Source organism: Schleiferilactobacillus harbinensis DSM 16991, from assembly GCF_000425885.1.
Taxonomy (GTDB): domain Bacteria; phylum Bacillota; class Bacilli; order Lactobacillales; family Lactobacillaceae; genus Schleiferilactobacillus; species Schleiferilactobacillus harbinensis.
The window spans coordinates 1-89,837 of record NZ_AUEH01000007.1 but is presented as its reverse complement, the minus strand read 5'-3'; the positions used below and the strand labels follow the sequence as shown (position 1 = coordinate 89,837).

At 53.0% G+C, this 89,837-nt stretch carries 74 protein-coding genes, 1 tRNA gene and 2 pseudogenes; 28 read left to right on the top strand and 49 right to left on the bottom strand.

Going from position 1 to position 89,837, the window contains the following annotated elements; genetic code table 11:
* Positions 1-358: 358 nt before the first annotated feature.
* Entirely contained in the window at positions 359-1,657 is a 1,299-nt protein-coding gene (gene serS / locus H627_RS0103590) for a serine--tRNA ligase (protein WP_027827831.1), read from the bottom strand.
* A gap of 599 nt (positions 1,658-2,256) precedes the next feature.
* Between serS and H627_RS20315 the strand changes: the two genes are divergently transcribed.
* Entirely contained in the window at positions 2,257-2,535 is a 279-nt protein-coding gene (locus tag H627_RS20315; protein WP_027827830.1) for a hypothetical protein, read from the top strand.
* Positions 2,454-3,620, top strand: a complete 1,167-nt coding sequence (locus tag H627_RS0103580) for a helix-turn-helix domain-containing protein (RefSeq protein WP_162143220.1) — start codon at positions 2,454-2,456, stop codon at positions 3,618-3,620. The genes H627_RS20315 and H627_RS0103580 overlap by 82 nt, the downstream gene beginning before the upstream one ends.
* Positions 3,621-3,973: 353 nt before the next feature.
* Here H627_RS0103580 and H627_RS16815 read toward each other — a convergent pair whose 3' ends face one another.
* Positions 3,974-4,525 carry a hypothetical protein gene (locus H627_RS16815; RefSeq protein WP_146995374.1) on the bottom strand — a complete coding sequence of 184 codons (552 nt, stop codon included), beginning with the start codon at positions 4,523-4,525 and terminating at the stop codon, positions 3,974-3,976.
* An 88-nt stretch (positions 4,526-4,613) separates the two neighbouring features.
* Positions 4,614-5,069: a GNAT family N-acetyltransferase gene (locus tag H627_RS0103565; protein ID WP_027827828.1), complete on the bottom strand. Its 456-nt coding sequence runs from the start codon at positions 5,067-5,069 to the stop codon at positions 4,614-4,616.
* Positions 5,070-5,144: 75 nt separating this feature from the next.
* On the opposite strand from H627_RS0103565, the gene H627_RS0103560 reads away from it, so the two are divergent.
* Positions 5,145-5,960 carry a lp_1002 family arylesterase gene (locus tag H627_RS0103560; RefSeq protein WP_027827827.1) on the top strand — a complete coding sequence of 272 codons (816 nt, stop codon included), beginning with the start codon at positions 5,145-5,147 and terminating at the stop codon, positions 5,958-5,960.
* 170 nt (positions 5,961-6,130) lie between these two features.
* Positions 6,131-7,507 (top strand): glycosyltransferase, encoded by a 1,377-nt coding sequence (locus tag H627_RS0103555; protein WP_152319339.1) that lies wholly within the window; start codon positions 6,131-6,133, stop codon positions 7,505-7,507.
* A 65-nt stretch (positions 7,508-7,572) separates the two neighbouring features.
* On the opposite strand, the gene H627_RS0103550 is transcribed toward H627_RS0103555, so the two are convergent.
* The 4 genes from H627_RS0103550 to H627_RS0103535 form a co-directional block, all read right to left on the bottom strand.
* On the bottom strand, positions 7,573-9,459 hold the full coding sequence (locus H627_RS0103550; protein ID WP_027827825.1) for a hypothetical protein: 1,887 nt from the start codon (positions 9,457-9,459) through the stop codon (positions 7,573-7,575).
* The gene (locus tag H627_RS0103545; RefSeq protein WP_027827824.1) at positions 9,456-11,411 is read right to left on the bottom strand and encodes a coiled-coil domain-containing protein; all 1,956 of its coding nucleotides are present in this window, start codon (positions 11,409-11,411) and stop codon (positions 9,456-9,458) included. Before H627_RS0103545 ends, H627_RS0103550 begins: the two co-directional genes overlap by 4 nt.
* Before the next feature lie 72 nt (positions 11,412-11,483).
* Complete coding sequence (locus tag H627_RS0103540) at positions 11,484-12,290, bottom strand: hypothetical protein (RefSeq protein WP_027827823.1); 807 nt, start codon at positions 12,288-12,290, stop codon at positions 11,484-11,486.
* The gene (locus H627_RS0103535) at positions 12,287-13,456 is read right to left on the bottom strand and encodes a YncE family protein (RefSeq protein WP_051225134.1); all 1,170 of its coding nucleotides are present in this window, start codon (positions 13,454-13,456) and stop codon (positions 12,287-12,289) included. Before H627_RS0103535 ends, H627_RS0103540 begins: the two co-directional genes overlap by 4 nt.
* 126 nt (positions 13,457-13,582) lie before the next feature.
* Between H627_RS0103535 and H627_RS0103530 the strand changes: the two genes are divergently transcribed.
* From H627_RS0103530 to H627_RS0103510, 5 genes are all read left to right on the top strand, one after another.
* Positions 13,583-14,341: a nucleoside phosphorylase gene (locus tag H627_RS0103530; protein ID WP_027827821.1), complete on the top strand. Its 759-nt coding sequence runs from the start codon at positions 13,583-13,585 to the stop codon at positions 14,339-14,341.
* Positions 14,342-14,388: 47 nt separating this feature from the next.
* A tRNA-Arg gene (locus H627_RS0103525) sits at positions 14,389-14,462 on the top strand.
* Positions 14,463-14,566: 104 nt separating this feature from the next.
* Positions 14,567-14,815 carry a GlsB/YeaQ/YmgE family stress response membrane protein gene (locus H627_RS0103520; RefSeq protein WP_027827820.1) on the top strand — a complete coding sequence of 83 codons (249 nt, stop codon included), beginning with the start codon at positions 14,567-14,569 and terminating at the stop codon, positions 14,813-14,815.
* Positions 14,816-15,116: 301 nt separating this feature from the next.
* The gene (locus H627_RS0103515; protein WP_051225133.1) at positions 15,117-15,833 is read left to right on the top strand and encodes a sunset domain-containing protein; all 717 of its coding nucleotides are present in this window, start codon (positions 15,117-15,119) and stop codon (positions 15,831-15,833) included.
* 13 nt (positions 15,834-15,846) lie between these two features.
* Positions 15,847-16,713 carry a DNA/RNA non-specific endonuclease gene (locus tag H627_RS0103510; protein WP_027827818.1) on the top strand — a complete coding sequence of 289 codons (867 nt, stop codon included), beginning with the start codon at positions 15,847-15,849 and terminating at the stop codon, positions 16,711-16,713.
* A gap of 59 nt (positions 16,714-16,772) precedes the next feature.
* Here H627_RS0103510 and H627_RS16810 read toward each other — a convergent pair whose 3' ends face one another.
* Positions 16,773-18,197 carry a sugar porter family MFS transporter gene (locus tag H627_RS16810; RefSeq protein ID WP_051225132.1) on the bottom strand — a complete coding sequence of 475 codons (1,425 nt, stop codon included), beginning with the start codon at positions 18,195-18,197 and terminating at the stop codon, positions 16,773-16,775.
* Positions 18,198-18,560: 363 nt separating this feature from the next.
* Between H627_RS16810 and H627_RS0103500 the strand changes: the two genes are divergently transcribed.
* Both H627_RS0103500 and H627_RS0103495 read left to right on the top strand, forming a co-directional pair.
* Positions 18,561-19,022, top strand: a complete 462-nt coding sequence (locus tag H627_RS0103500) for a DNA-3-methyladenine glycosylase I (protein WP_081674608.1) — start codon at positions 18,561-18,563, stop codon at positions 19,020-19,022.
* Between the two features lie 17 nt (positions 19,023-19,039).
* Positions 19,040-20,206, top strand: a complete 1,167-nt coding sequence (locus tag H627_RS0103495; protein ID WP_027827816.1) for a MalY/PatB family protein — start codon at positions 19,040-19,042, stop codon at positions 20,204-20,206.
* A gap of 45 nt (positions 20,207-20,251) precedes the next feature.
* Here H627_RS0103495 and asnA read toward each other — a convergent pair whose 3' ends face one another.
* The 4 genes from asnA to H627_RS16805 form a co-directional block, all read right to left on the bottom strand.
* Positions 20,252-21,259: an aspartate--ammonia ligase gene (gene asnA / locus H627_RS0103490; RefSeq protein WP_027827815.1), complete on the bottom strand. Its 1,008-nt coding sequence runs from the start codon at positions 21,257-21,259 to the stop codon at positions 20,252-20,254.
* A 460-nt stretch (positions 21,260-21,719) separates the two neighbouring features.
* Positions 21,720-24,254, bottom strand: coding sequence for a M1 family metallopeptidase (locus tag H627_RS0103485; RefSeq protein WP_027827814.1), 2,535 nt, complete (start codon positions 24,252-24,254; stop codon positions 21,720-21,722).
* Positions 24,255-24,285: 31 nt separating this feature from the next.
* Positions 24,286-24,606, bottom strand: coding sequence for a hypothetical protein (locus tag H627_RS0103480; RefSeq protein ID WP_027827813.1), 321 nt, complete (start codon positions 24,604-24,606; stop codon positions 24,286-24,288).
* 139 nt (positions 24,607-24,745) lie between these two features.
* Entirely contained in the window at positions 24,746-25,168 is a 423-nt protein-coding gene (locus tag H627_RS16805; protein WP_373880560.1) for a GNAT family N-acetyltransferase, read from the bottom strand.
* 208 nt (positions 25,169-25,376) lie between these two features.
* Between H627_RS16805 and H627_RS19060 the strand changes: the two genes are divergently transcribed.
* A complete protein-coding gene (locus H627_RS19060) occupies positions 25,377-26,096 on the top strand; it encodes a hypothetical protein (RefSeq protein WP_051225131.1) in 720 nt (239 codons plus the stop codon).
* 85 nt (positions 26,097-26,181) lie between these two features.
* On the opposite strand, the pseudogene H627_RS16795 reads toward H627_RS19060, so the two are convergent.
* Positions 26,182-26,933, bottom strand: a pseudogene (locus H627_RS16795) (ATP-grasp domain-containing protein).
* Between the two features lie 1,088 nt (positions 26,934-28,021).
* Here H627_RS16795 and H627_RS0103455 point away from each other — a divergent pair.
* Positions 28,022-28,951 (top strand): hypothetical protein, encoded by a 930-nt coding sequence (locus H627_RS0103455; protein WP_152319340.1) that lies wholly within the window; start codon positions 28,022-28,024, stop codon positions 28,949-28,951.
* A gap of 222 nt (positions 28,952-29,173) precedes the next feature.
* Complete coding sequence (locus H627_RS0103450) at positions 29,174-30,277, top strand: ImmA/IrrE family metallo-endopeptidase (RefSeq protein ID WP_027827810.1); 1,104 nt, start codon at positions 29,174-29,176, stop codon at positions 30,275-30,277.
* A 224-nt stretch (positions 30,278-30,501) separates the two neighbouring features.
* On the opposite strand, the gene H627_RS0103445 is transcribed toward H627_RS0103450, so the two are convergent.
* From H627_RS0103445 to H627_RS0103420, 5 genes are all read right to left on the bottom strand, one after another.
* Entirely contained in the window at positions 30,502-31,368 is an 867-nt protein-coding gene (locus tag H627_RS0103445; protein WP_027827809.1) for a reverse transcriptase family protein, read from the bottom strand.
* Between the two features lie 82 nt (positions 31,369-31,450).
* A complete protein-coding gene (locus tag H627_RS0103440) occupies positions 31,451-31,735 on the bottom strand; it encodes a helix-turn-helix domain-containing protein (protein ID WP_027827808.1) in 285 nt (94 codons plus the stop codon).
* Positions 31,736-32,420: 685 nt separating this feature from the next.
* Positions 32,421-33,971: a glutamine-hydrolyzing GMP synthase gene (gene guaA, locus H627_RS0103430; protein WP_027827807.1), complete on the bottom strand. Its 1,551-nt coding sequence runs from the start codon at positions 33,969-33,971 to the stop codon at positions 32,421-32,423.
* Positions 33,972-34,047: 76 nt separating this feature from the next.
* On the bottom strand, positions 34,048-34,977 hold the full coding sequence (coaA, locus tag H627_RS0103425) for a type I pantothenate kinase (protein WP_027827806.1): 930 nt from the start codon (positions 34,975-34,977) through the stop codon (positions 34,048-34,050).
* A 100-nt stretch (positions 34,978-35,077) separates the two neighbouring features.
* Positions 35,078-35,275 carry a hypothetical protein gene (locus H627_RS0103420; protein ID WP_027827805.1) on the bottom strand — a complete coding sequence of 66 codons (198 nt, stop codon included), beginning with the start codon at positions 35,273-35,275 and terminating at the stop codon, positions 35,078-35,080.
* Positions 35,276-35,429: 154 nt separating this feature from the next.
* Between H627_RS0103420 and H627_RS0103415 the strand changes: the two genes are divergently transcribed.
* Positions 35,430-35,996 carry an SGNH/GDSL hydrolase family protein gene (locus H627_RS0103415; RefSeq protein ID WP_027827804.1) on the top strand — a complete coding sequence of 189 codons (567 nt, stop codon included), beginning with the start codon at positions 35,430-35,432 and terminating at the stop codon, positions 35,994-35,996.
* 60 nt (positions 35,997-36,056) lie between these two features.
* Here H627_RS0103415 and helD read toward each other — a convergent pair whose 3' ends face one another.
* Complete coding sequence (helD, locus tag H627_RS0103410) at positions 36,057-38,351, bottom strand: RNA polymerase recycling motor HelD (protein ID WP_027827803.1); 2,295 nt, start codon at positions 38,349-38,351, stop codon at positions 36,057-36,059.
* A 14-nt stretch (positions 38,352-38,365) separates the two neighbouring features.
* On the bottom strand, positions 38,366-38,533 hold the full coding sequence (locus tag H627_RS19955) for a hypothetical protein (protein WP_155827891.1): 168 nt from the start codon (positions 38,531-38,533) through the stop codon (positions 38,366-38,368).
* Positions 38,534-38,678: 145 nt separating this feature from the next.
* On the opposite strand from H627_RS19955, the gene H627_RS0103400 reads away from it, so the two are divergent.
* The 6 genes from H627_RS0103400 to hflX all read left to right on the top strand — a co-directional run bounded on the left by H627_RS0103400 (position 38,679) and on the right by hflX (position 45,513).
* Complete coding sequence (locus H627_RS0103400; protein ID WP_027827802.1) at positions 38,679-39,683, top strand: aldo/keto reductase; 1,005 nt, start codon at positions 38,679-38,681, stop codon at positions 39,681-39,683.
* A 32-nt stretch (positions 39,684-39,715) separates the two neighbouring features.
* On the top strand, positions 39,716-41,905 hold the full coding sequence (locus H627_RS16790; RefSeq protein WP_051225130.1) for a phosphoketolase family protein: 2,190 nt from the start codon (positions 39,716-39,718) through the stop codon (positions 41,903-41,905).
* 54 nt (positions 41,906-41,959) lie between these two features.
* The gene (locus H627_RS0103390) at positions 41,960-42,865 is read left to right on the top strand and encodes a proline-specific peptidase family protein (protein WP_027827801.1); all 906 of its coding nucleotides are present in this window, start codon (positions 41,960-41,962) and stop codon (positions 42,863-42,865) included.
* 81 nt (positions 42,866-42,946) lie between these two features.
* A complete protein-coding gene (locus H627_RS0103385; RefSeq protein ID WP_027827800.1) occupies positions 42,947-43,612 on the top strand; it encodes a histidine phosphatase family protein in 666 nt (221 codons plus the stop codon).
* 208 nt (positions 43,613-43,820) lie between these two features.
* Complete coding sequence (locus H627_RS0103380; protein ID WP_027827799.1) at positions 43,821-44,084, top strand: hypothetical protein; 264 nt, start codon at positions 43,821-43,823, stop codon at positions 44,082-44,084.
* Between the two features lie 127 nt (positions 44,085-44,211).
* Entirely contained in the window at positions 44,212-45,513 is a 1,302-nt protein-coding gene (gene hflX, locus H627_RS0103375) for a GTPase HflX (protein ID WP_027827798.1), read from the top strand.
* A gap of 80 nt (positions 45,514-45,593) precedes the next feature.
* Here hflX and H627_RS0103370 read toward each other — a convergent pair whose 3' ends face one another.
* The 6 genes from H627_RS0103370 to H627_RS0103345 all read right to left on the bottom strand — a co-directional run bounded on the left by H627_RS0103370 (position 45,594) and on the right by H627_RS0103345 (position 50,617).
* Positions 45,594-46,250, bottom strand: a complete 657-nt coding sequence (locus H627_RS0103370) for an amino acid ABC transporter permease (protein WP_027827797.1) — start codon at positions 46,248-46,250, stop codon at positions 45,594-45,596.
* 2 nt (positions 46,251-46,252) lie between these two features.
* The gene (locus H627_RS0103365) at positions 46,253-46,915 is read right to left on the bottom strand and encodes an amino acid ABC transporter permease (protein WP_027827796.1); all 663 of its coding nucleotides are present in this window, start codon (positions 46,913-46,915) and stop codon (positions 46,253-46,255) included.
* Positions 46,915-47,739 (bottom strand): transporter substrate-binding domain-containing protein, encoded by an 825-nt coding sequence (locus H627_RS0103360; RefSeq protein WP_027827795.1) that lies wholly within the window; start codon positions 47,737-47,739, stop codon positions 46,915-46,917. Before H627_RS0103360 ends, H627_RS0103365 begins: the two co-directional genes overlap by 1 nt.
* Before the next feature lie 16 nt (positions 47,740-47,755).
* Complete coding sequence (locus H627_RS0103355; protein ID WP_027827794.1) at positions 47,756-48,493, bottom strand: amino acid ABC transporter ATP-binding protein; 738 nt, start codon at positions 48,491-48,493, stop codon at positions 47,756-47,758.
* 180 nt (positions 48,494-48,673) lie between these two features.
* On the bottom strand, positions 48,674-49,264 hold the full coding sequence (locus H627_RS0103350) for a guanylate kinase (protein ID WP_027827793.1): 591 nt from the start codon (positions 49,262-49,264) through the stop codon (positions 48,674-48,676).
* Between the two features lie 138 nt (positions 49,265-49,402).
* Positions 49,403-50,617 (bottom strand): C40 family peptidase, encoded by a 1,215-nt coding sequence (locus H627_RS0103345; protein WP_051225129.1) that lies wholly within the window; start codon positions 50,615-50,617, stop codon positions 49,403-49,405.
* Between the two features lie 453 nt (positions 50,618-51,070).
* Between H627_RS0103345 and H627_RS0103340 the strand changes: the two genes are divergently transcribed.
* From H627_RS0103340 to H627_RS0103330, 3 genes are all read left to right on the top strand, one after another.
* On the top strand, positions 51,071-52,273 hold the full coding sequence (locus H627_RS0103340) for an IS110 family RNA-guided transposase (protein ID WP_027827791.1): 1,203 nt from the start codon (positions 51,071-51,073) through the stop codon (positions 52,271-52,273).
* 225 nt (positions 52,274-52,498) lie between these two features.
* Positions 52,499-52,960 (top strand): GtrA family protein, encoded by a 462-nt coding sequence (locus tag H627_RS0103335; protein WP_027827790.1) that lies wholly within the window; start codon positions 52,499-52,501, stop codon positions 52,958-52,960.
* 3 nt (positions 52,961-52,963) lie between these two features.
* Positions 52,964-53,896 carry a glycosyltransferase family 2 protein gene (locus tag H627_RS0103330; RefSeq protein WP_027827789.1) on the top strand — a complete coding sequence of 311 codons (933 nt, stop codon included), beginning with the start codon at positions 52,964-52,966 and terminating at the stop codon, positions 53,894-53,896.
* A 300-nt stretch (positions 53,897-54,196) separates the two neighbouring features.
* Here H627_RS0103330 and H627_RS0103325 read toward each other — a convergent pair whose 3' ends face one another.
* From H627_RS0103325 to H627_RS0103290, 8 genes are all read right to left on the bottom strand, one after another.
* Positions 54,197-55,309: a VanZ family protein gene (locus H627_RS0103325; protein WP_027827788.1), complete on the bottom strand. Its 1,113-nt coding sequence runs from the start codon at positions 55,307-55,309 to the stop codon at positions 54,197-54,199.
* Between the two features lie 4 nt (positions 55,310-55,313).
* The gene (gene tyrS, locus H627_RS0103320; RefSeq protein ID WP_027827787.1) at positions 55,314-56,570 is read right to left on the bottom strand and encodes a tyrosine--tRNA ligase; all 1,257 of its coding nucleotides are present in this window, start codon (positions 56,568-56,570) and stop codon (positions 55,314-55,316) included.
* A 308-nt stretch (positions 56,571-56,878) separates the two neighbouring features.
* Entirely contained in the window at positions 56,879-57,532 is a 654-nt protein-coding gene (locus tag H627_RS0103315) for an ABC transporter permease (protein ID WP_027827786.1), read from the bottom strand.
* A 2-nt stretch (positions 57,533-57,534) separates the two neighbouring features.
* Positions 57,535-58,479 carry an osmoprotectant ABC transporter substrate-binding protein gene (locus H627_RS0103310; RefSeq protein WP_027827785.1) on the bottom strand — a complete coding sequence of 315 codons (945 nt, stop codon included), beginning with the start codon at positions 58,477-58,479 and terminating at the stop codon, positions 57,535-57,537.
* 4 nt (positions 58,480-58,483) lie between these two features.
* Complete coding sequence (locus H627_RS0103305; RefSeq protein ID WP_027827784.1) at positions 58,484-59,116, bottom strand: ABC transporter permease; 633 nt, start codon at positions 59,114-59,116, stop codon at positions 58,484-58,486.
* Entirely contained in the window at positions 59,100-60,371 is a 1,272-nt protein-coding gene (locus H627_RS16785) for a betaine/proline/choline family ABC transporter ATP-binding protein (RefSeq protein WP_152319341.1), read from the bottom strand. Before H627_RS16785 ends, H627_RS0103305 begins: the two co-directional genes overlap by 17 nt.
* A 214-nt stretch (positions 60,372-60,585) precedes the next feature.
* On the bottom strand, positions 60,586-61,365 hold the full coding sequence (locus H627_RS0103295; RefSeq protein WP_027827783.1) for a hypothetical protein: 780 nt from the start codon (positions 61,363-61,365) through the stop codon (positions 60,586-60,588).
* 144 nt (positions 61,366-61,509) lie between these two features.
* Entirely contained in the window at positions 61,510-62,943 is a 1,434-nt protein-coding gene (locus H627_RS0103290) for a C69 family dipeptidase (RefSeq protein ID WP_152319342.1), read from the bottom strand.
* A gap of 138 nt (positions 62,944-63,081) precedes the next feature.
* Between H627_RS0103290 and H627_RS16780 the strand changes: the two genes are divergently transcribed.
* Entirely contained in the window at positions 63,082-63,876 is a 795-nt protein-coding gene (locus tag H627_RS16780) for an alpha/beta hydrolase (protein WP_051225128.1), read from the top strand.
* Positions 63,877-63,927: 51 nt separating this feature from the next.
* On the opposite strand, the gene H627_RS0103280 is transcribed toward H627_RS16780, so the two are convergent.
* Positions 63,928-65,022, bottom strand: coding sequence for an iron-containing alcohol dehydrogenase family protein (locus H627_RS0103280; protein WP_027827781.1), 1,095 nt, complete (start codon positions 65,020-65,022; stop codon positions 63,928-63,930).
* A gap of 185 nt (positions 65,023-65,207) precedes the next feature.
* Here H627_RS0103280 and H627_RS0103275 point away from each other — a divergent pair, with 185 nt between their 5' ends.
* Both H627_RS0103275 and H627_RS0103270 read left to right on the top strand, forming a co-directional pair.
* Positions 65,208-65,534: a glycosyltransferase gene (locus H627_RS0103275; protein ID WP_027827780.1), complete on the top strand. Its 327-nt coding sequence runs from the start codon at positions 65,208-65,210 to the stop codon at positions 65,532-65,534.
* A gap of 22 nt (positions 65,535-65,556) precedes the next feature.
* A complete protein-coding gene (locus H627_RS0103270) occupies positions 65,557-66,603 on the top strand; it encodes a glycosyltransferase (RefSeq protein WP_027827779.1) in 1,047 nt (348 codons plus the stop codon).
* 155 nt (positions 66,604-66,758) lie between these two features.
* On the opposite strand, the gene H627_RS0103265 is transcribed toward H627_RS0103270, so the two are convergent.
* The 9 genes from H627_RS0103265 to H627_RS0103225 form a co-directional block, all read right to left on the bottom strand.
* The gene (locus H627_RS0103265; RefSeq protein WP_027827778.1) at positions 66,759-67,631 is read right to left on the bottom strand and encodes a hypothetical protein; all 873 of its coding nucleotides are present in this window, start codon (positions 67,629-67,631) and stop codon (positions 66,759-66,761) included.
* Complete coding sequence (locus H627_RS0103260) at positions 67,621-69,063, bottom strand: glycosyltransferase (RefSeq protein WP_027827777.1); 1,443 nt, start codon at positions 69,061-69,063, stop codon at positions 67,621-67,623. The genes H627_RS0103265 and H627_RS0103260 overlap by 11 nt, the downstream gene beginning before the upstream one ends.
* On the bottom strand, positions 69,060-69,389 hold the full coding sequence (locus tag H627_RS0103255; protein ID WP_155827890.1) for a hypothetical protein: 330 nt from the start codon (positions 69,387-69,389) through the stop codon (positions 69,060-69,062). The genes H627_RS0103260 and H627_RS0103255 overlap by 4 nt, the downstream gene beginning before the upstream one ends.
* A gap of 247 nt (positions 69,390-69,636) precedes the next feature.
* Complete coding sequence (locus H627_RS0103250; protein ID WP_027827775.1) at positions 69,637-70,524, bottom strand: aldo/keto reductase; 888 nt, start codon at positions 70,522-70,524, stop codon at positions 69,637-69,639.
* Between the two features lie 122 nt (positions 70,525-70,646).
* Complete coding sequence (locus H627_RS0103245) at positions 70,647-72,173, bottom strand: hypothetical protein (RefSeq protein WP_027827774.1); 1,527 nt, start codon at positions 72,171-72,173, stop codon at positions 70,647-70,649.
* 14 nt (positions 72,174-72,187) lie between these two features.
* Positions 72,188-73,735: a glycosyltransferase family protein gene (locus tag H627_RS0103240; RefSeq protein ID WP_027827773.1), complete on the bottom strand. Its 1,548-nt coding sequence runs from the start codon at positions 73,733-73,735 to the stop codon at positions 72,188-72,190.
* A gap of 23 nt (positions 73,736-73,758) precedes the next feature.
* The gene (locus tag H627_RS0103235; RefSeq protein WP_081674604.1) at positions 73,759-76,404 is read right to left on the bottom strand and encodes a YfhO family protein; all 2,646 of its coding nucleotides are present in this window, start codon (positions 76,402-76,404) and stop codon (positions 73,759-73,761) included.
* Between the two features lie 114 nt (positions 76,405-76,518).
* The gene (gene rbsK / locus H627_RS0103230; RefSeq protein ID WP_027827771.1) at positions 76,519-77,445 is read right to left on the bottom strand and encodes a ribokinase; all 927 of its coding nucleotides are present in this window, start codon (positions 77,443-77,445) and stop codon (positions 76,519-76,521) included.
* Positions 77,446-77,501: 56 nt separating this feature from the next.
* Positions 77,502-78,419, bottom strand: a complete 918-nt coding sequence (locus H627_RS0103225; protein WP_027827770.1) for a LacI family DNA-binding transcriptional regulator — start codon at positions 78,417-78,419, stop codon at positions 77,502-77,504.
* Positions 78,420-78,699: 280 nt separating this feature from the next.
* On the opposite strand from H627_RS0103225, the gene rpiA reads away from it, so the two are divergent.
* Entirely contained in the window at positions 78,700-79,398 is a 699-nt protein-coding gene (gene rpiA, locus H627_RS0103220; RefSeq protein ID WP_371859387.1) for a ribose-5-phosphate isomerase RpiA, read from the top strand.
* Between the two features lie 133 nt (positions 79,399-79,531).
* Here the strand turns inward: rpiA and H627_RS16775 are convergent, their stop codons facing one another.
* The 5 genes and pseudogenes from H627_RS16775 to H627_RS0103195 form a co-directional block, all read right to left on the bottom strand.
* Entirely contained in the window at positions 79,532-82,810 is a 3,279-nt protein-coding gene (locus tag H627_RS16775) for an MMPL family transporter (protein WP_081674600.1), read from the bottom strand.
* Positions 82,797-83,411 (bottom strand): TetR/AcrR family transcriptional regulator, encoded by a 615-nt coding sequence (locus H627_RS0103210; RefSeq protein ID WP_027827768.1) that lies wholly within the window; start codon positions 83,409-83,411, stop codon positions 82,797-82,799. Before H627_RS0103210 ends, H627_RS16775 begins: the two co-directional genes overlap by 14 nt.
* A 277-nt stretch (positions 83,412-83,688) precedes the next feature.
* The gene (locus H627_RS0103205; RefSeq protein ID WP_027827767.1) at positions 83,689-86,709 is read right to left on the bottom strand and encodes a sulfatase-like hydrolase/transferase; all 3,021 of its coding nucleotides are present in this window, start codon (positions 86,707-86,709) and stop codon (positions 83,689-83,691) included.
* A gap of 159 nt (positions 86,710-86,868) precedes the next feature.
* Entirely contained in the window at positions 86,869-89,382 is a 2,514-nt protein-coding gene (locus H627_RS0103200) for a KxYKxGKxW signal peptide domain-containing protein (protein ID WP_027827766.1), read from the bottom strand.
* A 205-nt stretch (positions 89,383-89,587) separates the two neighbouring features.
* Positions 89,588-89,837 (bottom strand): annotated as a pseudogene (locus H627_RS0103195) (IS66 family transposase); the annotation flags it as partial.

The following is an 89,837-nucleotide window of genomic DNA, read 5'->3' as shown; positions in this document are numbered from 1 at the left end:
GAAGATATGTGATCCGTTCGTCAAAACTTTGTTCAGTTTTCAAAGGCCTGCGTTGCTGTTGCTTTCGTAAAAACGCAACTTTGATAATATATCATACGCTCAAGCCCGTGTCAACATTGAATTTCAATCGCTTGACTCACTGTTGATCACGCACCGTAGCGCACTTAATAATATAGCAGGCTGGTTCCGCAGTGTCAACGGCCAAAATGGCGTCCCTATGCTGTTTTCAATGAGTTATACGCTGATTTTCCCGAACTCATACCCGAACAGAATGTAAAAAAGAGTTACTTATTCTGTAAACAAGCAACTCTTTTTGACTAATACGGCGTCAATCATTCGGAAATAACCGAAAAACACATTAATTTAAGCCGGATGCATTTTCTTTAGTGATCTTGGTGATCCCGTGCATGTAAGGAACCAGCACATCAGGAATAGTGACGCTGCCGTCTTCGTTCTGGTAGTTTTCCAAAATGGCAGCAACAGTCCGACCAACGGCCAAACCGGAACCGTTCAGGGTGTTAACCAGATGTACTTTGCCGGCCGTATCCCGATACCGGATTTGGGCACGGCGTGCCTGAAAGTCTGTACAGTTGGAGCAGCTGGAAATCTCCCGATACGTATCCTGAGCAGGAATCCAAACTTCCAAATCGTAAGTCTTCGCAGAGGTGAAACTGGCATCACCCGTGGATAGTGCAACAACATGGTACGGCAGTTTCAATTTTTGCAGAATTTCTTCGGCATCGTTGGTCAGCTTCTCCAACTCGTTCCAAGATTCTTCCGGCTTCACGTACTTGACCATTTCTACCTTGTTGAACTGGTGCATCCGGATCAATCCCCGGGTGTCCCGGCCGGCAGAGCCGGCCTCGGACCGAAAGCACGGCGTCAGCGCGGTGAAGTAAACGGGTAATTGCTTCTCGTCCAGGATCTCGCTGCGATAGTAGTTGGCCAGCGGTACTTCGGCGGTCGGGATCAAGGTCAACGGTTCGTCTTCATCAATGATCGTGTACACGTCCTGGGTGAACTTAGGAAATTGGCCAGTGCCGAACATGGACTCTTTGTTGACCAGGTACGGCGGAATGATTTCTTGGTACCCTTCCTTTTGGTGTTCGTCCAGCATGAAGTTGTAAATGGCGCGTTCCAGCCGAGATCCCAATCCTTTATAGTAGACAAAACGTGCGCCGGTAACTTTGGCAGCCCGATCAAAGTCCAGAATACCAAGGTCTTCCCCGATATCCCAGTGGGCTTTGGGCGTAAAGTCCCAGGTGGGCAGTGCGCCCCACTTGCGGACTTCTTTGTTATAGTCCTCATTGGGACCAATCGGCACGTCTTCTTTCGGGATGTTTGGCAGCCGCACCAGAATATAGGTTACTTTGTCTTCCAAATCGGCCAGTTCTTTGTCCAGCTGCTTGATCTGGCCGCCTACTTCCCGCATGGCCTTAATTTCAGCACTTGCATCGCCCTTGGCCCGCTTCGTCGCAGCAATTTCATCAGAAACCTTGTTGCGTTCGGCCTTGAGTTCTTCAGTCGCCGTGATCTTCTCCCGCCGGTGCTCGTCCAGCTTCAAGAGATGGTCAATTTCTTCCGGTTTGATGCCCCGGGTGCCTAGGCGTTCCTTGATCCAATCCGGCTTCTCCCGGATCAATTTCATATCCAGCATGTAAGTTTCCTCCTCGTAGTTAATGAAGCAAAAGAAAAAGACCGACTTCGTCCTAAAAACTTAGGGACGAAATCGGTATTTCGCGGTACCACCCAACTTCACGCTTCCGCGTGCACTCGTGACTGCGGTATCGGGCAGTATCCGGTCGGTTATTCGCCGACAACTCAGCGCTGGAAATTGACTGTCGTGACTTGCACCTGCCGTCACGTCTCTGGAACAGTCCTAATAGGCGCCTCAACGTTTTGCTTTATTTACGATAAGAATACCATAACCCGTGGTGCGGGACAATGGTTCCAGAAAAGTTGTAGAATGACCAACAACACGATTGTGATAGGCCGCTGGTTGTCCCACTATGTCTTCTAAGTAACCGTTCGCATTTTGCATATGCTGGGAGTAACTTGGAAAAAAGCCTTACAAATCGGTGTTTTCATATATCGTTTTCAACCGCATTGTGTCAGTTTCAACAAGAAGTTTTTGCCGAAACTGACAAAGATGCTATACTTGAATTGTCAGTATACCGATTACTATTACGTGGGGGAGGGCTCTGTATCAAATTCGAAAAGTTGTTTTTTAGCAAGCCTGAACAGAAACGGTTTCGCATGCTCGAAGTGATCAACCGTGAAAAGGGCCGATCGTTTACCATTAACGATTTGGCCCAGCTGCTGGACATGAGCTATGCCAAGACGTACAACACCTTTCAGGCCCTATTAGAGGACATCGATGCACTCAGCCACGGTGAGTGGGTTTCCCATACCATGGCGACGATCAACGGTACCGACCTGGGCATTCCCCTGGATTGTTACGCCTCTTCTTACTCAAACGTTCCGTTGAGTTCCAGGTCTTTGACTACGCCGTTCAATCGGCCCGGGCAAACCTAGAATCTTTTTGCGCCCAGCATTTTATTTCGAAATCAACACTGTTGCGGAAAATTGCCTCACTGCGCCACTTCTTCGAAACCTACAATATCAACTGGTCAACCACGACCCTGCAGCTCAAAGGGGACAAAAAGCAGATTCGGTTCATCCTGAACTCGATCTACTGGGTCGCCTTCCATGCGCAGGAATGGCCTTTCCACACGGTCAAACACGACGATGTCGTCCGGATGCGCAAGGATATCCAAACGCAAGAATTCAATCCAGTCACTTCGCTGCAGCTCGACATGTTTTTAGGCCTCTGCCGCACACGGGTGGGCACCGGCTACCCCATGACTTCCATGGCCACATACCAGCAGATTTTTCCGGATCAGAATTACTTCACCGCCCCCTTGTTGGAGCAGCGGATGTATCCGACTCTGGACAAGCTGTCCCTGAATAACGAGAACCAATTCCTGCAGTTCTACTTCCACATCGTATTGAGCTCCCGAGAGAACGGCAACGAGTCCTTCGCTGAGCTTTACTACTATTTGAAGAAAATCGGCGGCATTGCCTGGGACTTCACTCATAAATTCTTCGACTTCCTGCGCCCTTACCAGCGCAACGATGATCCCAGTCTGAACGACAATCACCTCCTGGTGGCCAACTTCGCCAGGACGGTCGTTTCCGTCCTGGTCATGACCGGTCACCGTTTCGGGCTGGACGACTTCAACTCCGCTTATTTTCTGGATGACAGTACATCGGCCATGTCGAAGCTGATGTACAAGTACTTCGACCAAGAGACGGGCAATCCAGAATTTGCGCCGTTACGGCCTTATCGCCAGGAACTGCACCATAATTTGGTGCTGCTTCTGGCGCCGTATCTGCAATCCGTGCAGTCTGATGACAACGTCAAGGTATATCTTTTGACTGAGCACAATGGCTTCTACTCCCGGGTATTGGAGATCTTCCTCCACGATATCGGCTTCGTGCACATCATGGCAGAGACTTCAGACCCGGCGGATGCAGATTTGATCATCAGCAGTTTGGCCAATCCGAAGCTGCTGGAGGATGCGCTGCATCTGGATCCGAGCAAGGTGTTCATTTGGTAAGCTGATGAGAACGCTAAGCAGTATTACGAGCTTTATGTGCGGTTGCGGGAGCAGTATCAGAACCACTTTATTAAGGCCGGGGCTGCTGAGGATGCGAAAGAAGCGGAAGCTGCCGCAATTGCCGAGGCACGTGATACGCCCACAACAATTCCGACGAGAAACAAGAACAATGCAGCAAGGAACAATATCTTCTTCCAGTAAGGCCGTTGACTCGAACTTTTTCTTATCAACTTTCCGACCTCCCCCAAAGAAGTATTTCAATTCCTTGTAACTTCATGATACCAACCTCGCGGCCGGCGTCAACATCACATTTCGTCAAGAATTCTTCTTAAAAGTGATAAAAGTGTGAAGATTTATGCGCTTAGCCCGTAGGAATACTCGCCAACATGCGGATTTTCCGGGTCAGTCTGCACGGTAAACCCGACTCTCTGCAAGACATCGCTGATCCGCAGCAGATCATCGTGCCCGTCGAAAGACGATACCACACCGTCAATGTTATGGAAGCCATTCTTGCGGCCCAAGCCGATCAAGGCTTGCAACGCCACAGTGGCTAAACCATGATTTTGATAATCGAAGAAAGCCAGCTTTGACGCTGCCCCCAGCGTTTCCAGAACACTCACGTGGATCGACTTAGTCCACGGATCGAAGTGGAACATCAGCTGCGTCTGATATTCCACGATTGGGTGCTGATGGGCATCCAGATTCATATAGGGTGTGAATACATAAATCGATGCAGTCTGCCTCTTACTTTCTGCAGTCGTGAAATCGGTGTAGGCGACGTATTGCGTTACCCGCGGTTCGTTGCTGGATGGTTCGTCCAGTTGCGCTAAGGCCTGCAATGCCGGGTTCTCCCTAATACCCTTAATCCGGTCTGTCAATACCTTTGATAGTAGTGCTGAATCCATTTGCGATCTCCTCTCCCCACTCAGCAATCGCCTGTGGTATGCACTACTAGTATAGCATGATTTCAGAAAGTAGCCGCAGTTTGCAAGGCTATTTCCATATCCAAATTTCCCACTTATTGGGATCGGCCTTGAACCAGCTTGGTAAAATTGCGGAAATATGGAAGCCAAGCTTCCTGAAAAGAGCCTTAGCTGGATCATTTTCTCGATCAACAACGGCCGCTATTGGCGTGTGTCTTCCTATTATTTGTTTGAGCACCGCTGAAGCAATTCCCTGACCGCGTAACGCGGGGTCAATGATTAAGCCGACTTCGCTCACCCCGTCATCGTGGGCCAGCAACTCTAAGTACCCGACGTTGTGCCGATTGACCATAATTGCTTGAATCTGGTCATCCTGAGCGAAGGCGTGTACCCGGAATTGAGCATCCGTCAGACTTCGGACAGGGTAAAAGTTGACTGCCGGTGAGAAATTCACTTTGCTTCCCCAGTCAAATAGATCGGCGGCGTCTTTTTCTTCAAATTGGCGTAAACGAACAGTGTTTTCCATTGTATCCTCCAAACATCTTGGTGACTGCGCTACAATAAGATGGTAGGTATTAATTCGAAAAGGAGCGGTTGTATCGTGCAAGAGATTAACCAAACATTGACTGAACCAGCTTTCTTCAAGTGCTTTGTCCATGCCCCGAATCCGGAGATCAAGCGGACTAAATACCCGGCCATCATGATCGTCCCGGGTGGGTCATACACCCATATTCCGGAACATCAGGCAGAGGACTTGGCGTTGGCCTTCTTTGCTCGGGGGTTCCAGGCGTTTTATTTACGATACCACTTCATCGGCGAAAAGACGCCCCTGCTGCCAAGTCCGGTCTATGATTTAGGTCAGGCCTTGGCGAATATTCGCGATCACGCTACTGAGTGGGCGGTGGACCCGAGTCAAATTGCTGTCGCTGGTTTTTCCGTTGGCGGTCAAGTGGTGAGTTTGTACGATACGATGCGGTCAGAGGACTCCTTTGCCAAGGATTCCGGTATTGCTGAGCCAGTAAAACCCAAGGCCGTTATTCTGGGGTACAGTGTCACTCGCTTGGACGACAACTTCCCGCCGCAGGATAAGATTCCGATGCATCAGTTAACGGACGATGTGCCGAGTACGGACGCTCGGAATCACAATGTGGCTCAGGCCAGCCCCACGTTTATCTGGAACACGGTAACGGACAATGTTATCTCGCCGTTGAATTCGTTGGATTATGCGACTTCTCTAGTCAAGAATAATGTCAGTGTGGAGTTGCACACCTTCGTGGAAGGACCGCACGGCTTAGCGCTAAGCAATGTCTTGACCGCGTGGCGGCCAGGTACTGATTTGCCGCACGTGGCCCACTGGGTACCGCTGGCTTTGGAATGGTTACGTTATTTGGGGATCGACACGATTCCGGTAAACTAGGGGGAAACACAATGAACTTTTTCGTCACCAATACGGTGGGCAAACAAAGCTCGGGGATTGAGCATTCTGAGATGAAACGGCTGTAGCTGTTTCTGGAGCACCAAGTACCGGCAACAATCGTCACGACGAACTACTATTCACGTTTTCATTTCAACTTTAAAGAAAATGGTTTGACTGACGATACGAGTCTCAACATGTTTGATTTCTTTCTCGGTAATCTGCATGTGCCGCAACGTTCAAATACAGTCAAGGAATGGTTGGCCAATTATTCTGGCAGCGCAACTGACTTGGGTACCGATGTGGTTGAGGGAAACATCCAAGTGCATGGCTGGCGTGTAATCGACGGCGATCAACAGTTTTTACTCCGCGAAGATGTCCAGAGCGGACAAATCAGTTCCATTGTGTATGGTACAACTGCCAACTTTATTAAGCACAGTGAAATCTATGATGATCGCGGCTTTAAGACGCTGGATAATATCATGGGTGCCGATGGCCGAGTGACGGAACAACGGTTCTTCTCACATACTGGTGAGCAAATCATTATTTGGCGTTTGGACGGTAAAGGCGCTACCCGATCGATTTTCTTGAAACATCAGGGTGAACAGCGCATATTTATGAATAATGACGGTTTGATCACATACTTTCTGGACGTTATCAATCAAGAAAACGGCGGGGACAACCTGATTATCAGTGACCGATACGAAAATACGCCCGCCCTGGCGCGAATGAAAACGCCAGCGCGGCGTTACGTTTACATCCATAACGTCCATGTGTCTGATCCGACCGATCCGCTGCACGATCCAAAGCTGAATTATAACTATGCCTATGTTCTCCAACATCCCCGCCAATTCACCGGGATGATCACCCCGACCTATCACCAGGCCAACGATATCAAGCAGCGTTTCGGTAAGGACTTGAATGTGGTTGTCATCCCCAGCGGTTCAATTGAACCAAGCAGCAACCGGATTGCAATCAATGACCGCCCGCGCCAGCATCATATCTTATCTGTAGCGCGGATTTCTCCAGAGAAACGACTAGATCTGCTGGTTCGCGTCGCAGCTCTAATCAAGAAACAAATTCCGGATGTTATTTTGGATATTTACGGTTTTGTCACTGATCCGCGCAGCGGTATCATTTTGAACAATACCGTTAAAGAGACGGACATGGCTGGCAGCGTTCATTTTTACCCATATACAGACCAGATCATGCCAGTCTATGATGAGAGTACTGTACTGGCCCTAACCAGTGCCAATGAGGGATTCGGTCTCGCTCTGATTGAGGCTGAAAGTCGCGGTGTACCACTCGTTTCCTTCGATATCAACTACGGTCCTAATGAAATTATTGAAAACGGCAAGAACGGCTATCTGATCAAAGATGGGGATATTGACGATATGGCTGCTAAAATCATTACCATCTTCAAGGACCCGTTCTTAAACCAAAAGTTGAGTACCGGTGCGTATGAAGCAACGAATAAATTCTCGTCGGCTAACGTTTGGCAAGCATGGCAGAACATCGCAAAAATTGACACTCAGACACCGATTAAGTAAATACCAGACAATAATGGCGCCATCCCGATTAACAGGACGGCGCCATTTGTATCCTATGCTGTGCGCTACAAAGTTTCAATATCCGTTTCAGGCAATGTCGTCCGCGCCGCCGCCAGCAAGTTCGGATCACTGACATACGCCGTCTGAATTGCCAAATCCCCGCCAAGGATTTCTGCCCAAGCTTGGGGCGTAGACTCCGGCGTTAGAATCGGCACCAGCGTCATGTCGGTCCGCGCCTGCAGTGCCTTATTCAACACAAGCATCGGATCAGCCTCAGTGATCAATTGGCTGTCCGCTGGTAAAATCTGACTCAGCCACCAAGCGGCGAGTTCCACATCGCTGGCCAATTCCTGGATCACGTTGCGCTGCTCATCCAACACATGAATGTGTTCTGCGTCGGTGCCATACTCCTTGATCAGCACAACGGAACCGTCCACTCGATAGAAGTTCTCATTAGTGACCCGGCCGGTATTGGCATTGATCGACTGAGTAACGGCCACGTGGCCGGCCGCGTCCCAGAAGTCCCGCCGCTGGGCATTGCCCGGCAAATTGAAATACGTCACCATCCGCACTGAGCCATTGGAACGGTATTGCACCCGAGCCATTAAATTATTTTGCCCGTCCAGGTATTCCACCGTGGCGTTGTCCGGTGTCCCCTGGGTGTGCCAATCAGGCTGCAGGTTCAGTTTTGCCGGAGCAGCAGCCGGTTGTTTCGTCTGGCGCAAGGCAGTATACATATTCGTCCAAGCCAAAGACTGGGGCTGTTCGTTCCCCAGCAGCTGCAGCAGCCGGGCGGAGTCTTCCTCTTCATAGGCGGTCGTGTACAGGTGAACGCTCTGTTCGCCGGCTTGCAGCAAGCGGCCGACGACACCGCGCAGGATCGCTGCTTGGGCCGGGTCTCTGGGCAGCATCGGGAAAACTAGGGCGGCCGGGCGGACTTTAGTTTGCGGCGCTGGCTGCTGGGCCGGGGTCGGTGCGGTCAATGGAGCAGCGTGTAATGGCGGCGCACTCGGCGCACTGCCTGCACTGCTCACCCGGGGCGCAGCTTGGGGGATATTCGGGATAGTCTCCATCCCAGCCACATCTTTGCTCAGCACATTTAAGAGGGGCTGAATCGTCGCAAGCTGTTCGCTCAACGTATTTTGCACATCCCGCGCCTGCTGGTGCTGGTCATCAATGGCCTGGGCTGTGCGGTTGACCTGTTCTTTTTGCTTCTCTAAACTCGCGATCTGCTGCTTTAGCCGGGCCACCTGGGCTGGCCGGCGCCGCTTGGCCTCCTGCAGCTGGCTGCGCTGGGTGTCCCAAGTCTTGACTTGATCCCGGGCCGCTTCAATTTTCTTATTGACTGCATCAATAGCCGCTTGGCCATCATGCAACGTGGCTTGAATCTGGCCAATCTGATTAGTCAGATCCTCCCGCTGGCCGCGCAGGGAATCAATACTGCCCTGCTGTTCAGCAGTGAGGGCAATCATCTCTTCCAGATTCTTGGCCTTCCGGATCTTAATGGCGATCCGATTTTCTTCGGCCACGATACCCTGCATTTTATCCTGCAGCAGGGACTGCTGGTGACGCTGATCCTTCTGCTCGGTGAGTAGCGGCTGGAGCTCCTGCTGGTGATTGGGAATCGTCGTGCGGTTGATGTCATCGATTCTTTCCTGTAACGCTTGGATCTGCCCGTCAAAATCCGGCGGCTCGTCGATGGCCTGCTGGTCACTGGCGATCCCAGCATCTAAATCATCGCTGGTCTTTTGACTGTCGTCGGCCAGTTTGGTCAAGCGATCCAGCTGGGTCGCAATTTGTTCACTGGTCTGCTGCAGCGTCTGCTCGAACTTGTCCGCGAGCTGCCGTAATTGACCGGACTGCGTCCCCATTTGGCGGGTCGCGGTCAGCCGTTCCTGCTCCAAGTGATGCAGGGTTGATTCGATCTGATTCAATTCATCTTGCGCATTCATTGATTTCTCTGCTCCTTTGCCACATGTTCAGCGCTTGTCAGGGTATCCATCGTAACGACTGGGATCGCCCAGCCGGCGAGTTGCTGAATTTGGTCAACATCCTGCCGGGTAGGCACCAGCAACCAGTGGACACCGCTCAGCTTAGCCCCAAGATTCGGGTCGGTCAGTGTCCGATCGGATAATAGTGGAATCGTCTGCTCCCGCAGGCTGCCTTTGATAATTTCCGGACACAATGGGTCGTCGCCGGGCACCACCACCGTGCTTGCCCGAGCGGTCTCGTCATGACTCAGCCAATCCGCTATGAAGGCCGCCATTGACGGCCAATCTTGGGTGGCTTGATTGAAGAAAGTCTGCACTGCTGCCGTGCCCTTGGTGTACTGAAGCTTCAGCACCGGGCCGCGATCCCGCCGATAATAGGTTACCTCGCTCACATCCCGCTGGTGCACGATGATCTGGGTGTACAGCAGCAAGTGCTGGGGAGAAAAGTAATCATATAGATAATGCTCAGCGTCCACGTTGTAACCGATCCAATTCAGGGTACCATCGGGCCGATAGTACGCCCGATAGTCGCCGACCGCGGCGTAAGTCCCAGAGCGAATCGTCGGGTCATCCTTGCCCCGCTTTAAAGGCACCGTTACCGGTAATTCCTTAGCCGCAAATGGTTTGGCCTTACCGACGCCTTGGAGGGTATCGAATAAAGAGGCAAATTCCACATTGGCCTGGGTGCCAACTTCATTCAAGAAGCGGCTGATTCGGTCCACAAAATTAGCCGTATAACTCGTCACAAGCACTCGAATCTGGATTCGGTGGGCGCCTAAGAATTGGAACAACGCCCGCAAGTACTGGAGCAGAACGGGTTCCAATTTGGTGGGCAGTGTGGTCAGGACGATCAAGTACGGCCGTGTCGTTGGCAAATTGAGGGCCAATGCACCCTCGTCAGTCAAAGGGATCGGACCGGTACTTGCAGCCGGGGTCACAGCTTGATTAGTAATTGGCGTGGGGTCGGCCCCGCTGGGATTGACCGGCGCTGGGGCGGCCTCGACCGCTGTTGGTACCTGCTGCACCGCTTCCCGAGTCAGCGCGGCGCCATCGACTAATCCGCTGGTCATGGTCTTTTGGACCTGACCAATGGTTTGGGTCAGCCGATCTTCCCCCCGGCTCAACCGGACCAGGCCATCTTCCAATCCCTGAATCTGATCCTGCAGATCGGTCAGATGCTGCTGACTGTCGCGCAATTGATCCTGAATCGACACTGGGGCGTTGATCTTTGCGCTTAACGCGTGGGCCTGTTTCACAAGCACCGCCCGCTGGCTGATCTTCGCCGACAAGTCATCATTCATTCGAGTCAACTGGCTGGTCAGATCCGTTACGGCTGCCGCCGCCGCTTGTTCTTTCTGGGCCAGCTCAGCCAATTGCCGGTTGCTGTCCGCCGCTCGGGATTCTTGGGCAGCAACCATTTCCGTGATCTTGACCAGATCGGTTTCTTGGCGAATGGCGTCTTCCTGCCGCTGCAAACTGCTGTGCAGGATGTCCTGCTGGCCGTGGAGCGACTGCACCGTATTTTTCGCCGTTTCCCGCTGGGTGCGCAGCTGGCCCTCTTGTTCGGTCTGCGCACTGATCTGCCGAGTCAGCTCGTCAATTTGCAGCTGCAATGCATGCCGCTGCCGCGGCCATAACTGGGGATCGTCCACCGCTTGCTGAATAGTCGCCGTCACCTGCTGATAATGCTGCATCTGGGCCTGTACCGCGGCCAGCTGATCCTGCACCCGGTCCTGTTCTCCCCCAACTTTATCTAAGGCTTCATACAGCCCCCGCAAATATTCTTTGGCCACCTGCACCAATCGGGTTTGGCTGTGAGCAAAATACGGCTGTAATTGATCGACCTTTGCGTTAATCACATCCAACGCCGTTTGGATCGCCGCTGATTGTGCCCCTTTTTTATCCGTTGCCATGTCTACCCCTCCAGCCCAAGTTTTGCTTCCTGCCTATAGTATCCAATGTTGCTCCCCATTAGGCAAGACAGGTCAGGCAGAAAACGCGATGAGCAGTGCAATGAAAGCGCGGTTGAGGATGATGAGGCCCAAAATCGGCACCAGCACATTCCGGGTGTGCCGGTAGGCCCACAGCATGGGAATCGCCTGCATCCCGGACAGCCACACGTTCTGCATGAAGTTGGGATTGATTGGCGTCGTCATCAGGCCGGCATAGGCCAGCGCCGCCAAAATATTGGCCAGAAACTTGGTTAGCTCCGGTATGAACCGCTTATTCTGGGGCAAGAAGCGTTTGCCTAGCTGATAGAGGGCTAAGAATATCAAGATCAAGGCGATCACTTGCCCGGCCATCATCAAAATATACCGGACCGTCACGATCCAGTAATTATGCCAGGAAGCCATTTCCCCGATATCCAAGGCGCTGGACGAGTTGTCGACATAATGAGCCTGGACAAAATCCGCAAATAACCGGCCGATACCGTTAAAGATCAGCGTCAGCAAGCCATACCAGAGGGTGAGAAAGGTGTCCCGCACCCGCCATTGGGGGAAAAGCCGGCGCAGACCGAGCCCGCCAAACGCCCACCAAACACTGCCCAGCACTAAACCAAGGAACAGCAGGCCGGCCGCAATCACCCGGATATCCAAACCGAGACTGCCATGCATCTGAAACTCGGTCAAGGATGGCGTGAAATAGATACTCAACGGATTCTTGGTATTAAACAATAAGTAAATGAACCAGATCGTTGCTAGGATCTTGATCCAAGCATTGATATCACCGACCGGCTCTTCTTCACTATAAAGAGACGGCCATAACCGGCGTTTTGATGGATTAGTTGTCATTTCGTTGCCGCTCCCTTCTGCTGCAGCTCCGCATCAACAATGGCTTTGAACGATTCCAAATTCAGGTGGACGAGCCGATCGATGTGGTCATGGCTGGTTCCGCGATATGCCCGCGCCGACGATTCGAAGTTGGCCCACAGAGTCCCGCCGCTGGTCGAAATCTGTTCCAGGTGGGAGGGGGCGTAGAATCGGGCCAACGCATCCGACTCCCGATAGACCGACCGATTGCGGTTATCAAAGACCCACAACCGGGATCGCCCGGGACCAAATGATTGGGACAAAATGATGTAATTCTTGTAGAAGGCCATTCCTTGGACTTGGGTCAAAACATCCTGCTTCAGCAAGGCGTTCGTAATCGTCTCGAAAATATTCGTGCCCACCTTGATCGAGTTGGTGCCGGTCAAGCGGCCATTCTTGCTCAGCTGATAGTGCTGGATGTTGCCAGTGCGATACGAACCAACATACAGCTTGCCGGCATCGTAAGTGACAAAAGACGCCCGGGTGATTGATCCCAGCAGCGCTCGTTGATGATACGCAATGGGCTTCTTCGTTTTATTCAAGTCGTATTTTTCAATATCGCTCAACTTGATCGATACCAGTTCAGACTGGCGATTACGCTGGCTGCACACCCAGACCAGCTGGTTGCGCGGGTCATAGGCCACTCCGCCGACATGCGGCGTGACTTTCAGCACCACCGTCTTAATATACCGGCGGGTTTTCAAATCTTGGACGTAAAGCACGGAATTATGGAAGCCGTCATGATCGTAAGCTGATGTAATGAGATATTGACCCGCCACGACCACACCTTGGGGTGTCATAGTCGTACACATTTCGAGACTGCCATCCTGAACGCTGATTGATTGCGTCGCGTTGGTTCCGGGCATAATGGGAAAATCCGTGTACCCGCCCAGCGAACTCTTGCCGCTCTCAATATCAGCCACACTCGTGAGCCGGGCAAAGGCGTCAAAGGCCTTGTATTTTTTCATCGTCTTCTCAAACTGCGCCTGACTATACACCGGGGCAGTGGTCGTTGTCGTCGCCGTGGTTGGCGGTTCGGTTTCTTTTAATTTTAAATACCGATAGCCCCAGCCATAATAGCCTAGAAATAACGCTGTCAGTACGACGGTGACCCCCAGTATCCACCAGCTTTGTTTCGTGATCCGCATAGTGTTCCCCCATCTACAACAATATATGAATAGTGTATACTATTTTACCCATATCCTGGACCTGGTTTCCAGAAAAAGGCTTGTGGTATCATGGGTTTAAGTCTTTTCAGAAAGCGTGATGATTCGATGTCTGAGTTACCTATTTTGAATTACGATCCGACCCAAAAGGCGGTCATTAACCCATTCCGGCATGAGGGATATCACTTTCCGCCAAAAATGCTGCTGGCTTTTGTGACACCGGATCATTTAGCTGATTTCTACGCGGAGTATCATGCCCAAGAGATCGGCACTCTGCTGACTTTCTCGAATGTGGTCCGGGTGCAGCAGATTCGCTTCCACGGGGAAGCCATTGGTATCTGCCCCGCGGTGATCGGCGCCCCGGCTTCGGCCCAGATCATTGATTTCTTGATTGCTTACGGCGCTAAACAAATTATTGCGGTGGGTTCCTGCGGTGTTCTGCTGGATAAACCGGAAAACACCCTGCTGGTAGTGACCGAAGCACTGCGGGATGAAGGCACTTCCTACCATTATTTACCGGCAGCGCCGAGTATTCGGCTGGATGCGGACATGGCGGCTGCCATTCAAACCAGCCTGGCCAGCGTTGGCCAACCGGCCAAGCCGGTCAAAACGTGGACTAACGATGCCTTTTTCCGGGAAACGCCTGCGTTGATCAAGCAATACACTGCCGCCGGCTATGAAGTCGTGGAAATGGAATGTGCCGCTTTAGCCGCCATCGCCCAATTCCGTGGGGCCAAATTCGGTCAAATTTTGTTTACCGCCGATTCACTGGCTAATCAAGAGAACTACGATGCCCGGGACTTTGGCCGGGCGTCGCATACCCGGGTGCTGGCACTCGGCGTCAATTGTTTGGCCGATTTGAATTAATTTGGCCTTGTTCTTGCTTCTTTGGTGCACTACCATGGAAGTTGCTTGCCTCCCTAGCGCAACTGGATAGCGCAACGGTCCTCGGAACCGTGGGTTGTGGGTTCGAACCCCACGGGGGGCATTTTGATATTTAGCGTGCATAATGCACGCTTTTTGTTTACCAAAGCGGTCTTATATGGGTATACTTAAATAGTTCATATTGAATTTCATATAAGGAGTGATTCGATGCATTGGTTATGGGTATTGATCGTTGGCGCATTGATTGGGGTAATTGCCGGAGCAATTACGAGTAAAGGCAAGTCCATGGGCTGGATCAGCAACATTCTGGCCGGCTTGATTGGCTCTTCGATTGGTCAAGCCATTTTTGGCAGCTGGGGTCCGCAATTGGCCGGCATGGCCTTGGTCCCGTCGATCTTAGGTGCTGTCATCCTGGTTGCTGTGGTGTCGTTCTTTGTTGGACGCAGCGCAGATTAACACGCAAGCCGCCGATTCTGGCGGCTTTTTGAGTGCAAAAAAATTCCCTTCGGTCGTCTAAATCGGAGGGAAAAGCTGCAACTGGGGAGAAGCAGCGTCAGTATGATCGACTATCGTCGGGCTTGGGGCCAGCAAATGAGTTAACGTTATCCACCCGACGACTGTATTATACTGCTAATCGTCTTTTATGAACGTACTTATTTTAGATTTTCTTCTTAATCCCCAATGGTTCACGGTCCTCGCCCTATGCTAAAATAAGAGTACATATGTTATTCATTGGACAAGCAAGGAGAGAAAAATTGTGGGAGAAATCATTCATAGTATTGGGCCATGGGGAGTCGTGGCCCTCTTCGCTGGCGCCGTCGGTCTGCTGATCTTTTTTCATCGGCTCAGGAGCCGCCAATCGTTTGGTCGATGGGCGCTTTTAGCTGCCATCCTGTTGCTGACAGTCGGCATCGCTGGCTGCGGTACATCAGACCAGTCGGCCAACACGGCCAATACAGCAAGTGTCAAAAAGCTGACTGCTAAGGAAAAAGCCGCTCAGGCGGAAGCCAAATCATTAGCCGCCAAGAAGTCCAGTCAAAACGCTGTGGCGGAATCACTCAGCAAAAAACGCTCGGACTTGGAAGACGAACTGGCCGCCAAAGAATCTGCAAAGGCAGAAGCGGCCAGCAAGGAATCTGCACGCCAGGCGGCGGCCTCTTCTTCTGCCGCTGCCCAATCGTCTTCACTGGCGGCGGCAGCTGAGAGCAGCAAACAGGCCGCAGCGGCCGAAAGCAGCAAACAGGCGGCGGCGAGCAGTTCCCAAGCCGCTGCTGCCGCCCAGCAAACCCAGACGGCCCAAAGTCAACGGGGCGACATGAATACCGCCGAAACCGGAACTATCGTCGGCAACGTCAACTCCAAGATCTACCACGTACCCGGTCAGGCCGGCTACCGGATGAATTCCGCCAACGCGGTCCACTTTAATACGGAGCAGGATGCCATCAACGCTGGTTATCGGAAAGCATTGCGCTAGGGAGGCCAACACGATGAAATTACGCAAATTAATGCCGCTGGTGCTGGCCGCCGCTTTTTTCTTCGCAGGCTGCAGCACTGGCCAACCAGATAACCAGGCCGCCCAGCAGTCGTCTCTGCAAACCACGGTCAGCCGCTTAGCGCAGACCAACAAAAACACCGCCGCTAAGATCAAAGATCAGGCGGAGTCCATGTCTTTGGACAAAGAAGTGATCAGTGAGCTGGAAAAGAAGCTCAGCAAACAACCGGCAGCACCAAAACAGGAGAGTGCCAAGCCGACGGCGGCCGCATCAAGCACTGCCGCCCCAGACCTGGCCAAGCTGAATTATTCCGGCACGCCGGAAATCACCGTGAACAACAACGATCCAGGTTTTTCAGCCAGTGACCAAAGCACCGCCAAGGGCGGCTGGGAAAGTTACGCCGACCTGGACAGCTTGAACCGGGCCCAGGCGGCCAACGCTCTGTTAAACCGGTCCTTGATGCCTACCAGCAAACGGACCGCCCTCACTTGGGACCCCACCGGCTGGCGGAACAAGCGCACCGCCCACGGCTGGCTGTATAACCGCAGCCACCTCATCGGTTTTCAGTTGTCTGGCGAGAACAACAACCCGAAGAACCTGATTACCGGAACGCAATCGTTGAATAATCCGCATATGCTGGCTCATGAGATGGACATTGCCTACTATTTGAAGCAGAGCAATCAGCACTTCATCCGCTATCAAGTCAAGCCGGTCTATCGGGGTAACGAACTCGTTGCCCGCGGCGTGCAGATGCGGGCCCAATCCGTCGGTGATAATACGGTGCGGTTCAATGTGTATATTTTCAACGTCGAACCGGGCTATACGATCAACTACACTGACGGTACCAGTGTAAAAGGCTAAAGAAATCCCTGGGTGTCAGACTGAACCGTCTGGTACCCAGGGATTTTCTGTCGCTACCATTACCGGCTGTTTGGATGCCGCAACGCATAGCGCGGCGTCTGTCCGGTCATTTCTGCCTCTTGTTGAATGGTTTCCAGAGACTTGCCCGCCGTTTCCGGCGCACACTTAATGACGAACACCAAAGCGGCCAGGTTCGTACCCACGAATACGCCGAAGGAGCCGGCCATACCCAGGTTATGGACTAAGATGGGAAAGGTGTCGCCCACCAGAAAGTTGCTGAGCCACAGGAAGAACGTGGCGAACCCCATCCCGAGCCCGCGCAGCCGGCCGGGAAAAATTTCTGACAGCAGCAGCCAAGTCATGGGTGAAATGGCGCCTTGGAAGAATGCGAGGAACAGCATCGTCAGGCCAACAGTTACATAGGGTTGGATGGCGCTGCCGTTGAGAAACTTCACGACCAAGGCGATGCCGGCCATCACCCCGGTAGTACCGACCAGGCCCGTGATCAAGATCGTACGCCGCTTGACACTGCCCATGATCCGAATCGCCACGAGGGACATAACCACCGAGACAGCCCCGTTGGCAATATTGGCGATCAACGCGCCATCCCGGCCAAATCCGGATGCCTCTAGAATAGTCGTCCCATAATACATGATGATGTTGACTCCGGCAATCTGTTGAGTAACGCCTAGGCCAATGCCAATCAGTACCAATCGGCGGATCCAGGGCGTACCCAGGTCTTTAAAACTCGGCCGGGCCGTAGTTCGTTCGGCCTGCATCGCCTGGTTCATCTCTGCCATTTCTAACTGGGCCTCGTGCTCGGAACGAATGGTGTGGAGCACCCGCAGAGCCTCGCCTCGTTTACCGTGGGCCGTCAGCCAGCGGGGTGATTCTGGGACAAAGTTGATCCCGATCCACAGCACGATTGCTGGGATCGTGGCCAGCACGATCATCCAGCGCCAAATACCGTGGACGGTACCAAAAGTCGTCCCGAGTACCGCATTCAGGATGAAGGCCAGCAGCTGGCCGGTCACGATCATCAGATCATTCTGAGTGACCATCTGGCCGCGAATGCTTTTCGGGGCAATTTCTGCCAGAAAGCTTGGTACTAAGACAGATACCCCGCCGACCGCGACGCCTAGAAACAAGCGCGCCAGCGCGAGGACTGAAGCACTGGGAGCCAGTGCGCTGAGGGTTGTCATCAAGGCAAAGATAACCGCTAATATCCGAATCGTCCAGCGCCGCCCGCGCTTGTCGCCGATTCGACCAATGACCATAGCGCCAAGGGCCGCGCCGAGCGTCAGCGAGCTGGTTGCCAGGCCTCCCATCTGCGGGCTCATATTCAATTCACTGGGCTGCGCCATAAAGGGCAGCGCCCCGTTGATCACGCCGGTATCATACCCGAAGAGCAGCCCGCCGCAAGTGGCGATCAGCGAAATGATTCGTAAGCGCCGCCTCTGGGGCTTAGTCAAATCTTGAGTCATCGCCGCATCACATCATGGTAAATAGTCAATTGATTCTGCAAAATACAAACGCCTCCTGCTTTTTTAGCAGTCGATTTGGTGAGTACAAAAATAGCCGCAAATCGCGTGCGGCTGGCAAAACACAAAGTAACCCATTGCATCTGATACTTGAATATCTAAAAAAGATGATAAGTCATGGTGGTGCTCTCACTAAAAAATACTTGCTCCGTCAATAACCGACTGCAAGTCTAGTATAACACTGATCCAGGTTTCAGAAAATTGAATAACCCGCTAAAAAAGCAGCCGTAATTTGACTGCCGCCCCGCCCCCATCCCAGCGACTGGCGTGGTATCCTACAATAGAAGAAGAAAGAGGGTCCTCATCATGGCAGAAGAAGCAAACGGAATTAACGAGTACCATCAATTATTCGGCCACGCCACCCATGATCCGCAGGTGCTGTTCAAATTTTTAGTGGTCGCTGTGTTCCAGCCCGGCTTGAGCTGGAAGGCCGCCGCCAGCAAGCTGCCGGAGTTCGACCGGGTCTTTGCCCATTTTGATGCCCAGAAAGTAGCCGGTTACGATGAAGAAACGATCGAAGAAATCGAGAATGACCCGGCGATGATCCGCAATCCGCGTAAAATCCGGGCCATCGTCCAAAATGCCCGAGCAATCGTTCAGCTGAATCCGGAGTTCAAAGACTTTGCGGATTACCTGTGGTCATTTCAAGGAGCGGATGGAAAGACCGTCGCCAAGGACATGAAGCAGCGCGGCTTTACTTTTGTTGGCCCAACCACCATCCAATTAATGCTCGTCGGTACGGGAATCGCCCCGCACCCAATGAAATAGGAAGAGATTTTTTGCCAATGTATGATTTTGTCACTGTCCCGCCTCGCCGCCACACGAATTCAATCAAATGGAACGTTCAGGACACAGAACTGCCGATGTGGATCGCGGATATGGAATTCGAAACCGCGCCGGAGATCAAGGCGGCGCTGCAGACCAAAGTGGCCGCGGGTATTTTCGGTTATGAAAAAGTGCCGGCCGAACTGTTCACCACCGTGGCGGCTTGGAATCAGCGCCAGCATCATTTTTCTTGTCCGCCGGAGTGGATGCTGTTTGCCACCGGTGTGATGCCGGCGATTGCCGCCATTATTCGGCGGTTGACCAATCCCGGAGATAATATCGTCTTGCAGCCGCCGGTATACAACATGTTTTTTAACGCCGTGGAAAGCAACGGGCGGCATATTTTAGCGAATAATCTCATTTATGATGCCCATGACTTATCCTATGCCATTGATTTTGCGGATCTGGAGAAAAAACTGGCGGATCCCCAGACGACCATGATGCTGCTGTGCAACCCGCACAATCCCATCGGCAAGCTGTGGTCTCGCGACGAACTGATCCGGATCGTGACGCTGTGCCGAGATAATTCAGTGACCTTGATCAGCGATGAGAGCCATCGCGACTTGGTATTGGCTGACCATGACTACGTCTCCATTGATTCCCTGCCGGCCGATTTGATTCAGCACACAATTGCCACGGTATCGCCGAGCAAGACGTTCAATCTGGCCGGCTTGCACGCGGCCATCGTGACCATTCCCAATCCCGCGCTGCGGGCGATCGTCGCGCATGGTCTGGCGGTGGATTGGCTGGGGGAGCCCAATCTTGTGGCGATTCCAGGCACCATCGCAGCGTATTCTGAAGGTGACGCCTGGCTGGCCGCTCTGAAGGCGCACTTGCGGAACAATGTTGTTTTTGCTCAGGATTATCTTGCGCAGCGTTTACCGCAGATCAAATTTGCCGTGCCGGAAGCTTCCTATCTGTTGTGGTTGGATTGCACGGCTGTGACCAGCAACAGTGCTCGGCTGAATGACTTCCTGCGGGAGAAGACCGGTTTGGTCTTGGCGGCCGGGACGGATTACGGCGCCGCCGGCCGGCATTTCCTGCGAATGAACATTGCCTGTCCGCAGACGATGCTGGCAGACGGGCTGGCGCGGTTGGCGACCGGAATTCAAGAGTATCAGGAATAGCAAAAAATCCGAGGACGGCCGACCGTTTCCTCGGATTTTTTTTAATTACAAAATATGAATATCATGGGCCGCACACTCATCGATCATTGCTTGCGGCCAAACACTCGCCTGTACTTCCCCGACGTGGGCCTTGCCCAGCAGCAGCATGCACAACCGTGATTGACCGATCCCGCCGCCAATGGTGTACGGCAGCTCTTCGTTAACGATCATCTGGTGATATGGCAGGCGCAGGCGATCTTCGGCATCCACGGACTTCAGCTGGGCCAGCATGGCGTCCTTATCCACCCGGATACCCAGGCTGGAAATCTCCAACGCCCGCTGCAGCGGTTCATACCAGAACAGGATATCACCGTTCAGCGTCCAGTCGTCATAGTCCGGTGCACGACCGTCATGGCGCTTGCCGGACTTCAGCGGCCAACCGATCTGCATCAGGAAAACACAGCCCAGTTCCTTGGTGATCGCGTCTTCCCGTTCGCTGGGCGTCTTATCCGGCCAGCGGTCTTCCAGTTCTTGCGTGGTAACAAAATGAATTTCGTCCGGTAAATGATGGACCGCTTGGGGATACTTGTACCACACCTCGTGCTCCATGTGCTTGATGACTTTGAAAATTTCCCGAACGGTCTTTTTCAAAGTATCCGTGTTGCGCTCGTCTTTGTCGATGACTTTCTCCCAGTCCCACTGATCAACATAAATCGAGTGGAAATTGTCCAGGTCTTCGTCCTTGCGAATGGCATTCATGTTGGTGTACAGCCCCTGGTGCATCCCGAAGCCATAACGTTTGAGCGCCACCCGCTTCCACTTAGCCAGGGAATGGACGATTTCGATCCGTTCATCCGGCAGATCGGCCATATCAAACGAAACCGGCTTTTCCACCCCATTCAGGTTGTCATTCAAGCCAGTGGATTTTTCCACAAACATCGGTGCTGATAACCGGGATAAATGCAGTTCTTTACCAAACTCGTCTTGGAAGGTTTCCCGAATATAACGGATGGCTTCTTGGGTTTGGCGGATAGACAACTTCGGATCGTATTCTTTGGGAATCGTGAGATGCATAATGCGGCCTCCTAATTTTTAACGACCAGCACCGGCTGGGCTCTGGTCGTTTTAGTTTGCGGGGCAAACAAAAAGTCATTCGCCCCAATTCAAGGGACGAATGACAATTCGCGGTACCACCCAAGTTGCCTATCCAAAATAGGCCGCCTCACACAGCGTACTAACATACGCCTCCGGATGGTAACGTACCGGTAACGTCGCGGCCTACTAGCAAAACGTTCAGCGCGAGACTCGGAAAGTGTTATTCAGGTTCACCGTTGCCGTCTCGAGTTCCCACTAGCCTCGATTCACTGTCCGGATGGCGCACCCTACTCGTCTTTCCGCTTGTCGTTCGTTTATTTGATGTAACAAATCATAACATGGAAAAAGAGAATGTCAAGCCCCCAAGATGAAATTTATCTGAGGGTGAAAAAGAGCCATGCCGGCTTTCGCCAACGCAGCTCTTGAGACGTACTAAAAATTATTGAATAGCTTTGGCTACGGCCGCGTTCACCGCAGCCTTTTCCGCTTCAATCAAGTCTACCCGACTGGCGATAACCTTGGTATCCATCTGGATCTCCCGAGTCAGCCCCGGCGTATTCAGCTTCGGTTCGAAGAAGGCCTTAAACTCGTTCAGGCGCTCCCGAGTGCGGAAAACATTGGCTACAACGGTGATGTAGGTTGTGAACTCCATGTCGCCGCCGACCTTTTCTTCCAGCCACTGCCAGTTATTCCGCAGCCAATCCCAAGCCGCCTGTTCGCCGTGATGGTTGGCTAAAATACCGTAGAACCAGGAACGCAAGTCTTGGGGCTTGACGGTATCGGGATCTTTGAACAGACCAATCAGTTTAGCCAGCAGCGCCTTGTCCGGCGTCTGGGTCACAGCGGCACGCAAATCACCCTTGTAGCTGCCGTCGGTGGTCTCCCGGTAAGCCGCCACCAACTCATCGACCAGATCGGCGCTGCCGAAGTCATGGACTTCGTTGGCCAGCACGTAAAAGCGAATGTCCGCCGGCAAACTGGCGAGCTTGTCCGCATTGGCCTTGAACAAGTCATGGGCAGCAGCAATGGCTGCCCCGTTCTTGCCATACAATGCCGCACTCAAGATAAACGGCCGGGTCAACTGATCATCGTTGGATTCATGGGCCTTAGGCGTCCAGCCCAAACGAGCCAATTGATCGGCACTTAGCTGATTGTAGAAAGCCTTCAGCTGGTTTTCTTCCGGCGAATCGGGGGTCACGAAACGCTTCAGGTTGCTTGCGACGCGATATAGGGCCGTGTTGACCACTGCCGCATGACTATCCGCGAACCGGGGAAGCAGCGGGACCAGCGTCGCGTAAGAAATCTGGCGGCCGTCTGCCAACAGGCGCAGATCTTGTAACAACTGCAGCTTGGCGATATCGTCCAGTTCATCGGTGTGCGTCAAAATGTCCTGCATCAGCGTGTCGTTATACTTCACGATGAAATGGGAATTATTGCCCACGTTGACCCGGAACGGTTGGCCGGCGGCGGCCCGCAACTTAGCGTAATCGCCGACCGTCACTTCTTTGTCCTTCATAATGGCTGGCGCCGCATCGTAGTTGCTGTTCAGCGGAATCTGCCATTGCCGGCCAACGTCCTGACCTTCACCAATAAAGAATTGTTTATGGCTCAGCGTCAACTGACCGTCTTTGACCGCGGCCGTTACTACCGGATAACCGGGTTGATCCAGCCAAGAATGCATAATGGCGCCGATGTCCAAACCGGAAGCTACCCCCAAAGCGGACCACAGATCAGCACCCGTAGCGTTGCCGTATTGATGAGCCGCAAAGTAGTTCTTCAAGCCGGCCCGCAAGGCATCGTCACCAATCAGTGCCCGGACCATGACCAAGAGCCGCGCGCCCTTGGCGTAAACAATGGCCCCATCGAACAAGGAGTCGATTTCGGCCGGATCTTCCACATCAACATGGACCGATTGCACGCCATCCGTGGCATCCCGCTGCAGTGCAGCGGGCGCTTCAGAAGTCTGGAACGTCTCCCAAATATGCCAATCCGGCTGCAGGGCGTCAACAGAGACATACTCCATCATGTTGGCAAAACTTTCATTAAGCCACAGATCGTCCCACCACTTCATCGTCACCAAATCACCAAACCATTGGTGCGCCAATTCATGGGTGATGACCGTGGCCACCAGCTGCTTGGTATCCAACGCGGTATTGTCCGGATCCAACAGCAACAGTGCTTCCCGATATGTCACCAGGCCCCAGTTCTCCATCGCACCGGCCGAGAAGTCCGGCAGCGCTAATTGATAAGAATGCGGCAGCGGATACGGAGTTTGATAGAAATCTTCGTAGAATTCAATTGCCCGTTTCGCGATATCCAAGGCAAAGTCCAGCTCATTAGCTTGGTGCGCCTTGGTAGCGAACACGCCAATCTCAACGCCGCTCTTCGTCTTGGTCAGCTTGCTTTGCATTTCGCCAAAAGCAAAGGCAATCAGGTACGTGGACATCCGGACGGTGGTGGCAAAATAGTGCACGCCGTCTTTTTCAGATTTCTCCGGCATATTGCTGATGATGGTTTCGCCGGGATGTTCGTCAAACTTGATGGCCAAATCAAAAGTCGCCTTGGCTTCCGGTTCATCGACACAGGGGAAAGCCTGGCGGGCCGCATTCGTTTCAAACTGCGTGCCGATCAGCTGCTTTTTCTCACCGTTCAACTGATAATAAGATGGATAAATGCCCATCATCGTGTCGGTCAACGGCGCCGTATAAGTAATCGCCACCGTCACGTCGCCAGCCGCCGGCAAGGTGATACGGATGGCATCGGCCTGGTCGTCCGTGGTGAACGGCACGTCTTGATTGCCAGCCTGGACAGCAGAGACCTTGAGATACTTCTGGTGCACGGAGATCTCCTGTGCCTGGGCGGCGCCGGTGATCGTGGTCTTACCAGAAATCAGTTTCTTTTCCCGATCGATGTCGATATAGACATCATAATGTTTGGGTTGGAATGTTTCATAGAAATGCTTCAATTCTGCCATGTTTTCCCCTCAATTCGTTAGGATAAGGCCATTATACGACATTTGGCCTACAAACGGGGGCCTGGGAACCGCTTTTCCACCGAATGACCCGGGCGATGATGCTGTCTACCTCCTCTGAATTGAGGTATTCAGGCGTCGTGACCCGCATGGCCTGCTGAACAGAAAAGGCAGCATCGCCGCCGTTCAACCGGGCACACCGCGCCAGTTTAAAAATTGCGTCATGACCGGCCAAAATCAGTGTGCAGGGCTGAACGGCGTGACCAGCCGCCAGCGGATGGCCCGTCGCCGCATGCCAAAGCGCGTTCAGTTCCAATTCTGTCAATTCTCGATTAATAAAAGTGCATGTCTTCATTTACTCGCCATCTTCCTGAAAAGGGGATGACAATATTATTGCCCACAATCGAACGGGCGTCAATTATGGATTAGTATTTAATGGACTATTTTTGCAAAATAATTAAGTAAGCGGTCAATCAGCTTCTTGTTGGTCGCTGCTAATTTGTTTCGGGAGTCAGTGCCTTGCTCATATAGAGCACCAAATCGTCGTCATTGCGGCTCAGCGCGTTCATCGGCAGCGGTTTGTCTTGATACCAAACACCGCTGCCGTCAGGGACATACCCCCGCTTGACGTATAACCGCTGGGCCGGACCGTAACCAGCATGCAGACCCACGCCGAGGCTGACAGCGGCGGCGAGCTGGGCGGCGGCTTGTTCGGCGGCATCTAGTAAAGTGCTGCCGATACCGTGCCGCTGGAACTTGGTGAAGACGTTGAAGTCGCTGATTTCGGGCAGTTTATCCGCGAACGGACCGGTGAGCGCCGCTGGCAGCAATGTGACGTAACCGGCAATGGTTCCTGCTTCTTCTGCAATGAAGACCCGGCGCTGACGGGTTGTTTGGTCATGTAGGTACTGGTGCACTGCGTGCGCAATGGCCAGCCTTGCTGGACAAAACTAGCATTGACCGCCGCAATATCGCTGAGCTGCATTGAGCGAATCATCCTCCTGATGACCCCTTTCTAAATGAAATGGTCCAGATATCGAAATACTGGGTCGCCGAATTTATTGTGAAGATTTTATCTATACGATAGAATATCAATAACAACGGTTTTTGAAAAGGGGAAGAACCATGAAGATCATTTGGACACTGGTTACAATTGTCAGTCTCATTGCCCTGATCTACGGTATCTGGCAGTGGATCCGCTCAGCTCGGGCTGGGCAAAATAATCGAACTGCTAAAATCATCACGGCGATTGCAGCTGTCTTGTTTTTCATCAGTATCAAGTCAATCATTGGGACACTGATTGCGGTGACCGGCATGCTAGCTCTCGTTTCCGGCATTTGGCGCTTGTTCAGAAAACGAACAGCTGGCGGATCATTGCTGCTCATCATTATCGGTATTGTACTTGTCATGGCAGGCACGACCCTGGTTGGTCCATCGTCAAATCTCCATGAAGATGCTGCTGACTCAACACAGACCTCGCCCGAAGCAAAATCGTCAGCGGCCGAAGAAGAAAGCAGCGCAAAGGCTGAGTACGAATCTCTGACCGCAAAAGAATCGTCAAGTCGAGCGGAAGCTGCTGAATCCTCCAGTCTGGAAAAAGCCGCGGCGGAACCGTCTGCTGCGGCCAACTCGTCTGTTGCTCAAGCCGAACAGGCGGCTGCGTCGTCATCACAAGCAGCTGCTCCGCAGAACACCAACGATCAGCAACTGGTTTACATCACAGCCACCGGCTCAAAATACCATTTCAATCGCGGCTGTCGCGGTCTGCGCAATGCTAATTCTGTATCGACCATGAGTTTGTCGGATGCAACTGCTCAAGGATTGACTAAATGCGGATTTGAATAAAATCAAAAAGACTGGCGAAATTTTAAACGCCAGTCTTTCTTTGACCATCACGGCCACCGCACCCTATTCATTCAGTGCTGGATAATCAGAGAGAATCAGGCACAACAAAGACGTCGTTTTCTGCAAAGAACGGCGCAACAAGCTGCTGCCACCGCGCCTGTAAGAAAGCCGCATACTTATACGGACTCAAACCGTAACTTCCCAGCGCATACCCATCATTCACTTCAACAATCAACGTTTTTCCATCCTCAGTGGCACCAATATCGAGACTGTAAGCCGCGGGCGCGTCGTTCCAAGCAGTCACCGCGGCGTCCAACACCGTGGCATCAAAGGAAAAATGATAATCACCGGCATACGGCCGAACATCAATTACCGTACCGTCTAGGATGTATGCTCGCCATTCGGCAACAAACTCCACAGCGTCACTCACCCAAACCCGGGTGTCTTCTGCCATACCAATCCCCCGTAGATCCTGAGCCTGATTGATCACCCGGCCGGTAAACCATTTCGCCGTAGAAACCGGCTTGATGAAGACGCCCCAAGAACTCGGATTATTGATGATGTCTTCCAATTTGGCTTGGTGCACATTTCTGCCGAATACGGCTGAAGGGCAGTTGGATAGTCGAAATGCGGCACCTGAATCCCCATCGCCGCCAGAAAGGCTTGAGTCTCAGTGACGTAATCAACGAGAATGTCGTCGATGTTGAATGTACCGATCTCTTTCTGTTCCCGGTAGTGGATGACCTCTTCACCACGCAGGTAAAAGCCAAGCGCCGCGTTATAAGGATTCACATTGGCTTCAATTGGAAACTGGGTATCTTTTACGTAGACTGTCATACAGCTCTCCCCTTGTCATTGAAATCGATCAGTAAATGCATCGCACCACGCGTATAAGTCGTCATTATCCTTTGGGGCTGCTTCAAGGGCGGCTTTCATTGCATTGTACTTTTGAGTGGCTTCTTCAAGGCTGGATGCGAACGCAGTATGCACCAGCACGCCATACAGTCCCACGGTGATTGCGAAGTATCGCGCCTGTTCCAGCGTGATGTGGGCATAGTCCGTTGCCTCCTAGTCTTTGAGGATCACGCCACCCTCAGATCCTGTTTGCCCAATTGTCTTGCCTGATTCATACGCTTGCCAAACCACTGTACTACGCCTCCCACAGATTGCTCAAGTTGACTCAATATATAGCAGAGCGGTCATCAGCTGTCAATATTTTGCAGTGAAGGGTATGCAGCTACACGCTCCCATGAACGACTGGCCCTTCTCATACTCCACGCTGTATTTCTGAAATTTAATATTATTACGGACGTGTCTTAATTGAGCCTTCCTGGCGGATCGTCCGGCAATGGTTTATCAAGAGACGTGAGGTACGTTGCATATTCCTTCGCTGCCGCCTCGGTCAAGACGTAGCGTCTCGTCTTTGCAAGTATTGAACTATATGGTGGATATTTATGGAACCTTCTCTTATAATCCTCTCCAGCCCTATCAACAACCTGAGCGGACTCGCCCTCAAATACCATCATTTGGAAATCACCCCCCTTCAGAATTTGCTCAAATTCAGACACAACCCCGCAAAATATTCTTGGTCAATTCGTAGCCTTTGGGTTGATTGACATAACTAACGACAAATCAGCAACAATTTCCCTGGATTACCGATTGCGGGAACTATTCTGATCGGGTACGTGGTGACCCGTTTTTGGTGGCGCCATAATCCATAAGCCGCAACATTTGAACTGAGTATATCATGCACATCTGAATATGAACTACCCCGATGTTTCAAGCAAAGAATGGAAAAATGGACGAGTATCCCTTTCAGCAGTCGCTCACTTTAATCACCGTGGGATTGTGAAGAACATCTATATTGAGGTAAACTAGCAGAAAGTAACCGTTTTGAAAAGGGGAGAATTATGGAATCTTTGGGTATGCTTATTTCAACAGCCGGAATGATCGGCTTTTTTGTTGGGCTTTGGCAGTGGCGGCGGGCTTCGAAAGCTAAGCAAAACACGCGCCAACCTAAGACCATTACCGGCGTGTCAGTCATTCTATTCTTCATTGGTGCCGGCTTGCTAGGCTCCACGAGTCTTCTGGGGACCATCGGCGTGCTGCTGTCGGTTTGCGGCGGCTATTTCCTCATCACGAGCATCTGGCACCTCATTCGCTCTCGAAAGACCGGGGCCGGTAAACGGCGTTCAGTCATCATTGCCGTATCGGCTGCAGTCGTGTTCGGTATTGGCAGTACAATGGTGACTGCTTCACCCGAGGGTAAGGAGGAAGCGGTGCGGTCAGAAAAGGTTGCAGAACAGGCTAAAGCACAAAGCGCCGCGGCTGAGAGTTCAAAAAGGACGGCCGCCGAGCGAGACTCTGCAAAAGCTAAGCAAGACGCCAAGAAGCAGGCCAAGGCCAAAGCACTCGCCAAGTCTCAGAGTCGTTCGAAAGCTGCTGCTAAGTCCTCACGAAAAGCAGTCGCCACTGCCAAACGGGCCAAAGCTGCTAAGGCCGCAGCCGCTTCCTCGAAATCCACCCGTCAGGCAGCCGAATCGTCCAGTCGGGCTAAGGCGTCGTCAGAATCATCAGCTGCAGCAAGTTCGTCCATTGCCCAAGCAGCAGCAGTAAGCAGTTCTCAGGCTACAGCGGCGTCTGAAAGCAAAGCCCAAGAAGCCGCGGCCGCTTCATCCGTCACTGAAACCGCTGGGCAAACTGACAACGATCAGCAAACTGTATATGTCACCACGTCTGGCAACAAGTACCACTTCGACCAAGGATGCCGCGGCTTACGCCGTGCTAATTCTGTTTTCACAATGACACTGGCCGAAGCCCGCCTCAATGGATATAGTAAGTGCGCATTCGAATAGGTTCTCGGTAACTGGTATGCGAAGGAGCACCAAGAACGCCACATCGGCCCAAACTGTCGATGTGGCGTTTTTGGTGCCCTCGTTTCTGACTTCAAAACTCACTATCTGCCCTCCATCTTCAGTTGAACAATTGGTTTGTTGCACAGATTATCCGGTTTCGATTCTATACAGACTGGTGCGCTGTCCGGTATAATGAAGCCAAGAAAGACAGGAGGAGAAATGATGACCGAGATTCGCGTAGATGTTCGCAGAGAACTAATCGACTGGGCTTTTGAAATTACTGATTTACCTCCAGAATCCCAGCACAAGGCGTTACAAGACACCAAGTGGCTGCAAGAAAACTTCACGCATTACCTCCAGCCAACTGTCAAGCAGCTCGGCACTTTTGCGACCCGTCTCCATGTCCCCTTTGGTGACCTCCTCCTCGACAAACCACCAAAACTGGAAGATATTCGCCTCGCGTTCCGGACTCAAGAAAATGCGCCGGCGCAAGTCAGCCTCACAGTGCGCGACGTCATTTATGAGATGCAACGGAAACAGGCTTGGTTTAAAGAGAACAGCCAAATTGCCACACACAAGCTAGCATTTATTGGCAACGCGGCAGTAAGCGATGCCAACGAAACATTGAAGGTTGTGAACCGCTATCTCGTATTGACTCATTTCTCCAGTCCGCGAGATCTATTCAAAGACCTCAGAAATCAGCTTTCCGAAATTGGTATCTTAGTGATGCAAAAAGGCGGTGCCGGCCTAGGGACTAATCGACCGATTGAAATCAGTGAACTCCGGGCATTTGTTCTTCTCGATGATTATGCGCCGTTGATTTTTATCAACCAAAAGGACAGTTACACCGCTCGTATCTTCTCCCTGATCCATGAGTTCATCCATATCCTTCACGGCACCGATGAACTATTGAGTGGAAATGATCGTGACATCGTTGAAGAACGACACATTAACAAAGTGGTGGCGGCATTCCTCATGCCAGCACTTGAGTTTAAGATGCATTTTGACAGTAACAACATTGACCGAACTGCACGATACTTTGGTGTCAGTCCTCAAGCCGTCGCCATCAGAGCACAGAGTTTGCGATTGATCAACAGTACAGATGATGTGAACTACATGCCACCAGTCGTCCCGCCCAAAAGCTCTGGCGGCGACCCCTACAACACCGCACTGAGTTACAACGACCGCAGATATATGTCTGCCTTGGTTGCTGCCCAAGAGAACGGTACTGTTTTGCCCACTGAGGCTGCATCTTTGATTGGAATCATCTACAAGATGCTTGACCGCACGATCGAAATCTTTAACGAACGAGAGGAAGCATCATGAACGGCTATCTGGTGAACTCCAACATCTTAACCGTAACTATCGTCAAGAGTTCTTTCCAGTGGTTTGGGACTCCTTCCTCAACACGCCGTACCCTTACACGCTGGACAGAGTCTACAACGAGCTGGTTCCTAAGAACGATAATCTCAGTTTCCGGATTCGTAAGGATTCCATCATCGTCGCAGACACCTGCTTGGCTTGAGCGAGATATGAGACGACTTGAGTAGTTAATCCTCGTCCATTCTCATTTCGTATTTGAGTTGGTTTTTCACTCCAGTGAAAAAATCCGGTTCAATTTGTTGAGCAGCGCTTATTTGGCCCAGAATCTTGCTACGCATTGACCGCCGTTCCGCTGGATTTGTGGATCGTCGGTACTGAGTCATATCATCCAAAATTTTTCTGCGTTTACAATTAGGGACCGCCATTTTTGACGTTGTTGTTATAATGACTCCCGTCAAAAGCTTTGGTCTCGAATCATTGTATGCCCTTACTTTTTTGTTTTTCACACGGAATCCGTACGCAGAAACTATCCTAGTTGCCTGATCTAAGATGTCGGAAGCCTGGAAAGAATGAGAACTAGAAAATGCAATGTCGTCGACATACACGGTAAAGATAAGACTGTTATCCTCCGCAAGCTCATGTAATTCTTGCAGCATTGACTGGTTGGCGTAAAACGCAATAAGCATGCTCGTTGACGCACCCTGAACAACTGCATTTTCCAGTGTGCACAAATCCGTACATATCTTTGCCACGTCTGATGGTTGTGCCATTTGGACGTGGAAGAACTGATATACAGATTCCCTACTACAATTATCAAAGAAACCACTTATATCGATCTTTAGCAATTGCGTTCCGCCCAGATGTGGACGAACATTGTCGGTAATACTTTTTCCTATTTCTCCAGAAATCAACCAGTTGGGCCGTTTTACTCTTCGCAACAAAGTAAAGAGTCTCCGTTGAACACGCTTGAGTTCGAAGTGAGCATTATGAACAATGCGTTCTCCCGAATCCTTTTTAGGTCGGGTAATAGTTGAATACTGATTAGGTATATCACCCACAATTCCGACAAGTCTTTTGAGGTCAATCTGTAACACCCGAGCCAGTTTCCTCTTTGAAGTGCAATGATAAAGAGCTGACTGGTTTAGTAGGTACCGTTTAGTAACTTTTGTTGTCATCTCATTCACCCGAATACTTTGACAATGTCTTTAAAATCAGTTGTCGTATCATCAATTTACTTTTACCTTCGTTTGCGAGTTGTTCTTGTTCCTCAGTAAGCAACACCAAAGTTGACAACTGCAAATTGAATGCCTTTGCAAACGTTTCGAGTAACGTCAATGATGGCCGTTTTCGTCCATTTTCAATCTCAGAAAGGTAGCTAGGGGAAATATTCAATTTCTGGCTCAGCTCTTTTGCAGAATATCCATATATTGTCCGTAATTGTCGGAATGTATCACCAAACATTATGAACCCCCCTTCCAAAAATTCAGCAAGAAAAAAAGCAGGGACTAATTTGTCTCCTGCCGATCAAAACCACATATCATGGATAAAATCAATTAGGCGGATCACCAAATCCAACGCCCTAATTATTGTAATACCCCATAAATTGAAGCCTTCCCGGCATTGTAACATGCGCTTTTCCGAACGCAACTTGTTTTTTTGCTTACGTGTCATCATTTGATAACGACCTTTCCGGCTGAAATTTCAGCCCCCTGTGGAAAGATCAGGTCTTCGGAAAAACTCATCCCTGCAATTTTGGGCCATGGGCCGTCCCTGAGCCCATGGCCCGCGAGCGGCCGCCGCATCTGGCGGCCAGACGCTACCGAGGTCCGGTTCAGGGTTAGATTCTCGGTTGAGAATCCGCGAGTGATTATTTCACTCCAATTGCAGTAGGGTTTACCAACAAGTTGTTACAATAACTATACATCAGAATTTACCGGGTGTCAATCTTTGTTTGTCTGATAGCGAATTGCACTTATCTACCAGCACAGAATCAGCGGCATAAGAAAAAATGGAAGCCATCATAGTTAATCCTGCAAAGATCAACTATTTTCACTGGTCACAAAAACCCTTCAACTCAGCGCAATCAATCGTTGCTTGCGCTGAGTTGAAAGGTTTATTCAATATTGAGGGACTGGAAATAGCATTCTCATTCCCACTCTATAGTCGCCGGCGGCTTACTCGTAATATCATAAACCACCCGGTTAACATTCGCGACCTCATTAACGATCCGCACAGAAATCTTCTGCAGTACATCCCAAGGAATCTTCGCGAAGTCCGCCGTCATCCCATCAATTGACGTCACCGCCCGGATCCCAATGGTGTAGTCATACGTCCGACCATCACCCATGACCCCGACAGACTTGAAGCCCGGCAGAACGGTGAAATACTGCCAGATGTCCTTATCCAGACCGGCCTTGGCGATCTCATCCCGCAGAATCGCATCAGAATCGCGGACAATCGTCAGCTTATCCGGCGTGACCGCGCCAACGACCCGAATAGCCAAACCCGGGCCGGGGAACGGCTGACGCCATACCAGGCTATGGGGCATGCCCAGTTTCTCGCCCAGCTCCCGTACTTCGTCCTTGAACAGTGTCCGCAGGGGTTCGATCAGCTGGAAGTCCACGTCCTTGGGCAGGCCGCCGACGTTATGGTGGGACTTAATGGTTTGGGCGGTATCCGTACCAGACTCAATAACGTCCGTGTACAGCGTGCCTTGGGCCAGGAAGTCAAACCCGCCGTTCAGCTTAGCAGCCTCATCGTCGAAGACGCAGATGAACTCGTTGCCGATGATCTTCCGCTTCTTTTCGGGATCGCTGACGCCGGCCAGCTTATCCAGGAACCGCTTTTGGGCATCGACCTTGATAATGTTCAGGCCGAACTTGCCTTCCAAGCTATCCATAACTTGGTCTGCTTCGTTCTTCCGCAACAGGCCGTGATCCACAAAGATACTGGTCAATTGATTGCCGATGGCCTTGTGCAGCAGCACGCCAGTGACGGAGGAATCGACCCCGCCGGAGAGGCCGAGGAGAACTTTCTTATCGCCCACGGTCTGCCGGATCTTCTCGATCTGCTGGTCGATGAAGTCTTGCATGCTCCAGTTGGCTTCGGCGTGGCAGACGTCGAAGGCGAAGCGGTGCAGGATCTCGTGCCCATATTCGGTGTTTTGAACCTCGGCGTGGAACTGGATGCCGTAGAATTTGCGGGTATCATCCGCGATGGAGGCAATCGGGCAATTGGGGCTGGTGGCGACGTCCTTGAAGCCGTCGGGCACCTTAGTAACCAGATCGCCGTGGCTCATCCAAACATATTGTTCGGTGGGCAGGCCCTTGAAGAGCACGGCCTCCGGGTCGGTGACGGTAATATCGGCGTGGCCGTATTCCCGGTTATCCGCGGGTTCTACTTTGCCGCCGGCCAGCTTGTGGGCCATCAGCTGCATGCCGTAACAGATCCCCAGAATGGGAATCCCCAGTTCAAAGATCTCGGGATCCACATCGAAGGCCCCTTCGTCGTAGACACTGTTCGGGCCGCCGGAGAAAATGATCCCCTTCGGTGCAATTTGCTTCACTTCTGCTGCCGTGATCTTATGGGACTTAAGTTCAGAAAAGATACCAAACTCCCGGATGCGCCGGGTGATCAACTGATTGTACTGACTGCCGTAATCCAACACAATGATTTCATCCACATTGCTGGGTGCCAAGAATCCCACTCCTCTGCTAATTTGATAACACATTTTACCATATTTGCCGCCGGCTCGCACCGTCTCTGCCGATACCCTAGTACTTCCGCAGGTCGACCTCGTCAATGCGGTGGTGGGCGGTCTTGTGCAGCACCAAATCGGCCCGAGACCGGGTCGGCTCAATGAATTCTTTCAGGTTCTTCAGGTTCACGTCGCGCCAGACCCGGCGGGCCATGGCGAAAGCGGCTTGGCGATCCCCGATGGCGTATTGGTAGTAATAGTTGTTCGGATCCGTGAACGCGGTGTCCAGCAGCAGGCCGAACCGGTCCAAGTACCATTCTTCCACCAGCGCCGGATTCGCATCGACATAGATGGAAAAATCGAAGAAATCGCTGACGTAGATCTGGGCGTTGCTGGGCAGCTGCAGGACATTGATCCCTTCGACGATCAGGATATCCGGCTGGCGGACGTGAATGCCTTGGCTGTCCGGCAGCACATCATAGGTCTGATGGTCGTACGCCGGCACCAGCACGTCTGGATTCCCGGCTTTGATGGCATCTAATACTTCAAGCAGCTTGCCCATGTCGTAGCTTTCCGGGAATCCCTTACGGTCCAGGATCCCCCGCTTCGTCAAGATCGCGTTGGGATACAGAAACCCATCGGTGGTCACCGTCTGCACGGTCAGCTTGGGATACGCCCGCTGCAGCAGCAAGTCCAGCAGCCGGGCCGTCGTACTCTTCCCCACCGCCACCGAGCCGGCAATGCCGATGATGAATGGCGACGGGCCGACGTCGGTGTCCAGAAAGTGCGCCAGGGTCTGGCGCTTTTGCCGAAAGTTCTTGAAGTACAGATAAACCAGCCGGCGCAGGGGCCAATAGATCTCCCGCACGTCGGCCAATGAGATCTTATCGTTGAAGGCCTTCACCGACTGCAAGTCGGCGTCCGTGATTTCCGCCCGCTTCGTAGGCCCGTGCAAACTGGCCCACTGCTCCCGATCGAATTCGTAATAGTTCCGTGTTACTGCCACAAGATCACCTAATTCTACTGAGATTACGTTCCATGATTACCAGAAAAAAAGCGTCACCACAGACTGCAGTGACGCGCATTTTGACGTTAAGTACTGATGCTTACTTTTGCGGCAACGGCACAATTTCCCACCGAGAAGAATGGGTGAAGTAATCATCCGCAAATTTCTTAGCTTCTTCACTGGTTTTGAACGCCTTAGCGTCCGTTGGGAACCGATGCAGCCCGTAACGGAACCGTTCATGGTCTGGGCTGCCCAAATACATCATCCGGTTGTTTACTTTGATGCCGATCGCGAACATCAGCTTCACTCCTTATTTTTTCTTTCTTGCTCCAAAGCCATTATATCGCGAAAGCGTTCGCAGTATCCAGTGGGTTAAGCAAGTCGTTAAAAATCAGTCGAAAGTCGCAGCCGTGCTAGAATTGAGATGATGAGTTAAGAAAGGAAGTCCAATTATGGCTGCAAAATTGATTCTTCTCGGCGACTCCATCTTCGCCGGCTGGCGCAACGGCCAGATGTCTACTCTGTTGAAAGACCGTTTAGCCGGCCGCTTGCCCCGCTATGACATCGTCATGGCGGCAGTGCCCGGTGAGACCACCGACGAGGCGCTGAACCGGGTGACCCAGGATACCGCCGCCGGGGAGCACGACCTCGTCGTCATCGGCTACGGTGCCAACGACGCCAGCAATACGACTAACGTCACCGCGGACGATTTTTACGATAACCTGCGGACCATGATTGAAATCATCGGCCCCGATTCTGTGATTCTCCTCACGCCGCCCTTCGGCGATCCCCAGCGGCTCCAGGACCGCAACCAGGACAGTGTCGCCGGCTACACCCAGGCGGCCAAAGAAGTCGCAGATAAAGAGAACGTTCTGCTGGTGGATCTGCACCAGGCGATGGTGGCTAGTCCTGACCCCCAGGCCCTCTTAGCCAGCGATGGTCAGCATTTCACTGACCTGGGCTACGACCTGCTGGCCGACTTGATCGTCAGCAGCGTCCACGCTATGGAGAAACGCTAATCAATACAGAAAATGAGCCCCGACCGGCAGCACCGCCGGCGAGGCTCATTTTTTTACCGTTTATTCCTGGGTAAACAGGTCCTGCGGTACATTCGCTAAAATCGGTGCCAGGTCCGGACTGGCCAGAATCGTCAACCGGTGCATTGCCCGCGAGGCAATCGTATAAATCAATTGCCGATCGTCTTCGCTGCCGTAGTTGGCGGTATTCGCCTGGTACATGACGACTGCGTCGAATTCCAGTCCCTTGGCCAGGAAGGACGGCACAATGATCACGCCCGGAGCGAGCCGCTGGTTCTCGGATTTGATCAGCGTGGCCGCCACGCCGCCGTCTTTCAACTGGGCATACAGCGCCTGAGCATCTTCCAGCGTCCGGGTAATGATGGCGGTGGTCAGCCCAGAGCTATCATTCATGCCGATTTGTTTCTCCAGCCGGACCAGCAGATCTGCTTCTGTCGCGCCGATATAGACGTTCGGCAGGTCCCCTGCCCGATCAAAGGCATCGATCCGCTGGCCGTTGACCAGCAATGCCTTCGTGAAGTTCGTGATCTGCTCAGTGGACCGGTAGCTCTTGGTCAGCTGGACCACATTGGTCTTCTCCGGATCAAACAGTGTGGCCACATCGCCGAGCAAGTCGCCATCGCTCTGCTTGGTGAAGATGGCTTGGTTCAAATCCCCCAGCATTGTGAAGCGGGCTTTGCCGAAGCGGTAGCGCAGATAGGCCAGCTGGTACGGGGTGTAATCCTGAATCTCGTCGATGAAGACAAAGCGCATGTGGCGGTCGGTGTGGTGGCCGGTGATCAGGTCATATAAGTACAGGAACGGCGTGACATCGTCCGCGTCGATTTTGCGGTCACTGAGGACTGCCCGCATCTGCTCAATGTGGGCGTCCCACATGGCCGGCGTGATTCCCCACTTAGCCAGATCGACCAGCTCCGGAATTGCTTTAAGAAAGGCCATGTACTGAATCCGGATATTGAAGAAATGGTTCCGGCGGACGGCATTATAAACTTTCTGAAAGGCATTGGTGACGATCTGCCGGGCCAGGAACTTGTACTCGTCATCGGAGTTAGCAAATTCCTGGTCGACGGTCCGGTACATTTTCTGCAAATCTTCGGAATCCAGATCCTGCACTGCCTGCTGCACCCAATCGGCCTTTGTCTCGCTGTCGATCCGGTGGTTCAAACTGTTCACCAGCCGTTCCTTGGTCGCCTCCAAGCGGTTGATCAGCTTGTAATTGGCATTGAAACTGTAGTAGATCTCGCTGATCCGCTGCTTGGTGAAAAACGGCTTGCCCTGAAACATCAGATTGCGGAAATGCATGCCCTCATGGTTCAAGTGCAACGCGTAAGTCCGGGTCGCCTTGAAGAATTCCAGCGATTGCTTGAAATGCTGGATCTTCTTAGCATCGGTATCCAATTGTACTTCGAATTGATGCTGCAGACTCTCTGCTGCCAAGGCCGGCAGGCGGCGGTTGGTATATTGCTGGTAAGTCATCTGAACCATGTTCTGCTCGCCCAGTTCCGGCAGGACGTTTTCAATATAGTCATTGAACAATTGGTTTGGTGAGAACATGATCACCTGACTGCTGGTCAGGTTGCCCCGATAGCGGTACAGCAAATAGGCCACCCGCTGCAGGATCGCCGAGGTCTTCCCGGACCCGGCAGCCCCTTGCACAAAGAGCAGATCGGAATCGGTATCCCGAATGATTTTGTTCTGCTCCTGCTGAATCGTCGTCACAATGGACTTCATCTGGGTGCTGGATTTTTCCCCCAGCACTTCCAAAAGCATCTGATCGCCGATAGTTTCGGTGGTATCGAACAAATTGACGATTTGGTTGTCCTTGATGATGAACTGCCGCTTCAGCGACACGTCCACCGACTGTTCGCCGTCCGGGGTTTGGTAGGTCACGTGGCCCAAGCCGCCGTCATAGTAGATAGAAGAAATCGGCGCCCGCCAATCGTAGATCAAGAAATGATCATTACGGTCGCTGAACGACCCCAGGCCAATATAAATCGTCTCCCGGCGGGGTTCGCCGGACTCTTTGAAGTCTACCCGGGCAAAGTACGGAGACTTTTGCAGCCGCTGCACGGTCTTCAGCTGTAAATCGGAGTTGCGCCAGGCGTTGTCCCGTTCCTGGAGCAATTGCTGCTGCTGATGGATGGTGATCGCTGTCTCCATCGTTGTCGTATCGCTGCCAAAGGAGAGGTGGACATCATCATTGAAATGTTTATCAATATTTTTTTCTTCGGATTTGGCCCGGTGAATTTGTTTCTCCAGCTTTTTTTCCGCTGTGTCTAACTTTTCCAAGACCGTATCCAGATGACGCTGTTCCAGCGCCTTTTCGTCCTGTGCCATAAACCTCAGTCCTTTCACTGACGACGATGCTGCCAGGCTGTCCACAGACGCGGCAGCCAGAAAGTAAAGACGTACCCCAGGGCAAGCGCGCCCAGGGTCCAAAGTGCATAATGCCGGGTGATGATGCCGATGATTAGGCCAATCAGCGTGATGCCGCCCAGAAATAGCGATTTTTTGTTCAATCAATGCCCTCCATCGCACAATTTTAATTAAATAGTTTATCAGATTTCGAGACTGTTCGCAAATTTTTACACAAGGGTGTGCCTTGCTTACATTTTGCGTAAACCATAGAATAAAGGAGACACATACAAATAGGAGGTTTTTCAAATGACAGAAGTTTATCGGGCTGATGATACCCGCTACGATAATCGGACCGCGATTCGCCGTGCCGGGGATACCGGTCTGCAATTGCCGGCCGTCTCCCTGGGTTTGTGGCGCCACTATAGCAGCAGCGATCCTGTACTGGACCGGGAAAAGGTGATCCTGAAGGCCTTTGACGAGGGCGTTTTCTCCTTCGACTTGTCCAATAACTACGGCAAACCAGAAATCGGCAGTGCCGAGCGGCTCTTCGGCGACATTTACCGCCGCAACCTGAAGCCTTATCGGGATGAGCTGGTGATCACCACCAAGGTCGGTTTCAAATACGGCGTCGGCCCTTACGGTGAATTCGGCAGCCGCAAGGCCGTGATGCAGAGCATCGATACCAGTCTGGAAAAAATGGGATTGGATTATGTGGATATTTACTACAGCCACCGGCCAGACCCAAAGGTGAAGTTCGAAGAAACCGCTCGGGCCTTGGACGCCGTTGTTCGCGCCGGGAAGGCGTTGTATATCGGCATTTCTAACTACACCGCCGCTCAAACCAAGGAAATGGTCGGCTGGTTCCAGAAGCTTGGCACACCCTTCGTGGTCAATCAAGTCTCTTACAACATGTTTAATCGCACGGCGGAGAAAGATAATTTCCTAACAACGATGAAAGACTTGGACGCTGGGCTCGTGGCTTATGGACCGCTATCCGAGGGCTTGCTCTCCGACCGCTACTTGGCCGGCATCCCTGCCGACTTCCCGATTCACTGGTCGAATACGGAGACTTTCGCCAAGGGCAAAGATCACGTTGTCGCCCAATTAAACGACTTGAAGAAAATCGCCCAAAACCGGGACCAAACCCTGTCCGAAATGGCGCTGTCCTGGCTCCTGCGGGATCCGGTGGTGACCAGTGTGATCATCGGCACGACCAGCGTGGATCATTTGGAAAGCAATATTAAGGCCGGGAACCAGACGACCTTTACGGCGGATGAATTAGCAGCCATTGAGGCGATTCTGAATCGTTAAGTCTTTCGGGTCATAGAAAGTGGGATGGCATAGTGCGTACTGATGAGAACGAGACACAAGCCGCGGCAACTATTTTTCACACGCTGAATTATCTAAGTGCCGCAATTCTGTACTTAAAGGACAACATTCTCTTGGACCGGCCGCTGACTGCCAGCGACTTGAAGCAGCCGCCGCTGGGCCATTGGGGTACCGCCCCAGCCCAGAATTTAGTGTGGGCCGGGCTGGATCAGCTGTTGAAAAACTACGACACCTCTGCTTTGGTGGTCACCGGTCCCGGTCACGGCGGCCAAGTGCCGCTGCTGAACAGTTTCTTAGAGGGCAGCTACACCAAGGCGTATCCTGAAGTGCCCCAAACCAAGGCGGGCTTGCTGACGCTGTTTCGCCGGTTTGCCACCCTGCATCATGCGACCCATCCTGGGCCGGATGTGCCCGGCGTGATCCAGACCGGCGGCGAGCTGGGGTACACGCTGGCTCATGCGGCCGGCGCCGTGCTGGACAGTCCGGGGACCCGGGCGGTGGCCTTGATTGGTGACGGCGAGGCCGAGACCGGGCCGTTGGCGGCGAGTTGGCAGGTCAGCCGGGTTTTGAACCCGCAGCATGACGGCGCGGTTTTCCCCATCGTACTGCGCAATGGTTTTGCCATGGCGTCTCGGACCGTCTTCAGCGAAATGGCGCCGGAGGCCGTTGAGGCCTTCTTTGACAGCCAAGGCTGGGCACCGCTATGGGTCTCTTTGACCCCCGGCCAGGACATTCACCACGCCCTGTATCTGGCACTCGCCCAAGCTTGGGATAAGATGGCGGCTTGGCAGAGAGGCGTTGACCAACCCCTGCCGGTATTGATCTTGACCACGCCCAAGGGCTGGACGGGGCCGGAGGCCGGCGAGGCAGCTAGTCATCAGCTGCCGATCGCCATTGATCCAGATGACCCGGCGGCTGGCTTGGCGGCGTTAACCAAATGGCTCCAGCCGCATCGACCGACCGCTCTATTCACCGCCGAGGGCGCCCTCAGCCCCGCCTTTCTCGACTTGCTGCCGCCCAAAGAACGGCGGATCACGAACAACCCGGCGGCCCACCACCACTTCCATCGCTGGCGCCTGCCGGACTTGCCGGACCGGCCGGTGCCTAAGCGCGGTGCCCGCAGCGAAAGTCCAACGGCGGTTCTCGGCACCTATCTCAATAGTCTGGCACCGGAACATCGGCTGCACCTGTTGAGCCCCGACGAACTCGGTTCCGTTCACCTGAACAAGCTGGATCAGCCGGCCACGGCCAATGTGGTGTCCGAACACCTGGATGAAGGTCTGCTGGAGGGCTATACCCTCACCGGCCGACAGGGGCTGTTCACCAGTTATGAGGCCTTCTTGCCCATCGTCGGCAGTATGGTTGCCCAGCATGGCAAGTGGCTGCAGGAGGCCCAGCGCTTCCAGTGGCGGGACACGGAGCCTAGTCTCAATCTGCTGGCCACTGGCGATGTCTGGGAACAAGGGCATAACGGCTACTCCCACCAAAACCCGCTGATGCAGGATATTGTGGCCTCACTGCCCGCCAGCACGGCGACGATCTATTTGCCGGCGGATACCAACATGCTGCTGGCCAGTGCCCACCGTGCGCTGCGCAGTCAGCACCACGTCAACCTGATCGTGGCCAGCAAGAGCGCGATGCCTGATTGGTTCACCACGGCGGAGGCCGCTGCGCTGGTGCATAATGGTGTCGATACCGTCCCGTGGGCAACGATCCATCCGGAGAAAAAGCCGGATATTGTGCTGCTGGCCGGCGGGATGCGGCCTTTCGCCGAAACCATCGGGGCGGTCCATTTGCTCCATACAGCGGATCCCGCGCTGGCGATTCGCGTCGTCTGTCTTGTCCGGCCCCTCGTCCTGCGCCAATCTGAGCAGGACCCCAACGGGTTGGCCGAGGCGACCTTCAACAGCCTCTTCCCCCAGGGCGTACCAGTGGTAGCCGCCTATCCCGGCTATCCCGCTTTGCTGGCCAGCCTGCTGTACGGCCGGGACCACGCGCCCTTCGACCTCCATGGCTTCAACAATCAGGGCGGCGTAACGACGCCGGCGGTTTTGACCGCTTTGAACGGACTGGATCGATACAGCCTCGCCATGGCCGCGTACCGGCAGCTGGATCGTCAGCCCAACGACGCTTGGTACCATGCCCACAACGCGCTATTTTCCGCTGAACGGGCCTTGTCCCCGCTCCCGGATAAGGTAAAATAAAGATATCCACAGAAACAGGGCCGCGGCCCTGGCAAACGAAAGGTGCAACAGCATATGAAACAAGGTACAACGATCATCACCCTGGATAATGGCTACCATCTTTGGACCAATACCCAAGGCAGCGGCGACATCCATCTCCTCTGCCTCCATGGCGGTCCTGGCGGCAACCACGAATACTGGGAAAACTTCGGTGAAGAGCTTTCTGATATCGGCGTCCAGGTCACCATGTACGATCAGCTGGGCTCTTTCTACTCCGATCAACCGGACTATTCCGACCCGGCCATTGCTGAGAAATACCTGACCTATGATTATTATTTGGACGAAGTGGAAGAAGTTCGGCAAAAACTGGGCTTGGACAATTTCTACCTGATCGGTCAATCCTGGGGCGGTGCATTGACGATGATGTACGCGCTGAAGTATGGTCAGCACCTGAAAGGCGCGATCATTTCGTCCATGATCGACAACATCGACGAGTACTTGACACACTTGAAGCAGATCCGTGCCGCGGCGCTGCCCAAGGAGGACGTCGAGTTCATGGAACAGTGCGAGGCCAATGGCGACTGGCATAATAAGCGGTATCAGGACTGTGTCGAAGTGTTGAACCGGGAATACGTTGACCGCCGCTACCCGTCACCGATCCAGCATCTGATCCCCACGATGGCCACGGCCGTGTACAACGCCTTCCAGGGCGACAACGAATTCGTGGTCACCGGCAAGCTGAAGGATTTCGACCTGCGCGGTCAGTTGAAGAACATCCAAGTGCCCACGCTGCTGACTTTTGGCGAACATGAAACGATGCCGCTGAGTTCCGCTCGGCGCATGGCTGAGGACATTCCCCATTCCCGTTTGGAAACGACGCCGAGTGCGGGACATCACCACATGATGGATAATCCGCCGGTATACTTCAGCCACTTGAAGAAATTCATCTTGGATGTAGAAAACAACCGTTTCCCAATGTAATCGTACGGATCAAAAAATAATCACTTTGTATGGTCGGCCCAAGCAATCTTCTTTGTTTGGGCCGCTTTTTGGAGGAAACCCATGAAAACAGTTAACGTCTATCTGATTCGCCACGGTCAGACCTATTTCAACAAATACAACAAAATGCAGGGCTGGAGCGATTCGCCCCTCACTCCCGCAGGGATCGCCGGCGCCCACACCGTGGGGGAGCGTTTGAGCCACATGACCTTCACCCACGCTTACTCATCGGACACCACCCGCGCGCAGCACACAATGGACATCATCCTCAGCCACAACCTGAATACCACCATTCCGTACAAGACGACACCGCTGTTCCGGGAACAATTTTACGGCTACTTTGAAGGCGCCGATTCCGCGCAGACCTGGTACGCCATCGCGATGCCCCACGGTCAGCGGAATTTCGGGTCGCTGCTGCAGCACCATTCATTGGACGAAACCAAAGACTTCATGCACGCCGCCGACCCCTTCCATGATGCCGAGAACGCCGTTACTTATTGGACCCGGCTGATGAAGGGCTTCAAGATGCTGCGGGAAGAAAACCGCCACGGCGACAATGTACTCTTGGTTTCCCATGGCACCACCATCCGCAGCATTACGGACAAATTCGGCAAAGGCCAATTTCCAGTGGAAGAAAGTCCGAAGAATGCCAGTATCACCAAATTACAGCTCACCGATAGCGGTATCACCGTCGTATACTACAACAATACCGCAGGCTTGTTGCAGTGATACCGAATCTTAACAATTCGTCACAAAACGTTGACCGGCGCTATCTCCCGCGGTTGGTAAAATCCAGTAAAAGTCGGGTAAAGCAAAAAAGGTTGCAACATCAAATCCATGTGCTATAATCTCTCTTGAAGTTTTGTAAGGGAATAAAAAAGTCCCTGTCAGTCAAGAATTTAGAATGCACTACAAAAAGACTAGGAGAGTTTACGCGATGTCTACTTTAGAAAATGACTTTTTACAATTCGTACTGGTACGGACCCAAGCGCAAGCACAGGACAAGATGACAGAGTTGATTACGGACCATTTTGCGGCGGAACATGCCGGCCACGTTACGGGCAGTGACGTGATCGAATACTTAACGTCGTTGTTCTCAATGATCAAGCCCGAGGCCGTTAGTGACGTGAATGACGTCATGGACGCCAATGGCAACTTGATCCCCGAGAATCACTACATGATGGTCCCGTTAGCCGCTTAATCTGATTTATCCGGCTGCTCTAGACCGAGGTCTGTACGCTTGACGTATGGACCTCGGTCTTTTCTTTTCCAGAAAACGCGTCACTGTGCTATCCTGAAACTGAGTGCATTAAGAAAGCAGGTATTCAATGCAAGATACAACGATACAAACCATCCCGACGATCATCGCCGGCTTAGACCGCCAACAGGCGGATTTTGATTACACCATGACTGAACTGGGCGAACTGGTCACTGCCGCGGGTATGACCGTCTCCAGCAAGGTCACTCAACGGGCCGACCACATTGACGCCGCCACTTACTTCGGTAAGGGCAAAGTGGAAGAAATGGCCGCCCAAGCCCGGGGTGAAGACGTGCCGATCATCGTCGTCAATGATGATTTGACCCCGTCCCAGACCCGAAATTTGGAAAAAATCACCAAGCTGTCTGTCATGGACCGTACGGAATTGATTCTGCGCATCTTCTCTTCTCGGGCCCGAACTCGGGAAGCCAAGCTGCAAGTAGCCATTGCCCGGGAAGAGTACGCCCTGCCCCGGGTCCACCCGTCTGCTAATCCCCTCGACCAGCAAGGCGGTGGCCGGGGTGCCAGCGGCGGCGCTACGGCTAACCGGGGGGCTGGTGAAACCCAGCTGGAACTGGACAAGCGGGTCATCCGCAAACGGATCACGCACATGCGCAATGAGTTGAAGGAGATCATGCGCGCCCAGGACACGCGCCGGGACCGCCGGATCCATCAGGCCCTGCCCTCCGTCGCGCTGGTCGGCTACACCAATGCCGGCAAGTCCACAACGATGAACGGCATGCTGCAGCAATACGGACTGACCGACAAGCAGGTGATGGTCAAAAACCAGCTCTTCGCGACCCTGGATACCAGTGTGCGCAAGCTGCAATTACCCAATCACCGTCATTTCCTGCTCAGCGACACCGTCGGCTTTGTTTCCCACTTGCCGCACCATCTGGTGGAATCCTTCAAGGCGACCCTAGCCGAAGCCCGGGATGCGGATCTGCTCATCCAAGTCGTCGACTTCGCCGATCCCCACTACCGGGAAATGATGGCCACCACTGAGGAGACCCTGAATGCCATTGGCGTCAAGGATATCCCAATGCTCACCGTCTACAACAAGGCCGATTTGCGCTCGGATACCCATTATCCGGACCGCGAAGGCATGACCTTGACCCTGTCCGCCACGGACCCCAACTCGATCCGCCTGCTGGGTCAGACCCTGAATGAGCTGCTCTACAAGGACTACGTCACCACTGACCTCCTCGTGCCCTTCACCAAGGGCGATGTCGTGAACTACTTGCGGGACAACACGGAAGTGAAGTCTGAGCACTACACTGACGACGGCACCGCCGTCACCGCAGTGCTCGGCCCCATCGACCGCGGCCGGTTTGCGGAGTATGTCCAGGCGGCCGTAGCAGCGGCGAAGTAGGGCAAAGTTTTTCTACCAACGCCAAGAGGCGACCCCACTCGGGATCGCCTCTTATTTGTTGCATCCAATTAGTCCAAATCTTAAGCCGCTAACCGCCGGTCTAAATACCGCGAAATCAGCGACAACGAGAAGCAGACGATGAAGTACAGCACCGTCAGTGCAATAAAGATCGGCACCATGTAGTTCGTGTTCTGCCCATAAATCACCTGACCATGGTACATTAACTCCGGCAGCACAATGATCGTCGCCAAGGACGTATCCTTGACCAGCGAAATCAGCTGGGACACGATGGCCGGAATCATTTTTTTGAACGCCTGGGGCAAAATGATATGGAACATCGCCTGCCCGTATGAGAGCCCATTACTCCGAGCAGCCTCCATCTGGCCGGGATCCACAGCTTGAATCCCGCCCCGGATGATTTCAGCCAGCATCATTGATTCAAAGACCGTCATCGCCACCATGGCCGCCGGTAAGGCATCCAGTCGGATTCCTAAGCTGGGCAAGCCGAAGTAAGTGAAGAACAGAATCAGCAGCAACGGCAAGTTCCGGATAATATCGATGACGAAACCAACGATTTTAGATAAGAACGGAATCTTCATGTACCGCAACAGTCCCAGCACCGACCCAATGATAAAGCTGAACACGATCGAGACGGCGGACAAGGCCACGGTGACCCACAATCCTTGGAGCAGATAGCGGATATTCACCCATTGATAAGCACCTGCAAAATCACCCATGGTTAAGCCTCCTCTCTCGTGTTTCTACCAGACCAGCGATGATCCAGGTAGGTCATACCGTAACTCATCGGCAGAGTAATGATTAAGTACAGTATCCCGACAATGGCATAGGTCGTGGTAGTTTCAAACGTGGTGGAGGCAATCAAATTGCCTTGATACATCAAGTCGAACCCGGCGACAAAGGCCAAGACGGAAGAGTTCTTGACCAGGTTAATGAACTGGTTGCCCAGCGGCGGGACGGTGATCTTGATGGCCTGGGGCAAAATGATGTAGCGCATCGCCTGGACATAGGTCATGCCGTTGCTGCGCGCCGCTTCCATTTGGCCCGGGTCAACGGATTGAATGCCCGCCCGCACGGTCTCTGCAATGAACGCAGAAGTGTACAGGGTCAAGCCGATGGACCCGGCCGCAAATCCGCTCAGGGGAATGCCGAGGCGGGGAATCACGACGTAGAAGAACATCGTGATGACCAGCAAGGGCACGTTCCGGAAGAATTCCACATAGATCCGGCCAAAGATGCGCGCCGTCCGGCTAGGATTGATCTGCAATAGCGCAAAGATCGTCCCGATGATCAAACTGAAGAACAGCGACAGCAAGCTGGCACCCAGCGTATAGCCGAGCCCTTCCATAAACATGCCGAAATTATTGGTAAAAATGGTCCACATTATTTCAACCCCCCATCCGAGAAGCCCGCGATGTTGCCGAACCATTTGTCTTCGATTTTCTTATATGTGCCATCGGTCCGCATGGATGACAGCGCGACGTTGATCTGGTCCAGAAAATCTCGTTGGCCCTTATTGACGGCAATGGCATAAGGTTCCTTAGTGAAAGTGCCGCCGACCACCACGTAATCAGGATTGTCGGCGGACATCCCGTAAAGGATCCCGTTATCGGTCGTCAATGCATCGCCCTGACCTGATTGCAGAGCTGTGAATGCCTGGGCGTAATCGCTCAGTTGCAGGACCTGCGCGTCGGGCGCGACTTTCTTAATGTTTTGCACGGAGTTGGATCCTTGGACCCCAATGACCTTCGTGTTCTTATTCAAGTCTTTGACACTCTTGATTGGACTGCCCTTCTTCACCAGCAGCGCTTGGCCGGCGTTGAAGTAAGTATCTGAAAAGTCGACAACCTTTTGCCGATCCGGTGTATTCGTCATCGTGGCAATGATGGCGTCCACGTTCCCGTTTTTCAGCAACGGGATCCGGGTCTGACTGGTGACCGGCACCAAATTGATCTTAACGTTTTGGCCGAAGATCCGCCGAGATACTTCTTTAGCGATATCAATATCGAAGCCCTTGATTTCGCCGCTGCTGATGTCCATCAGCCCGAACAGCCGGGTATCATTCTTGACCCCCCAGGTGACGGAATTCGTTGCCCGGGCGCGGTCCAGGATATCCTCATCGGCCACGGACTTGGTGCCGCAACTGCTCAACAGAACGGACAGCACCAGCAGCGGCAAGAGCCACAGCCAGTTTCTAAATTTGCGCATACCTGTCCCTCCGATCTTAATGGTTGATGACCTTGCTCAAGAATTCCTGCGCCCGTTCGTCCTTGGGTTTCTCAAAGAAACTTCTGACGTCCTTGGAATCTTCCAGAATGTGGCCGTTATCCATGAAGACGACCCGATCGCCCACTTCTTCGGCGAAGCCCATTTCGTGGGTCACGACGATCATTGTCATGCCTTGCTCGGCAATTTTCTTCATAACGTTCAATACATCGCCGATCATTTCCGGATCCAGCGCACTGGTCGGTTCATCGAACAGGATCGCTTGGGGTTTCATCGCCAAGGAACGGGCGATGGCGATCCGCTGCTGCTGGCCGCCAGAGAGCTGGTTGGGCATGCTCTTGGCCTTTTCAGATAAACCGACTAGATCAAGCAGCGCTCGTGCCTCTTCTTCGGCTTTATCCTTGGATTCCTTCAAGACCAGCCGCGGTCCCAAGGTGATATTGTCTAAGACAGATTTGTTGGCGTATAAATTAAAATGCTGGAAAACCATCCCCACATTTTTGCGGGTCCGGTTCATGTCCGTTTTCTTATCCGCCAAATCAAAATTATTGACGATCAATTGACCGGAGCTGATTCGTTCCAGGCCATTGATTGTCCGCAGCAAGGTGCTCTTGCCCGAGCCCGAAGGTCCGATTATTGTAACCACTTCACCTTTTTCAACTGTGAGATTGATGTGGTAAAGGGCATGAAACTTGCCATAATACTTCTCGACGTCATGAAACTCAATCATTGACATGGACAGCATCCCCTTCTCTTGTAGAACTTACAATTACTATAATACATGATAAAAAAAGCAGTTGTCACGTAATTTGTCGAAAAAATACGTGACAACTGATGTGAATGGCTTAATGGTGCGGTTTGAACCAATTAATGAAAAGATGAGGATGTCTGAGCACAACTCATCGTAAACTCATTTTTAGAGTTCTTCGGACGCCATGCGCACCGCTTCGCGTTTGAGTAAGGCGTCAATCTCCTGCTTTGCTTCTACCCATGTATCGTTGTGGATCAGGTGGGCGACCGGGACCAGTTCTTCTGGTAATTTAAGATCCCGCTGATACTCCGGGCTGTGCAGCCGAGCTTCAACGGCTACGGGCTGATCGCCGCGATCAATCATGCGTTGGCGCAGGCTGTCGGGATGACGCACCGTAATAAACAGCAAGAAGATGTGATTGCCAAAGGTCTCAATATAACTCTTTGCGCCTTCGGTGTCCAGTACCAAGCTGACGATACGGTGCTTCTCCCAGGCTTTCTGCAAGGCTTCCCGGGACGAGCCGTATTGATGACCATCGTAAGTGACTTGCTCGATCAGGTGCTTCTGGGCAAACGTCTCCGGCGTTTCGAAGTAGTACGAGACTCCGTTCTGCTCCCCTGACCGCGGAGCCCGCGTTGTGTGGGTCAGCACCCGGGGAATGCCATATTGGGAATACAAATACTCACTGACGGTGTTTTTCCCAGTACCCGCCGCCCCGGTGATGATCCACAGTTCATTGTGCTTCTTTTTAGCCATGCGTTAACCCTTCCTCATACAATGTGCTAAGTCTATTCTACCAAAGTATGCCAGGGAACGGGGGATTGAGAAAGAAAAAGCTCGTTTCTAAAAATAGAAACGAGCCGGAAAGTGGGACTTTATTAATAAATAATCAGATTAGATGCGGCGGCCAAAGTCCGGACGGAAGTAAGCCACATTGCCGACCGTCACATTTTGACCAGGCGCCGGGGCGTGGATGTATTGGCCATTGCCAATGTAGATGCCGACGTGGTACGCGGAGCCAACGCCGCCCCAGAAGACCAGATCGCCGGCCTGCAGGTCGCTGACGGAGACTTGGGTGCCGAGGGTACTCTGGGCTTGGGAAGTCCGCGGCAGGCTCATACCGGCCTGCTGGGCGGCATAGTAGATCAACCCGGAGCAGTCAAAGCCGGCCGGCGTAGTGCCGCCCCAAACGTAAGGTACACCCAGATATTGCTGCACGTTAGCAATCAAGCTGCCTTGGTTCGAACCGGTGGTTACGGTACTGGTCGGCGTGCTGCTTTGGCTGCTGGCCGAAGAACTGCTGCTCGCCGAAGCGGCTGCCGCGCTGGCTGCGGCCTGAGCGACTGCTGCTTGGGCCGCGGCCTGCTTAGCCGCGTCTTCCTGGGCCTTCTTCGCGGCGTCAGCAGTCTGCTGGCTCAATTGGGCCTGCAAAGCGGCTAATTCACCCTTGTGGTCCTCTAATTCTTTATTGAAGGCGTCCTGCTGCTTCTGGGCATTGGTCTTCAGAGTTTCCAGATCATTCTTCTGTTGGACCAGGGTCGCTTGCTTATCCTCTAAGGATTGCTTGCTGTCCGCCTTGTCTTGACGCAAGTCAGACAATTGCTGCTTAGCCTCGTTGACGGCATCCAACGCATCCTTGTTAGCGGCACTCAGCTTATTGACTGTCATGGAACGGCTGATCAAATCGGAGAAATCCTTGCTATTTAAAACGAAGTCCACGTAAACATTGCCGGAAATAGAATTGCTGCTTTGTTTTTGCAAAGCCACCAATTGCTTCTTCAACACGTCGGTCCGATCAGTGACCTGCTTCTGGGCAGCACTGATCTTCGTGTCGAAGGCGGCGATTTCTTTGGTCACTGACGCGATTGCTTTTTGGTTGGCATCAATATCATTGATTTTTTCAGAAACTTGATTGTTCAGCTTCGCCAGCGTCTTTTGCTGATCCTGAATCTTGGCCAGTAATTGGGACGTTGTGCTCTTGTTGCTGCTGATCTTGTCCTTGGTATCGCTGATGTTATCGGCCCGAACCACACTGGTCAGGCTGGTGGCTAACGTGCCGCTTAATGCTAGAACGCTCAGTACCCGCAAAAATTGTTTACTTGTCTTCAAAGATGTCCACTCCCGCGTATGCTTGTCGTTTGCCACTGATTCGGCAACAGGATTAAGAATAGCAGAGCAAGGTTACAGTTGGGTTACGGCGAGGTTACTACTTAGTCACCAGAGGGCGAAGGCCGACGGTCAGAGGCGTAGGCAGAAGGACAACCGGGCACAAACCCGCACTGAGGTTTTTGCCCGGTTGTCCTTCTGCCCTTGTATATTGGGTTTATCAGTTAGTACCGGTTCCGGGCTATACTGATATTGAGTGCTGTGGATTAGTACTTGTGCCCTACGGACCCTCAGTGGGTACTGGTTAGGCTAGGCTCTAACCACAGTTTTTTGTCTTATTGTTAATGAGTTTGATAACGCGCGGTCCAGTGCTGCGATGTTTTATTTACTGCAAGGTTACATTGGCAAAAGACTCGTGGAGCACAGCACTACTACATAATGTGAGGAAGCGAGAAAATGCTTTACGCAGGGATTGACGTGGCGAAGAACAAACATGATGTGGCAGTGATCGGATCAGACGGAACGGTTTACGTCCGCCACCAAATGATCACCAACAACATCGAGGGATTTATCCGGTTGAAGGAGACCTTAGACAACCTCATCAAGGCAACAGGTGAAGATATCCAAGTCGGTCTAGAAGACACCGGTCACTACTGTTACAACATCATCTCGTTTCTTCGCGAACATCGTTTCTCAGTGTTCAGTTACAACCCGTTGATTATCAAGGAATTCGCAAAGTCGGCCACTTTGAGAAAAACTAAAACCGATCGTAAGGACGCCATGACTATTGCACGTAAGCTCCTCACAGATGTGGATAAGGTGCATTTCGAAACCAATCCACATATGATCGAGCTTAAGTACGCCACACGCTATGTCGCTCGGGTCAAGCAGGATCTAACGAAACAGAAGATACAGTATATTCGCATCTTGGACATTACCTTCCCAGAACTTGTGAAAACGCTGGGTGGAAAGAACGACATGGCACACACACAGTACGTTCGTGCGCTGCTTAAGGCTTACCCGTCGCCCAGAGAGCTATCTCGGGCCCATCTGCGTACTCTCACCCATTTGGTCCAAGAAGCCTCTCAAGGCCGCTACGGACGAGACCGAGCTATTCAGATCCGCGAAGCAGCGAAGCACACGGTCGGCCAAAATTCGGCTGCTCTCCGTTTTGAACTTCTCGAAACGATCAGCGCAATTGCTCAGTTAGAGGAACGCAAAGCCACTGCCGAAGAAATGGTTAACGAAGTGATGCAAACCATCAAGAGCCCATTGCTCACTGTGCCTGGTATTGGCAACACCTTGGGCTCGATTATACTCGCAGAATTGCGCAATATTGCCAGCTTTCGCTCACCTGGACAGGTTCTAGCCTTTGCCGGCTCTGAGCCCTCAGTGAGTACTTCGGGTGAGAACCAGGTTGAAACGGGGCACATGGTTAAGCGGGGATCGCCGCAGCTACGATGGGCCTTGAACCAGGCGGCCCGGCTCTGTGCACAATACTCACCGAATATGCGCAGGTATTTTGACAAGAAGCTAGGCGAAGGCAAGCACTATAACGTGGCACTTAGCCACGTGGTGAAGAAGCTTGTTCGAGTCATTTTCCACATCTTGAAATACAACGCAGTGTGGGAGGAGGAGAAGCTCATCGTGAATCAATAAGCAACCGAATCTGACGACACCGGCAAATTTTTAAAAAAGCTGCCGGTGTTTAAGATGCGCAAAATTACTGGTAGAAATTATTACAAATCATTTTTCTTTTGGGGTTGACATCAGATAGTTTGTCTAGCCTCTGTCGGCCTGAGCCCGTTTACGAGCGCCGCTCTCTATGTTGTCTGACCGGCGTTAAACGGGTAAACTGATAAGGAAGAAATTTGGGAGGATTTTATGGATAAGCTGCGGCATCTCTACCACCAGTACCATGATTTCATCATGTACGCCTTCTTCGGCGGTTTGACCACCCTGGTGAATTTGGTCACTTTTTGGGTCCTGCATGAAACGTCGCTGCATCTCGGCTGGGCTCTAGCCAATACCATCGCCTGGTTTTTATCAGTGACTTTTGCCTTTTTCACCAATAAAACTTGGGTCTTCCGGTCACCCTACACGACGGCAAGTGCCTTTTTCAAAGAAATGTTTTGGTTCTTCGCCGCTCGTGGCGTAAGCTACCTGGCTGACATGGCCATCATGTGGGTTGGTATCGACCTGTTCCACGCCAACGCGATGCTGACAAAGATCGTCGACCAAATCGTGGTCATTTTGATGAATTACGTTTTCAGCAAGTGGATCTTCCACAGCAGTGATGCCAATACCAATATCCAAGAATCAGCAGAAAAGAAGCAAGAGGAGTAAACAATGGCCACAATCAGTCTCGTCGTCCCCTGTTATAACGAGCAGGAAGCATTACCGATTTTTTATGATACGGTGGAAAAAGTCATTCACGAAAAGCTTGCCGACTACGCGGTCGAATATCTTTTCGTCAATGATGGGTCCGCCGATAACACGCTGAAGGAAATGCGCCAATTACAGGAAAAAGATCCAGACCATGTTCATTACATTTCTTTCTCCCGCAACTTCGGCAAGGAGGCCGCCCTTTACGCCGGCTTGCAGAATGTCGGCGGCGACTACATTGCCGTGATGGACGTGGACCTGCAAGACCCGCCTGATTTGCTGCCGCAGATGCTCTCCGGCATCCTTGATGAGGGCTACGACGTCGTCGGCACCCGGCGGGTCACCCGGGCTGGCGAACCACCGATTCGCTCCTTCTTTGCCCGGATGTTCTACCGGCTGATCAATAAGATCTCGAAAACAGAAATCGTTGACGGTGCCCGAGATTATCGGCTGATGACCAAGCAGGTCAAGGATGCTATCTTGTCCGTCACGGAATACAACCGGTTCTCCAAGGGCATCTTCGGTTGGGTCGGCTTCAAGACCAAGTACATTCCTTATGAAAATGTGGAACGCGTTGCCGGTGAGACCCACTGGTCCTTCTGGAGCCTGTTCAAATACTCCCTGGACGGCATCGTCGCCTTCTCCGAGACTCCCCTGGCCATTGCCTCCTTCGTTGGCCTGCTATCCTTCGTCGGCGCCGTCTGCGCCTTGATCTTCATCATCGTCCGGGCCATGATCAACGGCGACCCCACCCCCGGCTGGCCCAGCATGGTCTCCATCTTCCTCGCCGTCGGCGGCCTCCAACTCCTCTGCCTCGGCATCGTCGGCAAATACATCGGCAACATCTACCTAGAAGTCAAACACCGCCCCATTTACATTGTACAGGAGAAAAAATAATCCGAATCTAAACAAAGAAGCATTCTCGCTTGAAATGAATTCAGCGTGAATGCTTCTTTTTGAATGTGTCAGTTTCGACGAATCTAGTGCCAATGCGAAGCAAGCGGAGGCGGATGGGGCTCAGCCATGGAAACCACACGGCGGCTCCGCCGCCGATGTGGTTAGGCGACTTGGAGACCGCGCAGCGGGCTCCAACCGCCGTCACAGCTAGCTACGCCTTCGGCTTCACACTTGCTGCACGTCGCCAGCCCAATTTTGCCGGAGGTTGCGAAGCACTTGGCACGGCAATCAACGACCAACCTATTTGTTCACCAGCTTCGTCCGCGTCACCCACTCAAACACCAGCAAATGACTCCGCATGACAAACGCCAACAACCAATCACCAAACATCAGCGACAGCACCAACAACCCCGCCAACATTCCAACACCAGCCCAGGTAAACCGGCTGAAGCCGATCCCGTTGATCGCATTGACACATTCCGCAGTGCCGTACAGCACTCCCACCGGCACGCCATACCCCACCAGGAACCGCACCGCCGGTTGCCACCAATACACTGGGTTGTCCTGCATCGTCCGCATTTGCAAGCGCACCGTGCGCATCCCCAGCGTCTGTCGGCCAAACGTCGGCGGTCTCACTAGCCACAGGAACAGTACCGCCCACGTCAGCCAGCCCGGTGCTGAAACACGCCCAATCAAGCTCACAGCCACGCCAATCAGCGTAGCCAGCAGCAGCGCTGCCAGCCAGTCCACAACGAACCCCGCCAGCCGCCACATCGAGACATTTTCTGCGCGCTTGGCCGCACTGTGATCCATCTGCGCGTCCGTCGGCAAAATCGGCATCACCAGCCGGGCCAAGCCGCCCCCGATCCAGCCGCCCGTGGTATTCAGCAGCAAGTCGTCCACATCGAACAACCGGTACGGCCGCGGATAAACGCCGTACAGCCCGCTGAGCTGCGTCAATTCAAAGAACAGCGACAGACAGAAACTGCTGATGATCACTTGCCACCACGGCCGATGGAAGTAATACCGCAGAAAGGCCCCAAAGGGAATCGTCAGCGCCACGTTGAACGCCGGCTGAATTACGGTGGGCGCCAGCAGCGCCGTCTTCCACGTGTGCACGTTGCCGAGTTGCAATGGATTGTATTTCAAAAACTCCCGAATAAACGTCAGCGGCACCAAATTATACTTTGGCGTGGTCAGCTTCGCCACCACCGCCCGGTCCGGCAGCGGCAGAATGATCAGAAAATACGCACACAGCAGATAGAAAACGAAGATATAGGTCCAAAAGACCCGCCAGCGGGACACCGCGCCGTATTTGTGATAATGCCACCACATAAACGGCAGCGCGATGATAAACGCTAACACCGGAAACGCATAGACCGCCGAGCGCAGGTCGTTGACATAAACGCTCATCGTCTTACGCCTGCACTTTCACCAACGTGTACTTCTTCTTCCCCTTGCGGATGATCACATAATGGCCGCCAAAAGCCGCGTCCGTATCCACCACAAAGTCCAGACTCTGCTGGCGTTCACCGTTCACATAGATTGCCCCGTTCTGGACGTCCTCCCGGGCTTGCCGGCGGGACGGCTCAATATGGGTCAGATCCACCAGGAACTCAACGATGCCAGTCTGGCCGCTGGGCACGTCCACAGAGGGTACATCCTTGAAGCCCTGGGCAATTTCGTCCGCCGTCAAGGCCCGCAGATCGCCGGAGAACAGCGCATGGGAGATCTTCTCGGCAGTGACCACCGCGTCTTCACCGTGGACGAACTTCGTCACTTCTTGCGCCAGCGTCCGTTGGGCCTCCCGCTTCTCCGGGGCCTCCTGAACGGCATCCGCCAGTTCATCGATTCGTTCATGGCTTAAGAACGTGAAGTACTTCAAGTACTTGACCACATCCCGATCATCCTGATTGAGCCAGAATTGGTAGAACTCGTAGGGCGTGGTCTTCTTCGGATCCAGCCACACCGCCCCGCCGGCAGATTTACCGAACTTAGTACCGTCGGCCTTGAGCATCAGCGGAATCGTCAAGCCGAAGACCTTTGTCTCCGGGCCCTCGATCCGGTGGATCAAATCCACGCCGGCCGTGATGTTGCCCCACTGATCCGCGCCGCCCATTTGGACTTGCACGTCGTTGTGCCGGAACAAATGCAGAAAGTCGACGGATTGCAGGATCTGGTAAGTGAATTCGGTGAATGAAATCCCCGTCTCCAACCGGCTGGCCACGACTTCCTTATTCAGCATCGTATTCACGGAGAATAATTTGCCGTAATCCCGCAGGAAATCCAAGATTGAAATCTTAGACAGCCAGTCGTAGTTGTTCACCACTTGGAAGTCCTGGGTGCCAAACAATTTAACCAGCTGATTGGTCAGCTTTTCCTGGTTTTCCTTAACCTGGTCCATGGATTGCAGCACCCGTTCGCTGTTGCGCCCCGATGGATCACCAATGGAGCCGGTGCCGCCGCCAATGAGCATCACCGGGTGATTGCCGGCTTCCTGGAACCGTTTGAGCATCATAAACGGAATCAAGTGGCCGACGTGCAAAGAATCCCCCGTGGGATCGGTCCCAACATATATACTCACGGGATGCTGTTTGAGTTCTTCCCGTAAGCCCTCGGCATCGGTTTGCTGATTAATGGCCCCGCGCCATTGCAAGTCTTCAATTAAATCCATGTGTGTGATTTCTCCCTTTCTTCACGGGTCGTCGGCAGTAACGCAACAAAAAAGCCGCCCCAATACAAATGTGTATTGGGACGACTGATTGCCGCGGTACCACCCAGCTTGCGTCCAAGACGCCAACTTCGTTCGATTAACGATCAACGACCGTCCAGCACTGCTGGTTCATTGTACTTCGGCATCGTTGACTGACAAGCTCACAGCACCCGCTTGCTTTCTGATCAGGAGCAACGATTCCTACTGCGATGATCCGCACTGGAATTCATGTTGCCTTGATGGTACCAGAAAGCCGTGAATGGTGCAAATTACTGGGTCCGCGCCGCGAAGTGCCGTTCCAGGTAGCCCAGCACCCCATCGGAGATGATCGCCATCAAGGCTGTGGGCAATGCCCCAGCGAGGATGATGGCGCCGCCGCTGGTGGCGTTGGTACCGCGAATGATGATATCGCCCAGACCGCCGGCGCCGACGAAGGAGCCGATAGCGGTGACCCCAATAGCCAGGACCAGTGCATTCCGCAAACCTGCCATAATGACCGACAAGGACAAGGGCAGTTCGATCTGGCGCAAAATCTGCCACCGGGTCATGCCCATCCCCTTCCCAGCATCGAGAATATCCGGATTCACATTGCGCATCCCGGTATCGGTATTTTTAATAATCGGCAGCAAGGAATAGAGGAACACGGTCAAAATGACGGTGTTGACGCCAAGCCCTAAGCCCAGCATGATGATCGAGACCATCGCCAGGGAAGGTACGGTTTGAATCACATTCGCCGCTCCGACGACCCATGCGGCCAGATGCCGGTGCCGTGAAATATACACGCCAATGGGAATCCCCACGATGGCGGCGATAATCACCCCGTAAATTGAGATCAGGAAGTGCCGATTAAACTGATCCAGGATATATTGGCCGTTGTGGGTGAAATAATACACCAATTGCTGCCACAAATTCATGCCTTGCACAATTAATCCGCCCCTTTCTCAAAATAGTTGTGCTTCTCTAGGAACTGTTGGGCCGCCACGGCCGGTTCTACCAGGTTGTTGTCCACTTGATAGTTCAGTTCTTGCATCGTGGTTAAGTTAATTTTGCCATTTAACCGGGACAAAATTCCCTTGAGTTTCGGATGGGCCTTCAAGGCGGCATCGTTCACCACAACACTGGCCTTGTAAGGCGGGAAGAAATGCTTATCGTCCTGCAGGAGCTTCAAATTGTAGCTGCGAATTCGACCGTCAGTGGAATAGCCCAAGACGGCATCCATCTTGCCTGCTTCCAGCGCATCGTAGACCAACCCGATTTGCATCGGATAAACGTGGCCGAAACTGAAACCGTAAGTATTTTGGAAAGCAGAATAGCCGTCCCCTCGGCGGTTCGCCCAAATTTGGTCGATACCGACCTTCATATCTGGAGCGACCCGTTTCATGTCCGAAATCGTCTTCAGATTATTGGCCTTGGCATATTTCTGGCTCACCATGAATTGGTATGTGTCCGCGAAACCATAGCTTGGAAAATAGGTCATGTGGTAACGCAACTGCATCAGCTTGAACACTTGATCATTAACAATTTTGGGATCAGTTTCACCGCTAAGATCAAGCACCGTCTGATAGTCGGTCCCGTTGTACCGGATAGCGGTCATGTCGGTATCGCCGCGCTTTTGCGCTTGGAAACTGACATTGCCGGAACCCAGATTATTCAGAATCGTGGTTGGCGTGTCTTTATCGTAATGCTGAATCATTTGTTGGATCATATTCGCCATGATCTGCTGTTCCGTTGTGTTCTGCGAGCCAATCTTGATGGTATCCGCCGATGTACCAGCTAAACCGGGCCAGCTGAAGGAACAACCGCCCAGGAATACGACCGCCAATACCCCCGCGAACAGGAAGGTGAGCTTGTTAAACAATGTCTTTTTCATCAACTCACACCTCCTGCGTAGTGGCCGGAGTGACTTTCTTCTCGACCAAGCCCAGCAGCCAGTCAACGACCAGCGCGAGAATGATGGCCGGGATGGAGCCGCCCAGAATCAAGTCGCCACGGTACAGGTTCAAGCCGTTGAAAATCATGTCCCCTAAACCGCCAGCACCGATATAAGATGCTAGGGCGGTCCAGGCAATGACGTAAGTCCCCGACAGCCGAATGCCGGACATGATCACGCCCGCGGCCTGGGGAAACTCAACCCACTTAATGGACTGCCAGTTGCTCATGCCCATACCCTTGGCGGCATCCAACAAGTTCGGATTGACGTCGGACATACCAATATAAGTATTCCGCAAGATTGGCATTAAGGAATAAATGAACAGCGCGACGATTGCCGGCGTGGTGCCGATCCCAAAGATTGGAATCATCATGGCCAGCAGCGCCATGGCAGGAATTGTCTGCAAGACACTGGTCAAACCGATGACAAAACCGGCGATTTTCTTCGCCCGCGTCAGCAGAATGCCCAGCGGTACCGCAACAATGACCCCCAAGGCCAAGGCGACAGCAGAAATGTAGATATGCTCGCCCAGCTCCTGCATCAGCTGACCGCCGTATTGATTAAGAAAGGTGACCATTATTGGCAGGCACCTCCTCCTTATCGTCAGGGGTAGGGTCAACGGCGTGGGCGCCTTCCTTAACATCGGTGGTGCCGATGTCAGTGCGCGGACCGTCTGTGGAGCGATCTTGGCCGTCATCGTTGGATGTGCCGCTGCCCAAGGCATCGTACACCATGTCGACTAAGGCGGCGCGGGTAACGATGCCAGTCAATTTACCAGCATTATCCACGACCGGGACGTTGCGGTAACCCCGCTTCAAGATCCGGTCCACGGTGTCCGAAATGACCGCACTTTGGCGGACATAGAAGACCTTGGGGTTCATGACCGATTCAACGGTGTCGGCGGTCCGGAAGTGGTCATTGATCACTTCTAAGTCCACATAGCCCCGCAGAATACCATCGGGATCGGTGACCAATAAGGTGTCGACCCGGGTCTTATGCATCAAAGTCAAGGCTTCCCGCAAGGTCGCCGTTTGCACGATGGAGACCGCCGGCCGGGCAATCTGGCCAACGGTGGTGATCGTCGGTTTCGCTTGAATCAAACGATCTTCACCAATCAAATCCGCGACGAATTTGTTGGCCGGGTGGCGCAGAATTTCTTCCGGCGAATCCACCTGGACTTCTTCCCCGTGGGACATGACCACGATGCGAGTCGACAGCTTCAAGGCCTCGTCCATATCATGGGTGACAAAGACAAAGGTCTTGCCCAGCCGTTCTTGCAGGTCTTTAACCAAGTCCTGCAGGGCGTCCCGGGTGATCGGATCCAAGGCACCGAAGGGTTCATCCATTAAAATCAATTCCTGATCAGCGGCTAAGGCCCGGACCACGCCGACCCGCTGCTGCTGGCCGCCGGAGAGTTCACTGGGATAGCGGTCTAAGTAGTCTTCGGGCAATTCGGCCATCTTGATCATTTCGACCGCCCGTTCGTCCATGCGCTTTTGATCCCATTTCAGCATCTTGGGCACCATCAGAATATTGTCCTTGATGGTCAAATGGGGCAGCAGGCCGATATTTTGAATCACGTAACCAATGCGCCGGCGTAATTTCACCGGATCCATTTTGGTAACATCTTCACCATTAATTTTAATTGTTCCTGAAGTTGGTTCATTCATACGGTTGATCATCCGCATCGTCGTTGTCTTCCCAGAACCGGAAGTACCGATGAAGCAGATGAATTCCCCCCGCTCCACGGAGATATTAAAGTCAGATACTGCAACATTATCTCCATATACTTTGCGCAGATGGGAAATTTCGAGGAATGCCGTAAGCGCCACGTCCTTTCGTGATTTCGTAAAAAACAGTGTCTTCTATGTTACCGGAATTTCTGAGAATATGCAAATATGCCGTGAATTATGCAATACATGGCGACCCTTCCATCCCCCTTCCTGCAACCCTCAGCGGCAATTGTCTCTGACCGCCGTTAGTCTGCCCTTGTTGTACCAGAAAACGCGCTGCTTGTCATGGTTTACATACCAAACAGCGCGCTATTTATGCACGCCCAACAATGCTGTCTGGGCGATCGGTGAATAAACTGAAATCATTCTCACTGGCCAGCAGATCTTGCAGATCATCCAGAAAATCATCCCAATTTCCCGGCAACGACGCGATTCCGTGCAAGCCTTGAATCGCCAGCGGCTCTTGATGGTGCATAGTCGCCATGAGAAAGTATCCCGGTTTAGTCTTATTCAGGACACCCGGCGTCATACACTTGGTATCAGCCGCTGTGAACGACACATCATCCAACAGGTCCAATACCGCCGGGTGACGGACTGTCAAAAAGCTGGTATGCTCCCCCGAGGGCAAGTCCCGGGTGAGCACAATGGATCGATTAGGCCGAGTAATGTGCATTTTTTCTACATGAAAACCCTGACGATACCCCAGTGTGAGATCGTCCACTTCCCCGACGAAAAAAATCGGGGCGATCACGTCCAGCCAGCGTAAAAAAGCCAGCCAGTTATGGGGCAGCCGGGTAACGCCGCGGCGTGTATGCCATACATCATCCATCTGATACTGCACTGACCAGCGTGCCCCATCCCGTACGGTCAGATTCGTGGTCATATATTCCGGATGCCACTGTGCAATATGTAAACTGGTGAACCGGCGGCGCCAAGCCATCCATAAATTGGCTGGATAAGTCGTCCGACCGTTGTGTGCGGGCCGCGCCGTGCTGTGAATCACCACGTGGACCTCATCCCCAGTGAAGGTAACGCTCACGCTGGCGTGGCCTTCTAAATAACTGTTAATTTCAAAATTGAGTGCTTGTAACATGGTGTTCCCTCTCCCCTTTAAAGAACAGACACCTCCTTCATACCACGTTTCCCATAATTTGTCACGTGTTGGGCCTTGATCGCGACGCACGTATTAAAAAAACAGCCATCTCCTGGGAGACAGCTATCTGATAGACCGCAGAAATTACATTTCGCCGCCCTTTTCAAATTGCAGGGTCAACCGGTCCGCGGCCATCGTAGTCACGTCCGTCAGCAAAGCCTTTGTCAGGGCAACAGCCTGGTCCGCCATGGCCTGATTGGCAGCCGTCAATTGGGCCGTGGCGTCAGCGGTGCTGGCCGCCAAACCAGCATCATTCTTAGCCACTGTACCGCTGCCCAGGGCAAAGCCCGCACGGCGGAAATTCAGGATGCGGTTCATGACGTCCTGATCTCGCTTGGTGAACAACGGATCAACCATATTGGCAATGATCTTATTCAGCCAGTACCAATTCTCGGTGGTGGCATCGTTCGTGGTATTCTTGAAAAACGCCGGCGTATCGCTGACATTGGCATAAAACGGCAGCGGGAACGTGAACGGATTCATTCCCATTGCCAGCCAATGAATTGCTCGATAACTTGCGGGCACGTCGCTGCGAATCTCCAGAATATGCATTTCCTGATTCCGGTTCATGCTGATTGGGCGATAGCGGCTCTTTTCCTCATCTGTACCAGTACGCCCGTAAGGATCGTAGGGCGTCCCCTGCATGTGGTCGGACAAAACCATCGCCACATCGATCACCGAAATCTTACGCGGGGCATGCTGAATGAACGGCAATTCCCGGGATTCCGGTACTTCCGGCAGATCTTTTTGGAAATGCCGCTGGGCCGCCCAAACTCGGGGTGTGTTGTAGAACCGGTCGCTGCGCAGATCTTCACCGAAGATTTCACGGAAGTTGAACCCTTCTCGGGCTGTATTCAAATGATTCTTTTGGGCAAAGGCCTGCAGGTCCGGCGCCGTGATGAAGTTCGCCGAATCCGCGAAGTTGATCTCCTGGATACCGGTTTGGTTCGGAGCAATCACGTAGGCATCGTCTGGGATCCGTTGAGCCGCCCAGTGGTGGCCGCCGACGGTCTCAAAGTACCAGACTTCATTGACGTCATTGAAGGCGATCCCGTTGCTCTCACAGGTACCGAACTCGCTGATCAGTTGACCCAAGCGTTCCACGCCTTCCTGAGCGGTCTTCACAAAGGGCAGCACACAGCTGAGCATCGCTTCTTCACCGATGCCGTCCGGAACCAGCGGATCCAGCCCAAGCATGGCGGCGTTGGTGAACTCCGTTTCCGTGGCACTCATGCCCACATTGGCACTATTGATGCCCGACTCACCCCATTCACCGTCTGTACTGGTGTCAGCCATCGGTGTCAGCGTGTGGCCCAGCGCATCCCCCGGCAATTGCACGTGGAAGCCGTTGAAGGTGGACTTGAATTCCCGACTGGCCGTCTGGGCAGGCACATAGATCAGCCGCTTGGGGTTGATTCCGCCCTCGGCATCTTCATTTCGAGCAATCATGGTGGCATGGTCGACGCTGGCTTCTTTTCCGACTAATACAGCAGTACAACTTGAACGATTAATACGCAACTGAAAGACCCCTTTGATTTTCAAACTATGTGCCAATTCTACCACCGCAGGCCAGTGTGGGGAACGCTTTGTTTTTCCCTGACCAGCCCGCGCGTTACAATGGTCATGTAAACAAAAAAGGACGGGGACAACAAAGCTATGATCATGACGAAAAGTCAGGTAGTGACCACCACCGTATACTCACCAATCCTGGGGATCGATTGGAATTACGATGCCTATCTGCCAGCAGGTTACAACGACAGTACACTGAGCTATCCGGTACTGTTCATGCTCCACGGCTTGTACGGAAACCACCGCAACTTGCTGGAGCGCTTCGATTCCCAGCAAATACTGGACGATTTATTTGTTCAAACCGGGCACGCCATGATCGTGATTTTTGTGGACGGATTTAATTCCTTCTATATTAATGCGATCAACGGTATGGCGATGGAAGATGCCATCATGCACGACTTGGTGCCCGCTATCTTTGCCCGTTACCGAATTCTCGGGGGTGCCAGCCGCCACGCCATCGGCGGAATTTCCATGGGCGGTTACGGCGCCGCCCGCCTCGCACTGCGTTATCCGGATGTGTTTGCCCACACGGCGCTGATTTCGCCGGCAATTTGGGAACATATTCCCAGTAACAGTCCGTTCCGTCAGTCACTGCACGCCTTCACGGATGGCCAAACAAATTGGGCGGATAAAGTGTACAATGCCCAGCTGCCTGTCCACGATGTCCATCACGGCAAAGGCCGAGTCGATTTTTATGTGGCGACCAGCGGTGATGACCAGACGGTGCCGGTGCATGATGTCCGGGACTTTGTGACGGTGCTGCAGGAAGTTGGTATTCCGACGGTTTATGTGCAGGATCAGGGCTTTGATCATGGCTGGGCGTATTGGCAGATGGCGACGCCGTTGGCGTATCGATGGGTACTGGCACACGTAACACATTGATTTTTAGCAGACCAAAAGGACCGACCATTTTTTGCTGGCCGGCCCTTTTTTTCACCCTTCATCCACCAAGGGCGCGGCAGTTAAAGCTTCGACCTTGTCCATCGCCGCCAGGACCTTCTCTGACGAAATGTCTGGGTCAATTAAGCGGAAAGATTCTGTATCGGCGGCGGCCCAGTCGGCGACGAGAGCCTTTTTCACCTTTAAGTCGCGGACGACGTGAAGATCACTGAGATTCGTGGGCAGGCCGACCTGCTGGTAAAACGGCAGGAGTGCACGGATCTCATCGTCGTCCCCGGTGTAGGCGAGTTGCACCAGGATACCGTAAGCGACTTTCGACCCATGGAGAATTTCGTGGGTTTCATCAACATAGGACAGCCCGTTATGGATCGCGTGGGCCCCAGCCATGCGACCGTCCGCCCCGGCAAAACCGCCGACGGTGCCAGCAATCCCAATGATCGTGTCGGCAATGGCGACCAGGTCCGCCGTTACCTGACCTTTGCGCAGGGCAACGACTGCTGGGACCGCGGCGCGCTGCAGGATCGTCCGAATCGTTTGGGCCGCGCTAAACCCCAGCTGGCTGAAAGCCGTGAGACTGTCCCGCCGAGGCCGGGTAATACCCTCCATCTCGTACCACTTAGCCAATGTATCACCGATTCCGGCGACTAAGTAATCCTCCGGCGTAGTGGCAATAATATCCCAATCCACCACGGTAGCGTAAGGTGCTCGGGGGAAGTAGGCGACGCGATTAAAGGTGTGGCCGACGGCATTGTAGATGGCGCCGATCGGCGTATACGGTGCGCAGTTTGACGCCAATGTCGGTACCGTAATGTATTCACAGTCGAAAATCTCAGCCACCAATTTCGCGGTGTCCAGCAGCCGGCCGCCGCCAATGGCAATAATCATGTCGGCGTGCTTTGCTTCCGCGGCGATACGGGCAGCATCCGCATCGCTGGCTGAACCGTCATAACGATACACCGGCAAGCGCAACGGTTTGGTTGTGTGGGCTTGGTAAGCGGCATAGGATTTCTCCCCGGTGATGATAATTGGATGAGAGAATCCCGTCAACAGTGTTGGCAGATTGGCAGTGGCCCCCTCTTCACTAACATAACGGTTGGTCCCCGGTCGAATTTCTTCGTCAATATCCATAAGCAATTTCTCCTTGTGTGTCGATTAATAACTTGATGAGTAATATACCCCTTTAGTGGTTGTAAAGCAACCGTTATCCTCATTTACATTATTTTTCTCAAATGCGGGGTCAGAAAGCATAATGTTACTTACTAAAAGTTTATGGCGAAGCGCTTACATTCCTTGATATAGTTCTAGTGGAGAGTGTGCAGGTTAAATTCAACGGCGGCCCGCATGATCGAAGCGCCCACACTGGACGCCACGTCGGTTACGAATGGTTAAACATGTACCGGTATAATGGTGCGTATGAGTCCGACCAAGCGGTGGATTCACGGATCGACAGAATCACGGCGGCAGTGGCTGCTGGCGACTTTCTAGTCTATCAATATCCCGGTTTGAATGGTCCGCGCTTTGAGACCCGCTTTATTGATTGCATGAAGATGCGCGGGGCGCGCGTGGACTGCTTTACTAAACGGGTGCTGCTTGCTGCTGAGCAAACGGTACGCTTCGGCCCAATCACACTGCCTAAATAAATTCTCGAAAAGAGGAATCATTTTGCGAAAATGGATCACAGATATCATTCAAGGCGAATCCGCCGATGCAACCTCCCAAGCCAAGGATGACATCACCGCCATCGGCATTCAGAACGGGTATGCGCCGCTGCACATTTTTCGCTATAACAGCGATTACGAATCCAATCAAGCCATTCAGTCCCGCATTGACGGGATCACAGCAGCCGTCACCAACGGCGATCTTGTGGTATATCAATATCCCGTCCTGATCAGCCCCCGCTTCGATCAGTTCTTCATTGATCAAATGCATAATCGCGGCGTCAAAGTCGTTCTGCTCATCCACGATGTCGAATTTCTTCGGGGAACCAATATTGGCAACAGTATTGATGAGATCCCCTATTTTAACAAAGCTGATGCTCTGATCATTCACAACCCAATTATGGGCGCCAAGTTACGAGAACTTGGCGTCAATGTCCCTATGGTCTCTCAATATCTCTTAGATTATCTGGACAATAACCACGACTGGCACCGCCTTTTTACGTCTCCTGAAGAGTTTACCAAGACCTTGGTTTTATCCGGTAATCTTTTCAAATCATCTTACTTAACAGAGTGGCACGAAGAAACTCCTATCTCAGTGTTTGGCGTTGCCGATGATGCGATTCAGAAAGGACTCCGGGATAATCCAAAAGTAGAGTATCATGGGGCCCTGCGCCGGGATGATCTGATCAATCAACTGCCTAAGGGGTTTGGCTTGGCCTGGGACAGTGATTCTTGGATGGGTCATTACGGAAGTTATACGAAATACAATCATCCCCATAAAGTATCGCTCTATCTTTCCCATGGCATGCCAGTGATCGTCTGGAAGCAGGCAGCAGTGGCACCGTTTATCGAGAAAAACCATCTAGTGCTGACCATCGGCAGTCTGGATGAAATTGATGGGCTGCTAGCAAATCTAAGCGACGATGAAATCAAGGATATGCTGGTACACGTCAATAATATGGGCGTCTTACTTCGAGACGGCTACTTTACCAACCGAGTGCTTGCAACAGCGGAGCAGCAGGCTTTCGTTGGTGACATTAATTTTCAGTAGTTCTCAGAATGAAAAACAGGCATGGCAACACCTGTTTTCATTAAACTCTGCACCACGTTTGAGAAAGGCGCTTACTAAAAAACAGCCATCCGCCAAAAAGGTGAATGGTCGTCCCACAGATCGCGGCCTTCCCATGAGTACACATGAGCAAGTGCTTACTTGGGGTCACTCAATGGATCGTCAATAATTGTCGCTTTCTCCAAGGGGATATTCTGCACGGTGAGTGCCTGATAAGCGGCCCGGGACACTTCCACTTCCTGCACATAGTTGATCTCATCCTTCAGAATCATCAGCAGAAAGCCGCGGACTGTCCCCTGATCATCAAAAGGCGCCTCGGCCAGCCGCAGCACATTGTGAGCCGGCGAATCCTTAAGCACGTTCAGCTCAACGCCCATATAGTGAATGCGGACGGTATCGTGGGCCGTGACCATTTTGGCTACAGTGGCCGTCAAAAAACGAGTCAAGTCATCATACTGGGTCACGACTTTACCGGTGATTGGGTCCTCAATCGTGATCATATTGATCATCCCATCGTACAGATACTCCCGCACCACTATTTGGCCGTCATTATTTAAAAACTGGATCTGCTGCAGCGTGTTGTCATAGTAAAACAAATTGCTGTATTGATTGCCATCATAGGCATACTCTTCCGTGAAGTCCTTCGTCTGGTCCGGATTGAGATAATCAATCTGTTTGACTGCCCGCCGTGTATTCGCATAAGTAGTCACATAGCCGATGATTTCGCCTTCGTAAATAATGCTGATGACACCGTCGCCACTCATGAAAATCTCTGCACCGTCAGGCACTGGTGCCTCATTAAAAAAGCGATAAGAATCTTTTGCATACCGCCGCTTCGTGACAAAGTCGATGACGCTGCGCAGTTGGATATCTTGTTCCTTAGCCACGCCGAGCAGCCCCGGCAATGGCTGAAGAACAATGAACGGCGCGTTTTCTTCCTTGGCCCACTGTTTGAATGTCGGCCACGCGGGACTTTGGGGCGAGACCCCATTAATCAGCTCATAATTCATTGATCAGCACCTGCCATTTCTTCGCAATCACGCTATCGCGGTAATCGCGTACGGATTGCTGTGTGTTCTTCCGCAGCTGCGGATAGTCGGCGGCCAGTAAACGATGCAAGCCCTCTGTTAACTGATCAATATCGTACTGATCATCATTCCGTTTAAACGGCTGCAAGAATCCGTTCACCCCGTTCTCAATAAGCTCCAGGGCCCCATAGCGGGCACTGAATGACACAACCGGCAAGGCCGCGTTCAGTGCCTCAATGTAGGTCAGCCCGAAGCCTTCAGAAAATGATCCGGAAATAAAGGCATCATACTGTGGGTAAAGATCCTCAAGATGATTGGACTGGCCCGCCAAAGTGATGTAGTCCGCAGCATGGAGTTCCGCAATTGATTTCTCCAACTGGGGCTTCTTGATCCCGTCACCATACACCGCCAGCGTGATCGGCGTACCCTCATCGTGGACCTTGGCCACTGCCCGGACAATAAAATCAACATTCTTTTCAGGAGATAGCCGGGATGCCGTGATCAGCTTCAATGGCGCCGTCAGCGGATGGTCAATGTTCGCAGGTGCTTGGTCCCGCACTCCGCCGACCGGAATCGCGACAAACTTATCGCCCTCCTGGGGGAAGTCCCGCAGTAAGTCTGCCCGCTGCATCTTGGTGGCCACCACCACTTTCGCCACGCGATCCAAATGAGTCAACAGATATTCGTAGTAATTGTTCCACAGCGGTTTAGCTGGATCGTCGCGATTGGTGAGATGGTCTGCGTGGATTACATGGATCACCGTCGCATTCGGTATCTTGGGCGCATACAGAGCCACTTCATTCCGTTCCCCACGGTCAATCATGAAGACATTATGTTCGGCGTAGACCCGCGCCAGCTGATGGAAAAAGTACCGCCGCGCCAACATTTCATTGGGAAAGAATAGATGCTGGCCGTTTAAGTCATAGACATGGATATTGCGGATTTGAAACTTGCGGTGCGGATCGTCCACGTATTCAAACTCAACCTTGCGTCGGCCATCAATTCGGGAAAAAATCTCCACCCGGGCTGTACTGACCAGTAAGACATCCGTTTTTTCGTGTTTATTCGGGTACTTCACCAGATGCTCTACGATTCGCAAACCGCTGGGTGTCCATGTTTCCCGCTTCCGATGGGTCTTGGTACTGTCGATGACCAGATCGTCTTTTTTCTTAAACTCACGCGTTACACCGTTGGTCAAATACCGATCGCCGAGAGTGAAATACTCCCACATATTGGCAACTGTCTCGTTGGCAATATGCCACTCGGCCATGGCTTCCCGTAATTGGGGGGCCAAATCAACGAAAACGTACTTGTATTCTAAGCCAACCTGATCGAAAAGTTTGGCCCGATAAAATTCAGCGTGTTCGATGCCGGAATTGCCGATACCCATGGTGCCGTTAACAAAGAAATTCATGCTTTTCCCTCACTGTCTAGAAACGAAAAGTTGGGTGACAGCGCCGGCCGCAACTGATCAGCCCAGCCGCCAAGGCCAGGGCCAAACACTTGGAGCCGCACCGGCACCCCCGCTTGCAGGGCTGCTTGGACCTGCTCGATTTGAGCCTGATCGGGTGCCTGAAACACCGCAACCGTCGATTGACCAGCGAGTACCGGTACGCTAATGGCCGCAAACCGATTGGGCAGTACGACCAAGTTTTGCCCGTTGACTGCACTGGCGTCATTCACTTTTATCCCTATCATACCAGCTTGCAACGCCACTGAGACAGTAGTTTCTTTGGTCAAATCACGCGACATCATCGTAAACGACCTGGGTAAACATTTTTTCTGGAGCGGCAGACCGATTGGCATGCCGGTGCTATGCCATTGATGAATACTTCTACCCTGGCAGCATCTGGCAATTGCCGATCCCTGGGAGGCCGACTGGTGGACGACTTTGGCAGATGTCAAAGCCCGCATCGCTCAGTAATATCAATAAAGCCTGACGGCATACGCAACTGCGCGTACCGTCAGGCTTTTTCAATGGCTCAACTCACAAAAACGGAATCTGCTTATTGAAATCAAACGTTGTCGGATCCTGCCGCTGCCGGCCTTGTCCGGCCAACGCGCCGATCTTCTGAGTATCATCCTCATCCAATTCGAAATCAAAGACGTCCGCGTTGGCTTGAATGTAATTCTGGTGCACGGATTTCGGCAACGGCAGGAAGCCCTGCTCTAAACTCCAGCGTACCAGCACTTGAGCCGGGGACTTGCCATGCTTCTGGGCAATCGCCCCAATCGTTTCATTCTTCAGCAATTCCCCGGTGCCCAGCGGCGAATACGCCTCGCTGAGCATATCGTGAGCTGCATTGTAAGCGACCATGTCCGGTTGTGGAGAATGGGGATTGAGGAAAATCTGGTTAACCATCGGCGGTGTCTTTTGCGTCTTGGCGAGCTCATCCAAATGGTGCGCCAAGAAATTCGATACACCAATCGCCCGGGCTTTGCCCAAATGATAGATGTGTTCCATGGCCCGCCACGTCTCGGCATTCAAATGCTGCCAATCCTGATGATGAGCAGCCGGTTCCGGCCAGTGGATCAAGTACAGATCAATGTAGTCTAAGCCCAGCCGCGTCAGGGAATCCCGGAAGGCATGCAGTACATCATCGTAGGAATTACGCTGTTCGTTCCACAGTTTCGTGGTGACAAACAGTTCTTTCCGCGGCACCCCAGCATCGCGAATCGCACGACCAACAGCTTCTTCATTCTCATAAGTGGCCGCGGTATCAATATGGCGATAGCCGGCTTCCAAAGCCCACTTAACCGAATTATAAGCATCCTCTGGTGAAGATTGCCAAGTACCGAAGCCAATGACCGGAATTTTCACCCCGTTAGTCAGCGTGTAAGTATCCGTTAGACTGTGTGCGTTAATTTTAGCCATGTTACCATCCTTTCTGAAATAGTCTCCTTACTTAGTGTAAGGAACTTAGCTATGTTAAGTCAAGTTGCGGCCAATCAAAAACAGGCAGTAACGGCCTGGCGTGGTCGTTGCTGCCTGCAAAATTAGTTGCGCACGTGATATAGGTCAAACGCCTGCCCCTGAATATGCACAGTGGACAAATACTTATAATTCTTCCGCAAATGGCCATTCGAGTGGGCCCGGGCGGTATTCGTTACCACGTAGTCCACACTCTTGTCCGCCAAGCGCTGATCCCAATCCTTCCACGGATAACGAAATTTATTCCAATCCAAATTGTACACGGCGAAATACTTCGATACCGGCTCTTTATTCCCACCGTAATAATAGAAGCCATAATCCATGACGCCAAACAGCATCATGCTGGCCTTGGGATCATGACGCACCGGCGCCATGAATTGAAAAATGGCCGGATCTTCTTTCTCAAACAGTCGGGATTGTTGGGGCGTGTTGTTGAATCCGGCGGCAATCAGCAGGGTCACTACCGTCAGCGCCAGCCACGTCCCCACGGTCGCCCAACCCCGCGGCTGCCACTCTGCCAGCTTGGGATAAAGAAAGAGGATCAGCTTCGCCGCTGTCAGCAGCGCCAAGGGTACAAAAATGACCAAGGGATAGATGTAATACCCCAACAAATGCGGATAGCCGACGGAGAACATAACGCCCCACAGCGGCAAGAACAAACCCAAGCGATACCAGCCCTTGCGCGGGGTGAAGGGGCCAAGGAACACACCCAGCAGACCGATCACCGCCGCCCACATCAGGATCGGATAGGACATCAGCGCATTGGCCACGCCTAAGTATGCCCCATACAGGATTGCACCAGCCAACGGTAATTTGGCCGCTTCCGTATAAGCATTGAGATTCCAGTAAAAATACACGTTAAATAGATCATTCAAAGCCCGATAGTGCCAAAAATAGAACAAGACTGGACCGGTGATGAGCACGAAGCCCAGCAGCCCCAGTCCCGTGTGCAGCAGCGCCTGGCGCCAGCCTTGATTGCCCCAAACCACTGCGACCAGCACCAGCGCTGCGATACCGGGCATTAACACCAACGAAAACTTGCTCCAGAGGATCCACGCGACGCCCATGCCGAGCAGCCCGGATTCCCAGAACCGAACCCGGTGCGCCGGCTGAACCATCTGCCGCATGACCAGGTACAAAGCCCCCATCATGATCACCGTGCTGGTGATCTCCACCGTGTCCCCCTCCCGGAACAAAGCGTTTTGCAAGAAGACCGCCGGGAATAGCAGGGTCAGCACCGCGCCCCAGATACGGGGCAAATACAGCCGCATGATCCGGTAGGTGAACCACAGCAGGAAAAACATCAACAGGAATTCAATGATCGAATAGCCGTAATCCCGCCGACCCGGAGTAATGGCCAGGGCAATGACATGGGTGAAATACACCAGCGGCCCCTTCTGCTCAAAGATGTCTCGGTACATCACCTTGCCGTTCATGATCATGCGGGCGGCAGTGAAATAATAGTTCGGATCAGGCAATGAAATATTATGGTACAGCACCGACGTGCCGGCGAATAATAGCGTGCTGATTCCGGCCACCAGGGCCAACCAGAGCTGCCAGCCCCGGCGCAACAGCGTTTTACTTTTCTCCAAGTTTTTGTCTCCTCCTACTTCTTGGCCTGGTACAGATCATAGGTCATACCCCAATAAGGCAGTGTCTTGATCAGCCGGTAATTTTGCTTGATCACCTTAGCCACCTTGAACTTTCGGTATTTGTTAGCCGTCCCGTGCCGGGTAATCACGTAATCCACCGAGCGCGCCCGCAGCCGCTTGTTCAGATCCTGCTTCAACTCCGGGAACTGTTTATCCTTGATGTTGTAGTGGGTGAAATAGCGAGTCGGCGGAATCTTGTTCCCAGAAAAATAATAGAACCCCTGGTCCATCACGTTGTAAAGCATGAGCGACGCGTCCTTGTTCGGATCTTTGCGAATTGGCGCGACGAATTGGTCAAAAACCGGTTTGTCTTTGTTATATAGCCACGATTGACGCGGTGTGGTGTTCAAGCTTGCCAGAACCAACAGCAAGGTGAAGGCCACCCCAGTCCAGGCAAAACCCAGATGGCGACCAGCCAGCTGCCAGCCTTTCAGCATCGGGAAGGCTTTCACCAATGACCACGCCCCGGTCACGGCGGCGATGGGCGCGATCACCCAATCGGGGTAGACATAATAGCCGCCATATTGGGGATACGCCACCGCAAACAGCCCGGCGAAGAATGGCAGGAAAATCGCCAGCCGATCGCCCCAGCGCCGTGGAGCCACTGGTCCGACGAAAAAACTAAGAAAGAATAATACGCCTGCGATTCCCAGACCCCAATTACTGGTCAAGTTGTGAAAAATACCGTAAGTCATGCCCCGCAAAATCGCCAAGGGCAGAATCATGCACGAGGCGGGACTATAGGCCGTCAAATTAACCACAAAATAATAATGGAAAAGATAACTGAACGCATGGTTGACAGCAAAATAAATGATCACCGGGATCGTGGGGAGCAAAGCGCCAATCACTCCCCAAATAATGTGCCGCAGTGCTTCTGGCGCACTTTGAGCGCGCCAACCGTAGGTGATCAGCACCAATGTGGCCACCCCGGGCAGCAGGATCAACGAAAACTTAGTCCACAAAATCCAGCTCAGACCCACGCCGAGCAGCCCAGATTCCCACCAATGAACCAACCGGTCAGGCTGCCGGACCTGACGCAGCACCAAATAAATGGCAGCCAGCATCACCGGCATACAGGTAATCTCCACCGTGTCATCCATGGGATAGAAATACGGCTGCATGATCAGCACCAGATAAACCGGCGTGAGCAGCGCACTCCACTGGAAAGACAAATACAGCCGCATGATCTTGTAGGCGAACCACAGGATCAGCACGGTGAAGAAAATGTCGAAAATCAGGTAACCGTAATCGCCCTGATTCGGCGTGATGGTGATCGTGAACCAGTGGAGAAAATAGGTCCATGGTCCCTTTTGATCAAAAATGTCTTTGTACATCACCTTCCCGGCGGCCATGGCCCGCCCGACAGTGAGGTAGCAATTCGGATCCGGCAGCGTGATCGGATAATAAATAAACGACACACCGGAATAAAGAATATTGGCGATGGCCGCCAAGATGGTCAAAGCCGTCGGCCACAGCCAACGTCGCAGGCGTTTGCCCAGCATTAGTGAATCTCCCCCTTCACTCATTACTGAATCTCATCGTCGCCATCAGCCGGCCGCTTCCGCCGGACGATGATCAAGGTGCCGATCAGCAAAACCAGACCGGCGATACTGAGGCCGATGCCCAATCGCATACCCGGAATCCGGTAGCGCAGCACCACCTGATGCTGTCCAGCTTTCAGCGGCACGCTGATAAACGTATTCAAAGCCTGCTTAATAGCGGCTGGTTTGCCGTCCACCGTGGCAGTCCAACCGCGCCGACTGTACGGAATCGTCGTCAGCAGCTGTTGGTCTCTGGTCGTCGTGATCGCGCCGGCCAATTCATTGGCTTTGACCTTGCGCAGCCGCCATGACTGCTGCTTCAGCTTCGTTGCCGCCTCCTGTAAAATATTTGGATGCAGCTGATCGATTTGCATGGCTTGATATTGAATCTTGTTGCTGAGCAAATTTAACGTCAGCGTAACCCGGCCATGCCGGGGCAGCGTCCCCAACGGTACCGGGGCGTACTGGGCCGGGAAAAACGTGATGGTCTGATCATTGAGGGTGACCCGAGCGGTATTCAGCAAGCTCTGATCAATCGTGATGTAAGTGGGCAGCTGGCGCGGCGCAGCAATCGTGAAGACCGCCTGGGCCGGTTTGGCCGGATTCTTCTTCGTGATCGTCGTACCAGTCAACGACTTGGTCAATACGGCGTTGGTCAATTTCGGCGCGGTTGCGGTCAACGGCGTGAAGTAGGCATCATCCGCGCCAGTCAGGGCATTGAATAAATTGTTTTGGTTGCCCAAGATATCCAAAGTCTGGTACGTCGGGGTCACCATGTTGCTGGGTACCGCGAAGCCAAGGGGCAGCGCGTCTGTGTTTTCACGCACGGTGACCTTGCTCTGCTGAGTCGTAATCGGCTGGGTCGCCAAATCGTTTCGTTGGCCGTAATTCGTAAAATTAGCCGCCGGTGTCGTCTGCTGCGTTGTCGTGGCAAAATACTTGATGCCCAAGAACGTATCGGTCAACCGCGTACCATTCGTATAGGCCGCCCAATAACCATAGGCTGGCAGCCCCACCGCCGTGTAGAACTTGGCGATGGCCGGCTGCGTATTCGACGTAAAGACCGATGCACTGGCATAGTCCTGACCAAAGGCATCGCCTCGGTCATTAGCCCGCACAAAATTCTTATCCAACCGATAAAAAGCCGTGTCGTCCTGTTTCTGGACGGTCTGCACCCACTGGTGCGTCCGCTGATAATACTCGGTATACGTGGCCGTCGGCACGCGGACCATCTGCCGGGCGACCAGCGCTGCGTTCGCGCCAAACTCGCCCACTACCGCCAGCAGCACCAGCCAACGCCAGAGCCGTTCGCTCCGCTTCTCCCACAAAACGACCGTCGCCATGATTAATAGAAAGAAAAAGGCACTGAGCAGAAGCCGGGACCAGGTGATACCCACCACCCGATGACGCATCAAGAAGGCGTAGCCGAGCACAGCAACGCCCACCAGTGTGCTGGGAAACCAGGATTCAAAATGCCAATAATCGATTTGCGTCAGCTGAGTAGCCGCCAGATAAATCAACCAGAAACTGACCAAAAAGCTGAACCGGAACGGATAGGCCTGGGGCAGCTGCATGCCGTGCCAAAAAAGGTTGACCGCATTAAACAGAAACCCGGAAGCTAAAATCAGGGCAACCAGCCCGCCGGCAATCTTCTCCCGCAAGGCAAAGCGGGTACTGAAGAAATAGCCGACAAACGCAAACATGGCCAGCGTACCGATGAAGACGTTAGGCAGTCCGTTGCTGGGCGATCCCAGAATCAGTTTTGTCGGTACCAGCGTCCAGCCCTGCATGATGAGCGGCAAATGCGGCGTGGCTTGGGTCCCCTTGCCGGCCAGCAGGTCCAGCAAAGTGGGCACCACCACGACCATGCTGAGCAGCCCGCCTAGCAGCGAGCCCCAAACAAACCGTACTATCTGTTTGCCCGCTTTGCGCCAATCCGCCCAGGACATGATCACCATGTACAGGCAATACAGGACCAAAAAGGCCGCCAGCATATAAGCAATGTAGTAATTGCTGATGACAGCCAATGCCAAGAGCAAGGTGTACGGCACATAACTGCGCTGATCCAGCAGCCGCCGTAACGCCCAGACCAGCAGCGGCAGCAAGATCACCCCGTCCAGCCACATCAGATTCATTTGGTAGATAATGGCATAGCCCATCATGGCGTAACTGATGGCCAGTGCCAGATTGATGGTCCGCTCCAAAGTCGGTTCGACTTTGCGCAGCATGAAGCTCATGGCCGCAGCCGCACAACTGATTTTCAACCACACCAAGACATACAACGCCAACGGAATTTGGCTGGCAGGAAATAAGAGCGTGAGTAAATTAAACGGACTCAATAAGTAATAGGCCCAATTGCCAGCCATACTGCCGCCCAGACCGTTGGCGAAACTATACCCAATCTGATCCGTCGCCCCCGCCCAGACATGCCGATAATATTGAAAAAAAGACACGTATTGCTGGCTGAGATCGCCGCCCAGCCACGAGCCGCCGGTGAGCGGATTGGCCTGGGCAACAATGCCGGCGGCGAAAAAGAGTACGGCGGCTAAACCAAAAGCCAGCAGCCAATCCCACCGCCGGGCCGGGCGGCTTTGGTAATCAAAATCCACGACGTTCACTGAAAATGCCACATCCTTTTCTGCACGAAGAAATCCATACCACCTATTCTACCCGAAAGTGGGTCTCGATAGCATCTGCCCGCAAAAAAAGACCGATTATCCACTGGACAATCGGTGCCGCTTGGGTTAAGCGTTCTTGGCAGCGGCCAAAACGGCCAGCCGATGCGGAATTGACGGAAACGCCCCGAGTCCCTGGACAGCTAAGGATGATGCCCGCTGGGCATATTGGACCGCGGCGTACAGATTGCTTAAATCGGGCCGGAGTTCGGAAGCGAGCGCGCCAATAAACGCGTCTCCCGCACCCGTGGTATCGACAGCGTGCACGGGGAAAGCCGGCAGCAGCCGACTCCCCGTATCTGTCACCACATAAACACCTTGATCACCCAGTGTAATCAACACCGTAGCCACGCCCCGCTCCCGGAAGTAAGCAGCGTTCGCGGCCAGCGAGGCCTGATCCGTGATCGGCATCCCGGTCAGCGTGCCGCTTTCGGTCTCGTTGGGCACAATAATATCCGTGTGGGCCAACAATTCGGGGGTCAAGCGCTGATTCGCCGGGGCCGGATTCAAAATGGTGCGCACCCCGGCTGCCTTGGCTTGATGGAACGCCGCCGCGGCCGCGGGAATCGGCGTCTCGCATTCGGTGATCACAAAATCCGCGGCTTGGATGGCGTCAGCTGCAGCGGTAACGTCTTCCACCATGACCTGATAATTCGCCCCATGGTCGATAATAATCGAATTCTGGCCGCTTTCTTGCAATAGAATATACGCTTGACCCGTGGGCAGCGTATGGCTGGTGATCACGTGCCGCACGTCAATGCCTTCCCGCTTCAGTTTCTCAATCATCAGCCAACCGTTGTTGTCGTCACCGACCCGACCGATGAACGTGGTCGCCGCCCCGCTGCGCGCACTGGCCACGGCTTGATTGGCCCCCTTGCCGCCGGCGGCCTGGGAATATTCCGACATGGCGATGGTTTCTCCCGGTTGTGGCAGCCGGTTAATGTGCAGAATATTATCCACATTGATACTGCCGATGATCACGATGCGATTGGTCATAGAAAATGCCTGCTTTCCAAATAATCTCTACGCCCATCTTACCGGAAAACACGCTCTTAGGCGAGTTTTGCCCGGCCGGAACTGGCCCGGACGACTAATTCCACTGGCAGTGTCGCTGGCACCTCCGGCTCTCGCCGCTCGATTTTGGCCAATAGACAATCAGCGACCGCATGGCCCAGGTCCATCACCGGCTGATTCACCGTGGTCAATTCCGGCGTGACATAATTCGACAGGTCCGTATTGTCGTAACCGACGACTGAATAATCGTGGGGAATCCGCTTGCCCAGTTCATGCAGTCCTTTCAACACGCCAATGGCTAAATCATCATTGATGGTAATAATGGCGGTGATCCCGGGCAGCTTCACGATCCGCGCTGCCGCGGCCTGCCCGGCTTCCCGGGTCAGGGGGGCCGACACATAAGTCACCGCGTTCCGCGGAATACCGTGCCGGCCTAACGCATCCAAGTAGCCCCGGTAGCGCGCGGCCATATTGAACGGCAGCTGGGGCGGGCAGACAATGGCAAACCGCTGATGGCCCAATCCCACTAAATGGTCCACCACCAAACCGCCGCCGGTGGTGTCATCCACTGCCACCCGCAAGGCTCCGGGAACATCATCGGCTTGATCCGTCAGGACGTAGGGCATGGGCTCGGTCTCAGCGATCAGCCGGACAATTTTCTCCGTCACTTTCGGTGCAGCGAGAATCAAGCCCTGCTGGCGGCCTTGGGCAAAGCGGGCCGCCAGATTCGTCCAATCTCCGCCGTCTTGCGCGGCGTTAAACACCTCCGTGTAATAGCCCTGAATCCGGGCCGTTTCTGCGATCCCGCTAAGCATTTTCGGAAAAAACGGGTTCATTAAGGTCGGCACCACTACCCCAATGGACGGATTAGGGTACCGCACCAGCGCATCGTCATTCAAATCCAGATAATCATTCATACGTTTGGCCGGTTGCGATTTTTTGGCGTAGCTAGCCATGCCTCCTTTACCAGCAGCAAACTGATTTTTGCGAACTCTCGTATTGCGTTCCTTTTCAGTGTACTGTATTGTGCTCATTCTATCACGTAACATGCTCATTCAGTGTTCTACGCCATTACCAGATTTGGACCGTTCCAATTTCAATTGTGTTAGGAACCTTTATACGCAGGCGTTTCTACCGATTCCGGGTATTGTTCCGGTCAGAAAACTATATCGATTTCTATTTCACAAATTGAGTATATTCATGTATAATAACAGTGAAATTCAAGGAGGTTATTCGATGCTGAGCGAAGTCGATCAGAACACGATGAAGGAAAAGGCCGCCCAACGCGCCGCAGACACCGTATGGTCCGGTATGCGCTTGGGGGTGGGCACTGGATCCACTGTCAAGTTCTTCATTGATGCCTTAGGCAAACGGAGAAAAGAAGGCCTGGCACTGGGCGCGGTGGTCACCACCTCCGACCGGTCCCGGCAGCAGTTAGAGAGCCTAGGCTTCACCGTCGGCGAACTCAGCGACGTGGAGCATTTGGACTTAACCATTGACGGTGCCGACCGGGTGGACAGCCACCTGGACGGCATCAAGGGCGGTGGCGGCGCGCTAACGATGGAGAAGAACGTCGCCGTTCATTCTCTGCACAACACATGGATCGTGGATGAGTCAAAAGTGGTGGATCATTTAGGCGGCTTCCCCTTACCTGTGGAAGTATTGCCGATCAGCGCCAAGCAAGTCTTCAATCAATTCGCCGATGAGGGATTGCTCCCCCGGTTCCGCACCACCGATACCAACGAGCGCTACGTCACCCATTACGGCAACTTCATCATTGATTTATACATTGATCCCCTCCCCGCCCCGCGCGGGCTGGCCAGTTACCTTGACAGTACCGTCGGGGTGGTCGAACATGGCCTGTTCCTCGGGATCTGCGACACCGTCATCATTGCCCATGAGGACAATACGATTGAGATAAAGAAGCGGCAATAAGAATACTGAAGCATGAAGCAGCCAGAAGGTTTAATTTTCTGCCTGCTTTTTTCAATACCGCAATACCGGCAAAAAAGCGAGCAGACTCATCCAGATTAGGATGAATCCGCTCGCCTTTTTCGTTTATTGATGATTACTTCTTATCTGTCGGCTGAGCCTTCTGCCCATCGCCGGCTGCTTCACTCTCTGCCTGATATGCACTGCTGCCCTTCTTCGGCAGCTTCTGGGACCGAGCGACCCATTCCACTGCTGCCGAGAGCATCAGCGGCAGGGTAATGACCAGGATCACTAACCCGATGATCACGGCCAAGGCCACTTGAATCAGCGTCGTGACACCCGAAGGCATCAACGCGGCAAAGGTGCCGCTGAGGATCACGGCGGCGGAAATCACGACTGCGCCGATGACGGATGCTGCTTTAAGCATCCGCTTGGCGGTGTTGTGCTCGATTACCCGCAGATCGCGGAAGCGGATCATCAGGAAGATACTGTAATCTACCCCCAGCGCGATCAGCATGATAAAGGAGAAGAATGGTGTGTTCCACGTCAGCAGCGGCACACCCATGAACACCTTCGTCACGATATGGGTCAAGCTCAACGAAGTGACGTAAGCCATCAACAGCGTTGCCAGAATGGTCAGCGGTTGAATGATCGATCGGGTGACAACCATCAAAGCGATGGCAATCCCGACCACCATGATCACCGCCGTGCGCAGGAAGTCGCCGTTGGCGAGTTCCTGCAGGTCGGCAGTTTGCGACGTTTGACCGCCCACCGCCACCGTGGCGTCCTTCAACGGACCATGCTTCATTTTGGCCTTAAGATCACTTTGGATAACTCGTACCCGCTTAGCTGCTGCCAACGTCGCCGGATCACCTTTGAAGACCATTGTCAACGTGGTGATCTTGTTGTCATCGGCCATGTAATTATCCAAGGCCGGTTTGAAGGTCTTGCTCTTGATCGTGTCCTGGGGAATGTAGAAATTATCTCCCATATAGGACTTTTGCAGGCCGCTGAGATATGCCTTCATCGTGGCATTGCCCTGCTGCAGAGTGGTCAATCCATCAGTGGCACTGGTTAAGCCCTTTTGCAACTGAGCAACTTGAGTTGCCAGGGCCTTAACCTTAGTATTCATCTGCTGCACACCAGCGTTGACCTGCTGGGTGCCCGCAGATACGGAGGACGCTCCGTTATTCAGCGTGCCGCTTTGGCTGGCCAGCTGACCGGTCCCTTGGGCAAGCTGATTGACGCCGCTGCTCAGTGCTGGCAGCTGGCCATTCAGCGACTGGATTCCGCTGTTGACCTGGGTCGTGCCGCTGTTCAGCGCACTGGCCCCGCTTTTGAGTGCCGTCCCGTTACCGGCTAACTGCTGACTGCCGCTGGCGAGCGTGTTTACCCCGCTGGCCAGCGTCGGCAATTGACCGCTCATGCTGCTGATGCCGCTATTCAGCTGGGTGGCCCCGGTACTCAAGGCGCCAGTGCTCGCCGCCAATTGCGCCAGCTGGCTATTCAGACTGGCCAGTTGGGCAACTTGGGCATTCAGTTGTTTCAGCCCATTTTGCAATTGCGTGCCAGCAGCAGAAAGTTGGCTGACCCCGCTGGTCAATGCCGGCGTCTTGCTTTGCAGCGACGCAACGCCGCTGTTCACCTGGCTGACGCCAGCAGTATATTGATTGATGCCTTGGCTCAAACTGCTGGCCCCGCTTTGCAATTGTTGGGTCGCACTGGCCAACTGGCTCACGCCGCTAGTCAAACTCGGTACCTGGCTCTGCATTTGGCCGACGCCGTTATTCACTTGGCCGACACCTGCCGTATACTGGCTGACCCCGGCATTCAACTGGCCGGCCCCGCTTTGCAGCTGCTGGGTGCCATTGGCCAATTGTTGTACCTGAGCAGTTTGGGCCGGCACATTCGCGCTAGTCAGCTGCTTATTGGCGTCACTCAGCCCGCTTTGAATCTGTTTCATGCCCTTCGTGGACTGATTCAAACCAGAAACGATCGTGCTCAGCTGATTCTTCAGGTAAAGCTGGGAAATCTTGCTGCCCCCCGGCTGAGTGACCGAAGCGACGGTCTTGACCCCTTTTTCAGCCTGTAAGTACTGCGTCAAATCATCCACAGCAGCCAGGTCTTCCTGCGTATTCAGCGTCCGCTTGCTTTCGATATAGACGGTCGATGGTGCGGTCATCCCTTTGGAATAATGCTTCTGGATCAGCCGATAGCCGACCTTCGAGGGAATGCTCTCTGGCAATTCGTCAGCATTATTAAAATTCAGCGTCTGATTCATCGTGAACAGGAACGGGATGGCAGCGATGACGATGACGGCGATGGTGATGATTGGTTGGGCTAAGCCCCACTTAGACAGCGTGTGCCATAAGCGGCTTTCGGATTCGCGGCCCTTGGTACCAGTGGGCCAGAAAAGCCGTTCGCCCAGCGTGCTCATGAAGAATAGGTTCAGGGTGAGCAGGACCGGCAAGAGCACAGCAACCCCAACGGCGACCCCAACAGCAGATTGGTAGAACGAGAACTTGGCCAAGGCCAACACGGTGAAACCAATCAGGACCGACAAACCAGAATACAGGATCGTTCGGCCGCCGTATTTCAGTGTCCGCCGGGTGGCTTCCACCGGCGTTCGGCCCTCGCCCAAGTTGCCTTTGAACGTGTTATACAGCAATATATTGTAATCTGTCCCAATCCCGAACAGCACCACAACCATGAACACTTGGGTGAAGTTGCTGATGGGGAAATCAAAGGACTGAGCCAGGTTCATCACGATGCTCAAGCTGGTGATGAAGGCCACGCCAACGGTGATCAGCGAAGCCAGCGGAACGATTGGCGAACGGAAGACAATGATCAAGACGATCAAGATGAAGACGATGGCAATGATTTCAGTCTTCTGAATACCTTGTTCGGTGATGGTCGAGAAGTCATCGTTCAGTACGTCGGAACCGGTGATATAGGTCTTCAAGCCGCTGGTCTTGACCTGTTTTTCCAGCGCTTTGCTTTGGACTGCGACCCGGCCATTGGCTTTCGCCGTGATCATTGCCATCTGAGTCGTGCCGTCCTTGGAAACCAGCTGCTTCTTAGTTTCCGCGTTATCACTCGGGGCGGTAATACCCCGGACAGACAAGCCCTTGACGTTATGAATATCCTTGATCGTCGTGTTGATATCCTTGATTTGGTCGGCGGACAGCTTCTGATTGCCATTGTTGAACACGGCAATATATGTACGGACGGTCTTATTGTCGTTCGCTTTCTTCTCGATGCGCGTGGCAATTTGGCTCTCCACATCGTTGGGCAGCTTGATAGCGCCCTTATCCCGGGTCAGCTGACTGACGTTGGGCATCATGATCAGGGCCGCAACAACGATCACGATCCAGGCAATCAGGGCGAGAATGTGGTGTTCTCTAAACTTCTTCAACAAAAATCTTCCTCTCCACAGTGAGTGCGTTCCATAATTGATTCTTCAACTGCCGAATATTCCGCGTGTCTGCCGGCGGAATTTTAGCAAAGCGATGTTTCGCCCAAAGGAAACTGACCATCGTCTGCACGCTGCCATACAGCAGAACCAGCTGAACATCTGGACTGCTGTGCACAAAAATGTGCGCGTCTTGACCGTGCTGGAGAAAATCAGTGTAATACGTGATCACTTTTGCTCTGGCAGCCCGGCTATCGTCATCCAAGACCTCATTAAAAACATTGAGATTCATGAATTGCAGTTCAGGTGTGTAGTTCAGCATCAACCCGGCTGAAGCATCGAACAACTGGCTGAACTGGGCCTGAATATCTGCATGCTCATCCACTGCTTCCTGAATTTCAGAGAGAAAAACGGCCAGGACCTTCTGGAAGAGATGGTTCAAAATGCTGTCTTTATTCTTGAAGTAGCGGTAAACCGTGCCCACCCCGACCTGAGCAGCCTTAGCAATTGACGGAACGTTGGTCTCGGCATAACCCTGCGTGGCAAATAAGTGCAAGGCCGCCTCTAAGATCGCGTCTCCTTTGGTATTGGTTACTTTGTCCATAGCATATTTCCCTTCCCCAGTGAGTTATTTTCAGAAAGTGGAATGAACGTTCATTCCGTATTCTAAGACCTGAATAGTATCCCGTCAACTGCTAAATCAACAGAATCCGTTTCCAAAAACGAGCTCCGGCCGACAGAAGCTAGAGCACAAGGCAGAGGGAACACAAAACCTAAGCCCGGGTTTTTCGTTCCCTCTGCCTTGTGCTTACGCTTCTGACCGTCGGCCTGCGCTCTCTACGAAAAAGACGCCCCGCAGGACGTCTTTGAAAAACTAAGTGTTATTTCTTCCCCGGATTCGTCATAAACGCTTTATCCTGCAAGGCATATTGCCGCCCCGCAGTGATATCGTATTGAATCATCCGATAATCGGCGTAGAGCTGTTTCTGCTTGGCCGTCATCTTCTTCACGTTGTACCAATCACCATCGTCGCCTACCCAAGCCGGGCTGGTCTTGACCTTGCCCGCTTTGTTTTTCTTTTGATTAGGCGGCATGGACATGATTGGCAGATCGTGGTCCACGTCGGTGAGCAGTGCTTCATACGGGGACACCTGCGCATTAAGATGTTTCAGCACCAGCGGAATAAAGTCGTTCGTGCCCACATAATTGGTATTCTTCAATTTTGTGTTGTGGGCTTTGCTGGCTTTATTCGAGTAGATGAAGAACGTCGTGGCATGCATTCGCACCGGGCGCAGGGTCAGATACTTGTTGTTCACGATCCCCGGGAAGTGATCACCATAGAAGACCACTGTCACTGGTTTCTTGATCTGATCCAGGGCTTTGATGAATTTCGCCACCGCCTGATCCGTCTGACTGATACCGTAAGTAAACGTCGCAAAGGCGTCCGCGATGCTCTGCTCTTTCAACGCCGCCCCGGTCACCTTGCCCTGGTATGGATTATTCGGGTAATAGTAGCTGTCGTAAGGCATATGATTCTGCATCGTGACCAGTTCAATGAACTGCCCGCTCTGCTTCGCGTTGATCTGATTCAGCGCATTGGCATACGCGGTGTTATCCGACAGGTACGGACTCTTCTGGATCTTGCTCTGATTCGTGATGGGGTACTTGCTGCCGAGATAAGAATACTTGTCGATACCCATCTTGTTATAGACCTGGGGCCGATTGTAGAACGTGCCGTTGTATGGGTGAATCGCCGCGGAGTATGGGAAATTCTGATTGAACGACGCCACCTTGGTATCTCGGGGAATCACTTGGGAAAAAGGTGTCACATTCGCCGAGAAGTTGCCCATCACTAGTCCGGTCAACGCCTCGTATTCCATGTTCGCCGTCCCGCCGCCATAGCCCGCACTCAGCATGTGCCCACCGGTGGTCTCACTGGTCAGCTGGCGAATATAAGGCATGGGATCTGCCCCGCCGACTTTGACATCGGGAAACTGCTTGGGATCGGTGAAGCTTTCGCTCAGGTTGAAAATCACGGTCTGATCGCCAATCTTCGTCGTCCGGGTCTGGTTGATTGCCTTGGCCCGCCGCGCGTACTTGGCGAGAATCGCCTGGATCCGGCTTTCGGAATAGCCCTTGGGCTTGTCCATCACCTGAATATCCACGGCATTAACGAATTGCAGCAGCGGGCCGCTGCGCTGGACGCCCTTGAGCGGCGTGATCACGTCTTGGCCGTTGCCCATCGCCGAGTTGAACAACCGGGAATAGGAAGTCGGCGAATTGGCGGTGGCCGGAGATAGGAGCAGCACGAACCCGAGGATCACGCCGCCGATGCGCACGCCCCAATTGACGCGGATCTTCCGCGGCAGCTTTCTTTCTAACACCACGATCACGGTGATCAGCACCGCCAGCCCGAGGAGGACCCACCACACGGTGTGCTTGCCCAGCATCGCCATCAACTCCGGCAGCGCGGTCAACTCGTGCAGGTCCGCCGGGGTGATCGGCGCCGAGCGGTAGACCATCTTGATGGCGTTGGCCACGGTCCAGACGGCGTAGATCGTTTCGGTGAGGAGAAAGCTGACCCAGAAGCGGGTCGTCAGGACGTACAGGATGAAGAACGCAGCGATGAGAAAGAGGCTGGTGTAGACGATGGACTTCTGTCCGTCCACCAGCAAATAACTCAAAATCGGCTGGGTCTCCCCCTTCAGCCCCATGGAAATCTTGCCGTTGGGCGACATGGCCAGGAAGGAAGCAAAAACGGTCAGGTAGAACACCGCCACCAGCATGATGGGCGGCCAGTTGCGGCGCAGCCAAGCAATGATCGCCCGGCCCAGAGCCGGCAGGCCCGTCCGGTAGTCGCCGGTGGCGGTGAAGGCCAAGCGCGTATCGAGAACCGCCAACGACCGGCGAAACAGCCAGCCGCTAAAAATCGTCCAGGCCCAGGCAGCCAAACTCAGCATCAGGGCGAGGCCAATCGACAACAGACCAAAGTTCACCAAGTTATTGCCAGTGGCCTGCATCGCCGGGGCCATCAAGGTCTGCCCGATGAACGGCGATTGGGCCACAGTGAAACTGATGACCAGCATGGTAATCAAGTTTTGGCTTTGTTTTTCATTAAACCAGCGGGTAATCAGAACGACCAGCGCCGCCGCAGTCAAGACCACCGGCAGACTGAACGGTCCGGCCAACTGATCCATAAACCGGTAATCCCCTTCGTAATACAGGGACAACTTGCCCGAACCGGCCTGGCTGGCCCAGGTGACAAGCAGGGTCGCCGTGCCAAGCAGGGCCGCCATGCCGCTGCTCAGCTGATTAAAGCGGCTGCGCTGGAGGACCAGGCCGAATAGAAACAGCCCGACCATCAGCGGCAGCATCCGAAAACTGGCATAATCCGCTTGGGCCGGAGTTAAAATCGACCCGCCGACCAGCGTCGCGGCCGTTAAGAGCCAGCCGGGCCACGGACCGAACCTTTCCAGTAGCCGGTAGAAAAGCGGTTGCACGATCAAGCTGATAATAAAGCCCGTGAACACAGCACTGACACCGCGGGTCAGGGGCAGGAAACTGCTATGCATGGCCGGCAGCGTGAGTTGTTTCAAACCAATGAAAACAGCGGCAGTGCCGAGGATCAAGGTACTCACCGTGCGCAGCCAGATTTGGAGCGGCCAGGCCAATGATCCGCGTTTGCGGGCACTGACAAAACCGGCTAACACAAACAGCACCGGGATCATCAGCTGCACGACGGCGTTCCCGGCGTGCAGGCCAAACCAGATCACGGCTTTCTGCCCAGGCTCCCAGGCGTAATATGCGTAAGCTCGGCTTAATAAGAGGACGCCGAGGTAAATCACCAGTCCGCCGCCCACCGCAATGAGCCCGTAGCAGAACTGATAAAGCCTTTTTCTCATTTTCTACACGTCTTTCTCAATGTCTTAGCCACATTGTACTTTATTGGTTGAGAAAGAAATGGCTCCTTAGCACATTGTAAAGAATCTGTCACGATTGCCGTCTCAAAAAACGGCGGACATTGCTGCCCGCCGTCGAGAAAATTGTCTGTTAGCCTTCGATTACTGCACGAAGCCGTAATCCGTCGGTACCCATTGGTTGCCGCCGAGACTGTAATAGGTCCGGCCATCGCTGAGAATGCCGATCCCGTAAGAGCGCCAGTGCGTGCCGGCGGGGATGATCTTCAGAACTTGCAGATTGCTGTCCAAGACCGCCACACCCCAGCGCGGATTCGCCGGGTAGCGGACCGTGAAGGTGCCAGAACCACCGTAAAGCGGAATTTGGGTCGCAATGTCAGCAACACTGATGAATTGATTGCCGCCCACATTGAACGCGGTGAGCTGGCCCTTCGTGTAGACTTCGTTGTTGTACTGGTAGCGGGCGCCCTGGGGCAATACCCGACCAGTATCCTTGGTCATGGCCGCGTCACTGTATACCCGCGCACCATAGGGCGAAATGATGCTGACGACGCCGCTGTTAGGAATAATCTGCTGCTGCGGCGTCGACGGGGTCGTGCTTTCTTGCACGGCATTGGCCTTGATGAACTGCTGCCCGCCCAGATTATAGCCGGCGAGTTTGCCGTCAATAAAGACCTTCTGGAAAACCTGCCAGCACGTCCCGGCATCCCAGGTCCAGTTATTGATCTGCTTGGTCATCGCACTGTCCGAATAGACCGGGGTCCACGGATTGATCACACTGACCACGCCATTGAAAGTCTGAGTCGTCACATCGCCAATCGGTGTTTCTTGCACATCACTAGCCTTGACGTACTGCTGCCCGCCCAGGTTGTAGCCGACCACATTGCCTTGGGCATCATAGACCTTCTTATAGGAAGCCCACGCCGTCCCTTGTTTCAGATTGCGATCGGTGATCTGTGCCGTCATGTTCATGTTGCTGTAAAGAGCAGCACCGTTAGTGTTCTTGATATACACCGTGCCCCGAGCATCCTTTTCAGTATACCCGGTAGACTTTATGAAGTAATAATCCACGTAGTACGTCGTGCTTTGGCTGAACGTCCGGGAGAAATTCAATGTCCCGTTCGTGGTGCTTTGGGTCACACCGTCAATCTTCACCGAGTCGAAGCTGAGTCCATCATGCGCGGCAGCGTAAAGCGGAATCGTCTGTCCGCTTGTGACCGAGGTCGAGCGCTGATTGATAATCACGCCATTAGCCCAGTCGCGGATGACGACTTGGCTTTGGCCAGTAAGATTTTCGGCCTTCACTGCATCAGTCACGTAACTCCTCAAGCTGGTGACCAGCGTTGCAAAGTTAGGCGTCGGATTGGCTGCAGACGGCGTGTTGGCTGCAATGACTTTTTCAAACACATCGCCATTAGTGTCACCGGAATAATGGGTGTCGCTAGATTTAGTATTCAGCAAATCAGCAAGTTTGCTGCGGCTTGCTACAGATGTTGTATCAGCAAGACCCAGTTTTGTCTGCATTTCATTGATCAAAACTGCCTGGGCCGTTTCCCCCCATGCTTTAGTCAAGCCAGCGGTGTCCTGAACACCATTTACCAAAGCCGTTAATGATCCGCCCGCAGTCGGGGCGGTTAATGACCCTAGATTACTGCTCTGCAAAAATGCCAGCAGGCTATCCTTGTTTTCTTGCCAATCAGCAGCGAGCTGAGTATTAGCAACGGCACTATCAACTGCCTCGCAAATATTCCCCATCGCCGTGGCGACATTCAATTCCGGATTCTCCGTTGATGGTGTGTTGGCCGCGACTACGTTGGCCAAAACCTGATTATTCGCTACCGTGGCGCCATTTGCTTTAGCCGCCAGCAGTTTACTCATTGTATTTCGACTGGCCGCAGATGTCGTATCCGGCAGGTTCAGCTTAGCTTGCATTTCATTCGTGATTACGGCCTGGGCAACCGCTGACCAGGCTTGGGCTAGACTATCCGCGTCTGCAGCTTGGGCGACTATTGCGGTCACCGTCGTTGTGGTGCCATCTTTCTTTTCTACAAGCAGCTGTCCAATTTTGCTGTTGGCTTGCAAGAACGCGGTGAGGTTGTTTTTGTTCGTCTTCACCGGATCATCAGTAGCGGGTTGGAATTGATCAGCCTCCGTTGTTGTGTATGTAATCAAGTGATTCAGAACAGCGCCAAAGTCAGGCGCAGCGGCACCGGACTGGATGATTTCGCTCAGCACTTCGGCGTTTGTCTTGCCTGCATATTGCGCATTGGTAGATTGGGCTTGAATGAATGCTGTTTGGTCGGCAGGCTTGGCAAACTTGCTAGCCACGGTATTGCTGATGATCGTCTGGGCGACTTCGCTCCAGACACTGTTAAAACTTGCCTCATCCGTGACACCCGCCAAAACAGCAGATACTGTCTGGTTGTTAACAGTCAAATTACCCCAATTACCTGCAGCAACCGCGCTCTTCAACGCCGCCAACTGAGTTTCCCAGGATGCCGGCTCGGCCGCAGTGACCTTAGCGGCGTCGTCTGTGCCAGCCGCCTGAACGGTCGGCCCTGCTGTGGTCAGCACTGCCCCCGCAGCAACGGTCACAACCAGAGCGGCCAACCAGCGTTTCCCGGACTTGTATAACCGATAATGATCCTTTTTCTCCATATTACACACTTCTCCCTTTAGCGATATGCTTAGCTCTACACAGAATAAGTATAATCGGCATTGGGCGGCTGTCTGAAAAGTTGCATAATAACAAAATAACAAGTGTCGTATACGCATCAGCTTGTAAGCGGTCGTTGAAATAGGTGTGAAGACAAAAATGGTGCAATCCTCTATCATGAAGATTGCACCATTGCTTTACCCGCTGTTATTCGTGACAGAACGCCTGCACCTTCGGCGCCCACGGCAAATAGTCCTGCAAGGCGACCATGTCGCCGGGAGCCGGCAAATTAGGCACTGTGTCGAATAGATAGTTGAAATATTTACTCGGATCGAGGTGATTAGCCCGTGCTGTCGTGAGCAGACTAAGAATGACCCCCGCAGCCGTCGCGCCGCGTTTGCTCTGCGAAAACAGCCAATTTTTACGACCGATGACCAGTTCTTTGACGGCGCGTTCG

Bases quoted from the DNA above. Each gene is read 5' to 3' on its own strand.
- serS (WP_027827831.1), bottom strand. From the start codon at position 1,657: ATGCTGGATATGAAATTGATCCGGGAGAAGCCGGATTGGATCAAGGAA.
- H627_RS20315 (WP_027827830.1), top strand. From the start codon at position 2,257: ATGCTCGAAGTGATCAACCGTGAAAAGGGCCGATCGTTTACCATTAAC.
- H627_RS16815 (WP_146995374.1), bottom strand. From the start codon at position 4,525: ATGGATTCAGCACTACTATCAAAGGTATTGACAGACCGGATTAAGGGT.
- H627_RS0103565 (WP_027827828.1), bottom strand. From the start codon at position 5,069: ATGGAAAACACTGTTCGTTTACGCCAATTTGAAGAAAAAGACGCCGCC.
- H627_RS0103550 (WP_027827825.1), bottom strand. From the start codon at position 9,459: ATGAATGCGCAAGATGAATTGAATCAGATCGAATCAACCCTGCATCAC.
- H627_RS0103545 (WP_027827824.1), bottom strand. From the start codon at position 11,411: ATGGCAACGGATAAAAAAGGGGCACAATCAGCGGCGATCCAAACGGCG.
- H627_RS0103540 (WP_027827823.1), bottom strand. From the start codon at position 12,290: ATGACAACTAATCCATCAAAACGCCGGTTATGGCCGTCTCTTTATAGT.
- H627_RS0103535 (WP_051225134.1), bottom strand. From the start codon at position 13,456: ATGCGGATCACGAAACAAAGCTGGTGGATACTGGGGGTCACCGTCGTA.
- H627_RS0103530 (WP_027827821.1), top strand. From the start codon at position 13,583: ATGTCTGAGTTACCTATTTTGAATTACGATCCGACCCAAAAGGCGGTC.
- H627_RS0103520 (WP_027827820.1), top strand. From the start codon at position 14,567: ATGCATTGGTTATGGGTATTGATCGTTGGCGCATTGATTGGGGTAATT.
- H627_RS0103510 (WP_027827818.1), top strand. From the start codon at position 15,847: ATGAAATTACGCAAATTAATGCCGCTGGTGCTGGCCGCCGCTTTTTTC.
- H627_RS16810 (WP_051225132.1), bottom strand. From the start codon at position 18,197: ATGACTCAAGATTTGACTAAGCCCCAGAGGCGGCGCTTACGAATCATT.
- H627_RS0103500 (WP_081674608.1), top strand. From the start codon at position 18,561: ATGGCAGAAGAAGCAAACGGAATTAACGAGTACCATCAATTATTCGGC.
- H627_RS0103495 (WP_027827816.1), top strand. From the start codon at position 19,040: ATGTATGATTTTGTCACTGTCCCGCCTCGCCGCCACACGAATTCAATC.
- asnA (WP_027827815.1), bottom strand. From the start codon at position 21,259: ATGCATCTCACGATTCCCAAAGAATACGATCCGAAGTTGTCTATCCGC.
- H627_RS0103485 (WP_027827814.1), bottom strand. From the start codon at position 24,254: ATGGCAGAATTGAAGCATTTCTATGAAACATTCCAACCCAAACATTAT.
- H627_RS0103480 (WP_027827813.1), bottom strand. From the start codon at position 24,606: ATGAAGACATGCACTTTTATTAATCGAGAATTGACAGAATTGGAACTG.
- H627_RS19060 (WP_051225131.1), top strand. From the start codon at position 25,377: ATGAAGATCATTTGGACACTGGTTACAATTGTCAGTCTCATTGCCCTG.
- H627_RS0103455 (WP_152319340.1), top strand. From the start codon at position 28,022: ATGCTTATTTCAACAGCCGGAATGATCGGCTTTTTTGTTGGGCTTTGG.
- H627_RS0103450 (WP_027827810.1), top strand. From the start codon at position 29,174: ATGACCGAGATTCGCGTAGATGTTCGCAGAGAACTAATCGACTGGGCT.
- H627_RS0103440 (WP_027827808.1), bottom strand. From the start codon at position 31,735: ATGTTTGGTGATACATTCCGACAATTACGGACAATATATGGATATTCT.
- H627_RS0103420 (WP_027827805.1), bottom strand. From the start codon at position 35,275: ATGTTCGCGATCGGCATCAAAGTAAACAACCGGATGATGTATTTGGGC.
- H627_RS0103415 (WP_027827804.1), top strand. From the start codon at position 35,430: ATGGCTGCAAAATTGATTCTTCTCGGCGACTCCATCTTCGCCGGCTGG.
- helD (WP_027827803.1), bottom strand. From the start codon at position 38,351: ATGGCACAGGACGAAAAGGCGCTGGAACAGCGTCATCTGGATACGGTC.
- H627_RS0103400 (WP_027827802.1), top strand. From the start codon at position 38,679: ATGACAGAAGTTTATCGGGCTGATGATACCCGCTACGATAATCGGACC.
- H627_RS0103390 (WP_027827801.1), top strand. From the start codon at position 41,960: ATGAAACAAGGTACAACGATCATCACCCTGGATAATGGCTACCATCTT.
- H627_RS0103385 (WP_027827800.1), top strand. From the start codon at position 42,947: ATGAAAACAGTTAACGTCTATCTGATTCGCCACGGTCAGACCTATTTC.
- H627_RS0103380 (WP_027827799.1), top strand. From the start codon at position 43,821: ATGTCTACTTTAGAAAATGACTTTTTACAATTCGTACTGGTACGGACC.
- hflX (WP_027827798.1), top strand. From the start codon at position 44,212: ATGCAAGATACAACGATACAAACCATCCCGACGATCATCGCCGGCTTA.
- H627_RS0103370 (WP_027827797.1), bottom strand. From the start codon at position 46,250: ATGGGTGATTTTGCAGGTGCTTATCAATGGGTGAATATCCGCTATCTG.
- H627_RS0103365 (WP_027827796.1), bottom strand. From the start codon at position 46,915: ATGTGGACCATTTTTACCAATAATTTCGGCATGTTTATGGAAGGGCTC.
- H627_RS0103360 (WP_027827795.1), bottom strand. From the start codon at position 47,739: ATGCGCAAATTTAGAAACTGGCTGTGGCTCTTGCCGCTGCTGGTGCTG.
- H627_RS0103355 (WP_027827794.1), bottom strand. From the start codon at position 48,493: ATGTCAATGATTGAGTTTCATGACGTCGAGAAGTATTATGGCAAGTTT.
- H627_RS0103350 (WP_027827793.1), bottom strand. From the start codon at position 49,264: ATGGCTAAAAAGAAGCACAATGAACTGTGGATCATCACCGGGGCGGCG.
- H627_RS0103340 (WP_027827791.1), top strand. From the start codon at position 51,071: ATGCTTTACGCAGGGATTGACGTGGCGAAGAACAAACATGATGTGGCA.
- H627_RS0103335 (WP_027827790.1), top strand. From the start codon at position 52,499: ATGGATAAGCTGCGGCATCTCTACCACCAGTACCATGATTTCATCATG.
- H627_RS0103330 (WP_027827789.1), top strand. From the start codon at position 52,964: ATGGCCACAATCAGTCTCGTCGTCCCCTGTTATAACGAGCAGGAAGCA.
- H627_RS0103325 (WP_027827788.1), bottom strand. From the start codon at position 55,309: ATGAGCGTTTATGTCAACGACCTGCGCTCGGCGGTCTATGCGTTTCCG.
- tyrS (WP_027827787.1), bottom strand. From the start codon at position 56,570: ATGGATTTAATTGAAGACTTGCAATGGCGCGGGGCCATTAATCAGCAA.
- H627_RS0103310 (WP_027827785.1), bottom strand. From the start codon at position 58,479: ATGAAAAAGACATTGTTTAACAAGCTCACCTTCCTGTTCGCGGGGGTA.
- H627_RS0103305 (WP_027827784.1), bottom strand. From the start codon at position 59,116: ATGGTCACCTTTCTTAATCAATACGGCGGTCAGCTGATGCAGGAGCTG.
- H627_RS0103295 (WP_027827783.1), bottom strand. From the start codon at position 61,365: ATGTTACAAGCACTCAATTTTGAAATTAACAGTTATTTAGAAGGCCAC.
- H627_RS16780 (WP_051225128.1), top strand. From the start codon at position 63,082: ATGATCATGACGAAAAGTCAGGTAGTGACCACCACCGTATACTCACCA.
- H627_RS0103280 (WP_027827781.1), bottom strand. From the start codon at position 65,022: ATGGATATTGACGAAGAAATTCGACCGGGGACCAACCGTTATGTTAGT.
- H627_RS0103265 (WP_027827778.1), bottom strand. From the start codon at position 67,631: ATGAATTATGAGCTGATTAATGGGGTCTCGCCCCAAAGTCCCGCGTGG.
- H627_RS0103260 (WP_027827777.1), bottom strand. From the start codon at position 69,063: ATGAATTTCTTTGTTAACGGCACCATGGGTATCGGCAATTCCGGCATC.
- H627_RS0103250 (WP_027827775.1), bottom strand. From the start codon at position 70,524: ATGGCTAAAATTAACGCACACAGTCTAACGGATACTTACACGCTGACT.
- H627_RS0103240 (WP_027827773.1), bottom strand. From the start codon at position 73,735: ATGCTGGGCAAACGCCTGCGACGTTGGCTGTGGCCGACGGCTTTGACC.
- rbsK (WP_027827771.1), bottom strand. From the start codon at position 77,445: ATGACCAATCGCATCGTGATCATCGGCAGTATCAATGTGGATAATATT.
- H627_RS0103225 (WP_027827770.1), bottom strand. From the start codon at position 78,419: ATGGCTAGCTACGCCAAAAAATCGCAACCGGCCAAACGTATGAATGAT.
- rpiA (WP_371859387.1), top strand. From the start codon at position 78,700: ATGCTGAGCGAAGTCGATCAGAACACGATGAAGGAAAAGGCCGCCCAA.
- H627_RS0103210 (WP_027827768.1), bottom strand. From the start codon at position 83,411: ATGGACAAAGTAACCAATACCAAAGGAGACGCGATCTTAGAGGCGGCC.
- H627_RS0103205 (WP_027827767.1), bottom strand. From the start codon at position 86,709: ATGAGAAAAAGGCTTTATCAGTTCTGCTACGGGCTCATTGCGGTGGGC.
- H627_RS0103200 (WP_027827766.1), bottom strand. From the start codon at position 89,382: ATGGAGAAAAAGGATCATTATCGGTTATACAAGTCCGGGAAACGCTGG.